The 88,056-nt window shown below is 72.2% G+C and carries 78 protein-coding genes, 4 tRNA genes and 2 riboswitches; of the genes, 38 read left to right on the forward strand and 44 right to left on the reverse strand.

What is annotated here, in order from left to right; translation table 11 throughout:
• Positions 1-369 precede the first annotated feature (369 nt).
• Complete coding sequence (locus ACWD38_RS13290) at positions 370-1,932, forward strand: DEAD/DEAH box helicase (RefSeq protein ID WP_184481521.1); 1,563 nt, start codon at positions 370-372, stop codon at positions 1,930-1,932.
• 184 nt (positions 1,933-2,116) lie between these two features.
• The gene (locus ACWD38_RS13295; RefSeq protein ID WP_450124125.1) at positions 2,117-2,533 is read left to right on the forward strand and encodes a pyridoxamine 5'-phosphate oxidase family protein; all 417 of its coding nucleotides are present in this window, start codon (positions 2,117-2,119) and stop codon (positions 2,531-2,533) included.
• 60 nt (positions 2,534-2,593) lie between these two features.
• On the opposite strand, the gene ACWD38_RS13300 is transcribed toward ACWD38_RS13295, so the two are convergent.
• A complete protein-coding gene (locus ACWD38_RS13300; protein WP_450124126.1) occupies positions 2,594-3,334 on the reverse strand; it encodes a hypothetical protein in 741 nt (246 codons plus the stop codon).
• Positions 3,335-3,442: 108 nt separating this feature from the next.
• Complete coding sequence (locus ACWD38_RS13305; RefSeq protein WP_450124127.1) at positions 3,443-3,874, reverse strand: hypothetical protein; 432 nt, start codon at positions 3,872-3,874, stop codon at positions 3,443-3,445.
• A gap of 634 nt (positions 3,875-4,508) precedes the next feature.
• Between ACWD38_RS13305 and cbiE the strand changes: the two genes are divergently transcribed.
• The 3 genes from cbiE to ACWD38_RS13320 are packed head-to-tail and all read left to right on the forward strand — an operon-like array spanning position 4,509 to position 7,046.
• Positions 4,509-5,723 carry a precorrin-6y C5,15-methyltransferase (decarboxylating) subunit CbiE gene (gene cbiE / locus ACWD38_RS13310; protein ID WP_450124128.1) on the forward strand — a complete coding sequence of 405 codons (1,215 nt, stop codon included), beginning with the start codon at positions 4,509-4,511 and terminating at the stop codon, positions 5,721-5,723.
• Positions 5,720-6,463: a precorrin-4 C(11)-methyltransferase gene (cobM, locus tag ACWD38_RS13315; protein ID WP_184481531.1), complete on the forward strand. Its 744-nt coding sequence runs from the start codon at positions 5,720-5,722 to the stop codon at positions 6,461-6,463. Before cbiE ends, cobM begins: the two co-directional genes overlap by 4 nt.
• A gap of 25 nt (positions 6,464-6,488) precedes the next feature.
• On the forward strand, positions 6,489-7,046 hold the full coding sequence (locus ACWD38_RS13320; RefSeq protein WP_450124129.1) for a GNAT family N-acetyltransferase: 558 nt from the start codon (positions 6,489-6,491) through the stop codon (positions 7,044-7,046).
• Between the two features lie 37 nt (positions 7,047-7,083).
• On the opposite strand, the gene ACWD38_RS13325 is transcribed toward ACWD38_RS13320, so the two are convergent.
• Complete coding sequence (locus ACWD38_RS13325; protein WP_450124130.1) at positions 7,084-7,593, reverse strand: MarR family winged helix-turn-helix transcriptional regulator; 510 nt, start codon at positions 7,591-7,593, stop codon at positions 7,084-7,086.
• Between the two features lie 173 nt (positions 7,594-7,766).
• On the opposite strand from ACWD38_RS13325, the gene ACWD38_RS13330 reads away from it, so the two are divergent.
• From ACWD38_RS13330 to ACWD38_RS13355, 6 genes are all read left to right on the forward strand, one after another.
• Positions 7,767-8,831 carry an alkene reductase gene (locus tag ACWD38_RS13330; RefSeq protein WP_450124131.1) on the forward strand — a complete coding sequence of 355 codons (1,065 nt, stop codon included), beginning with the start codon at positions 7,767-7,769 and terminating at the stop codon, positions 8,829-8,831.
• A gap of 30 nt (positions 8,832-8,861) precedes the next feature.
• Positions 8,862-9,302, forward strand: a complete 441-nt coding sequence (locus tag ACWD38_RS13335; protein WP_184481539.1) for a nitroreductase family deazaflavin-dependent oxidoreductase — start codon at positions 8,862-8,864, stop codon at positions 9,300-9,302.
• Between the two features lie 76 nt (positions 9,303-9,378).
• A complete protein-coding gene (locus ACWD38_RS13340) occupies positions 9,379-9,975 on the forward strand; it encodes a TetR family transcriptional regulator (protein ID WP_184481541.1) in 597 nt (198 codons plus the stop codon).
• 75 nt (positions 9,976-10,050) lie between these two features.
• Complete coding sequence (locus ACWD38_RS13345) at positions 10,051-10,992, forward strand: SDR family NAD(P)-dependent oxidoreductase (protein ID WP_450124132.1); 942 nt, start codon at positions 10,051-10,053, stop codon at positions 10,990-10,992.
• A gap of 117 nt (positions 10,993-11,109) precedes the next feature.
• The gene (locus ACWD38_RS13350; protein WP_343071534.1) at positions 11,110-11,544 is read left to right on the forward strand and encodes a nitroreductase family deazaflavin-dependent oxidoreductase; all 435 of its coding nucleotides are present in this window, start codon (positions 11,110-11,112) and stop codon (positions 11,542-11,544) included.
• Positions 11,545-11,636: 92 nt separating this feature from the next.
• Positions 11,637-12,380 (forward strand): SDR family NAD(P)-dependent oxidoreductase, encoded by a 744-nt coding sequence (locus ACWD38_RS13355; RefSeq protein ID WP_184481545.1) that lies wholly within the window; start codon positions 11,637-11,639, stop codon positions 12,378-12,380.
• 279 nt (positions 12,381-12,659) lie between these two features.
• Here the strand turns inward: ACWD38_RS13355 and ACWD38_RS13360 are convergent, their stop codons facing one another.
• Positions 12,660-12,857 (reverse strand): DUF397 domain-containing protein, encoded by a 198-nt coding sequence (locus tag ACWD38_RS13360; RefSeq protein ID WP_184481547.1) that lies wholly within the window; start codon positions 12,855-12,857, stop codon positions 12,660-12,662.
• Positions 12,854-13,720: a helix-turn-helix domain-containing protein gene (locus ACWD38_RS13365; RefSeq protein ID WP_184481549.1), complete on the reverse strand. Its 867-nt coding sequence runs from the start codon at positions 13,718-13,720 to the stop codon at positions 12,854-12,856. Before ACWD38_RS13365 ends, ACWD38_RS13360 begins: the two co-directional genes overlap by 4 nt.
• A gap of 240 nt (positions 13,721-13,960) precedes the next feature.
• Between ACWD38_RS13365 and ACWD38_RS13370 the strand changes: the two genes are divergently transcribed.
• On the forward strand, positions 13,961-14,245 hold the full coding sequence (locus tag ACWD38_RS13370; protein WP_184481551.1) for a hypothetical protein: 285 nt from the start codon (positions 13,961-13,963) through the stop codon (positions 14,243-14,245).
• 2 nt (positions 14,246-14,247) lie between these two features.
• On the opposite strand, the gene ACWD38_RS13375 is transcribed toward ACWD38_RS13370, so the two are convergent.
• Positions 14,248-14,976 carry an alpha/beta hydrolase gene (locus ACWD38_RS13375; protein ID WP_450124133.1) on the reverse strand — a complete coding sequence of 243 codons (729 nt, stop codon included), beginning with the start codon at positions 14,974-14,976 and terminating at the stop codon, positions 14,248-14,250.
• 215 nt (positions 14,977-15,191) lie between these two features.
• Between ACWD38_RS13375 and ACWD38_RS13380 the strand changes: the two genes are divergently transcribed.
• Together ACWD38_RS13380 and ACWD38_RS13385 are read left to right on the forward strand one after the other, a co-directional pair.
• Entirely contained in the window at positions 15,192-16,925 is a 1,734-nt protein-coding gene (locus ACWD38_RS13380; RefSeq protein ID WP_450124134.1) for a CocE/NonD family hydrolase, read from the forward strand.
• Between the two features lie 168 nt (positions 16,926-17,093).
• On the forward strand, positions 17,094-17,567 hold the full coding sequence (locus ACWD38_RS13385; protein ID WP_184481558.1) for an excisionase family DNA-binding protein: 474 nt from the start codon (positions 17,094-17,096) through the stop codon (positions 17,565-17,567).
• A gap of 184 nt (positions 17,568-17,751) precedes the next feature.
• Here ACWD38_RS13385 and ACWD38_RS13390 read toward each other — a convergent pair whose 3' ends face one another.
• Entirely contained in the window at positions 17,752-18,849 is a 1,098-nt protein-coding gene (locus ACWD38_RS13390; RefSeq protein ID WP_450124135.1) for a cobalt-precorrin-5B (C(1))-methyltransferase, read from the reverse strand.
• A gap of 34 nt (positions 18,850-18,883) precedes the next feature.
• Between ACWD38_RS13390 and ACWD38_RS13395 the strand changes: the two genes are divergently transcribed.
• Entirely contained in the window at positions 18,884-19,633 is a 750-nt protein-coding gene (locus ACWD38_RS13395; RefSeq protein WP_184481562.1) for a cobalt-precorrin-6A reductase, read from the forward strand.
• Here ACWD38_RS13395 and ACWD38_RS13400 read toward each other — a convergent pair.
• From ACWD38_RS13400 to cobG, 3 genes are read right to left on the reverse strand one after another with little or no spacing between them, the layout of a single operon-like run.
• Positions 19,621-21,183 (reverse strand): precorrin-2 C(20)-methyltransferase, encoded by a 1,563-nt coding sequence (locus ACWD38_RS13400; RefSeq protein ID WP_450124136.1) that lies wholly within the window; start codon positions 21,181-21,183, stop codon positions 19,621-19,623. The two genes, ACWD38_RS13395 and ACWD38_RS13400, sit on opposite strands and share 13 nt — an antisense overlap.
• Positions 21,180-21,845, reverse strand: a complete 666-nt coding sequence (locus ACWD38_RS13405) for a precorrin-8X methylmutase (RefSeq protein ID WP_184481564.1) — start codon at positions 21,843-21,845, stop codon at positions 21,180-21,182. Before ACWD38_RS13405 ends, ACWD38_RS13400 begins: the two co-directional genes overlap by 4 nt.
• Positions 21,842-23,272, reverse strand: a complete 1,431-nt coding sequence (cobG, locus tag ACWD38_RS13410; protein WP_450124137.1) for a precorrin-3B synthase — start codon at positions 23,270-23,272, stop codon at positions 21,842-21,844. The genes ACWD38_RS13405 and cobG overlap by 4 nt, the downstream gene beginning before the upstream one ends.
• A 597-nt stretch (positions 23,273-23,869) precedes the next feature.
• A riboswitch (cobalamin riboswitch) is annotated at positions 23,870-24,003 on the forward strand.
• Positions 24,004-24,125: 122 nt separating this feature from the next.
• On the opposite strand from cobG, the gene cobN reads away from it, so the two are divergent.
• Positions 24,126-27,740: a cobaltochelatase subunit CobN gene (gene cobN / locus ACWD38_RS13415; protein WP_450124138.1), complete on the forward strand. Its 3,615-nt coding sequence runs from the start codon at positions 24,126-24,128 to the stop codon at positions 27,738-27,740.
• Between the two features lie 221 nt (positions 27,741-27,961).
• Here the strand turns inward: cobN and ACWD38_RS13420 are convergent, their stop codons facing one another.
• The 3 genes from ACWD38_RS13420 to ACWD38_RS13430 form a co-directional block, all read right to left on the reverse strand.
• Entirely contained in the window at positions 27,962-28,393 is a 432-nt protein-coding gene (locus ACWD38_RS13420; RefSeq protein WP_450124139.1) for an Imm1 family immunity protein, read from the reverse strand.
• Complete coding sequence (locus tag ACWD38_RS13425) at positions 28,390-29,151, reverse strand: DddA-like double-stranded DNA deaminase toxin (protein ID WP_450124140.1); 762 nt, start codon at positions 29,149-29,151, stop codon at positions 28,390-28,392. Before ACWD38_RS13425 ends, ACWD38_RS13420 begins: the two co-directional genes overlap by 4 nt.
• A gap of 115 nt (positions 29,152-29,266) precedes the next feature.
• The gene (locus ACWD38_RS13430) at positions 29,267-29,485 is read right to left on the reverse strand and encodes a hypothetical protein (protein ID WP_450124141.1); all 219 of its coding nucleotides are present in this window, start codon (positions 29,483-29,485) and stop codon (positions 29,267-29,269) included.
• 119 nt (positions 29,486-29,604) lie between these two features.
• Between ACWD38_RS13430 and ACWD38_RS13435 the strand changes: the two genes are divergently transcribed.
• Both ACWD38_RS13435 and ACWD38_RS13440 read left to right on the forward strand, forming a co-directional pair.
• A complete protein-coding gene (locus ACWD38_RS13435; protein ID WP_450124142.1) occupies positions 29,605-30,432 on the forward strand; it encodes a helix-turn-helix domain-containing protein in 828 nt (275 codons plus the stop codon).
• Between the two features lie 17 nt (positions 30,433-30,449).
• On the forward strand, positions 30,450-30,647 hold the full coding sequence (locus ACWD38_RS13440) for a DUF397 domain-containing protein (RefSeq protein WP_450124143.1): 198 nt from the start codon (positions 30,450-30,452) through the stop codon (positions 30,645-30,647).
• A gap of 83 nt (positions 30,648-30,730) precedes the next feature.
• Here ACWD38_RS13440 and helR read toward each other — a convergent pair whose 3' ends face one another.
• The gene (gene helR, locus ACWD38_RS13445) at positions 30,731-32,920 is read right to left on the reverse strand and encodes an RNA polymerase recycling motor ATPase HelR (RefSeq protein WP_450124144.1); all 2,190 of its coding nucleotides are present in this window, start codon (positions 32,918-32,920) and stop codon (positions 30,731-30,733) included.
• A 491-nt stretch (positions 32,921-33,411) separates the two neighbouring features.
• Here helR and ACWD38_RS13450 point away from each other — a divergent pair, with 491 nt between their 5' ends.
• A complete protein-coding gene (locus ACWD38_RS13450) occupies positions 33,412-34,623 on the forward strand; it encodes a YbfB/YjiJ family MFS transporter (protein ID WP_184481576.1) in 1,212 nt (403 codons plus the stop codon).
• A gap of 8 nt (positions 34,624-34,631) precedes the next feature.
• Here ACWD38_RS13450 and ACWD38_RS13455 read toward each other — a convergent pair whose 3' ends face one another.
• A complete protein-coding gene (locus ACWD38_RS13455) occupies positions 34,632-34,856 on the reverse strand; it encodes a hypothetical protein (protein WP_184481578.1) in 225 nt (74 codons plus the stop codon).
• Between the two features lie 109 nt (positions 34,857-34,965).
• On the opposite strand from ACWD38_RS13455, the gene ACWD38_RS13460 reads away from it, so the two are divergent.
• The 5 genes from ACWD38_RS13460 (at position 34,966) to metG (ending at position 39,531) form a co-directional block, all read left to right on the forward strand.
• Positions 34,966-35,823, forward strand: coding sequence for a Scr1 family TA system antitoxin-like transcriptional regulator (locus ACWD38_RS13460; protein ID WP_184481580.1), 858 nt, complete (start codon positions 34,966-34,968; stop codon positions 35,821-35,823).
• On the forward strand, positions 35,820-36,008 hold the full coding sequence (locus ACWD38_RS13465; protein WP_184481582.1) for a DUF397 domain-containing protein: 189 nt from the start codon (positions 35,820-35,822) through the stop codon (positions 36,006-36,008). The genes ACWD38_RS13460 and ACWD38_RS13465 overlap by 4 nt, the downstream gene beginning before the upstream one ends.
• Before the next feature lie 91 nt (positions 36,009-36,099).
• Positions 36,100-36,294, forward strand: a complete 195-nt coding sequence (locus ACWD38_RS13470) for a ferredoxin (protein WP_184481584.1) — start codon at positions 36,100-36,102, stop codon at positions 36,292-36,294.
• Positions 36,291-37,526, forward strand: a complete 1,236-nt coding sequence (locus ACWD38_RS13475) for an NAD(P)/FAD-dependent oxidoreductase (protein WP_450124145.1) — start codon at positions 36,291-36,293, stop codon at positions 37,524-37,526. The genes ACWD38_RS13470 and ACWD38_RS13475 overlap by 4 nt, the downstream gene beginning before the upstream one ends.
• Positions 37,527-37,812: 286 nt before the next feature.
• Positions 37,813-39,531, forward strand: coding sequence for a methionine--tRNA ligase (gene metG, locus ACWD38_RS13480; protein WP_450124146.1), 1,719 nt, complete (start codon positions 37,813-37,815; stop codon positions 39,529-39,531).
• 77 nt (positions 39,532-39,608) lie between these two features.
• Here metG and cobA read toward each other — a convergent pair whose 3' ends face one another.
• Complete coding sequence (cobA, locus tag ACWD38_RS13485; protein ID WP_184481590.1) at positions 39,609-40,853, reverse strand: uroporphyrinogen-III C-methyltransferase; 1,245 nt, start codon at positions 40,851-40,853, stop codon at positions 39,609-39,611.
• A 422-nt stretch (positions 40,854-41,275) separates the two neighbouring features.
• Between cobA and ACWD38_RS13490 the strand changes: the two genes are divergently transcribed.
• Positions 41,276-41,545 carry a DUF1876 domain-containing protein gene (locus tag ACWD38_RS13490; RefSeq protein WP_184481592.1) on the forward strand — a complete coding sequence of 90 codons (270 nt, stop codon included), beginning with the start codon at positions 41,276-41,278 and terminating at the stop codon, positions 41,543-41,545.
• 242 nt (positions 41,546-41,787) lie between these two features.
• Here the strand turns inward: ACWD38_RS13490 and ACWD38_RS13495 are convergent, their stop codons facing one another.
• The 10 genes from ACWD38_RS13495 to ACWD38_RS13540 form a co-directional block, all read right to left on the reverse strand.
• Positions 41,788-42,438 carry a response regulator transcription factor gene (locus tag ACWD38_RS13495; RefSeq protein ID WP_450124147.1) on the reverse strand — a complete coding sequence of 217 codons (651 nt, stop codon included), beginning with the start codon at positions 42,436-42,438 and terminating at the stop codon, positions 41,788-41,790.
• Complete coding sequence (locus ACWD38_RS13500; RefSeq protein ID WP_450124148.1) at positions 42,390-44,234, reverse strand: sensor histidine kinase; 1,845 nt, start codon at positions 44,232-44,234, stop codon at positions 42,390-42,392. Before ACWD38_RS13500 ends, ACWD38_RS13495 begins: the two co-directional genes overlap by 49 nt.
• A 94-nt stretch (positions 44,235-44,328) precedes the next feature.
• Positions 44,329-45,693, reverse strand: a complete 1,365-nt coding sequence (locus ACWD38_RS13505; RefSeq protein ID WP_450124149.1) for a cobalamin biosynthesis protein — start codon at positions 45,691-45,693, stop codon at positions 44,329-44,331.
• Positions 45,690-46,895: a bifunctional cobalt-precorrin-7 (C(5))-methyltransferase/cobalt-precorrin-6B (C(15))-methyltransferase gene (locus tag ACWD38_RS13510; RefSeq protein ID WP_450124150.1), complete on the reverse strand. Its 1,206-nt coding sequence runs from the start codon at positions 46,893-46,895 to the stop codon at positions 45,690-45,692. Before ACWD38_RS13510 ends, ACWD38_RS13505 begins: the two co-directional genes overlap by 4 nt.
• A gap of 123 nt (positions 46,896-47,018) precedes the next feature.
• A complete protein-coding gene (locus tag ACWD38_RS13515; protein ID WP_450124151.1) occupies positions 47,019-48,629 on the reverse strand; it encodes an SAM-dependent methyltransferase in 1,611 nt (536 codons plus the stop codon).
• 191 nt (positions 48,630-48,820) lie between these two features.
• On the reverse strand, positions 48,821-50,212 hold the full coding sequence (locus ACWD38_RS13520) for a cobyrinate a,c-diamide synthase (RefSeq protein ID WP_184481604.1): 1,392 nt from the start codon (positions 50,210-50,212) through the stop codon (positions 48,821-48,823).
• Positions 50,209-50,823 carry a cob(I)yrinic acid a,c-diamide adenosyltransferase gene (gene cobO / locus ACWD38_RS13525; RefSeq protein ID WP_450124152.1) on the reverse strand — a complete coding sequence of 205 codons (615 nt, stop codon included), beginning with the start codon at positions 50,821-50,823 and terminating at the stop codon, positions 50,209-50,211. The genes ACWD38_RS13520 and cobO overlap by 4 nt, the downstream gene beginning before the upstream one ends.
• 351 nt (positions 50,824-51,174) lie before the next feature.
• Positions 51,175-53,301 carry a putative cobaltochelatase gene (locus ACWD38_RS13530; RefSeq protein ID WP_184481608.1) on the reverse strand — a complete coding sequence of 709 codons (2,127 nt, stop codon included), beginning with the start codon at positions 53,299-53,301 and terminating at the stop codon, positions 51,175-51,177.
• Positions 53,302-53,359: 58 nt separating this feature from the next.
• A riboswitch (cobalamin riboswitch) is annotated at positions 53,360-53,500 on the reverse strand.
• A gap of 69 nt (positions 53,501-53,569) precedes the next feature.
• Positions 53,570-54,040 (reverse strand): GNAT family N-acetyltransferase, encoded by a 471-nt coding sequence (locus ACWD38_RS13535; protein ID WP_184481610.1) that lies wholly within the window; start codon positions 54,038-54,040, stop codon positions 53,570-53,572.
• A gap of 221 nt (positions 54,041-54,261) precedes the next feature.
• Entirely contained in the window at positions 54,262-55,050 is a 789-nt protein-coding gene (locus tag ACWD38_RS13540; RefSeq protein WP_450124153.1) for a S1 family peptidase, read from the reverse strand.
• A 339-nt stretch (positions 55,051-55,389) separates the two neighbouring features.
• Here ACWD38_RS13540 and ACWD38_RS13545 point away from each other — a divergent pair, with 339 nt between their 5' ends.
• On the forward strand, positions 55,390-56,016 hold the full coding sequence (locus tag ACWD38_RS13545; RefSeq protein WP_184481614.1) for a LysE family translocator: 627 nt from the start codon (positions 55,390-55,392) through the stop codon (positions 56,014-56,016).
• Between the two features lie 287 nt (positions 56,017-56,303).
• Here the strand turns inward: ACWD38_RS13545 and ACWD38_RS13550 are convergent, their stop codons facing one another.
• A complete protein-coding gene (locus tag ACWD38_RS13550; protein ID WP_184478066.1) occupies positions 56,304-57,221 on the reverse strand; it encodes an SPFH domain-containing protein in 918 nt (305 codons plus the stop codon).
• Positions 57,222-57,395: 174 nt separating this feature from the next.
• Here ACWD38_RS13550 and ACWD38_RS13555 point away from each other — a divergent pair, with 174 nt between their 5' ends.
• A complete protein-coding gene (locus ACWD38_RS13555) occupies positions 57,396-58,061 on the forward strand; it encodes a TetR family transcriptional regulator (RefSeq protein WP_184478065.1) in 666 nt (221 codons plus the stop codon).
• A gap of 91 nt (positions 58,062-58,152) precedes the next feature.
• Here the strand turns inward: ACWD38_RS13555 and ACWD38_RS13560 are convergent, their stop codons facing one another.
• Complete coding sequence (locus tag ACWD38_RS13560) at positions 58,153-58,800, reverse strand: TetR/AcrR family transcriptional regulator (protein ID WP_184478064.1); 648 nt, start codon at positions 58,798-58,800, stop codon at positions 58,153-58,155.
• A gap of 93 nt (positions 58,801-58,893) precedes the next feature.
• Between ACWD38_RS13560 and ACWD38_RS13565 the strand changes: the two genes are divergently transcribed.
• Positions 58,894-59,739 (forward strand): SDR family oxidoreductase, encoded by an 846-nt coding sequence (locus ACWD38_RS13565; RefSeq protein WP_343071285.1) that lies wholly within the window; start codon positions 58,894-58,896, stop codon positions 59,737-59,739.
• Positions 59,736-60,836, forward strand: coding sequence for a hypothetical protein (locus ACWD38_RS13570; RefSeq protein ID WP_450124154.1), 1,101 nt, complete (start codon positions 59,736-59,738; stop codon positions 60,834-60,836). The genes ACWD38_RS13565 and ACWD38_RS13570 overlap by 4 nt, the downstream gene beginning before the upstream one ends.
• A gap of 247 nt (positions 60,837-61,083) precedes the next feature.
• On the opposite strand, the gene mftD is transcribed toward ACWD38_RS13570, so the two are convergent.
• From mftD to ACWD38_RS13585, 3 genes are all read right to left on the reverse strand, one after another.
• Positions 61,084-62,256 (reverse strand): pre-mycofactocin synthase MftD, encoded by a 1,173-nt coding sequence (mftD, locus tag ACWD38_RS13575; protein WP_450124155.1) that lies wholly within the window; start codon positions 62,254-62,256, stop codon positions 61,084-61,086.
• 293 nt (positions 62,257-62,549) lie between these two features.
• A complete protein-coding gene (locus ACWD38_RS13580; RefSeq protein ID WP_184478060.1) occupies positions 62,550-63,026 on the reverse strand; it encodes a (2Fe-2S)-binding protein in 477 nt (158 codons plus the stop codon).
• 17 nt (positions 63,027-63,043) lie between these two features.
• Positions 63,044-65,332, reverse strand: coding sequence for a molybdopterin cofactor-binding domain-containing protein (locus ACWD38_RS13585; RefSeq protein WP_246456703.1), 2,289 nt, complete (start codon positions 65,330-65,332; stop codon positions 63,044-63,046).
• Between the two features lie 443 nt (positions 65,333-65,775).
• Here ACWD38_RS13585 and ACWD38_RS13590 point away from each other — a divergent pair, with 443 nt between their 5' ends.
• Positions 65,776-67,365, forward strand: a complete 1,590-nt coding sequence (locus ACWD38_RS13590; protein WP_450124156.1) for a sigma-54-dependent Fis family transcriptional regulator — start codon at positions 65,776-65,778, stop codon at positions 67,363-67,365.
• A gap of 54 nt (positions 67,366-67,419) precedes the next feature.
• Here the strand turns inward: ACWD38_RS13590 and ACWD38_RS13595 are convergent, their stop codons facing one another.
• The 7 genes from ACWD38_RS13595 to ACWD38_RS13625 form a co-directional block, all read right to left on the reverse strand.
• Positions 67,420-68,163 carry a glycosyltransferase gene (locus ACWD38_RS13595; protein WP_184478057.1) on the reverse strand — a complete coding sequence of 248 codons (744 nt, stop codon included), beginning with the start codon at positions 68,161-68,163 and terminating at the stop codon, positions 67,420-67,422.
• Complete coding sequence (locus ACWD38_RS13600) at positions 68,160-69,410, reverse strand: PIG-L family deacetylase (protein ID WP_450124157.1); 1,251 nt, start codon at positions 69,408-69,410, stop codon at positions 68,160-68,162. Before ACWD38_RS13600 ends, ACWD38_RS13595 begins: the two co-directional genes overlap by 4 nt.
• Positions 69,407-70,417 carry an acyl-CoA dehydrogenase family protein gene (locus ACWD38_RS13605; RefSeq protein ID WP_450124158.1) on the reverse strand — a complete coding sequence of 337 codons (1,011 nt, stop codon included), beginning with the start codon at positions 70,415-70,417 and terminating at the stop codon, positions 69,407-69,409. The genes ACWD38_RS13600 and ACWD38_RS13605 overlap by 4 nt, the downstream gene beginning before the upstream one ends.
• A gap of 508 nt (positions 70,418-70,925) precedes the next feature.
• Positions 70,926-71,000: transfer RNA gene (locus tag ACWD38_RS13610), tRNA-Val, on the reverse strand.
• A 1-nt stretch (position 71,001) separates the two neighbouring features.
• A tRNA-Cys gene (locus tag ACWD38_RS13615) sits at positions 71,002-71,073 on the reverse strand.
• A gap of 83 nt (positions 71,074-71,156) precedes the next feature.
• Positions 71,157-71,229 (reverse strand) — tRNA-Gly (locus tag ACWD38_RS13620).
• 152 nt (positions 71,230-71,381) lie between these two features.
• Complete coding sequence (locus ACWD38_RS13625; RefSeq protein WP_184478055.1) at positions 71,382-71,807, reverse strand: SsgA family sporulation/cell division regulator; 426 nt, start codon at positions 71,805-71,807, stop codon at positions 71,382-71,384.
• Between the two features lie 743 nt (positions 71,808-72,550).
• Between ACWD38_RS13625 and ACWD38_RS13630 the strand changes: the two genes are divergently transcribed.
• The 3 genes from ACWD38_RS13630 to ACWD38_RS13640 all read left to right on the forward strand — a co-directional run bounded on the left by ACWD38_RS13630 (position 72,551) and on the right by ACWD38_RS13640 (position 74,121).
• The gene (locus ACWD38_RS13630; RefSeq protein ID WP_184478054.1) at positions 72,551-73,000 is read left to right on the forward strand and encodes a TIGR02611 family protein; all 450 of its coding nucleotides are present in this window, start codon (positions 72,551-72,553) and stop codon (positions 72,998-73,000) included.
• A 45-nt stretch (positions 73,001-73,045) separates the two neighbouring features.
• Positions 73,046-73,117, forward strand: a tRNA-Val gene (locus ACWD38_RS13635).
• Between the two features lie 467 nt (positions 73,118-73,584).
• Entirely contained in the window at positions 73,585-74,121 is a 537-nt protein-coding gene (locus ACWD38_RS13640; protein ID WP_450124159.1) for an N-acetyltransferase family protein, read from the forward strand.
• Between the two features lie 16 nt (positions 74,122-74,137).
• Here the strand turns inward: ACWD38_RS13640 and pepE are convergent, their stop codons facing one another.
• Entirely contained in the window at positions 74,138-74,866 is a 729-nt protein-coding gene (gene pepE, locus ACWD38_RS13645) for a dipeptidase PepE (protein WP_450124160.1), read from the reverse strand.
• An 86-nt stretch (positions 74,867-74,952) separates the two neighbouring features.
• Between pepE and lhgO the strand changes: the two genes are divergently transcribed.
• Complete coding sequence (gene lhgO, locus ACWD38_RS13650; protein ID WP_450124161.1) at positions 74,953-76,152, forward strand: L-2-hydroxyglutarate oxidase; 1,200 nt, start codon at positions 74,953-74,955, stop codon at positions 76,150-76,152.
• A 27-nt stretch (positions 76,153-76,179) separates the two neighbouring features.
• Here the strand turns inward: lhgO and ACWD38_RS13655 are convergent, their stop codons facing one another.
• The gene (locus ACWD38_RS13655; RefSeq protein ID WP_184478051.1) at positions 76,180-76,608 is read right to left on the reverse strand and encodes a phage holin family protein; all 429 of its coding nucleotides are present in this window, start codon (positions 76,606-76,608) and stop codon (positions 76,180-76,182) included.
• 102 nt (positions 76,609-76,710) lie between these two features.
• Positions 76,711-77,691, reverse strand: coding sequence for a Ppx/GppA phosphatase family protein (locus ACWD38_RS13660; RefSeq protein ID WP_450124162.1), 981 nt, complete (start codon positions 77,689-77,691; stop codon positions 76,711-76,713).
• Between the two features lie 307 nt (positions 77,692-77,998).
• Between ACWD38_RS13660 and ACWD38_RS13665 the strand changes: the two genes are divergently transcribed.
• On the forward strand, positions 77,999-79,045 hold the full coding sequence (locus tag ACWD38_RS13665; RefSeq protein ID WP_184478049.1) for an LLM class F420-dependent oxidoreductase: 1,047 nt from the start codon (positions 77,999-78,001) through the stop codon (positions 79,043-79,045).
• Positions 79,046-79,091: 46 nt separating this feature from the next.
• Here ACWD38_RS13665 and ACWD38_RS13670 read toward each other — a convergent pair whose 3' ends face one another.
• A complete protein-coding gene (locus ACWD38_RS13670) occupies positions 79,092-80,054 on the reverse strand; it encodes a D-2-hydroxyacid dehydrogenase family protein (RefSeq protein ID WP_184478048.1) in 963 nt (320 codons plus the stop codon).
• Between the two features lie 143 nt (positions 80,055-80,197).
• Between ACWD38_RS13670 and ACWD38_RS13675 the strand changes: the two genes are divergently transcribed.
• The 3 genes from ACWD38_RS13675 to ACWD38_RS13685 all read left to right on the forward strand — a co-directional run bounded on the left by ACWD38_RS13675 (position 80,198) and on the right by ACWD38_RS13685 (position 84,395).
• Entirely contained in the window at positions 80,198-80,980 is a 783-nt protein-coding gene (locus tag ACWD38_RS13675; protein ID WP_450124163.1) for a cupin domain-containing protein, read from the forward strand.
• Positions 80,981-81,730: 750 nt separating this feature from the next.
• The gene (locus ACWD38_RS13680) at positions 81,731-82,039 is read left to right on the forward strand and encodes a hypothetical protein (protein WP_184478046.1); all 309 of its coding nucleotides are present in this window, start codon (positions 81,731-81,733) and stop codon (positions 82,037-82,039) included.
• Between the two features lie 100 nt (positions 82,040-82,139).
• Positions 82,140-84,395 (forward strand): glycoside hydrolase family 2 TIM barrel-domain containing protein, encoded by a 2,256-nt coding sequence (locus ACWD38_RS13685; protein ID WP_450124164.1) that lies wholly within the window; start codon positions 82,140-82,142, stop codon positions 84,393-84,395.
• Here ACWD38_RS13685 and ACWD38_RS13690 read toward each other — a convergent pair.
• Positions 84,376-85,464 carry an acetate/propionate family kinase gene (locus ACWD38_RS13690; protein ID WP_184478044.1) on the reverse strand — a complete coding sequence of 363 codons (1,089 nt, stop codon included), beginning with the start codon at positions 85,462-85,464 and terminating at the stop codon, positions 84,376-84,378. The two genes, ACWD38_RS13685 and ACWD38_RS13690, sit on opposite strands and share 20 nt — an antisense overlap.
• A 3-nt stretch (positions 85,465-85,467) precedes the next feature.
• Positions 85,468-87,852: a phosphoketolase family protein gene (locus ACWD38_RS13695; RefSeq protein ID WP_450124165.1), complete on the reverse strand. Its 2,385-nt coding sequence runs from the start codon at positions 87,850-87,852 to the stop codon at positions 85,468-85,470.
• Between the last annotated feature and the right edge of the window lie 204 nt (positions 87,853-88,056).

Genomic DNA, 88,056 nt, shown 5'->3' on the forward strand with positions numbered 1-88,056 from the left:
ACGTCAAAAAGCCGACCACCCGCGGGTTCTCAGTGAGCCTCTCGCGAGGACAGCTTTTTCCCTCGTGGCGGAGGCCACTCGGGAAAAAGATCCCGCAGCGAGAGACCGACTGAGGTTCCGCCACTCGACCCCCCACCCAAACCATGATCAAGATCTAGCGGTCAGCTAGACTCGGGGCGCACTGGACAAGGCGACCGCCTGGGAACAAGCCCGACGAGTCAAGCCGGACACGTTCACCCCGATCCCCCTCTCCGGCTCCGGTGCTCCCCGCCATCCACCAGCGGCGCCGTAGTCGCGCCGGGCTCGTCCTTGTGATCAGCGCGCGACCGCGCGGCCTCCCCGAGACGTGCCAGTTCCCGGAGGTTCGCTGTGCGTCCCAGTTCGTCCCCCGCCGCCCGTTCCCGGCGCCCCCGCCGCCGCGGCCCGGCCAAGCCCGCGGCGCCCGCCGCGCCGAGCCTGTTCGACCAGGTCGGCGTGACCGCGGTCGACCCGGCCCCGTTCGATTCGCTGGGTCTGCCGCAGAAGCTCGTGGCGAGCCTCGCCGAGGCGGGCCTCACGGAGGCGTTCCCGATCCAGGCGGCGACCATCCCGGACGCGCTGAGCGGGCGCGACGTGCTGGGCCGCGGCCAGACCGGTTCCGGCAAGACCCTCGCGTTCGGACTGCCGTTGCTGGCGATGCAGCGCGGCAACGCCCGCGCGATCCACCCCCGCGGCCTCGTCCTGGTGCCGACGCGGGAGCTCGCCACTCAGGTCACGAACGCGCTCAAGCCGCTGGCGAAGTCGCTCGGGCTGTACGTGCGCGAGGTCGTCGGGGGCATGCCGTTCAACCGGCAGGCCGACACGCTGCGCCGGGGCGTGGACGTGCTCGTCGCCACCCCGGGCCGGCTGTCCGACCACGTGCGCCAGGGCACCTGCGTGCTGTCCGAAGTGGAGCGCACCGCGCTCGACGAGGCCGACCAGATGGCCGACATGGGCTTCCTGCCGCAGGTCCGCGACATCCTCGACCTGATCCCCGCCGACGGCCAGCGCCTGCTGTTCTCCGCGACCCTCGACGGCGACGTCGACAAGCTGGTGCGCGAGTACATGACCGACCCGGTGGTGCACTCGCTGGCACCGCCCGCGGCCAGCGTGGACAGCATGGACCACCACCAGTTCCTGGTGTCGGCGGACGAGAAGCTCAACGTGCTGTCCCGCATCGCCGCCCGCGACGGCCGCACGATCATGTTCGTGCGCACGAAGCACCACGCGGACCGGCTGACGAAGAAGCTGCGCGCCTCCGGGGTCCGCGCGGGCGCGCTGCACGGCGGCAAGGCGCAGAACGCCCGGACCCGGATCCTCGACGAGTTCCGCGCGGGCACCACTGAAACGCTGGTCGCGACGAACGTGGCGGCCCGCGGCATCCACGTCGACGACGTGAGCCTGGTGGTGCACGTGGAGCCGCCGGCGGACCCGAAGGACTACCTGCACCGCGCCGGGCGGACCGCGCGCGCCGGTGCGACGGGCACGGTCGTGACGATCGTGACCGACGACCAGAAGCGCGCGTTCCAGCAGATGGCCACCAAGGCCGGTGTCACCGCGACGACGACGAAGATCGCCCCGCAGGACGCGGAGCTGGTGCGGCTGACCGGTGCTCGGGAGCCCAGCGGCGTCGCCGTGGCCGAACCGCGCAAGGACACCCCTCGCGGTGGCGGCGCGCGCGGCGGTTCCGGGCAGGGCCGTCGTCAGGGCGGCTCGCGCGGTGGCGGTCAGGGCCAGGGCCAGTCCCGTTCGCGGGACGACCGGCCCGCGCGGGTTGACCAGCGCGGCCGCGGGGTCTGGGAGGACCAGCGGGGCGGCGCCCCGCGCGGTGGCGACCGGAACAGGCGCAACGGCTCCGCGAACGCCCGTGGCGGCCAGCGCCCGCAGCGCTCCCGGCAGTCCTGGGCGGGCTGAACGACTTCGCGCGGCGGCGGAGCCTCAGCGGCTCCGCCGCCCGACGCACTGCGGAGTCCTTCAGAATGATCTTTTGATCGGTGCCTCGTCAGCGGCGGGGCCGCTGAGGTTCCGCTGAGCGACCACCTGCGAAGGTCATGCTGAAACGACTCCTACGCGGATCGCTCTGAGAGGGGTGCTGGAAGTGGCGAAGTCGCGCACCGTGTCGTTGTCCGAGGCCAGCGCCGAGTTCCTGGCGTTCTGGGCGGAACCGCACGTCTGCACGTTGACGACGGTGCGCGCGGACGGCACTCCGCACGTCGTCCCGGTGAACTCCACGCTGGACGTGGCGACGGGGATCGCGCGGGTGCTGAGCTCCCGCGATTCGCACAAGGCACGGCAGGTCCGCGCGTCCGGCGAGCCGGGCGCGCGGGTCGCGCTGTGCCAGGTGGACGGGCGCCGCTGGTCCACGCTGGAGGGAGTCGCGGTGGTCCGCGACGATCCGGCGGTGGTCGCCGACGCCGAAGCCCGCGCCACCGCCCGCTACGGCCGCCCGCCCCGCCCGAACCCGAACCGCGTCATCCTGGAGATCACCGTGACCCGGGCCTTGAGCAACCTCTGATCGGGCACGACGTTCTCGCAAGGCACGTGAGGCCCGGACGGCGGGCACGACGCTCCATCGCTACTCACCGATCACGGGCGGCGCGGATCGGCGCACCTCGCCCGACCACACGTCGTCCTCCTCCACCAGCCAGTTCGGGTGCACGTCCTGGTCAACGTCCGGAACGGCGCGCGCACCACGATTCCCGCCCCCGCCGCCCATCGGAACCGACGCTCCGCCCCACGGGTGCCCCGGGCGCGGCTCGAGTGCACGTCGGAGCCCTTCCGCATCGACGCCCCGTACCGCGTCGGCGAACGGCGCCAGCTTCTGCCACCACTCGCGCAGCAGACCCGAATCGGTGTCCCGTTCCGCATCGGCGAACATGTCGAGCCAGGCGAGCGCCGCGGGAGCACCCGCCGCGCACAGCTCCTCACCCCACGCCAGCACGGCCGGTAGTGCCGAACGCGGTCCACCGCACAGCCGGTGGTAGCACTCGTCGACCAGCAAGGACCGCCACTCGTCGTCGACCGCCGCTGGCGCGGTGCCCCCGCCGAGGCCCTCCCGCCGTGCGAGGTAGTGCCGCGCCAACGACCTGTTTCCGGCCGCGAAGCGCTCCGGCGACCGCCCCCGCGAATAGCGCACCATCGCTTCGCGCACCACGTCGTCGTAGGTCAGGCGCCCCCGGCTTTCCCGGACGAACGGATGCCGCCGCAGCCGCCGGAAGACCTCACCCGCCCGGTCCGGCCCGACCAGAACGCCCAGCGCATCCTCGTCGAGCTCGCGCGGGAACGCGGCGAGCAGCGCGTCCTCGCGCTCGGCCACGTCCTCGACCCGGGTCGGCGAGCGACGCCGAATCCCGCACCTCGTCGGCGAGCTTCGACACCAGTAGCGGAAGCCCACCGGAGAGCCTGCTGACGGAGCCGAGGACGGTCACGTCCGTGATCCCCCGCCCCCCAGCAACGCCCTGATCTCGTCCTGGGTGAACGGTTCGAGGTGCCAGTTCTGGGTGATGGGCGCGTACTCGCCCCAGTTGTTGACGTCCAGCGGATGTTGTCCCGCGACGACCAGGACAAGGTTCATCGGAAGCTCCCCGAACCGGCCTTCCAACAGGCGCAGCAGCCAGGGTTCGAGCAACGCCGCGGTGTGCTCGTAGTTGTCGACGAACAGCGCCAGCGGGCGATGCTCGGCCAGCTTGCGCATGTCCTCGACCAGCAGCGGCGAGAGCTCGGCGACCGGGGACAGCAGCAGACGGGCCTGGTCGTGGGTGCGGAACTTCCCCGCGAGGAACGCGCGGGTCTGCTCGAGGCGGGCGGCGATCTCGTCCGAGGCGTACTCGTCGGTCACCGCGGTCAGTCCCGGCACGGCGGTCTTCGCGATTCCCCGGCCGATGGAGCACGCCGTGCGTGACGAACAGCTCCCTGGCCGCCGGCGGCGCCTGCGGATCGGAGAGCACGTCGTCCCTGCTCTTCACGTATTCGTCCAGACGGAGCTGGAAGGCTCGTGCCTGACCTCCCTGCCCCGCCCACTGTCGCGAGATCGCGGCGAGCGTGGAGACCACGTCCGGATCGACCTCGTCGATCACCGAGGTCAGCGCCTCCCCGTCCAGGGCGATCGCACGGAGCCTCCGCAGCAGCGCGGTCTTCCCGATCCCTGCCTGACCGCTCACGGAGAACACGAACCGCCGCCCCGGGGCGAGCGGATCCGAGTTCAGGTGCGCGCGAAACCCGTCGCACTGTCGGCTGCGGCCGATGAACGCGTCGCTCTGGCGCTGCCGGATGAGTTCTTGCAGGCTGCGGGCGCGCCGACCGTCCATCGGATCATCGTGCCAGCCCGAGCACCCCTTCCGGGGCGAAATCTCGCGCTGCGCTGCGCCACTCCCACCGCTGCACGGGAACGGCCACCTGACGGCGATGGCGGCGGGTCGTCGAAGATCGCCGGACGTGACCTCCCCCGCTCCCGGACCACACGAACCGTCGTCCCGTGATGAGGTGGTGGTGTGAGTGCGCAGCGGAAACCCGTCGACGTCGTGGGCATCGGTGCTGACGGCTGGGAAGGCCTGTCCGCGTCGGCGCGGCGGCGCGTCGAGGCGGCCGACGTCGTGTTCGGCAGCCGCCGCCAGCTCGACCTGGTCCCGCGAGGCGGGGCCGAGCACGTCGCCTGGCCGTCGCCGATGCTGCCCGCGCTGCCGGGGTTGTTCGCCGAGCACGACGGCCGGGCGATCTGCGTGCTGGCCAGCGGCGATCCCATGTTCCACGGTATCGGCGCCACCTTGGCCCGGGTGCTCGGCGCGGAGCGCCTGCGGGTGCTGCCGCACGTGTCGTCGGTGGCGCTGGCGTGCGCGCGGCTGGGCTGGGCGGAGCAGGACGCGACGGTGGTGAGCCTCGTCGGCGCGCACGCCGAGCTGCTGCACCCGGAGATCCAGCCGGGGCGGCGGCTGATCGTGCTCAGCTCCGACGCGCACACGCCCGCGCGGGTGGCGGCGCTGCTGGTGGCCCGCGGCTTCGGCGGCAGCACCTTGGCGGTGCTGGGCGATCTCGGCGCGCCCGAGGAGTCCCGGGTGGACGCGACGGCGGCCCGGTGGCCGCACCCGGAGGTGCCGGCGCTGAACGTGATCGGCGTGCACTGCGCGGCCGACGCCGACGCCGAACGCAGGCCGCGCACGCCGGGCCTGCCGGACTCGGCGTTCCAGCACGACGGGCAGCTCACCAAGCGCGACGTCCGCGCGCTCACGGTGGCCCGGCTGGCGCCGGCGCCCGGTGAGCTGTTGTGGGACGTCGGTGCGGGCGCCGGTAGCATCGCGATCGAGTGGATGCGCTGCGACCCGGCGAACCGCGCGGTCGCGATCGAGCACCGCGAGGACCGGGCGGCCCGCATCACGACGAACGCGATGACCCTCGGCGTCCCCGGCCTGAGCGTGGTCGTCGGCGCGGCGCCGGAGGCGCTGGACGGCTTGGACGCGCCCGACGCGGTGTTCGTGGGCGGTGGCGCGACCGCCCCGGGAGTGCTCCAACGCTGCTGGGACGCGCTGCGGCCGGGAGGCCGCCTGGTGGTGAACGCGGTGACGATCGAATCGGAGGTTCTGGTGGCGGACTGGTACGCCCGCTGCGGCGGTGAGCTGGTGCGGATCGCGGCGGAGCACGCTTCGCCGGTGGGCGGTTTCACCGGCTGGCGGCCCGCGATGCGGATCACCCAGTGGACGGTGACCCGATGACGGTGCACTTCATCGGAGCCGGTCCCGGCGCCGCCGACCTGATCACGGTGCGCGGGCGGGACGTGCTCGCCGCCTCCCCCGTCTGCCTGTACGCGGGCAGCCTGGTCCCGGTGGAGCTGCTGGAGCACTGCCCGGACGGCGCGCGGCTGGTCGACACGGCGAACCTGAACCTGGACGAGATCCTCGCCGAGCTGGTCGCCGCGCACGAGGCGGGCCGGGACGTGGCTCGGCTGCACTCCGGTGATCCGTCGGTGTTCAGCGCGGTCGCCGAGCAGATGCGCCGCCTCGACGCGGCCGGGGTGCCCTACGACGTGGTGCCCGGCGTGCCCGCGTTCGCCGCCGCCGCGGCGACGTTGAAGCGCGAGTTCACCGTGCCCGGCGTCGGCCAGACCGTGGTGCTCACCCGCACCTCGAAGCAGGCCACGCCGATGCCGGAGGGCGAGGACCTGGCGACGCTCGGCCGCAGCGGCGCGACGATGGTGCTGCACCTCGCGGTGAACCGGATCGAGGCGCTCGTCGAGGAGCTGGTGCCGAACTACGGGGCGGACTGCCCGGTGGCGGTCGTCGCCGGGGCGAGCCGCGCCGACGAGGTCGTGCTGCGCGGCACCCTCGCCGACATCGCCGACTCGGTGCGCGCCGCCGGGATCACCCGCACCGCGGTCGTCGTGGTCGGCGAGGTCCTCACCGCCGCCACCTTCCCGGACAGCCACCTGTACTCCACCACCCGCTGCCGCAGCTGACCGACCACGACGGGTGAGGAATCGCTTGATCGACGTCGTCGCACCCATCCAGACCGATCGCCTGACGCTGCGCCCGTTCGCCGAGGGCGACGTGGCGGACGTGTTCGCCTTCGAGTCGCTGCCGGAGGTGGCCCGCTACCTGTACAACGAGCCCCGCACCTCGGAGGACTGCGCGGCCCTGGTGGCGGAGCGCGCCGAGCGGACGTCGCTGCGCGCGGAAGGCGACAGCGTGGTGCTCGCCGTCGACCTGCACGGCACGGTGATCGGCCACGTCTCGCTGGCCTGGCTCAGCGAGCAGCACCGCCAGGGCGCGTTCGGTTTCGTCCTGCACCCCGGTCACCAGGGCCGCGGCTACGCGACGGAGGCCGCCGCGGAGATGCTGCGGATCGGTTTCGACCGGCTCGGCCTGCACCGGATCATCGGTCGCTGCGACACGCGGAACACGGGTTCGGCCGGGGTGATGGAGCGGCTCGGCATGCGCTTGGAGGCGCGCTTCGTGGAGTCCGAGATCTTCAAGGGCGAGTGGGGCGGCGAACTCCACTACGCGATGCTCGCGGCCGAGTGGCGCGCCTCCGCACGGTGAATCCGGGCCGAGCGGCGAATCCGGGCGGCCCGATCGCTCAGGTGAGCCGGTCGAGGGCGGGGCACTCGGAGTCGAGGATGTTGCGTTCCAGGCGTTCGAGGGTGCCCAGCACGGCGGTCTGCTCGTCGGCGGAGAGGCCGCTGGTGGTGGCCCGTTCGAGCTCTTCCCACATCCGCTCGACCCGGTCGCGCAGCGCGAGCCCGGCCGCGGTCGCTTCGACGAGCACGACCCGCCCGTCCTGGTCGCTGCGGGTGCGGCGGACGAACCCGGCGCGTTCCAGCCGCTGCACGGTGCGGGTCATGGTGGCGGAGTCGGAGCCGAGCACGTTGATCAGGTCGGTCTGCCGTTGCGTGCCGGTGTTCCACAGGTGCATCAGCAGCAGTTCCTGACCGGGGTGCAGGCCGCAGCCGCGCAGGAGCTGACCGGCGAACATCCGGTGCAGCCTGGCGAGCCGGAACAGCGCGTGGCTGACCGGCCCGGCGGTGGCGAAGCACGGCGGCACGATCTCCTCCGACGCGGGCACCGCGCAGCTCGGCGACTCGGCCATCGCGCCCCTTCCCCGTGAAGCTGACTGGTCAGTGAATGAACTCTCCACGATAACCGACCGGGCACCACCCCTCCGAAAGCTGTGATGAGCACTGCAGAAATCCCGCCGCGGGAAGATCTCGGGCGATTTAGCTGTTCGGACAGTTAACCGCGCCCCCTCCGGGAAGGATCACCATGCCCACCGCGTTCGATCCGCTCGACCTGGCCGGAACCCGACTGCGCAACCGCATCGCGATGGCCCCGATGACTCGCAGCCGCGCCGCCGGGAACCTGCCCGACGAGTCCACGACCACCTACTACCGGCAGCGCGCCACCGCCGGGCTGATCATCACCGAAGGCGTGCAGCCGTCGGTGCGCGGCCAGGGGTACCCGTCGACACCCGGCCTGCACAGCGACTCCCAGGTGGCCGCGTGGCGGAAGGTCACCGACGCGGTGCACGCGGAAGGGGGCGTGATCTTCGCGCAGCTGATGCATGCGGGGCGCATCAGCCACCCGAGTTCGCTGCCGGACGGGCGACCGCCGCTCGGCCCCTCCGCGGTCGCCGCGGAAGGCCGGATCTTCACCGCCGACGGCATGCGGGACCTGATCACTCCGGAGGAGCTCACCGAGGACGGCATCGCCGAGGTCATCGCCGAATTCGCCGCCGCCGCCCGCAACGCCGTCGACGCCGGGTTCGACGGCGTCGAGCTGCACGGCGCGAACGGCTACCTGCTGCACCAGTTCCTGTCCGACAACGCGAACCTCCGCACCGACGGCTGGGGAGGGTCGGTCGGAGGACGCATCCGCCTCACCGTCGAGGTCGCCCGCGCGGTGGCGGCGGCGATCGGTTCGCGCCGGGTGGGCCTGCGGATCTCCCCCGGCTCCGGCTCCAACGACATCGTGGAGCACGCGGTGGCCGAGTCGTACTCGGCGCTGATCGACGCGATCAACCCGCTGCACCTGGCCTACCTGCACGTGCTGGAGAGCCCGGACCGGGACCTGACGCTGCGGTTGCGCGACCGGTTCGACGGCGCGTTCCTGCTGAACCCGCACACCCCCGGCCGCCAGACCGGCACGGCGGACCTGCCGCTGGTCGAGCAGGGCGTCGCGGACGCGCTCACCTTCGGCTCGCTGTTCCTGGCGAACCCGGACCTGCCGGCGCGGCTGGCCGCGGGCGGCCCGTTCAACACCCCCGATGCCGCCACCCTCTACGGCGGCGGCGACCACGGCTACACCGACTACCCGCCCCTGGCGGCCTGACCCCGGCCGACCAGCGAACAGGAGACCACAATGGACGGAAACGCGATCACCGCGGAGTTCGCCGATCGGTTCAACTCGCCGATCATCGAGGAGTTCCGCGCGAACGGCGGGCAGGTGGGCGGCGAGCTCGCCGGAACGCCGATCCTGCTGCTGCACAACGTGGGCGCGCGCAGCGGCGCCACCCGCGTCAACCCGATGGCGTACGTGGAGCACGAGGGCCGCTACCTGGTGCTCGCCTCCAAGGCCGGGGCTGACGCGCATCCCGCCTGGTACCACAACTTGAAGGCGAATCCGGACGCCGTCGTCGAGGTCGGCACCGAGACGCTGCGGGTCCGCGCCGAGGAGCTCACCGGCGCCGAACGGGACGCCCGCTACGCCGAAGCGGCGGCGGCGTTCCCGGTCATGGCCGAGCACCAGAGCAAGACCGACCGGGTCATCCCGATCATCGCCCTGACGCCCACCGGCGGCTGAACGACCGGGCGGGCGCCCCCGCGCGGGCGCCCGCCGCGCGGACGGATAGCGCGGAGCGGGGCCGTACACTGCGCGCATGGCTGAGCGGCTTTCCACGAGGGAGATCTCCCGGCGAGCGGTCCGCCAGAAGATCGAGTCCGTGGCGATGGAGTTGTTCCTGGAGAAGGGCTTCGACGCCACGACCGTCGACCAGATCGCCGCCGAGGCGGGGATCTCCGCGCGCAGCTTCTTCCGCTACTTCCCCACCAAGGAGGACGTCGTCATCGGCGACCCGGTGGAGTACGGCACCGTGCTGCGGGATGCGCTGGAAGCCCGCCCGGCCGAGGAGGACGCCGTGCACGCGGTGCGCGGCGCGCTGGTGGAGTTCATCGGCGCGGTGGCCGAGAACCCGGCGGCGGTGGGCATCTCGACGATCGTGCTGACCACGCCGTCGCTGTGGGCCAAGCACCAGGAGAAGCAGCGGGTGTGGGCGGAGCTGTTGCAGCCCGAGACCCTGCGCCGCCTGGGCGGCGCCCCGCACCCGGAGCTGCTGGCCACGGCGATCCTGGAGTCGGCGTTGGCGACGTTCCACGCGAGCCTGATGCACTGGGCTTCCCGCGATGGCAACGACGACCTGCACGAACTGTTCCGGTTGGCGACGGCGGCGACGGCGGGGACACCACCCTCGACGTGACAGTTACCGTCGAACTTGACAGCTACTGACGTGTTTAACATACACTGCCAGAACATCGTCTGGCAGGAGTTGCTCATGTCCCTCATCACCACCCCCTTCGGTTCGAGCACCACTGCGGACGAGGTCGCGGCCGGCCACGACCTCACCGGCAAGCGCGCGGTCGTCACCGGAGCCGCCTCCGGGATCGGCGTCGAGACGGCCCGCGCGCTCGCCCGCGCCGGAGCGGAGGTCACCATCGGCGTCCGCGACCTGGCCGCGGGTCGCGCCGCCGCCGACGACATCGGCGCGACCACCGGTGCCGAGGCCCGGGTCGCCGAACTCGACCTCCTCGACCTCAACGGCGTGCGCCGATTCGCCGCCGAGTGGCGCGGACCGCTGCACCTGCTGATCAACAACGCCGGCGTGATGGCCGTGCCGGAGCTCCGGCGCACCCCCGAGGGCTGGGAGCAGCAGTTCGCCACCAACCACCTGGGCCACTTCGAGCTGGCCACCGGCCTGCACGCGGCGCTCGCCGAAGCCGGGGGCGCGCGGATCGTCGCGGTGTCCTCCAGCGGTCACCACGCCTCGCCCGTCGTGTTCGACGACCTGCACTACGAACGCCGCCCCTACGACCCGTGGAGCGCCTACGGGCAGTCCAAGTCCGCGAACGCGCTGTTCGCGGTGGAGGCGACCCGGCGCTGGAGCGGCGACGGGATCCACGCCAACTCGCTGATGCCCGGCGGGATCATGACCGCCCTCCAGCGCCACATCCCCGCCGAGACCCGCGCCGAGTGGTCCAGGGCACCGATGCTGAAGACCCCGCAGCAGGGCGCCGCCACCTCGCTCGTCGCGGCGCTCGCCCCCGAATTCGCGGAGATCGGCGGGAAGTACCTGGAGGATTGCGCGGAGTCACCGGTCATCGCCGACGACGCCGAGACGACCCCCGTGAGCGGCGGTGTCCGGCGGTGGGCGCTGGACCCGGAGGCCGCCGAACGGCTCTGGGAGGTCTCGCGGCGGCTGCTCGACGACGCGGCCTGAGATCTCCGGCGCGCCCGGTGATCTCGGACGCTGGGACCTGTTCCCCAGGGGCACCTCCGTTCCCTAGTCTCGACGCGTTTGATCTTCATCAGCACGACCGCAGGAGGAGCACGTCCAGTGGAGGGGAACGAGATCACCGCGACCGCGGCGGCGCGCTTCAACGCCCCCGTGATCGCGAAGTTCCGGGCGAACGGCGGCCTGGTGGGCGGAACCTTCGCCGGGATTCCGCTGCTGCTGCTGCACAGCACCGGCGCCCGGACCGGCCGCGACCACCTCACGCCGTTGGCGTACCTGGAGCACGAAGGCCGCTACCTGGTGTTCGCCTCGAAGGCGGGCGCCGACATCCACCCCGACTGGTACTTCAACCTGAAGGCCAATCCGGCCGCCCGCATCGAGATCACCACCGACGTCGTCGACGTCCGCGCCCACGAGCTCATCGGGGTGGAGCGCGACATCAGGTTCGCCCAGATGACGGGCCTGTTCCCGTACTTCGCCGCGCACCAGGCGAAAACGGAGCGCGTCTTCCCCGTGCTCGCCCTCGCCACCGGCTGATCCCGGCGAGAGTCGCGCAGCGGTACCGCGGGAGCCGCGCGGTTGCTCTACTCGATGGGCCGGGGGATCGCGCGAGGAAAGGAGAGCTCCGCATGGCTCAGCCGCTCGCAGGGAAGTCGGCGCTGGTGACCGGCGGGTCGCGCGGGATCGGCGCGGCCATCGCCCGCCGCCTCGCCGAGCACGGCGCCGCCGTCGTGATCACGCACTCGAACTCGGCGGAGGCGGCGCGGCGAGTGGCCGCCGGGATCAGCGCCGACGGTGGACGCGCGGTGGCCGTGCGCGCGGACGCCGGGGTGCCCGAGCAGGTCCGGGCCGCGGTCACCCGCGCCGTCGAGGTGTTCGGCGGCTTGGACGTCCTGGTCAACAACGCCGCGACGGTCGCCACCGGTGTGCTCGACGAGTTGTCGCTGGAGGAGTTCGACCGGGCGCTGTCGATCAACGTCCGCGGGCCCTTCGTCGCCATCCAGGAGGCGTCGAAGCACCTGCCGGACGGCGGGCGGATCATCAACATCGGCACCTCGATGGTCGAGCACAACCCGTTCACCGGGAAGCTCGCGTACGTCACGAGCAAGTCCGCCCTCGCCGGGCTCACCCGCAGCGCCGCCCGCGACCTGGCATCGCGCCGGATCACCGTGAACAACGTCCAGCCCGGCGCGATCGACACCGCGCTGAACCCGGCCGACGGCCCCCGCTCGCACGTGCTGCAGGCCATGATCCCGCTGGGCCACTTCGGCACCGGCGAGCAGATCGCGAGCCTGGTGGCCCACCTCGCGAGCCCCGAAGCCGACTACATCACCGGAGCCACGATCAACGCCGACGGCGGCTACGCCACTTGAGCTCCGCCCGTCCTCCGTCCTGCTCTGGGGGGTGGCGGAACCTCGCGGGCTGTCCTTTCCAGGTGAGCCGCGTTCGTGGTCGTTGTCCTGTCAGCGGCGAAGCCGCTGAGCAGTGACCAGCTTGAGCAAAACGACCACCGGCGGGTTCTCAGCGGCCTTCTCGCGAGGACAGCGATTTCGCCGTGTATCGGACATACATCAGAAATCGATCCCGCAGCGAGAAGGCCGCTGAGGTTCCGCTACCTGACCCGCTACTCAAGCCAAGATAAAAAACCGCAATCACCGGTCAAAAGTGCCCATTCTGGTGCTTGTGGTGAAGTCTGCCCAGGTGGCGGCGGTGAACGTCAGGATCGGGCTGGTGGGGCCGAGTTTGGAGTCGCGGACGCCGACGTGGCCCGCCGCCGCGCCGACTTCGACGCAGCCGTTGGCGGCGTGGCTGCGACTGGACTTCCGCCAGCGGGTGATGCGGCCGGTCATGCGTGTTCCTCCAGAACTCGTTTGATCAGGTCGTTGGAGTCGGACGTCTTCAGCGCCGTCGACCGCAGCCGGTCGAACGCCGCCCGGAACGGGGCCACCGCGGCGGGTTCCTCGTAGTAGAGGACTTCGATCCGGTTCTCCACGTAGGCGGTGCCGAGCTCGTGGTCGAACTCCGGCGGGTAGGTCAGGAGCATGAACGCGCCGTCGACGCCGGTGAGCAGACCCGCCGAGAACGGCTGGATCCGGATCTCGACGTTCGGCTGCTCGTTCCACTCCAGCAGCGCCTCCAGCTGCGCGACGTGCACGCCGAGTCCGCCGTTGACGTGGTGCAGCGCGGCCTCGCTGAGGATGGCGTGCACCGAAGGGGACCGGCCGCCGCCGAGGACTTCGCGCTGCCGGGCCATCCGCAGTTCGACGCGGCGTTCGCGGTCCTTCTTGCGCAGCTTCGGGGCGCCGCCCCGCACGATCGCGTCCGCGTACGCCCAGGTCTGGAACAGGCCCGGCACCAAGTGGGTGTCCCAGCTCTCGACCCGGTCGGCCATCGTTTCGACGCCGAGGAACAGCTTCAGGTAGTCCGGCAGCGCTTCCTCGGAGTCGAACCTGATCCACCAGTCCGTGCTCTTGCGGCTGCGGTCCCGCAGCGACAGGAAGAAGTCGACGCGGTCCCCGGCGCCGTAGAAGCGCAGCAGCGTTTCGAGCTCCAGGGGTTTCGGCATCCGGCGGCCGACTTCGAAGTGGCCGATGTTCTGGACGCTGCCGCGCACGGCTTTCGCCGCTTCGGCTCGGGTGATCCCGGCCCGTTCGCGCAGCCGCGTCAGTTCCCAGGCGATCCAGCGCTTCAGCGCCGTCGGACTCGTGCTCACCCGCCGCCCTCTCCGTGTCGTGGCGTTAGGAGTGTGCCCGTCCGCGGCGACCAACATCATCACCCGATCAGGGATCTAGTCCGGAGCAAGTGCCGAATGTAGCGTGCTCCACATCGGTGATCACCGTTTCGCCAGGTGGGGGCGGCACTTCGCTCGGCTCCGGCACCGCCGATGCGGTCCGATCGATCCGCTCCGACGCGGTTCGGACCCGATCTCCTCCCGTCGAACGGAGTTCGCGCCATGGATGCGATCGGCAACCTGCGACACCTCGTCGAGCGGGGGTTCCAAGGCGCTCCGGTGCACAACGACGTCGGCGACCTGGACGCCCTGATGTACGTGCGGCACTGGCCGGCGGGCGTGGTCGATGTGGTCATCGTCTACTCGCACGAAGAGGCTTTCGCCTACCGCGCGAGCGGAATCGACCCGGACGCCTCGCTGCTCAACTTCCCGGCGCGGGTCCACTGGCGGCAGGCGGGGCACCCCGATTCGGTCACCACCGCCGTGCTCGGCCTCGACGAACCCTGAGCTCAGGCGCGCAACTCCCGCAGCACCCAGGACATCGCCCGGGTCACGGCCGCGCGAGAGGCGGGCGCGTGGTCGAGGACGTCGAACGAGTGCCGGCCTTCCGGCACGTCGATCACGTCGAGGTGCGCGCCGCGCTGGTGCGCCTGCGCGGTGAAGGCCCCGACCCCGTCCGCGATCTCGGCGTCCTCCAGCCCGGCCCTGGTCAGCAGGATCGGCAGCGAACCCGCCGAGGCGAGCGCCTCCGCCGGGCGGAACCGGGCATCGACTTCCCAGCCCGGCAGCGGCGCCAGCACCGGGTAGCTCGCGGCGACGCAGCGGAGCCACTCCGGCGCCCCGCCGATCCAGTCGGCCGTGAGCAGTCCGCCGCCGGAGAAGAACCACAGCGCCACCCGATCCCGGTCCGCTCCGGGGAGTTCTCGGGCTCGCGCGACCGCGTCGGCGAGCGCGTCCGCCGCCACCGGGTAGTCCGCGGGCGAGTGCAGCGGGTGATCGACGGTGATCCCGATGGCACCGCTACCGGCGGCCAGCGAGCCGTAGCCCCGGAACACCGGCCATTCCCGAGGAGTCGGCCGCAGCTGCGGCGGGAGCGGGCCGCCGTGCACGAACACCACCAACGGCAGCGGCTCCCCCGCCTCCTCGCCCGGCCGGTACACGTCGATCGCGCCGTCCCGCTCCGGTTCGATCTCGGCCACGGGGAGCACGAACGGCTGCAGGTACGTCGGTTCCGCCATGGCTCGATCACACCAACGCGCCCGGTTGCGGCGCAACGGATTTGCGGGCTCTCCCGGCACGATCCCCGCTCGACGCCGTGCGGCCGTCCTGCCCGTGGCCCTGATCACATCGGAGTTGAGCATGCCGCTGCGGCCGGGTGTCTGCTGCGTCCCGCAGTGATCGTGCCGCTCCTGGAGCGGTCGCACCTCGCCCACCGCCGTCCTGGGAGGAACAAGTGAAAAGATCCCGCGCCGTCGCCTGCGCCGCCTCCGCGCTCGTCGCCTGCACGCTGACCGGCACCGCCGCCGTCACCGCCGCCACCGCGGCACCCGGCTCCGGGGCCGTCGCCACCGCCGACGACCCGGTCACCCACGAGGACAACGACCGCGTCCCGGAGGGCGCCGCCTGGACGCAGCACTACTTCCCGTCCGCGGACGGTTCCGGCACCGAGCTGCACGCCGACGTGCTGCTGCCGGAAGGGCTCGCCGAGGGCGAGCAGGTGCCGGTCATCATGTCGGCGGGCTCGTACTTCGGGCACTCCGGGCAGATGAGCGACGAGGGCTGGGAGCACACCGGCCCTTCGGACCGCTTCTACGACTTCATCGAAGGCACCGACCTGTTCCAGCGCGGCTACGCGTTCGTCATGGTCGACACGCGCGGCTTCGGCGGCTCCACCGGCTGCCTCGACTTCGGCGGACCCGGCGAACAGGCCGACGTCGAAGCGGCGATCGACTGGTCCGCGGCCCAGCCGTGGTCGACCGGCGCGGTGGGCATGTACGGCAAGTCCTACGACGCGATCACCGGGCTGATCGGCAACAACCTGGACCAGGACGCGCTCAAGGCCGTCGTCGCTCAGGAGCCCATCTGGGACCTGTACCGCAACATCCACTCCAACGGCGTGCCCCGCACGACCATCGCGCACACCGCCACCACCTACAACGAGATCGCGGCGCAACCGCAGCTGCCGGACGACGATCCCCGCTACCGCGCCAACGCCGCCTACGAGCAGGCCCACCCGGAGTGCCTGCTGGACAACCTCGCCGGGTACCAGACCGGTGACCGGGAATCCGAGTACTGGCGGGCTCGCGACCTCGCCGAACAGGCGAAGGGCACCGACACGCCGCTGTTCGTCACCCAGGGCTTCCTGGAGTGGAACACCGAGGCCGAGGCGATCCAGGAGTACCTCGACAACCACCAGGGCCCCGAGCGCGGCTGGCTCGGCCAGTGGGACCACAAGCGCGGCAACGAACGCACCGCCGACGGCCGCCTGGAGATGGGTCGCGAAGGCTGGTTCGAGGAGACGATCTCCTTCTACGACCAGCACCTCAAGGGCGTCGAACCGCCGGTCGCGCACCCGAACTACGCGATCCAGGACAGCGGCGGCGCGTGGCGCGCGCAGGAGACCTGGCCGACGCCCGACGGCACCGCGACCGTCCCGCTCGGCGGCGGGTCCTACGTGGACGACGGCGCGGAGGGCGGGCCCACGGCCGAGAACACCTTCACCGCGTTCTCCGAGCCGCTCGCGCGGGACACCCGGCTCACCGGCACGCCGCGGATCTCGCTGGAGGCCGAGGGGCGCGGCAACGCCATGGTCCAGCTCTACGACGTCGCCCCGGACGGCAAGGCCGTCATGTTCGACGAGCAGGTCTCCGTGCTGAACGCCGGCACCACGGCCTTCGACCTGAAGTCGACGGACTGGACGCTGCCCGCCGGGCACTCGCTGGCCGTGGGCATCGGCACCGTCCAGCCCAGCGGCGTCACCGCGCCCTTCCGGGACTGGATGGACTCGCCCTCCCGCGAGACGATCGACGTCACCGGCGCCCGGCTCGACCTCGCGCTGGAGGACCCGTCCGACGACGCCGCCACCGAGGGCGCCCGAGCACCGTGGCTGGACACCTACCTGCTGCTGAACACGAAGGACCTCCCCCTCGGCGACCCGACCTTCACGCTGCCCCCGGCTCGCCCCTGACCGCGCGACCACCCGGCCCCGCCGCTCCCGAACCGGAGCGGCGGGGCCGACCACTCGGCGGGCTTCAGCTCCACCAAGAAGGATCAAATCTTTCGTTTCGTTCGATTCGTTCGTACCTTTCGGTTAGGATGACGTCGGCAACACGCCCCTGCCGGACGGAGCACGATGATGACCGCGTCGCTCGAACAGCACACGGTGCTGCCTCCTGACGAATCCGCCCACGCGGTCCTCCAGAAGCTCGCGGGCGCTTTGAACACGGAGCGTGCCCAGCAAGCGAAGCTCGTGAGCGCGGACGGCGACGAGCTGGAGATGCCGGACGAGATCTACGAGGTGCTGCGCGAAGTGGTCGCCGCGATGTCCAGCGGCCTGGCCGTCACCATCGCCCCGCTGCACGCGATGCTGACCACCCAACAAGCCGCCGACCTGCTGAACATCTCCCGTCCGACCCTGGTCAAGCTGCTGGAATCAGGCCGGATCCCGTTCGAACAGCGCTCCAGCCACCGCCGCCTCCGGTTGGCGGACGTGCTGGAGTACGAGCGCGGCTCCCGGCAGGTGCAGCAGACCGCTCTGGACGAGATGACCCGAGCGGCCGTGGAGGACGGCAGTGCGGACGACGACATCGGGTTCATGCGCACTCGGTGATCGTGAGCTTCCCCGCCTTCCTCGATTCCTGCGTGCTCGTTCCGATCAACGTCACGGACGTGGTGCCGAGATTCGCCGAGGAGCGCAGCGGTTGCCATCGGTTCGGTGGTCGTAGCGAGGTCGGCGCCCCCACGATCGTTGCTCGCACTCGGTGCTGAATCCGGCCGGAGCTGGTCGAGCACGTTCAGCGCTGTTCGAACGGGGCGTGGCCGACTAGGTCTCCTGCTCGGTTGATGACCAGGATCTCCACGTCGATCGGGGCTCCCTGCAACGTGGTGAGGGAGAAGTCGCGGGCTCGGGTGGCGATGAGGTCGCCGAGCGGAATGCCCGCCTCCTGGCACAGGGTCAGCGCTTCCAACGCGGTGTTGGCGTTGCGGACGCGGTGGGCGAACTCCGCGGAGCCGCCCGCGTCGCCGACGATGTTCGCCAGCAGGGCGAAGTTCACCTGGGAGCGCTTCGAGTGCAGGTCCAGGTGCCCGTCGGCGAGCTTGGCGAGCTTGCCGATGCCGCCCGCGATCGTCAGCCGCGGCACGGGATTGCGGCGCAGGTACTTCAGCACCGCGCCGGCGAAATCACCCATGTCCAGCAGCGCTTCCGGCGCGAGCTCGTAGGTGCGCTCCACCAGCTTCTCCGAGGTGCTGCCGGTGCATCCGGCGACGTGGGTCAAGCCCTCGGCGCGCGCGACGTCCACGCCGCGCCGGATGCTGTCGATCCACGCCGAGCACGAGTACGGCACCACCACCCCGGTCGTGCCCAGGATCGACAGGCCGCCGAGGATGCCCAGCCGCGGGTTCCAGGTGTGGCGGGCGAGTTCCTCGCCGTTCTCGACGGAGATCTCCACGACCACGTCACCGGTGCCGCCGTGCTCGGCGGCGACCCGCTGCACGACCTCGCGGATCAGCTTGCGGGGCACCGGGTTGATGGCGGGTTCGCCCACGGGCAGCGGCAGGCCCGGTTTCGTCACGGTGCCGACACCGGTTCCGGCGCGGAACACGACGCCCGCTCCGGGCTCGGCGCGGCGCACCGTCGCCGACACCAGGGCGCCGTGGGTCACGTCCGGGTCGTCCCCGGCGTCCTTCACGATCGCCGCCATCGCCGAACCGGCGTCGAGGCGTTCGCGGGCGAGGGCGAACGCGGGCCGGTGCCCCTTGGGCAGCACGATCTCCACCGGGTCCGGGAAGGTCCCGGTCAGCAGCGCCGTGTACGCGGCGGCGGTGGACGCCGTCGCGCACGCGCCCGTGGTCCACCCGTAGCGCAGCGCGGGGCCTTCCTGACCAGTCATGATGCCGCCTCCTTCACCGTGAAAGGGTGCACGCATGCACAGCAGCGACGCGACCGGGGTGCGGCGCATCCTGGTGCTCGGCGGGACCGGCGAGGCCCGCGACCTCGCCGCGCGGCTCGGCGACGACGCGGGCGTGCACGTGATCTCCTCGCTGGCGGGCCGGGTGCGCGATCCGAAGCTGCCCGCCGGGGAGGTCCGCGTCGGCGGGTTCGGCGGCGCCGACGGGCTCGCCGCGTGGCTGCGCGAGCACCGCATCGACGCGGTGGTCGACGCGACGCACCCGTTCGCGCGGGTCATCACCGCCAACGCCGCACGCGCCTGCGCGCTGGCGGGCACGCCGCTGCTGGTGCTGCGCCGTCCCGCGTGGGAAGCGGAACCGGGCTGGCACCTGGTGGGCTCGCTGGACGAGGCCGCCGCCGCGCTGCCGGGGCTCGGCGAGCGGATCTTCCTCAGCACCGGCCGCCAGGGCGTGGGCCGGTTCGCGCACCTGGACCTGCGGTTCCTGCTGCGCGCCGTCGACCCGCCGGACCCGCCGCTGCCGCCGCACCTCACGACGCTGCTGGCGCGCGGACCGTTCACCTTCGACGACGAGGTGGCGCTGCTGCGCGAGCACCGCATCGACGTGCTGGTCACGAAGAACAGCGGCGGCCCGATGACCCGCGCGAAGCTCGACGCGGCGCGGGAGCTCGGCGTCGCGGTGGTCGTGGTGCAGCGGCCACCCGAACCGCGGGTGCCCGCCACCACCGTCGAGGAAGCGCTGGAACGCCTGCGTCACGCCGGGTAGCGGCGCGGGGTGAACACCGCGCCACCGACCGCCCTGGTCGTCGACGAGCCGATCACCAGCAGGCAACGCATGTCCACATCGGACGGATCGAGGTCGCCGAGTTCCACCGTCCGCACGGATTCCTGCGGCCCGCCCACGTCCCGCCCGATGATCACCGGGGTCTCCGGCGCGCGGTGCTTGAGCAGCGCGTCGCGGGCGGCGCCGACCTGCCAGGTCCGGCTCCGCGACGCCGGGTTGTAGATCGCCATCGCCAGGTCCGCCTTCGCCGCCGCCTCCAAGCGCTCGACGATGATCTCCCACGGCTTGAGCCGGTCCGACAACGACAGCACGCAGTAGTCGTGGCCCAGCGGAGCGCCGACGCGGCTCGCCACGGCCTGCGCGGCGGTCAGGCCGGGCAGCACCCGCACCGGGACGTCGGTGAACCGCTCCTCGGTCGCGACCTCCAGCACGGCGCTGGCCATCGCGAACACGCCCGGATCGCCGGAGGACACCACCACGACCCGCGAACCGCGCCGGGCCAGGTCCAGCGCGAACTCGGCGCGCTCGGCCTCGACCCGGTTGTCCGAGGCGTGCTTGCGCTGGCGCGGATTGGTCGCGAGCCGGTCCAGGTAGGGGCCGTAGCCGACGAGGTCGTCGGCGGCGGCGACGGCGGTGTGGGCCTCCGGGGTCGTCCACTGCGGACCCGCGGGGCCGAGGCCGACGACCACGACCTCGCCGATGCCGGGCTCGCGCGCCGCGGCGGGCGCGGATTGCTCAGTCGTGGCAGGGGAAACCGGGACGCCGGTCGCGTCCGTCAGGTTCAGCGGGCTGCCCGAGTTCACCGGGCTCGGCAGCAGCGCCAGCGAGAAGTACGGCACCGACGCCGGATCCACCTCGGCCAGCGGCAGCAACCGCTGGCGCTCCGTGGTGGCGCGCTCCACGAAGTACGCCTCGTCGAGCCGTCCCGCCTTCTCGAACGCCTCCTTCACACCGTCGAAGGTGCGGCCCAGCTTCATCACCGCGGCCGCGTCCGTCGAGGCCAGGTGCTCGGCGAGCTTGTCCGGCTCCAGCGTCCCCGGCAGCACCGTCAGCACCTCGTCGCGCTCCGCCAGCGGGCGCCCCAGCATCGCGGCGGCGCCGCTGACGGAGGTCACGCCGGGGATCGCGGCCACGTCGAACCGGCCCACCAGGCGCTTGTGCATGTGCATGTAGGAGCCGTAAAAGAACGGGTCGCCCTCGCACAGCAGCGCCACGGTGCGCCCGGCGGCGAGGTGCGCGGCGAGGCGTTCGGCGGCCTCGGCGTAGAACTCGTCGATCGCGCCCTGGTAGCCGCCGGGGTGGTTCGTGGTCTCCGTCGTCACCGGGTAGACCAGCGGTTCCTCGACCTGACCGGCCCGCAGGTACGGCTCGGCGACGGACCGCGCGATGCTGCGGCCGTGCCGGGCGCTGTGGTAGGCGATCACGTCGGCCTCACCGATCAGCCGCGCCGCCTTCACCGTCACCAGCTCCGGATCTCCCGGTCCGAGCCCGACGCCGAACAACCTGCCTGCCTGCTCCACGGTGCTGCTCACTCCTGTTCGCTCGCGATCGCGTTGATGGCGGCCACCGCCATCGCGCTGCCACCTCGGCGGCCGTGCACCACGAGGTGCTCCAGCTCCGGGTGGTCGGCCAGTGCCTGCTTGGACTCGGCTGCGCCGATGAAACCGACGGGCAGGCCGAGCACGGCGGCGGGCTTGCCCGCTCCGGCGTCGACCATCTCCAGCAGCCGGAACAGCGAGGTGGGCGCGTTGCCGACGGCCACCACCGCGCCGTCGAGCCGGTCCCGCCACAGCTCCATCGCCGCCGCGCTGCGCGTCGTGCCGAGCTCCTGCGCCAGCTGCGGCACCTGCGGGTCGCCGAGGGTGCAGAGGATGTCGTTGTCCGCCGGGAGGCGACGCCGGGTGACGCCCGCGGCGACCATCGCGGCGTCGCAGAACACCGGCGCCCCGGCGCGCAGCGCTTCGCGGGCGGCCAGGACCGCGTTCGGCGACCAGGCGATGTCGCGCACCAGGTCGACCATGCCGCAGGCGTGGATCATGCGGACGGCGACTCCGGCGACTTCCGGTGGCATGCCGTCGAGTTCCGCTTCGGCGCGGATCGTCGCGAAGGAGCGGCGGTAGATCTCCGCGCCCTCCCGGATGTACTCGTAGCCACCGGTGCCCTCGGCCCCGGCTGGATTGCGTCCGGTACTCACACTGCCCTCCGTGCCGCTTCGAGCGCGGCGGATAACTCGCCGGCGGGTTCGCCGCCGACCTCGTAGCCGGCCTCGGTGGCCAGCACTTCCACTCCTCGTCCCGCCGGTCGGCCGCAGCGGCGCGAGCAGCCCGCCCAGTGCACCGGCAACGCGCCGGGCCGGGCGGCGCGCGCCGCGTCGGAGCGCACGTCGGCGAGGGATTTGGCGCAGCCGGGGCTCCCGGTGCACGCGGTGACCCCGGCCAGCGGCGCGGCGGTGTCCACCACGAAACCGGCTCCGTCCATTTCGGACAGCAGGGTCGTCGCGTCGTGCTCGGGGATTCCGGGCAGCAGCAGGGTGCGCCACGGCGTGAGCCGCAGCGGGCGGTCCAGGGCGGCCAGCGCCGCGACCTGCTCGGCGTTCAGCCTGCCCAGCGGGGCGCCCAGCGCGAGGCTCACCCGGCCGTCGCGGCGGTGCAGGACGCCGAGATCGGCGTGGGTGGCGACGGGCTCGACGGGACGACCCGGACCGGAGTGGCACGTCGTTGCGGGAGAAGACCCGACGCCGCCGGCCGGTTCCCCCACGCCGGGGGCGGAACCGGCGCGTTCAGCGGCACCGCTCGCGCTGATGGGCCGCTCGGTGCGTTCAGCCGATCCGCCGGCTGCGGCAGGAACGGTCCCGGCACGCTCAGCGGAACCGTCCGTGCCGGGAGCAGATCCGGTGCTGTCAGCGGACTCCGCGCCGGTGTCGGCGATCGGCGCACCGTCCTCCGCCGGGCCCGGTTCGGCGATGACGCGCGCGGCGATCAGCCGGGGACCGTCGGTGAGTTCGGCGAGCCGCCAGCTCGCCGACTCCTGCCGCCGCCGTTCCGCGAGGAACGCCTCCGCCGCGAGCACCGCGGCGCGCGCCGCGTCCGCGGTCGCGACCCGGATTCCTTCGTCCGCACCGGACAGCAGCACCGCGACCGAACCGTCCGCCGGGGCGAGCCCGATGTCGGCGGCGAGCCCGGCGACGTCGCCCCGCCCGTCGTCCACGGTGAACAGGAACCGCCCCGGCAGCTCCGCGAGCGCGGGCGCCGCGCACAACCGCCGGTCGAGCTCGGTCGACACCGCGTGCACGTCCAGCGACCCCGCGTCGTCGCAACCGGTGTAGGGCGAGGCGATGATGTTGCGCACCCGCTCGTGCGTCGGCGAGGGCAGCAGGCCCGCGTCGGCCAGCGTCGCCGCGAACTCCGCCACGGCGTGCGGCGCGAGCCCGCGGACCTGGAGGTTCGCCCGCGAGGTCAGCTCCCAGCCGCCGTCGCCGAGCTCCGCCGCGGCGGCCAGCGCCCGCACCTGCCGCGCGTCGAGCCGCCCGCCCGGCACCCGGACCCGGGCCAGGCCGCCGTCGGCGGCCTCGTGCACCCGCAGCGCGCCGGGGCACGCGTCCGGTTCGGCTCGTGGCGGCACGGTTCTCCCCGCTCTCATCGCTCGTGGTCGGTCGGAACTCCCAGCGCACGGCGCGGGTCTCCGGTGGTGCGCGGCCCTGGGCGCGCACCGGCGGTCGTCGATACTACGGCCAGGCCTCGTTGCGGACGCAAAACGCGATGTGCCTCACCACAGCCACCCCCGACCCGGCGGCCTCCCCCGCACGACCGCCCCGCGAACCCCGGCCGGACCTTGTTCAAGCCCTCGCAATTTCGCGAGAAATCGAACGCCCCCGGCGTGCCGGACACCCCATGTGGACAACTCGTTTCCCCTGATCAGAAGTGGTTCCACGGCCGGGATCAGGAACGTTCACCTCGATCGGGTCGTTCGATTTCTCCCGAAATTGCGGGAATCGTCCACAACGTGACGAGTGGGGGCGGCGTGCGGGGGTGCGCCGGTGTCGACCGAGTTCGCGGTGAGGGGATTCCTCGGCGAGCGCTCGTGTCCGGTGGGTGACCGTCGCGCGAGCGTTCCGCCGAACGGCGCGGTGCCACGTGCGTGATCTCTCGCGCACCAGCGCAGCAGGCCACTTGACGAACGATCGCCCCGTTGCGGAGAGTGGTCGACGGCGACGAGTGGAGGAAGCCGGTGCGAGTCCGGCGCGGTCCCGCCACTGTCACCGGGGAGCGGACTCCGCACAACGAAGGTCACTGCCCGCGCACGTGCGCGGACGGGAAGGCCGGAGCGAGCGCCGATCCGGGAGCCAGGACACTCCGCGCCGCCACCGCCCGGTCCGACACCGGGTGCCGACGACTCCGGGGCGAGGACCCCGAGGAAGGTTGACCATGCGTCCTGTCCGCATGCCCGCGTCCCTGCTCAGCCGGGAGCGTGCCGCATGATCCTGCTGCTGTCCACATCGGACACCGATCTGCTCAGCGCACGCGCCAGCGGTGCGGACTTCCGCCTCGGCAACCCGGCCCGGCTCGGCGTGGACGACCTGCCGCCGCTGCTGGAGGGCGCCGACCTGGTGATCGTGCGGCTGCTCGGCGGCCGCCGCGCCTGGGAGGAGGGCCTCGACGCGCTGCTCGCGGGCCCGCGCCCGGTGGTGGTGCTCGGCGGTGAGCAGGCCCCGGACGCGGAGCTGATGGAGTGCTCCACCGTTCCCGGCGGCGTGTGCGCGCAGGCCCACGCCTACCTCGCGCAGGGCGGCCCGGAGAACCTGACGCAGCTGTTCAACTTCCTGTCCGACACGGTCCTGCTCACCGGCCACGGCTTCGAGCCGCCGGTGGAGACGCCGAAGTGGGGCTTGTTGGAGCGCGAGCCGCGCAACGCCGAGGGCCCGAAGGTGGCGGTGCTCTACTACCGGGCGCACCACATGGCGGGCAACACCGCGTTCGCGCACGCCCTCTCCGACGCCATCGAGGACGCGGGCGGCCGGGCGATGCCGGTGTTCTGCGCGTCGCTGCGCGCCCCGGAACCGGGCCTGCTGGACACGTTGCGCCAGGCCGACGCGCTGATCGTGACGGTGCTCGCGGCGGGCGGTACGAAGCCCGCGACGGCCTCGGCCGGTGGGGACGACGAAGCGTGGGACGTGGGCGCGCTCGCCGACCTGGACGTGCCGATCCTGCAGGGCTTGACGCTGACCTCCAGCCGCGAAGCGTGGCAGGACAACGACGAGGGCCTGTCCCCGCTGGACATGGCCACGCAGGTCGCGGTGCCCGAGTTCGACGGTCGGCTGATCACGGTGCCGTTCTCGTTCAAGGAGAACGACTCGGAGGGCCTGCCGGTGTACGTGGCGGACCCGGAGCGCGCGGCGCGCGTCGCGGGCATCGCCGTGAAGCACGCCCGGCTGCGGTACGTGGAGCCGAAGGACAAGCGCCTGGTGCTGATGCTCTCGGCGTACCCGACGAAGCACTCCCGCATCGGCAACGCGGTCGGCCTGGACACCCCGGCGAGCGCGGTGGGCCTGCTGCAGCGGCTGCGCGAAGCCGGTTACGACATCGGCCCGGAGGACGGTCCGGACGCGCTGCCCGGCGTGGCCGCGCAGGACGGCGACGCGCTGGTGCACGCGCTGATCGCCGCCGGTGGCCAGGACCCGGATTGGCTCACCGAGGAGCAGCTGTCCGGCAACCCGGTGCGCATCCCCGCGAAGCGCTACGCCGACTGGTTCGCGACGCTGCCCGACGACCTGCGCGAGAGCATCGAGGGTCACTGGGGCCCGCCGCCCGGCGAGCAGTTCGTGGACCGCTCGCACGACCCGGACGGCGAGATCGTGCTGGCCGCGCTGCGCGCCGGCAACGTGGTGATCATGGTGCAGCCGCCGCGCGGCTTCGGGGAGAACCCGATCGCGATCTACCACGACCCGGACCTGCCGCCGAGTCACCACTACCTGGCCGCCTACCGCTGGCTGACCGACGAGTTCGGCGCGCACGCCATGGTGCACCTGGGCAAGCACGGCAACCTGGAGTGGCTGCCCGGCAAGACGGCGGGCATGTCGGCGTCCTGCGCGCCGGACGCGGCGCTGGCGGACCTGCCGCTGATCTACCCGTTCCTGGTCAACGACCCCGGCGAGGGCACCCAGGCGAAGCGCCGGGTGCACGCGACGCTGGTGGACCACCTGGTGCCGCCGATGGCGCGGGCGGAGAGCTACGGCGACATCGCGAAGCTGGAGCAGCTGCTCGACGAGCACGCGCAGATCTCGGCGATGGACCCGGCGAAGCTGCCCGCGATCCGCAGCCAGATCTGGACGTTGATGCAGGCCGCGAAGTTGGACCACGACCTCGGGCTGGACGAGCGCCCGCACGAGGCCGAGTTCGACGACATGCTGCTGCACGTCGACGGCTGGCTCTGCGAGATCAAGGACGCGCAGATCCGCGACGGCCTGCACGTGCTGGGCGCCGCCCCGAAGGGCGAGGCGCGGGTGAACCTGGTGCTGGCGATGCTGCGCGCCCGGCAGGTGTGGGGCGGCCAGAGCGGCGCGCTGCCCGGCCTGCGCGAGGCGCTGGGCATGTTGGAGGACGGCAGCGTCGCGCGCGGCACCGTGGACGACGTGGAGACCTCCGCGCACGCCCTCGTCTCCGGCATGGAGGAGCACGGCTGGGAGCTCGGCGCCGTCGTCGAGGTGTGCCGTTCGGTGCTGGGCGACGCCCCGGACGACGTGGTGCGGGTGCTGGAGTTCGCGGTCGCGGAGGTGGTGCCGCGCCTGGACGCCACGACCGACGAGATGGGTGCGACGCTGCACGCCCTCGAAGGCGGCTACGTCCCCGCCGGGCCGAGCGGTTCCCCGCTGCGCGGCCTGATCAACGTGCTGCCGACGGGCCGCAACTTCTACTCGGTGGACCCGAAGGCGGTGCCGAGCAGGCTCGCCTGGGAGACGGGGCACGCCATCGCGGATTCGCTGATCGAGCGCTACCTCGCCGACACCGGCGAGTACCCGCGTTCGGTGGGCCTGTCGGTGTGGGGCACCTCGGCGATGCGCACCTCCGGTGACGACATCGCGGAAGTCCTGGCGCTGATGGGCGTGCGGCCCACGTGGGACGAGGCGTCGCGGCGCGTCAACGGCCTCGAAGTGATCCCGCTCGACGAGCTGGGGCGTCCGCGCGTGGACGTGACGGTGCGCATCAGCGGTTTCTTCCGCGACGCGTTCCCGCACGTGGTGACGCTGCTCGACGACGCGGTCCGCAAGGTCGCCGCGCTCGACGAGCCGGACGAGCAGAACTTCGTGCGCGCCCACGCCCAGGCGGATCTGGCCGAGCACGGCGACGAGCGCCGCGCCACGACGCGCATCTTCGGTTCGAAGCCCGGTGCCTACGGTGCCGGTCTGCTGCCGCTGATGGACAGCAAGAACTGGCGCGACGACACCGACCTGGCCGAGGTGTACGCGGTGTGGGGCGGTTTCGCCTACGGCCGCGGCCTGGAGGGCACGGAGGCGCGCGGCGACATGGAGTCCGCCTACAAGCGCATCTCGGTGGCGGCGAAGAACGTCGACACCCGCGAGCACGACATCGCCGATTCCGACGACTACTTCCAGTACCACGGCGGCATGATCGCCACGGTCCGCGCGCTGACCGGCAAGGCGCCGGCGGCCTACATCGGCGACAGCAGCCGCCCGGACGCCATCCGGACGCGGTCGCTGACCGAGGAGACCTCGCGAGTGTTCCGCGCCCGCGTGGTCAACCCGCGCTGGCTGGAGGCGATGCGCCGCCACGGCTACAAGGGCGCGTTCGAGCTGGCGGCCACGGTGGACTACCTGTTCGGCTACGACGCCACGACGGGCGTGGTGGGCGACTGGATGTACGAGAAGCTCGCCGAGACCTACGTGCTCGACGAGGAGAACCAGAAGTTCCTCACCGAGTCCAACCCGTGGGCGCTGCACGGCATCACCGAGCGGCTCCTGGAGGCGGCGAACCGGAACATGTGGGAGTCCCCGAACCCGGACACCCTCGCCGCCCTGCACGAGGTCTACCTCCAGGCCGAAGGCGACCTGGAGGACGGCCCGGCGAAGGGCTGAGCGGTTTCAAGTGAACGGCCCGGTCGTCCGATCCGCTTGGACGACCGGGCCGTTCACCGCTTACCCCGAACCGTCCCGCTCGGCGAGGCCTGCCAACGCCGGAGGCAACGAGCCCGTGTGCAGGACGCCGAGGCGTTGGGTGGCTCGGGTGAGGGCGACGTAGAGCTCCGCCGCGCCGCGCGGGCCGTCGGCGAGGATGCGCTCCGGTTCGACGACACCGGTTATCTCTCGGCGTCACCGTCGTTGAGCAACGCGTGCAGCGCCTCCGGCGAGATCGTTTCCTCGACGGGGAATGCGCTCGCGCCGTAGGGCTGCCACTCGACCACCGTCGGCCGGGCACCCGTCCTGGCGAACTCGTCTGCCGCGTCGATCACGCTCGCCGCGTCGATCTCCGCACCCGCTGGAACCGGAATCTCCGTCGCCCCGTAGACGACCGGTTCGCCGTTCGTCCCGCCGCTGGTCACCTCGGCGTCGCCGTACAGGTCCCACAAGCACACGCCCCGCCCGGCGCGGAACCCGACGACGAGTTCCGCGCCGTCGGGGTGGACGAGGTAGACGACGACATGGTCCGTGGTGCGCTGCTCGTTCAACGTCGCCCGTACGTCGGTGGCGTCGAGCGGCGTTCCGTCGTCGAGCTCCATCGTGAACGTCATTGCGTCGCCTTCCCATGGTATGTGCGCCGGTAGGGGCGTCCGTTGCGGTCCGTCCCGGACACGGTCATCCGAAAGCCTTCCGGGAGGAAGGACTCGAGCACCTGATGACAGCCTGGCGGCCGATTCTGGTACCCACACGGAACGTGATTGATCAGCAACTCTGTCGACTTCAGTCCGCTCCGGATCATCATCGCAGCGGCGCGTAGCTCGACGTGAAAGGCCAGGTAGCGGGGCGCCCGGATACCGAGCGCCTTGATCCGCTGCTCCGCTTCTCCGACCCATACGTCCGTCTGACCGGAACGAAACTCACCGGGAATCGGTCGGTCTCCGATCTTCAGCTTGCCGACGGTCCGGTCCGGAAAGCCCCGCACTCGCGGCGGAAGCTCCGGCACCGCCCACGCTGCTTCCGGCGGGTACTCGGAGCCGTCGACGCCGACGGCGTTCGGCGACCGCTTCGGCACGGCCGTGGGCTCCGGCGTGCGAGCGGCGGCCGGACCCGAACTCGCACCGAGCCGCGACAGGTAGGCGGTGACCCGCTTCCGGACCGCCCGCACGGTGGCACGCACCTCGGCCAGCTGATCGACCGTCATCTCCTGCGACCTGACCGCGTCGAGCGCATCCGGCGCGGACGCACCAGCAAGCGCGTGCGTGAGCGCGTCGCGGCTCTCCGCCGACGCCATGCCCGCGGCCGTGATCTGCTCGGTCGCCTCGTCGAGCCTGCCGAGCACTGCCGTGAGCCTGCGGTCGACTTCTTCCACGGACATCCGCGCCCCCGGTCCCGTCGCCGTCCAGGCCGATCATGTAGGCGAGCACCGACACAAAGTGAGTGAACGGACCGTTCGTCCAATCCCGTTGGACGAACGGTCCGTTCGCTCATTTCGGAGTGGTGGTGCCGAGGAGTTCGGCGTTGGCGCGGCCGACCGCGCTGGTGAGCTCGGCGAAGGCCTTTTCGGTGAAGTTCAGGGTCAATCCGTCGCCGCTGCCCCGGAAATCGAGTTGGACGGACCGATCCGATTCGGCCTCGTGCGTGATCCTGACGCGCTCTGACAGGCACACGTAGGTGTCGTTCTCGACCGCACGCTGCTCGCGCATAATGGCCTCCTCTTGATCGATGTTGATCCAGTACTCGTACTCTCCCAGAGCCCAGTGGGTACGGGTACTAAACGATCGGGTGATCCATTCGGACGGAAACCGCCCCTAGGGTTGATCTCGTGACTTTGCGACGGTTGATGTTGGGCAAGAGCCTCGAACAGTGGCGAGAAGGTGCGGGCGTGACGCGGGCGGATGTCGCCGCCGAGCTCGGCTGCACCGCCGACCGGGTACGCCACCTGGAGAGCGGCCGGAACCTGCCGTCCCGCCCGGACCTGATCGTGATGTGCTCGCTGTACGGGGTGGCCGAGCAGGATCGCGAGGCACTGCTGGAAACCCGGGCGGGAGCGCGGAAAGCGGGCTGGTGGCAGACCTACCGGCTGCCGAAGTGGCTCGCCGGGTACGTCACCCTGGAGGCGGACGCGACGCGGGCGCGCAACTGGGAAGGTGAGTTGATCCCAGGCCTGCTGCAAACCGAGGCGTACGCCCGGCGGGTCGTCTCCGTCGGCGATCCGAGCGCGTCCGAAACCGAACTGGAGAGGCGGGTCGGGGCACGCAGGCGCAGGCAGGATCGGCTGACGACGGAGGAAGATCCGCTGGAGTTGGTGGCGCTCATGTCCGAGGCCGCGATCCTGCGGTGCGCGGCAGAGCGAGATCTCGCCGGGGAACAGCTCGGGCACCTGCTCGACATCGGGAAGCGACCGAACGTGTCGATCCGTGTCGTGCCGATGGACGCGGGCATTCACCAAGGCATGGCAGGTGGATTCGTGCTCCTGGACTTTCCGCCGGATACGTGGCCGGAAACCGGCTACAAGGAGTACAACGTCGGCGGCCATCTCGTGGATGATCACGAAGCAGTGCGATCGCTCGCTACGATTTTCGAGGAGCTCAGCGCGCGAGCGCTGTCGGAGCGGGACAGCGCACGCTTGATCTCGCAGCGCAGACCGTGATCTGAAAGGGAGCGGAGATGGATCTCAGGCAGGCTCTGTGGCGCAAGTCCAGCCACAGCTCGGCACATGGCCAGTGCGTTAAGGTCGCGACGAACTTGCCGGAGTTCTCCGCCATCCGGGACAGCAAAGACCCGCAGGGCGATGTGCTCGTGCTGGGTGCGGCGAGGTTCGCCGACTTCATCCGGTCGATCAGGAGCGGCGGCTTCGACACCTGAGGCTCAGGTCGCCGGGTGAGGTGAACGGATCGTTCGTCCAACGGGATTGGACGAACGGTCCGTTCACTCCCAGTGTCACGGCCCTACGCCGAGCCGTCCCGTTCCGCGAGGCCCGACAGCGCCGGGGGCAGCGAGCCCGTGTGCAGGACGCCGAGGCGTTGGGTGGCTCGGGTGAGGGCGACGTAGAGCTCCGCTGCGCCGCGCGGGCCGTCGGCGAGGATGCGCTCCGGGTCCACGACGAGGACCGCGTCGTACTCCAGGCCCTTCGTGTCCGCCGCCGGGACCGCGCCCGGCACCTCCGGCGGCCCGATCACGACGCTGGTGCCGTCGCGACCCGCCTCGTCCCGCACGAATTCCTCGACGACGGCGGGAAGTTCGTCCGCGGTGACCTTCCTGGACCACGGCTCGACGCCGCACGAGCGGACCGACTCCGGCGGCTTGCCGTCGGGGGCGAACTCGGCGAGCAGCGCCGCGGCGACGTTCATGATCTCCGCCGGGGTGCGGTAGTTCACCGTGAGCGACCGGTAGGCCCAGCGGCCGGGCACGTACGGCTCCAGCATCGCGCCCCACGACGTCGCCCCGGCCTCCGAGCGGCGTTGCGCCAGGTCGCCGACGACCGTGAAGGACCGGCTCGGGCAGCGCCGCATCAGCACCCGCCAGTCCATTTCGGACAGTTCCTGCGCTTCGTCGACGACGACGTGCCGGTACGTCCACTCCCGGTCCGCTGCGGCGCGTTCGGCGAGGTCGCGGGTGTCGTGCTCGACGAAGCGGTTCGCGAGGTCCGCGGCGCCCAGCAGGTCGGTGGCGTAGAGGTGGTCCTCGTCGTCCATCGAGTCCTGGCGGCCGGTGAGCTGGTCCATCACGTCCGACGCGTACTCGGCTTCGGCGGCGCGTTCCCGCTCGGCGGCGCGCGCGGCGCGCTCCTCGGCGGCCTTGTCCCTGCCGAGCAGGTCGACGAGCTCGTCGAGCAGCGGCACGTCCGACACCGTCCACGCGGCGCCGTCGGCGCGCAGCAGCGACGGGTCGGCGCCCGCCGCGCGCAGGCGCTCCGGGCTGGAGTACAGCCCGGCGAGGACGTCCTCCGGCGTCAGCACCGGCCACAGCTCGTCGAGCGCGGCGGTGAACGCCTCGTCACCGGCCAGTTCCGCCAGCAGCTCCGCCTTCAACCGCTCCCGCGTCACCCGGTCGTCGCCACCCGGCCAGCCGCGCGCGATCCGGGACAGCGCCCGCTCGGTGAGCACGTAGGTGATGATCTCGGCGAAGACCGCGCGGGCCTCGTTGTGCGGGAGCCCGGACGACCGGGCCTCCTCCCGCGCCCACTCGGCGACGTCGGCGGTGATCCGCTGCGCGGTCCCGCCCAGCTGCACCGGCAGCGGCTCCTCCGGCACCCGCTGGCGCGCGGCGACCGCCGCGGCGAGCACGTCCAGCATCGCCAGCGATCCCTTGCGCCGCACCACTTCCGGCACGTCCTCGGCCGTCACGCGCAGGCCGGGCAGGAGGTCGCCCGCCGTCATGAACACCACGTCGGACTCGCCCAGCGACGGCAGCACGCGGCCGATGTAGGTCAGGAACTCCGGGTTGGGGCCCACCACGAGCACGCCGTGGCGTTCCATCCGCTCCCGCTGCGTGTAGAGCAGGTAGGCGACGCGGTGCAACGCCACCACCGTTTTCCCGGTGCCCGGACCGCCCTCGATCACCAGCACGCCGGAGTGGTCGAGGCGGATGATCTCGTCCTGCTCGCCCTGGATCGTCGCGACGATGTCGCGCATCCCCGCTCCGCGCGGCGCGTTGACCGCCGCGAGCAGCGCCGCGTCGCCGCGCTCCTCGCCGGACGGGCGGCCGAGCACCTCGTCGGTGAACTCGACGATCCGCCGCCCGCGCGCGTGGAACTGGCGCCGCCTGCGCATGTTCTCCGGCGTGGCCCCGGTCGCGACGTAGAACGGGCGCGACGCGGGCGCCCGCCAGTCCAGCAGCAGCGGCTCGTACTCGTCGTCCTCGTCGAAGATGCCGATCCGGCCGATGTAGGAACGCTCACCGGACAACGAGTCCAACCGGCCGAAGCACAACCCGTTGTCGGCCACGTCCAGCCGCTTCATCTCCTTGGCCCGCGTGCGCACCTCGACGTCGCGCTCCACGGCCGTCCCGCCGTTGCCCAGCAACGCCGCGTCGAACTCGCCCTTCACCCGCGCCCGTTCCGCGTCGAGCCGCGCGTAGAGATCGGCCACGTAGCCACGCTCGGACCGCAGTTCTTCTTCGTACCCCTGAGTTGACACGTTCTCCTCATCGCGACTGGCCGGTTCCGGTGGGCCGTCCATTTCGGTCCGCCGGGCGCGGCGCCCCGGTTCGACGATCTTCCTCGGCCTTCCGGCGACGTTCCCCCGAGTCCCCGGCAGCACCGCGGGACGTCGCACGCTCGTCCCATTTCCCCAGCGCTCGGCTTCGATGAGCGATTCTGCGGCAGCACGGGGGGCTTGCCGCAAGTACCCCGGTGCGCTATACGTTGAAGCCGGGAAGGAGAAGAGTCTCCCCCATTCCCGCGCCGCGGAGAACACCCGCCCGGCCCTTCGCCCGAGGCCCGCTTCCCCGGCATGGCACGGAGTTCCTCGTCACAGCCCACCGCGAACGCGGCCCGGTGCCCGGAGCCGCGCAGCCGCACCCGACTCCTCCCGCCATGTCCGATCCGGAACGTGGCGGTCCGCACGTCGCCTGGCCCGGCGGCCCCCTGCCTGGTCAGCTGGGTGCGACAAGCGGAACGGAGTCGTCCATGTCGCAGGAGCGCGAACTTTCCCCGCCCACGATCACCGCCGCCCCGAGGCCGTTCGCGATCGACGTGCTGGTGGCGTTCGGGCTGGCGCTCGGATCGTCGTCCGCGCAGGGGCTCGGGCGGTTCGCCTACGGGCTGCTGCTGCCGTCGATGAGCGGTGCGCTGCACTGGTCGTTCGCGACGGCCGGGCTGATGAACACCGCGAACGCGCTCGGCTACCTGCTGGGCGCGCTCGTCGCGGCCCCGGCCGCGCGCCGCTGGAACCCGCGCCGGCTGTTCGTCTCCGGCCTGATCGCCACCGCGCTGCTGCTGTTCGCCGCCGCGCTCACCGGCGACGTCGTGGTGCTGTTCGTGCTGCGGCTGGCGACCGGTGTCGCGGGCGCGGTGGCCTTCGTGCTCGGCGGCGTGCTCGCCACCGGTTTCAGCCAGGGCAGGCCCGGCGGGCGGTCCGCGGTGCTGCTCGGCATCTACTTCAGCGGCGGCGGGCTCGGCGTGCTGCTGTCCGGCCTGGCGCTGCCACCGGTGCTGCGGGCGGGTCCGCCGGACGACGCGTGGCGCTGGGGCTGGGTGGTGCTCGGCGCGCTGGCGGCCCTGTCGGTGCTGCTGGTGATCCCGGCGGCCAGGCGGACCGCGGCGCCGCCGCCGTCGCCGGACGGGGCGCGGTTCTCGCCGAAGCCGATCATCGCCACCTTGATCGCCTACGGCCTGTTCGGCGTCGGGTACATCGCGTACATGACCTTCATCGGCGCCTACCTGGAAGCGGGCGGGGCGGGCACCGCGGAGGTCTCGGTGTTCTGGTCGGTGCTGGGCGCTTCCGCGATCGCGGGCGGTTTCGCGTGGGGGCCGATGCTGGGGCGGTTGCACGGCGGCCGGGCGCTGGCGGTGCTGCTGGTGGTCCTGGCGGTGGGCGCGGCGCTGCCGCTGATCTCCACCGGCGTCGTGGCCGAGTTCGCCTCCGCGCTGCTGTTCGGCTGCTCGTTCCTGTCCGTGGTCACCGCCGTGACCACCACCGCGCGCCACGCGCTGCCGCCGCACCGGTGGGCCGCCGCGATCGGCGCGCTCACCACCGTGTTCGCCGCCGGCCAGTGCGCGGGTCCGGTGCTGGCGGGGGTGCTCTCCGACGGCGGCGGCATCGGCACCGGCCTGCTCATGTCCGTCGGCATCCTGGCGTGCGCGGCGCTGGTCGCCCTCGCCCAGCCCGCGGCCCGGTGATCGGTCGGTCAGCGCGGGAAGCGGACGAGCTCCGTGGCGGCCTCGGGCTGGCGTCCCTGCCCCGAGGAGCACGCGCCGCACACCACGCGCGGCTTCTCCGGCCTGCCGAGGCGGCGGTGGACCCGGCCGCGGATCACGTGCCCGCACCGGGCCACCGGCTGCGGACCACCGGTGCGCAGCTCCACCGCGTGCCACAACGACTCCCGTTCCGAAGCCATGAACACCCGTGCCATGCGTACCTCCCTGTTGCCTGCCTCCCAGGTGATCGACGTCTAATAGACGCCGATTAATAGCTCGTTCGGGTCACGAAGCGCGCGCAGCGGACTGGCTACGATCTGCTCCGTGCCCGCAGACACCATCCGAGTCACGCCCCGAGCGCGCGCGCTCGCCGCCGCCATTCGATCCACCAGGGAGAACTCCGGAATCAGCGGCCGGGAATTGAGCAAAAGGCTCGGCCTGAGCCACGGAACCGTGTCGCACTGGGAAACCGGCCGCCGCATTCCGACACCGGAGGACGTCGCCTCGTTCCTCGCGGTGGCAGGCGTGACCGGAAAGGAACGGCAACGACTGCTCGACCTCGCCCGGCACGCGAGCGAACCGAATTGGCTCACCGTGGGAATGCCCGGAATTCCGCAGCAGCTCGCGGGCGCCGTGGAATGCGAACGGTCCGCTTCGGCGATCGTCGAGTGGGCGCCGATGGCCGTGCCCGGCCTGCTGCAGACCGCGGGCTACTCCCGCGCGGTGTCGGCAGCGGGCGGGCTCACCTCAGATGAGACCGAACGGCGAGCCACCGTCCGAGCCGGGCGGCGCGAGATCATTCTGCGCGATGATCCGGTTCGATTCACCGCGTTGATCGGTGAGCACAGCCTTTCCGATCGGATCGGAACTCCGCCGGTGATGCTGGACCAGCTGCACTTCCTGCTGGAACTCGCGGAACGCGACAACGTCACGATCCAGGTCGTGCCGCCCCGCGTCGGCTGGCATCCGGGACTGGCGGGCCCGTTCGTGCTCTACGACTTCCCCGATTCGCCCGCGGTCGTGCACTTCGAGCACTACAGTTCCGGTGCTTTCGTCCCGGACGACGACGACGTCCAGGCATATCGGCAGGCCGTGAGCAGAATTCGCGAACTCGCGCTGAGCCCGGCCGACACGATCGATCTGATCACGGAATCAGCGAGCGAACTGGAGAGATCAGCATGACCCCGACGAACTGGCGCACGTCGACCTACACCCACCCCAACGGCAACTGCGTGGAGGTGGGCAGGCTGGGAGATCGCGCCACCGTCCGCGACACGAAGAACCGCACCGCCGGGTACCTGACCATCGGTGAAGCGCAGTGGGCGACGTTCGTGCGGGAGATCGCCTCCGGCCGCTACGACCGGTGACCACGCCCGTGACCTCGGACGTCCCGGCGCCGGCGGAGCGAGCCGAGTCCCACCTCGTGACTCGGGCGCGTCCGGCGGGTAGAGATGAGCCATGAAGATCACGATCGACGAGGACAGGTGCTGCGGCGCGGGGCAGTGCGTGCTGGAGGCACCGGACGTGTTCGACCAGCGCGCTGAGGACGGCGTGGTGGTGCTGCTCGACGCCGCTCCTCCCGCCGAACTGCACGAGGCGAGCCGGTCGGCGGAGCAGCTGTGCCCGACCGCGGCCATCGAGATCAGCGAATGACCACCGGCCGCATCGCGATCGTCGGCGCCTCCGCCGCGGGGCTCACCGCGGCCGAGGCGTTGCGCCGCGAGGGCTGGGACGGCCGGATCAGCCTCATCGGCGACGAGCCGCACGAGCCCTACGACCGGCCACCGCTGTCCAAGCAGGTGCTCGCGGGCAAGTGGGAACCGGAGCGGACCGGGCTGCGGGCGGCGGACGCCCTCACCGGGCTCGACCTGGATCTGCGGCTGGGCACCACCGCGACCGGGCTCGACGTCCCGAACCGCCGCGTGCTGCTCGGCGAGGAGGTGCTGGACTGCGACGGCGTGATCATCGCGACCGGGGTCGCGGCGCGCGCGCTGCCCGGTGCAGCGCACGGCGCGCACGTGCTGCGCGGCCTCGACGACGCGCTGGCGCTGCGCGCCCGGCTCGCGAACCCGGGACGGCGGCTGGTGATCGTCGGAGCGGGCGTGCTGGGCGTGGAGGTCGCCGCCGTGGCCCGCGAACTCGGTCACGAAGTCGTGGTGGTCGCTCCCGAGGCGGCCCCGATGGAACGGGCGGTGGGCATCGAGGCCGGTGACCTGCTGGCCGAGGCGCACCGCGCCCACGGCGTCCGGCTGCGGCTCGGCGAGCTCGTGGACGGGCTGCTCGACGACGGCGGACGGGCCCGCGGCGTGCGGCTCGCGGACGGCTCGGAGCTCACCGGCGACGCGGTGCTGATCGCGATCGGCTGCACCCCGGCCGTGCAGTGGCTGCGGGACGGGCCGCTCGACCTCGCCGACGGGATCGGCTGCGACTCGTACTGCGCCGCGGCACCGGGGATCTACGCCGCCGGCGACGTGGCCCGCTGGCACCACCCGGTGCTCGGGCGCCCGGTGCGGATCGAGCACCGGATGAACGCCACCGAGCAGGGCATGGCGGCGGCGCGGAACCTGCTCGCCGAACTGGACCCGGAGCGCTTCGGCACCCGCCGGGAGTTCGCACCGGTGCCGTACTTCTGGTCCGACCAGTACGGGTTCAAGGTCCAGGCCTACGGCGACCTCGCCGACGCGGACCAGGTCCAGCTGCGAGTGCTGGACAAGACCGATCCGGGCGCCCCGAAGGCCGCCGCGCTCTACCGGCGCGGGGACTCGGCGTTCGGCGCCCTCTCGATCGGCGTACCGCCGAAGCAGGCCCGCGCGCTGCGCGGCGCGGTGGCGACACCGCAACCGTGGGAGCAGGCGCTCGGCGTCCTCGACGAACTGGCGAGCTGAACGCCCCGGGCGTCGTCCGCTCCGGGCGGCGCCCGCGGGCCGCACCCGCGCTGGCGCTGGGGAGGGAAGACGTGACCGGCAGGCCCTCCCCCCACCCGCGACCAGCCGCACCCGCCACCCCGCGACCGCGGCAGGGCCGGACCCGGCGGGCAATCGCGCGCCGGTAACATATGCCTGGTCAACGATGTCGGCCGCCACGTCGCGCCGAGCATCCGCAGCACCGCGCGGCGCCCTGCGACACCAGCCGCGAAGGTCCGCTCAGGAACCGGTATTGGAGCATCCAAGAATGGCCCGCCACCTCGTCACCAGTGCGCTTCCGTACATCAACGGCATCAAGCACCTGGGCAACATGGTCGGCTCCATGCTCCCCGCCGACGTCTACTCGCGGTACCTGCGCCAGCGCGGGCACGAGGTGCTCTACATCTGCGCCACCGACGAGCACGGCACCCCGGCGGAGCTGGCCGCCGCCGACGCGGGCCTGCCGGTGGCGGAGTTCTGCGAGCAGCAGCACCGGGTGCAGGCCGAGATCTACCGCGGCTTCCAGCTCTCCTTCGACCACTTCGGGCGCAGCTCGTCGGAGCAGAACAAGGAGATCACCCAGCACTTCGCGCGCAAGCTGCACGAGCACGGCTTCATCGAGCAGAAGTCGATCCGCCAGGTGTACTCGGCCGCCGACGGCCGGTTCCTGCCGGACCGCTACATCATCGGCACCTGCCCGCACTGCGGGTACGAGAAGGCGCGCGGCGACCAGTGCGAGAACTGCACGCGCGTGCTGGACCCGACGGACCTGATCGAGCCGCGCTCGGCCATCAGCGGCAGCACCGAGCTGGAGGTCCGCGAGACCAAGCACCTGTTCCTCACCCAGTCGAAGCTCACCGACGAGGTGGAGCGCTGGCTGGACTCGGCGAGCGCGGAGTGGCCGAACCTGTCGTCGTCCATCGCCCGCAAGTGGCTCACCGAAGGCCTGCGGGACCGGTCGATCACCCGCGACCTGGACTGGGGCATCCCGGTGCCCGCCGACACGTGGCCCGAGCTGGCCGCCGAGGGCAAGGTCTTCTACGTCTGGTTCGACGCGCCCATCGAGTACATCGGCGCCACCAAGGAGTGGGCCGACCAGGCGCCGCAGGACCGGGACTGGAAGTCCTGGTGGTACGAGGCCGACGACGTGACCTACACGGAGTTCATGGCCAAGGACAACGTCCCGTTCCACACGGTGATGTTCCCGGCCACCGAGCTCGGCACCCGCGAGCCGTGGAAGATGGTCGACTTCGTCCAGTCGTTCAACTGGCTCACCTACTACGGCGGGAAGTTCTCCACCAGCGACCAGCGCGGGATCTTCACGAACCAGGCACTGGAGCTGCTGCCCGCCGACTACTGGCGCTACTTCCTCATCGCGAACGCGCCCGAGTCCGACGACGCCTCGTTCTCGTGGGAGCTGTTCGCCTCGGTGGTGAACAAGGACCTCGCGGACACCTTGGGCAACTTCGTGAATCGCGTGCTGTCGTTCAGCCGCAAGCGCTTCGGCGACCAGGTCCCCGCCGGGAGCGCCGCCGGTGAACCGGAGCAGCGGCTCGCCGCCGAGATCGGCGGGCTCATCGAGGACTACCAGACGCACCTGGAGGCCAAGCAGTTCCGCAAGGCCGCCCAGGCGCTGCGGTCGCTGTGGAGCGCGGGCAACTCCTACCTGGAGGAGAAGGCGCCCTGGATCGAGATCCGCACCGACCAGGACGCCGCGGCGCTGACGCTGCGCACCGCGATGAACCTGATCTACCTGTACGCGGTGCTGTCGGAGCCGCTGATCCCGTCCGCGGCGCAGGCCATGCGGGCGGCGTTCGCCTCCGACGACCCGGCGCGCCGCTGGGTGTCGCCGGACGAGGCGAAGTCCTTCGCGCTGGTCGAGGCGGGCACGGACTTCACCATCCCGCCGGTGCTGTTCGCCAAGGTCACCGAGGACGACCTGGAGAACTACCGCACCCGCTTCGGCGGCTCACCCGACGCCGCCTGAGCCGGTCGCCGCGCTCAGAGGTTCCGCGCGCCCCATCCGTCCCGGACGGATGGGGCGCAGCCCTTTTCCGGAGCCGGTCAGCGGCGGGACTCGGGGGTGAGGTCCGCGACCGGGCCGACGATGATCACGGCGGGGGGCTTGATGTCGTTGTCGCGGACCGAGTCGGCGGCTTCGGCGAGGGTGCTGCGCACGGCGTGCTGGGTGCGCATGGTGCCTTCCTGCACGATCGCGACCGGCGACTTCGGGTCGCGGCCGTGCTCGATCAGCACCGCCGCGAACTCGCCGATGCGCTTGACGGCCATCATCAGCACCAGCGTGCCCTTGAGCCGCGCCAGCGCCGGCCAGTCCACCAGCGAGGTCTCGTCGTGCGGCCCGACGTGGCCGGACACCACCACCACCTCGTGCGCCACGCCGCGATGCGTCACCGGCACGTCCGCGGCCGACGGGACGGAGAACGCGCTGGTGATGCCGGGAACGGTCGTCACGGGGACCCCGGCGTCCACGCAGGCCAGCAGCTCCTCGTAGCCGCGGCCGAAGACGTACGGGTCGCCGCCCTTGAGGCGCACCACGAACTTCCCGGCCCGCGCGTGCTCGACCAGCAGCTCGTTGATCACGTCCTGGTTGGCGGCGCGGCCGTACGGGATCTTCGAGGCGTCCACCACCTCCACGTGCGGTCCGAGCTCCTCCAGCAGCTCGCGCGGCGCCAGCCGGTCGGTGATCACCACGTCGGCCTGGCCCAGCAGCTGCCTGCCGCGCACCGTGATCAGGTCCGGGGCGCCCGGTCCACCGCCGACCAGCGCGACACCGGGCGCGGGCCGCTCGGCGCTCTCGTCCACGACGCCGGTGCGCAGTGCCGCCACCAGCGCGTCCCGCACGGCGGCGGAACGGCGGTGCGCGCCACCGGCCAGCACGCCCAGCAGCAGCCCGCCGTGCTCGGCGACGGCCGGGGTGACGGCGGTGCCCTGCGCGGCGTCGTCGGCGCGCACGCAGAACACCCGGGAACGTTCCGCCTCCGCCGCGACGGCCTCGTTCACCTCGCTGCCCGTCGCGCACGCCACCGCGTACCAGGCGCCGTCCAGGTCGCCCTCGGCGTACGGGCGGCGGTGCCAGGTGAGCTCACCGGCCTCCGCCATCGCCTCGACCGCCGGGGTCGCCTCCGGCGACACGACCTCGACCCGCGCTCCCGCGTTGATCAACCGGGGCACCCGCCGCTGCGCGACGCTGCCCGCACCGACGACCACCACCCGCTTCCCCGTGAGGTCGAGTCCCGCGAAGTAGTGGTGTTCGCCGGGCGAGTTCTGCGCAGAAGAGTGCGTGGTCATGCCGTCCGTCGTTCGTATCGTGGTGTCGCCGCGGCGCCATCGCCGAGGCCTGGGTGCGCGACCGCGCCACCACGCGCTCGTGGTGGTCACCGCGCCCGCCGCGACGGCACCGGGCGGTGGTCGCGCGAGCTCGCGATCCGCCGGTGCGGACGGGCGTCGCCGACCGGGCGCAACGCCGACCCATCTTGCCACGGACGTCGCCGGGATCAGCCTTGCGAACGGCTCGGGCGAGCACCTCTCCCGCGGTGGCCCACCGGACGGGCGCCTCGGTCGACCGCAGTATCGTGACCCGCCCGCGAACGAAGGTCAAACCTCCGGTGACCTCTCTCACCAGCGAACTCGCCGCCGCCACCGGCCCGGACCGCTTTGCCGAGCGATTCCGCGCGGCGCATCCTGGGGGCAGGCGAACCAGGGAGGCGGCCATGCACGCGAACCGGACGCTCACATTGGACATGCAGGTCATCGAAGCGGGGGCGAAGACCACCGCGGACGTCGGGATGATCACCGGCGACGGCCGGGCGCTGCACGGGCACGGCACCGCGCGACGGCACCCGGACGACCCGGACGTCCCGCAGATCGGGGATGAGATCGCGCTCGCCAGAGCGCTGTTCGAACTGGGCCACAAGCTGCTCGACACGGCGGCGGGCGACATCGGCGAACGCCAGCACCGCCGAGTGCACCTCATGGCGTGACTCCCGCGATTTCTCGCGAAATCGCCCACCCCGGGTGACGTGTGACCCCTGGTGCGGTGAGCTCGGATGCGGGCGGTCGCCGCGGCCGCGGGACGGTCCGGTATCGGGGCTGGTGGAGCGGATTCCGCGCGGAATCCCGGCGCTCGGCGGGATCACTCGCGCGGGGCGGTGCGCACAGGTCGTGGTCATCTTCTCGCGTGGTGTCATCGGCGCGTGATCGCAACCGCGCTCCGGACGACACCTCACCGCTCGGCGTCCAGGTAGGCCAGCACGGCCCGCACTCGCCGGTGGTCGTCGGGGGACTGCGCCAAGTCGAGCTTCGCGAAGATGCTCGCGGTGTGCTTGCCGACGGCGCTCTCGCTGACGTGCAGGCGCTGCGCGATGGCCGTGTTGGACCGGCCCTGCGCCATCAGCTCCAGCACGGCGCGTTCACGTTCGGTGAGCCGCCGCAGCGGCGCGTCCCGGGCCCGGTGGTCCAGCAGCTTCGCGATCACCTCGGGATCCATCGCGGTGCCGCCCGCCGCGACCCGGCGCACCGCGTCGACGAACTGCTCCGCGTCGAACACGCGGTCCTTGAGCAGGTAGCCCACCGCGCCCGCCCCGTCGGTGAGCAGCTCGCGCGCGTAGAGCCGCTCCACGTGCTGGGACAGCACCAGCACCGGCAGGCCGGGGATCTCCGCCCGCGCCCGCAACGCAGCCTGCAGCCCCTCGTCGGTGTGGGTCGGGGGCAGCCGCACGTCGACGACCGCCACGTCCGGGCGGTGCTCGGTGAGCGCGCGCGCCAGTTCGGGCCCGGTCTCCACCCCGGCGACGACCTCGAACCCGTGCGCGGTCAGCAGGGTCGTCAGGCCGTCGCGGAGGAGGAAGAGGTCTTCGGCGAGGACGACGCGCATGGGATCTCCATCGTGGCGCGGGTCGGGCCACCCGCTGGGCTGCTGAGGTCGAGCGTGCCGTCGAAGGTGCCGAGCCTGCGGCGGATCCCCCGCAGGCCGGTGCCGCAGCCGGTGTCGGCGCCGCCGCGGCCGTCGTCGGTCACCGCGATGCGCAGCACCCCGTCCGCGTGCCCGAGTTCGACGCGGGCGGTGTCCGCCTCTGCGTGCTTGAGCACGTTGCCGAGCAGTTCGCTGACCGCGAAGTAGGCGGCCGATTCGACGGCCATCGGGCACCTGCCCGGCAGGCTCCCGGCGATCTCCACCGGCACCGCCACGTCGAGCGCCAGCGCCCGGATCGCGTCGGCCAGCCCGCGCTCCACCAGCACCGGTGGCCTGATCCCGCGCACCAGGTCGCGCAGTTCGTCGAGCACGCGGCGGGAATCCGCTCCGGTCTCGTCGAGCATGTCCCGCGCGCGCTGCGGCTCCCGGTCGAGCAGGACGCGGATCGCGCCGAGCTTCAGGCCGAGCGCCACCAGCCGAGCCTGCGGCCCGTCGTGCAGGTCGCGTTCGATCCGGTCCAGTTCGCGGGCTTCGGCGTCGACGGCGTCGGCTCGGGTCTCGGTGAGCCGCCGCACCCGCCGCGCCAGCTCGGCCCGCCGCGTCGGCGCCAGCAGCGACCGCGCCCACCAGCCGTGCAGCCGCATCGCGAGCGGTGCCAGCACGAGCACCGCGGCGATGGCCGCCACGCCGAGCCCGGCGGTGACGATCCGGTGCGCGGCGAACCAGTCCTGCCACGGCGAGTCCGGGAACTCCAGGTCGGTGAGCGCTTCGATGATCCACACCCAGAACGGCGCCCACACGCTCTGCGTGGCCCAGAGGGCCAGCGCCGCCGGCGGCACCACCAGCGCCGCCGTCACGACCGGGTCGCCGCTCAGCCAGGCCAGATCTCGCCAGGTCGCGGGATCGCGCAGCGCGTTCACGTAGCGGGCGTGCCGGATCGCCGGGCCGGGCGACTCCGTCAGCCGATCACCGCTGCGGTACAGGCCGTCCGCGGTCGGCTCCGGCGGGGGCGGGTCCGGGCGGTGCGGCGCGGGTATCTCCACACCGCTCCACCGCGCCGCCACGGTCCGGTTGAGCCCGGTCAGCGCCGTGGTGCTCGCGACGATCCGCGCCCAGAACCGGTGCGCTCCGAGCACGTGCAGCAGCAGGAACGTCCCCACCAGCCACGCCGCGCCCAGCAGGTTCAGCACCGACAGCAGGCCGAGCACGACCAGCCGCCAGCAGTCGAGCAGGGAACGCTGGACCGTGCGCCACCAGGCGCGCGGCGGTCGGGGCGGACCGAGCAGGCTCGCCGTCCACCGGGCGTGCCAGCGCAGCGCGGGCTCACCGATCAGCACCGCGAGCAGTCCGAGCGGGGCGCCGACGAGCGGGCTCAGCAGCATCCAGTTCATGTCCCGCGCGGTCGCCGGGTCGCTGGACACCCGGTGGGTGCGCTGGACGTAGTGCGGCAGGTGCGGCGACCGGTACAGGTAGTTGTCCCACCGGTACCGGCCTTCCGCGTCCGGCTGCGGAACCGGGGGCACCGGCAGGTAGTCGACGTCCGCCTCGATCCCCTGCCGCCGCGCGCGGCGGCGTGCCGAGTCCGCCACCGCACGGCACCGGTCCAGCAACCGTTCGCCCGGATCGCACGCCCCGACGGTGATCAGCACGATCGACAGGACGTAACCGACGAACGCCACCGGCCCCGCCAGCCCCAGCCCGAACAGCACCAGCCCTCGTCCTGCGCTCGCCCCGCGCCGCCGCGCCCAGTCCCTCATGAGCACCATTCTTCTGAGACGGGCGCGTCCGCACAGTCGACTTGGCCACCGAACCGGGGTGGAGTTGTCCCCACCCCGCTCTGGGCCACGCGGGTCAGGGCGTCGTGGGAGCGGGGATTCCGGGGATCGCCGCGATGGTCAGGTCGGCCGAGCCCGGTTCGGCGCGCACCGCGGCGTGCTCGGCCGCGGCGTCGCCCGCGCCGACGAACGCCGTGGCGTGGCCGTCGCGGGCGTGCGCGACGGCGGCGCGCGCACCGGCTCCAGCGGAGTCGACGACCTCCGTCCGCGCACCCGGATGCAGCAGGTCGCAAACCTGGTCGAGGTCCCGCGCGCCGCCGATGACGGCGGCGGCGCGGCGGAGTTCGGCCTCGGCGCGCGGTGTCCGCAGGTCGGCGGGTCCGGGGCCGAGACCGACGACGGTGACCTGCCCGCGCGGGCGGATGCGGGCGGCGGCGACGGTGACCCCGTCCGCGACGAGCTTCGGCACCACCAGCTCGACCGCGATGTCGTTGCGCCCCAACGGGTTCCGATCCCCATGGGAGTCCGGCGCGGCGAGTTCCCCGGCCGCTCGCAGCGCGGCGGCTTCGGCGACGCTGGCGGTGCCCGTCTCCCGCAGCACCTCCGCGCTCGGGTTCGGCACCTCGACCTCGGCGAGCTCCGCCGCCGGGTACAGCCGCAGCGGCAGCTCCTCGGCGTCGGCGGAATGCCAGAAGCCCAGGTCCTGCACGGCGTCGAGAATGCCGCGCTCGTCGGCCTTCGACTCCGCCGTGGCGAACGCGCGGATCGCCCGCGGATCGAGCCCGTGCTCCCGGTCCAGCCGGGACATCAGCCCGGTCACGGCGGTGCGAGACACGCCGCGCACCGCACCGACGCCCACCACGAGCGTCGGCGGGATCAGCCGGACCGTTCGCTCCCCGAGCTCCCCGGTGGGCCGCCGGTCGTCGACCACGACCGTCCACTCCGGCTCGTCGCAGTGCGCCGAGACGTTCTCCGGCAGCGCGGGCAGCGGGAATCCGTGCGGGTTGACCAGTCGCACGTGCTCCTCGTCGGCGACCGACCGGGCACACCCGGCGAGATCACCGTCCACAGTGGCCGAGAGGTGGTCGACGAGCTCGTCCAGCGGGCTCACCGCCTCGCCCGCGGTCAGCACCGGGGTCCGGCCCAGCACCTCCGCGATCTGCGGCGCCACGGCCTGCGCGCCACCGGAGACGGTGACGGCGAACCGCTCGTCGACGCACACGACCTCCGGGTCGGTGCGCTCGTCGCGCAGCAGCGGCGCGATCAGCCGCACCGCCGCCCCGACCGGCAGGAACAGCACCACCACGTCCAGCGAGGACCACATCCGGCGCAGCGCCGGGCCCGGCCCGCCGTCGACGAGCATCGCGTCCGGCCCCCACCGCGCGGCGAGTTCGGTCGCCGTGCGCTGCTCCTGCCGGGAGCGCGGGAACAACCCGATCACGAGTCGGCCTTGCGGCGCCCGGACACCAGCACGACCGGCGCCGTGGGCTCCAGCTTCGAACCGCCGTCGGCGAGCTCCACGAGCCTGCTCGCGGCCAGCTGCACGCCGCGCACCTCGTAGCCCGCGGCCCGCAGCGCCTCCCGGGTGGGGCCGACCCGCTCCAGCTCCGTCAGCTCCACCACGATCCGGGCCGCGCCCGCGTGCGCGCACGCGGCGACGACGTCGCCGCCGCCCCCGCCGACGAACACCGCGTCCGGTTTCGGCAGCGCCCGCAGCGACTGCGGCGCGGCCTCCTCCTCGACCCGCACGTCCACGCCGTGCGCGGCGGCGTTGGTGATCAGCCGCACGACCTGGGCCTGGTCCGATTCGACCGCGATCGTCGCGGCGCCCAGCCGCGCGCACTCCACCGCGACCGAACCGGAGCCCGCGCCGACGTCCCAGACGAGCGTTCCGGGCCGCGCGGCGAGCTCCGCCAGCGCGACCGCGCGCACCTCCGAGGGAGTGACGTCGCCGTCGCGGTGCGAGAACTCGTCCTCGGACAGCGCCCAGCCCGACGCGGGCGGCAGCACCGCACCACCGGCGAGCCAGCCGCGAGCGCCGATCTCCTTCGGTTCCTCCGCGCACAGCACCACCGCGTCCGGGCGCCAGGTGCGCCGCGCGGCTTCCTCCGGGGTGACGGTGCTGATCTTCTCGGCGTCGCCGCCGAGGTCTTCGCCGACGACCAGGGTGCGCCGCCAGCCCGCGAGGCCGGAGGCGAGCTGCGCCGGGCCGGCGCCCGTCCCGCTGAGCACCAGCACCGCCGGGCGCGCCCGGCACAGGTTCAGCACCCGCGGCAGGTCCGCTTCGTCGGCCGCCGCGACCGGCACCTCGTCCCACGGCCTGCCCAGCCGGGCCATCAGCCGCGCCACGTTCGGAGCGGCGGGCGTGACCGCGCACCGCACCCCGCGCTCGCGCAATTCCCGCAGCACGCCGAAGAATCCGGGGTCGCCGTCGACGAGAACGACGCCGGTCTCCTCCCCGGCCAGCGAGGTCAGCGCGCCGACCGCCCGGCCCCACTGCTCCAGTTCCAGCGACCGGGCTTCCTGCGGGGCGTGCGCGTCCAGATGTCTGCGCGAGCCCACCACGAGCCGCGCCGACCGCAACACTTCGGCGGTGCCCGCGGGCAACTCCGCCCCGTCGACCCCGATCACCGTGACCGTCACGTCTTCCACCTCGTCCTGCCAGGCCGCTTCACCGGCCGGTCTCGCGGATCGCGAGCCCATCTCAGCTTGCCATGCCGGGTGAGCGCGCCGCGGCGAGCGTCCGGCGTCGCGGCGCCCTGTCGATCAGCTCGACGCGTCGCCCTTGTTCTTCGCCGATTTCGCCCCCGCCGCACGGGATTTGGCGCCCGCCGCCTTGGTCTGCGCCTTGGTCTGGGCCTTCGACTGGGACTTCGCCCGGGAGCGGGTCTTGGCCGTGGTGCGGGAGGTTCCGGTGGTGTTCGCCGCGGACGTGCGCGCGGTCTCCTGGGCGGCATCCTCCGTGGCCTCGGTCGCCGCTTCCGCGTCGGGCGCGGCTTCCGGTTCGGGCACGGCCTCCTGCTCGGCGGGCTCGTCGCGCACCACCGACAACGCGGCCCGCGCCGGGCGCGCGCTCTCCTCGTCGTCGACGGAAGCGGTGCCGACGTCGTCGAGCTGCGGGGCGAGCGCCGGTTCCGGTTGCGGCACGGGGATTCCCCCGGCCGGAGCCTCGGTCTCCTCCCCGCGCGAGTCGGCCACGGACTCCGCCGCGTCCGGCGTCCGCGCGGACTTGTCCGCGGCGCCGAACAGCTCCGGCTGCGCAGGATCCTCGGTGCGGCGCTGCCGGGACTGCGCCCGAGCGGCACCGCGGGCGGCCTCCTGCCACTCCCGCACCGCCCACCACGCGATGTTCGGCACGGCTGCACCGGTGCCGGTCTCGGCCGAGCCGGTCACGGCGTCGGCACCTGATGGCGCCGCCTCGGCCGCCCGCGCGACCGGTTCCGCCGCGCGCCGCGACGCCGGAGCCCGCTCGCCCGTCTCCGGCCGGTCGACGTCCGCGCCACCGGTTCCGACGTGGAACACCGCCGCGCCGCCCGGAACGTCCTCCTGGTCGGAACCGGACGGGGTCGCGCCGGTGTGCCGCCGCGCCGAGCGGTAGCCGCGGCGCCGCGCCGGGGAATCCGTCCGGCGATAACCGGATTCACCGTGCTGGCCCCGAGTCCTGCCCGTCCCGGCGCCGAGCGCCTTGCCGACGAGGAACAGCGCGGAGCGCCACAGCTTGCGCTGCTTGACCGCCTGCTCCAGCTCGCCGACGGTGGTGCTCAGCAGCACCTCGTCCGGCCAGCTCACCTTGTAGGCGACCAGCACCGGGACGTCGTCGGCGCAGCCGCCCGCGCGCAGTTCCTCGACCAGTTGCGCGGCGCGGGAGGCGGGCAGCGTCACCGCCATCGTCGTGCCGTGCCGGGCCAGTTCCCGCACCTGCTCGGCGTCGGCCGTCGCCGTCGAACCGCCGCCCAGCCGCGTCAGCAGCACCGACGGCGCCACCTCCGGCACCGTCAGCTCGCGGCCCACGGCGGCAGCGGCGGCGGAGAAGCCGTTGACGCCGGGCACGATCTCCACGTCCAGTTCCATCTTGGCGCAGGCGTCGTGCTGCTCCTGCACCGATCCCCACAGCGCCGGGTCACCGGCGTGCAGCCGCACGACGCGCAGCTTGTCGCGTTCCGCGCGGCGGTACACCTCCACGGCCTGCTCGTGGGTCAGCTGGGAGGAGTCGAGCAGTTCCGCGTCGGCGCTCGCGTGCTCCCGCACGCACTCGGGCGCGAGCACGCTGGCCGACCACACCACGACGTCGGCTTCGGCGATGCGTCGCGCGGCGCGGACCGTGATGAGGTCCGCGGCGCCTGGTCCGGCGCCGATGAACGAGATCCGCCCACTCACTGTTCGCTCTCCTCTTCCGCATCACCGCTACGGCCGTGCGCGCCGAACCGTCCACATCGGACATCGCCGAAGGGAGGGGCATCGGCCCGATGGCCAAGGAGGCGATGGCGTGGCCGGACCGGTGGCACCGGGCAGCACGTCGCCCACCGTGGCCGCGCAGGTGACGACCGTACCCGGTGATCGTGGCGCGCTCACACGGCCGTACCCGCACCGCCGGTCACGGTGCGCGAGCAGCTGGTCACGAACCGCGACACCGCCTCCGGCGTCCCCGCCGGATGGGTGTGCAGGTAGGAGGCGTGCAGCCCGCCGCGGACGAATCCCTCCGCCACCGCCGAGTCCGCGCGCCAGAACCACGCCGGGTCCGCGCCGTGGCCCGGATCGAGCCGGGTGCGGTGGAACTCGTGCCCGGTGAACCGCGCGCCGCGCACGCCCAGCACCGAATCCGCGGCGGCGACCGCGTCGCGGTAGCCCAGCGTCAGCCGCGGCGACATCTCGGCCCGCGCCGGGATCACCCCGCACAGCGGATGCCCGTCGAGCTCTTCCGCGAGGTAGAGCAGCCCGCCGCACTCGGCGTGGATCGGCGCACCGGTCGCGGCGAACCGGGTGATCTCCGCGCGCAGCGCCGCGTTCGCCGACAGCGCGGCGGCGTGCTGCTCCGGGAATCCGCCGGGCAGCACGAGCCCGCGAGCGCCCGCGGGCAGCGCCTCGTCGCGCAGCGGGTCGAGCACCGCCACCTCGGCACCGGCGGCGGTGAGCAGCTCGACGTGCTCGGTGTAGGCGAAGGTGAACGCGGGACCACCGGCCACGGCGATCACCGGGCGGTCCGCGACCGGTTCCACCTCGGCCGCCGCGTCCCAGGCCGGGCCGTCGAGCGCCGGGGCGCTGCGCGCCAGCGCGACCACCGCGTCCAGGTCCACCCCGGCCTCGACGGCGTCCGACATCGCCTCGACCGCCTCGGTGGCGGCACCGCCGTGCTCGGCCGCGGTGACCAGGCCCAGGTGCCGCGACGGCACGCTGAGCCCGCCGGTGCGCCCCAGCGACCCCAGCACCGGCAGCCCCACCGAGTCCGACGCGTCCCGCAGCACCTGCTCGTGGCGCGGCGAGCCGACCCGGTTGAGGATCACCCCGGCCAGCCGCACCCCCGGCTGGAAGCTGCGGAAGCCGTGCAGCAGCGCCGCGATGCTCTGCGACTGCCCCTGCGCGTCGACGACCAGCACCACCGGGGCGCGCAGCAGGCCCGCGACGTGCGCGGTGGAGCCGAACGCGGGCTCGTCACCGGGTCCGGGGCCGTCGATCTTGCCGTCGAACAGGCCCATCACGCCTTCGGCCACGGACAGGTCGGCGCCCGCGCTGCCGTGCCGGAACAGCGGCGCGATCCGCTCCTCCCCCACCAGCACCGGGTCCAGGTTCCGCCCCGGGAGCCCGGAGGCGACGTGGTGGTAGCCGGGGTCGATGTAGTCCGGCCCGACCTTGAACGGCGCCACCCGCAGCGACCGGCGGCGCAGCGCGCCGAGCAGCCCGGTCGCCACCGTCGTCTTGCCCTGCCCGGAGCCGGGCGCGGCGATGACGACGCGCGGGCTCACCACTCGATGCCCTTCTGGCCCTTCTGGCCGGCGTCCATCGGGTGCTTGACCTTCGTGGTCTCCAGCACCAGGTCGGCCGCGTCGAGCAGCGCCTGCGGCGCGTTGCGCCCGGTGATCACCACGTGCTGGTGGCCGGGCCGGTCGCGCAGGGTCTCGACGACCTCGGCGACGTCGATCCAGCCCCAGTGCAGCGGGTAGGTGAACTCGTCGAGCACGTACATGCCGTGGCGTTCGTCGGCGATCCGGCGGGCGATCTCCTGCCAGCCCTCCAGCGCCGCCGCCGCGTGGTCCTCTTCGGAGCCCTGCTTGCGCGCCCAGGACCAGCCCTCGCCCATCTTGTGCCACTCGACGGGGCCGCCTTCACCGGTCTCCGCGTGCAGCCTGCCGAGCGCGCGGAACGCGGACTCCTCGCCGACCTTCCACTTCGCCGACTTCACGAACTGGAACACGCCGATCGACCAGCCCTGGTTCCAGCCGCGCAGCGCGAGTCCGAACGCGCTGGTCGACTTCCCCTTCATCTCCCCGGTGTGCACGATCAGCAGCGGACGGTTGCGCCGCTGCCGCGTGGTCAACCCGTCTTGCGGAACAGAACTCGGCTTTCCCTGAGGCATGGGCTCAGACCCTAGGCCACCTCGGTGGGGCGCCGGACCGGCTGTCGCGGACCTCACCGTCTCCGGTCGGCTCGAAAACGCCTCGCAGCAACCGTTTTCCGGCCCACCGGCGGCGAATCGCGTGTCGGCCGGATTGGAGCCGACCGACATCGGTGGACTGTTGAGACGCGCTCACCGACGGGTCGTCCCGGTGCGAAAAAAAGCGCCCCCGCGCTCGACCGACCTGGGGGTCATCGGGAGCGCGAGGGCACTTCGTGGTCCACCCCTGGGGGTCAGGTGGACGAGGAAGAGCTTACCAACTACGCCGGGATATTCCTACTCCGCCCGGACCGGGTCGTAACCGAATCGGAATCAAGCGGCCCGAGCGGCGGTGTCGCGGGCCGCGCGCACGACCCCGGCGACGGCGTCGGCGGAGAGCTCCTCCAGCCGCAGGCAGGCCCCGCCGAGTGCGGTGGCGACCTGGCCGGCGAGGCCGAGGCGCACCATGCCCTGCTCGCAGTCGACCACCACCGACGCCACGCCGAGCCCGGCGAGCAGGCCCGCCGCGCGCATCGAGTCCCGCACCGCCTGCTGCGCCCTGGCGCGCCCGGTTCCGCCGCCACCGGCGGGAACCGTGGACTTGCCGTCGGTGAGCAGCACCAGCAGCGGACGCCTGCGCGGGTCGCGGGTGCGCTCGGTGGTCACGACCTGGCGGACCTTGAGCAGCCCGGTGGCCAGCGGCGTGCGGCCACCGGTGCGCAGGTCCCGCATCCGGGTGGCGGCGATCTCCACCGACGACGTGGGCGGCAGCGCGAGCTCGGCGTCCTCGCCGCGGAAGGTCACCACGCCGACCTTGTCCCGGCGCTGGTAGGCGTCGCGCAGCAAGGAGAGCACGGCGCCGCTGACGGCGGACATGCGTTCGCGGGCGGCCATCGAGCCGGAGGCGTCGACGGCGAACAGCACGAGGTTGCCTTCGCGGCCTTCGCGCACCGACTTCCGGACGTCCCCGCGGTGCAGGACCAGTCCGGGTCCGCTGCGCCCGCGCGCCCGCTGGTGCGGGGCCGCCGCGATCAGCGTGGACGGCAGATGCACCCCATGTCCGTCCACTGTGGAGGATCGGACGGTCTGGCCGCTGCGGGACCGGGCGCGGGAACGCCTGCCGGGAGCGCCTTCGCCGACCCCGGGGACTTCGAGCAACCGAGCCCGGAACGCCGGTGCGGGCGCGGCCGGGGGCTTGCTCGCGGGAGCCCGACCGTTGCCGTCGTCCTGCCGCGAGCCGCCGTCGCCGTTCGGCGCGGGCGCCTCCGGCGGGGTCTGCGCCTCGCCGCCGCCCGGCCCGTCCGGGCCGTCGTCCGGGCCGCCGTCGGGGGCACCGCCGCCGGGCCCGCCCGGCCCGTCGTCGGGGCCGTCCGGCGGTTCCTCCCCGCCGTCGTCCTGCGCGGAACCCCGGTCGTCGCCCGGCTGGTCCTGCGCGTGCTGGGCGGCGTCGTTGAGCGCCTGCTGCAGCTGATCCTCTTCGACGCCGGGCTCGTCGAACGGGTCGCGGCGCCGCCGGTGCGGCAGCGCCAGCCGGGCCGCGGCCTCCACGTCCGATTCGGCCACGGCGTCCGCGCCGCGCCACGCGGCGTGCGCCACGGCGGTCCGGGCCAGCACCAGGTCCGCGCGCATGCCGTCCACGTCGAACGACGCGCACAGCGCGGAAATGCGCCGCAGCTCCGCGTCGGGCAGCCGCACCGACTCCACCCGGGACCGCGCCTCGGTGATCCGCCGCGCCAGGTCGGCGTCCGCGTCGGCCCACCGCGCCGCGAAACCCGCCGGGTCCGCCTCGAACGCGAGCCGCCTGCGCACCACCTCGGTGCGCGTCGCCACGTCGCGCGACGCCGCGACCTGCACGGTGAGCCCGAACCGGTCGAGCAGCTGCGGACGCAGCTCGCCCTCCTCCGGGTTCATGGTGCCCACCAGCAGGAACGAGGCCGCGTGCGTGACCGACACGCCTTCGCGCTCCACGTGCGCGCGGCCCATCGCCGCCGCGTCCAGCAGCAGGTCCACGAGGTGGTCGTGCAGCAGGTTGACCTCGTCGACGTAGAGCACGCCGCGGTGCGCCGCCGCCAGCAGACCGGGCTGGTAGGCGCTGACGCCCTCGGTCAGCGCGCGTTCCAGGTCGAGCGAGCCGACGAGCCGGTCCTCGGTGGCGCCGACCGGCAGCTCGACCAGTTCCGCGGGCCGCCGCACCCCGGTGATCTCGGCGTGCGGGCCGTCCGGGCACTGCGGGTCGGGCCGGTCCGGGGCGCAGCCGAAGCGGCAGCCGGGCACGACGTCCAGCGCGGGCAGCAGCGACGCCAGGGCGCGCACCACCGTCGACTTCGCGGTGCCCTTCTCGCCGCGCACCAGCACACCGCCGATGCGCGGGTGCACCGCGTTCAGCAGCAGCGCCAGCCGCAGGTCGTCGTGCCCGACCACCGCGGTGAACGGGAAGCGCGGGCTCGCGGGAGCAGTCATGCCAGGTGTTCCTTCCTCGGGTCTCGGACGCCCCGATGTCGGCTGCGCCAAGGCGAGGCAGTGTCCTGACTCCCGGATCAACGCGGGACCCCGGCCTTCCCAGGCAGCAGCGTTCGCCGACGCGCCCGGTGGCTCGCGAGGGAGGCCCGCTCCCCGGTCACAGTGGCGCCGACCGTGCCGGACTCGCACCGGCTTCCTGACCTGCCTTGGCTGGGACCAGCGTGCATCGTCGCAGATCACGGACGGCCGAGGAACAGCCGCGACGGGCTCAGCGCAGCGAGCCGGGGTATCGGTGCATGTCGACGTGCGGGATGCCGTCTTCGAGATACTCCTCACCCGAGGGTTCGAACCCGAAGCCGCGGTAGAACTCCAGCGCGTAGGTCTGCGCCGACAGCGTCGCCGGGGCGCGCTGGATCTCGGCGAGCGCGGCGCGCATCAGCTTGCGCCCGAGGCCGAGACCGCGGGCCTCCTTCGCGGTGGCGACGCGGCCGATGCGGAAGGTGCCGTCGGGGTCTTCGAGCAGCCGCAGGTAGCCGAGCACGTACCCGTCGGCGGAGTCGATCCAGAAGTGCCGAGTGCTGTTCTCCAGGTCCCGGCCGTCGAGCTCCGGGTACGGGCAGCTCTGCTCGACCACGAACACGTCCACGCGCAGGCGGAGCATGCGGTAGAAGTCCTCAGCGTCGAGGTCGGCCGTGTAGGCGCGGTGGACTGCGGTGGCGAGCGGTTGCAGGGTCACCATCACGGGATATCACATTCCGGCTACGACACCTGCGGTCACCTGCGGCGGAAGTAGCGCAGACCACGTCCTGCGCCCGGCCCGCGCGCGGCCGCGGAAATCGGGAAGTGCAGCGCACGAACGCGCCTCGGCCACCCGAAGCGGACATTCCCGATGAACAGGTCGGCTCCGCCCGAGAACGACGGCGCGCCGGACGTCCCATCCACCGGGACGACCACCTCCGTTCAGAGCCGGGCCGCGACGTCCGAGGAGACCGCCGCGATCCGGGTGTACACGCCGGGCGTGCCGGGCCGCCCGCATCCGGTGCCGTAGGACACGACGCCGATCAGCCTGCCGTCGGTGACGAGCGGCCCGCCGGAGTCCCCGGCGCACGCGTCCCGGCCGCCTTCCGGCGCTCCCGCGCACACCCGCGTTCCCGGTTCGTAGTCGGAGTACGCGGCCCGGCAGTCCGCGTCGGAGCTGATCGGCACCTCGGCGGAGCGCAGCACCTCCGAGGACGAGCCGGTCTCGGCGGTGCGCCCCCAGCCGTAGACCCGGGCCTGCTTGCCCGGCCGGTACGGCTCGGCGTCCCCGGGTTCGGCCATCGGCAGCGGCTGCTGCGCGGCGGGAGCGGTCAAGGTCAGCACCGCCACGTCGTATCCCTCGGTGACGTCCCGGAATTCCGGGTGCACCCACACGCCCCCGACCGCGCCGTCGGTTCCCCCGGTGTCGCGCAGGTCCGCCCGGCCGGTGATCGCGCGCAGCGCCGCGGGGTCGCGGCCGTCGACGCAGTGCGCGGCGGTGACGACCTTGATCGGCGTGACGAGGGTGCCGCCGCAGAACTGGTGCCCCGCGTCGTCGGTCAGCGCCACCGCCCACGGCGCCGCGCTCTCTTCAGCGCCGCCGAGGACCCGCTCCTGAGCGGGGTGGGCCCCGGCCGGAGCGCCCAGCGCGGTCAGCGCCGCGGCCAACGCGGAGGCGCCGGCGGCGAAGCGGGCCGGCGAACGCCGCGGCGGGCGGGAGTGGTCGGACACGACGGCCTCCAAGACTCGCACCGCTGATCGGAGGTGATCAACGCGTTCGGCGGCACACGGTAGCGGCCCGGTCACCGAGAGATCAGGAGGGCGAGCTCACATGGGCTCGCAAGAATTTTTCGTTAATATAGTTGTTGACGGGAAAAACTACGGAGCACTTGCGCGGCCGATCGCCGTTCGTCCCGTAGCCCCGTCCACGATCCTCGGGAGTCCGCGACGACGCGGACCCGAGATCACCCCCGATCCGGTGAAACCTTCGACCGGTGGGCCCATCCGCCCACCGGCCACCTTCGTGCGCGCACGACCTGCGCGACGACTCGATCAAGGAGCGAACACGTCATGCTGCTGGACTTCACGACCCTGCCGGCGTTCCTGCTCGCCAGTGCAGTGGTGGTGCTGACACCTGGGGTGGACGCGTTCCTGCTGCTGCGGACCTCACTGCGGCAAGGCATCGGCGCCGGCCTGCGCGCCCTGCTCGGCATCCACACCGCGAGCATCCTGCAGGTGGCACTGGTGATCTGCGGCCTCGGCACGCTGATCACGAACAACCCCGCGGTGCTGGCCACCCTCAAGTGGGCCGGAGCCGCATACCTGGTCTACCTCGCGGTCATGATCGTGCGAGGCCTGTGGCTGACCCGCAAGGAGACCGGCGACGGCCTCGAAACGGGCAGCACCACCGACCGCCCGTACCTGCAAGGCCTGCTGAGCAACATCACGAACCCGAAGATGCTCCTGTTCAGCCTGGCCTTCCTGCCCCAGTTCGTGGGCGCCGCGACGGCCCCCACCCTGCAACTGGTCCTGCTGGGCGCGGTCTTCCTCGTGCTCGCCGCGATCTGGGAAGTCACCATCGTCCTCGCCGCGGCGCGCATCGCCGACCGCCTCCGCCGCCCCAAGATCGCCCGCTCCCTCGACATGATCAGCGCAGCAGCCTTCTTGACCATCTCGGTCGGCCTCGTCACGACCTGACTCCCTCGGTCGCCGCGTGGTCTCGCTCGGCTTCACCCCCAACGACCGTGCTTTGCGGCGTAGCCGTGCCGTGGGGCGAGCGAAGCGAAGTCTGCCTTGCGGCGTAGCCGTGCCTGTATTCGCGCAGCGAATAGCCCACGTCACAAAGCCGACCACCGGCGGGTTCTCAGTCGGTCTCTCGCGAGGACAGCTTTTTCCCTCGTGGCGGAGCCACTCGGGAAAAAGATCCCGCAGCGAGAAGGAAGCTGAGGTTCCGCCACCCGACCACCAAACCAGCAAAACCACCGTCAGTGATACAACGACCCGGTGTTCACAACCGGCTGAGTGTCGCCGCAGAGCACGACGAGCAGGTTGCTGACCATCGCCGCCTTGCGCTCCTCGTCGAGTTCGACGACCTCCCGTTCGGAGAGCCGCTGCAGGGCCAGGTCGACCATGCCGACGGCGCCTTCGACGATCCGCTCCCGCGCCGCCACGACCGCTCCGGCCTGCTGGCGCTGGAGCATGGCCTGGGCGATCTCCGGGGCGTAGGCGAGGTGGGTCAGCCTGGATTCGACCACGTCGACGCCGGCGGCCTCGACGCGCGCGGCGATCTCGGCGGAGAGCTTGCCGGTGATCTCCTCGGCGTTCTCCCGCAGCGAGAACGGGTGCTCGCCCTCGCCGTCGTAGGGGTAGCTGGTGGCGATGTGGCGCACCGCCGTCTCGGTCTGGGTCTCCACGAACTCCACGAAGCTGTCCACCGCGAACGAGGCCTGCGCGGTGTCGGCGACCTGCCAGACGACGACGGCGGCGATCTCGATCGGGTTGCCGTCGGAGTCGTTGACCTTCATCACGGCGGTCTCGTGGTTGCGGATCCGGGTGGAGACCTTCGTCTTGCTGCTGAACGGGTTCACCCAGTGCAGTCCGGCCGGGCGCACCGTTCCCGTGTAGTTGCCGAGGAACTGCAGCACGCGCGCTTCACCGGGAGCCACGGCGACGAGCCCGCCGAGCAGCACCAGTCCGATGAGCCCGACCACGCTCCCGACGGCGAGCGGCAGCACGGTCTCGACGATGAGGCCGTAGGTGAGCACCGCTCCCCCGCCGAGGACGAGCAGCAGCGAGAGCCCGGCCATCGGCACGCCGGACGCCCGGAATCCCGGCCGTTCCACCACCGGCGATTCCGGCATCTGGATCTTTCCGCGTTCCCGCGCTTCCACCTGAGCGGTCATGGTGTCCCCTGCACGTAGTGATCGTTCAACTTGCACAACAGTAGCATAGTGATATCACTTTTCCCTCGGCTCGTTCGAGGAGCCCAGGTCAGCAGCGGGACGGCACGGAATAGGATCGGCCCGACGAGAGCCGCCACCGGGGCGGCGCGGAAGTACCGGCGCGAGGTGGTGGCGGTGAGCGAGAGAACGGCGCGAACCGAACGGGCCGAGGCGACCAGGGAGCGGATCCTCTGCACAGCCGAGCGCCTGTTCGCCGAGCACGGCCTGTTCGCCGTCTCCAACCGGCAGGTGAGCGAAGCGGCGGGCCAGGGCAACAACGCGGCCGTCGGCTACCACTTCGGCACCAAGACGGATCTGGTGCGGGCGATCGTGCGCAAGCACGCCGAGGACGTCGAGCGGCTGCGGGTGCGGCTGGTCGAGCAGGCCGGCGACTCCACCGACGTGCGGGACTGGGTCGCGTGCTTCGTCCACCCGTTCACCCGGCACCTCGACGAACTCGGCGCCCCGACCTGGTTCGCCCGGTTCGCCGCCCAGGTCATGACCGACCCCGGTTTCCGCCCGATCATGGTGGAGGAGGCGCTGACCTCGCCCACGCTGCACGAGGTGCTGGCCGGGATGGACCGCTGCCTGCCGGAGCTGCCCGCCGAGGTGCGCGCCGAGCGCTACGACATGGTCCGCCAGCTCATCATGCACATGTGCGCCGAACGCGAGCGCGCCCTCGCCGAAGCGACCCCGACGCCCCGCTCGGGCTGGCACGAGGCGTCCTGCGGCCTGGTCGACGCGATCACCGGCATGTGGCTCGCCCCCGCCACCCCGCCCGCCGACGACGCCGGGGACTGAGCCCGCACCGGCCTTCCGGCCGGCAGCCGCAGATCCGCCGGAGCAGCCACCTCGGCTGTCGTCCTAAGAGGACGGCCGAAACTCGACCTCGCTAAGCGGGCCGGGCTGGAGAAGATCCCGAGGCCAGCTGCTCCTTCGCTCCGAGGAACAGCACCTTGCACGCCGCGAGGAGTTCGGCGGGACGCTGCGGGGTGCCGGTGTTGAGCCAGTCGACGAGCAGGTAGTTCACGCCGCCGACGAGACCCATCGCCGTCGTCCGGTGCAGCGCGGTGACCTCCTCCGAGGCGAGCCACATCTCGGCGACCAGGCCCGCGAACTCGGTCAGCACCGCGTGGCGCCGCACCTCCAGTTCCGGTGAGACGCCGACGACCTCGATGAGCACGATCTTGGCGCGCCGCTCGTCGGCGGTGAGGAAGTCGATGAAGGCGGCCAGGCCGCGGTCGGCGAACTCGGAGCGCGCCACGCCGGCGATCGAGTTCAGCGTCGCCGAGCGCAGGCCGTCGACGAGGTGGTCGTACACGGCGACCAGCGCGGCTTCCCGGCCGCGGAAGGACTCGTAGAAGTACCGCTCGGTCAGCCCGGCCCGGGTGCACACCTGCTTGACCGAGGTCGCCCGGTACCCCTGGGTGCCGAAGAGGTCTTCGGCGGCGTCGAGCAGGGCCGTCCGGCGCTGCCGCGCCCGTTCCGCCGGGGCCAGCCCCGCGTACCGGCGCCCGCCACCGGCGTTCTCCCGCACCATCTCGCCCCTTCCACCGCCGATCGGACTCGGCTAGTCTACCGGCCATCTGACATGACGCCGTGTCAGAATGTGCTCCGACGACCAGGAGGAACCGTGCAGCCGACACCGGCCGGACTGGTCATCGCCGTGACCGGCGCCGCCAGGGGGATCGGGCGCGAGATCGCCCGCGAACTGGCCGCGGCGGGCGCCCGCGTCGCGCTCGGCGACCGCGACCTCGACGCCGCCCGCGACACCGCGCGCGCACTGCCCGGCGACGTCGCCGCGTTCCCCGTGGACGTCACCGACACCCCCTCGTTCACCGCGTTCCTGGACGCGGTCGAGCAGCGCTGGGGCCCGGTCGACGTGCTGGTCAACAACGCGGGCGTGATGTGGGTCGGCCCGTTCGACGAGGAGCCCGAGGACGCCGCGCGGCGCCAGGTGGACGTCAACCTGCTCGGAGTGATCCGCGGGGTCCGGCTCGCCGCGCCCGCGATGCGGGCGCGCGGGCGCGGCCAGATCGTCACCATCGCCTCCGGGGCCGCGAAGCTCGCCCCCGCGGGCGAAGCCACCTACGCGGCCACCAAGCACGCCGTCTACGGGTACCTCAACGCCGTGCGCACCGAGCTGCACGGCAGCGGCGTCCGGCTCTCCGTGGTGCTGCCGGGAGTCGTGGAGACCGAACTCGCCGCCGGGACCGCCACCGGGCCGGTGCGCAGGCTGACCCCCGCGGAGGTCGCGCGCGCCGTGCTCGGCGTCATCCGGCGTCCGCGCTTCGAAGTGGCCCTGCCGCGGCGCATGGGCCTCGCCGCGCGACTCGCGGCGGTGCTGCCGGACCCGGCCCGCTTCCGCCTGCTGCGCACCGCGGTGCCGAACCAGGTCCTGGCCGTCACCGACAAGACGGCCCGGCACAGCTACGAGAACCGTGCCGTCACCGACCCCGATGGGAGCTCCGAACGATGACCGCGAACGTCACCCCGCAGACGGTCCGCCCGATCCCCGAGTTCGACGGCGTGCACGACATCTGGCCGCGCGGCAAGCGCCTGGAAGCGGTGCGCTCGGCGGCCGAGGCCTACCGCGAGCGGTTCGTCCGGCAGGGCACCGTCGCGGGCATCCGCAGCGTCGACATCGCCGCCGCGCCCTACCCCTCCCGGTACGCCTTCCAGGGATACAACCTGTCGATCAACCCGATGATCTCGATCATCAACCGGATGTTCGTGATCCAGTTCGAGGGCTTCGACGGCGAGCTCAAGACGCTCGTGTGGGAACCGACGGTCGCCGCGGGCTCCGCCGAAGCACCGTTCTACGGCAAGCTCCAGAAGATGGCGGGCGACTTCCTCTCCGACAAGGTCTTCGCCAAGTACTACAACGACCCGGACGCCGTGCTGCCCCGCCTGGGCCTGCACAACGACGACGTCGACTACGTGAGCTTCGACCACCTGCACGTCCAGGACGTCCGGATGATCATGGGCAGCGATCAGGTCATCCCCGGCGAGCGGGAACCGCGCGCGCCGCTGTTCCCGAACGGCAAGCTCCTGGTGCACCGCAAGGAACTCGGCACCTTCGAGGCGCCGCACCCGATGCAGTGGGCCTGGTACGTCGACGGCGGCATGGACGGCGTGCCCGCCGAACGGCTCGAAGTCATCGACGGCGACGTCGAGCTCGGCGTCGGCGTCAGCCTGCTGTGGACACCCGGCCACACCGACGGCAACCACTCGCTGGTGGTGAACACGCCCGACGGCGTGTGGGTCTCCTCGGAGAACGGCATGGCCGCCGACAGCTGGCAGCCCGAGCTGTCCAAGATCCCCGGCGTGAAGCAGCAGGCGCGGTTCTTCAACCGGGAAGTGGTGCTCAACGCCAACACCCTGGAGGACTCGCTTCACCAGTACGACTCGATGGTCAAGGAGAAGGCGATGGCGTCGCGCTCGCCGAAGGACTCCCGCTGGCTGCAGATCATCCCGTCCTCGGAGTGCGCCCCCTGGAAGCGCCAGTGGCCGGTCGTCCCGACCTTCACCCACGGCGGCCTCAACTACGGCGACATCACCAAGCCGAGCCGCTGACACCCCCGCGTTCCTGGTGAGCCGCGTTCGTGGTCGTCGTCCTGTCAGCGGCGAAGCCGCTGAGCAGCGACCAGCTTGAGCAAGCCGACCACCCGCAGGTTCTCAGCGGTTTCCTCGCGAGGACAGCTTTTCCCTCGTGGCGGAGCCACTCGGGAAAAAGCTGTGACACCCGACCAGGGGCGCAGCGAGGAAACCGCTGAGGTTCCGCCACCCGACCCCCTACTCAGGCCAGGGCGAAAACCGCCCGTCAGGTTCCGAGGGCCCTCTCGAAGCCGGGCGGGATGACGACGTCGGTGCGGTCCAGTTCGTGGATCGAGGAGCGGCCCAGGCCGAGCAGCGCGGAGTCGATGCCGCCGCGCAGGATGTCCAGGACGTTCTCCACTCCCGCCTGACCGTTGGCGGCCAAGCCCCACAGGTAGGCGCGGCCGATCATGACCGCTTTCGCACCGAGCGCGAGCGCTTTGACGACGTCGCCGCCCCGGCGCACGCCGCCGTCGAGCAGCACTTCCACCTGCCCGCCCACGGCGTCGGCGATGGCGGGTAGCACCCGGATGCTCGCCGGGGTGCCGTCCAGGTTGTTGCCGCCGTGGTTGGACACCGAGATCGCGGTGACTCCGGCGTCCACGGCGCGCTTGGCGTCGTCCACCCGGCACACGCCCTTGAGCAGGAACGGACCGTCCCACTGCTCGCGCATCCAGGCGATGTCGTCCCAGCTCGGCGGCGGCGTCTGCATCCACTGCCCGTAGGCGCCGAAGAACGTCGGGCCCTGCTCGCCGCGCCCGCCCACGTTGGGCACCCGCAGGTCCGGGATCGCGCGGTGCTTGACGAACTCGGCCAACCAGCGCGGATGCCGCAGCGCCTCGGGCGCGTAGCGCAGCATGGTGGCCAGGTTCATGTTCTCCGGGATCGCCGGGCTGCCCCAGTCCCTGCCGTGCGAGAACGACCAGTCCGTGGTCGCGATCATCCCGACCGCACCGGCCTCCTTCGCCCGCTGCGCCCGTCGCGCGATCTCGTCCCGGCCGCCCACCCAGTAGGTCTGGAAGAACGTCTGCGGGTTCGCCGCCACCACGTCTTCGACGGGTTTGCTCGCGAAGCCGCTGAGCCCCATCGCCGTCCCGCGCGCCGCGGCGGCGCGGGCCACCGCGACCTCGCCGTCCGGGTGCACCGCCTGGACGCCCGTCGGCGAGATGACCACCGGCATCGAGATCGGCTGCCCCAGCACGGTCGTGGCCAGGTCCCGCTCGGCGGACAGGCCGGCGACGTGCGGGGCGAATCCCAGCTCGCCGAACGCCGCTCGGTTGTCGGCCAGCGTCGTGCCCTTCTCCGATCCCGCGATCAACGCCCCGTAGACCGACCACGGCAGGCGTTTGCGCGCCCGCCGCTGGGCTTCGGCGACGCTCTCGAACCAACCGTTGCTCATCGCGGATCGCCCCTCGGGTCGGGTGTGACGGCAGCCACGACGTTAATGACATCCGGTGCCAAAATAAACCCTCGCCGCAGCATCGCCCGCACACCAACCGATCAGAGCAACCGACGACCGCGCCTCGTCCCGCACGGCCCCGCCAGCAGCCGGGAGTCGCGTTCGGACCCGCCGCGACGCGGCCCCGCCGGTGGCAGCACCGACGGGGCTCGTGCTGCCGCGGGAGCGCGAGAACACGGCGGTGGTGAACCGCGCGGCGCCCCGCCGTCCACCACCGCCGTGCCGTGGCCAGGTCACATGTTCTCGGCGCCCGATCTGATCGCCTGGCGGATGCGGAAGTAGGTGCCGCACCGGCAGACGTTGCGGATCTCGTCGAGCAGCGCGTCGTCGATCTCGCGGCCTTCGGCGCGCGCCTGGTTCACCTTCGCGACGGCGGCCATGATCTGGCCGGGCTGGCAGTAGCCGCACTGCGCGACGTCGTGTTCCAGCCATGCCTCCTGCATCGGGTGCAGGTCCTTGCCCACGGTGTCGGGCAGGCCTTCGATCGTGGTCACCTCATCGGTCGGTTCGAGGTCGCCGACGGGCACCGCACACGGGTTGAACGCCTTGCCGTTGATGTGCGACGTGCACGCCTTGCAGACGTTGATCCCGCAGCCGTACTTCGGTCCGCGGATGCCGAGCACGTCGCGCAGCACCCAGAGCATGCGCTCCTTGTCGTCGACGTCGACGGTCACCGACTCGCCGTTGACGATGAAGGTGTGTGTGGACATCAGTGCGCTCCCTCGAATCAGAAGGTGTGGGTGAGGCCGTCGGTCGGGGACTCCGGGACCGGCGGGACGAAGGACTTCGGTTCGAAGTGGAGCGGTTCCTTGTGGTTGATCGGGAAGTAGGTCGGCATCTCGCCGACCGCGCGGCCGTAGGCGCACGCCGTCGCCGCGAAGGTCGCCGCGACACCGGCTTCGCCCGCGCCGCCCGGCGGATGCTCGGACGGCATGACGAACACCTGGATGTCGCGCGGGGTGTTCCACTGCCTCGTGTAAGCCGAGTTGTCCCAGCTGGCTTCCAGGAAGTGGCCGTCGGCGAGATGGCTGGAGTTGGTCAGGGCCAACGCGATCCCGTCGGAGATGCCGCCCTGCATCTGCGCTTCGACGCCGGTGGGGTTGATGGCCAGGCCGGGGTCGACGGCGAACGTCACCTTGGTGACCAGCGGGCCCGTCCGCGCGTCGCGAATCCGCCGGTTCACGGTCTCCGGCCGGCAGTCGATCTCCACCAAGCAGGCCGTCGCGCCCTTGTACTCCTCGTGGATCGCGATGCCCTGGGCGCAGTGCTCCGGCATCCGCTTGCCCCATTCGCCTTCCTCGGCGACCTTCTCCAGCACGCGCCGCACGCGCTCCTCGCGCAGGAAACCCATCCGGAACTCGTAGGGGTCCTTGCCCATGCGCTCGGCGAGCCGGTCGACCACCAGCTCGTTGGCGGCACGCACATCCGGGGAGTAGACGTTGCGCACGGCGCTGGTCGGGAACCGGTCGTGGGCACCGGTCTCCAGGAGCAATTGATCGACGACGCCGAAGTCGTACGGCAGGTACTGGGTCGTCGTGAAGATCGTCTCGGCGAACGTGAGGTTGCCCGCGACCGGCAGCTTCGCGGCTCCGGCGGTGATCGCCTCACCGAGACCGTGCGTCAGGTCGACGGCCACGCCGGTGTGCCGGTGTTCGTAGGTCAGCACCTGATCGGCGAGCCGGGTGACCCGGATGCGCGAGGTGGTGATCGGGTGCGAGCGGCCCTGGCGGGGTTCGTCGGCGCGGTGCCACATCAGCCGCACCGGCGCCTGGCACGCCTTCGACACGTGCGCGGCTTCCAGCGCCCCGTCGAAGAACAGCTTCCGGCCGAAAGAACCGCCGCCCTCGACCACGTTGAACACGAGCTTGTCGACGGGCAATCCCACCGCGGCGGCGATCTCCTCCCGCGCCGCGATCGGTGACTTCGCGGAGGCCCAGACGGTTCCACCGTCCGCGCGGATGTCGGCGACCGCGCAGTTCGGTTCGAGCGGTGAGCCGCTGCGCGTGTAGAACTCGAAGCCGTAGTCCAACGTCTCGGTCAGCACCGGGACCTGCGGCACCACCATCGGCAGTTCCGCCCCGTGGACTTCGGCCAGGATCGACTCGTCGGACTCGCCCTCGGCCGTGCCGGGGTTCCAATCGACCTGCAGCGCCCGGATGGCGTCGATGCACTGGCCGAAGGTCTGCGCCCGGACGGCGACACCGGTCGGGACCTGTTCGACGTGCGTGACGCCGTTCATGGCCTTGACCTCAGCGGCGTTGCGCACCGCCTTGGGGGTGCCGTGGACCGTCGGCGCACGGCAGATCATCGCGGGCAGCGCGCCGTCGACCGCGAGGTCCATCGCGAACTGCTTCTGGCCGGTGATCGCCGCGCGGGCGTCCTTGCGCGGCTGCGGAGTGCCGACCACGTTGTACTCGGCGACCGGCTTGAGCACGACTTCCCGCGGCGTCGTCCGCGGCACCGCGGCCTTCGACACCAGTTCGCCGTAGGTGACGCTCTTGCCGCCGACGCCGATGATCTCGCCCGCCTTCGCCTGCAGCGCGTCGACGGTGTCGCCGAGCAGGTTCGACGCGGCTTCCAGCAGTGCCCCCTTGGCGATGGCCGCCGCGACCCGGACGGGGGTGTACATCGCGAAGATGGTGTTCGACCCACCGGTGAGCTGGTTGAACAGCAACTCCGGGCGGGCCGGGGCCAGCGATACGTCGACCTTGTCCAGCGGCAGTTCGAGCTCCTCGGCGACGATCATCGCGATCGAGGTGGTGATGCCCTGGCCGACCTCGGCCCGCGGCAGCTCGAACGACGCGGTGCCGTCCTCGTGCACCTCGACGGTGATCAGTTGCGAGGTGGGCAGCGCGGCTGCGCTGAGCACGTCGTTGAGGTCCGCGAGCTCGGCGGGAACGGGCGCGGTGGGTACCGCTGCCGCCGCCTCCGGCGGCGAACCGAGCAGTCCTACGTTGGCCGCGGCGACCAGACCGGAGCCCCCGACCAGGTATCCGAGGAACTTCCGCCTTGCCATGCCCGTTTCCTGCGCGCGGTGCCGTTCTGTTGCACGCTCTGACATTCCGCCTCCCCTAGTGCGCCACGTCACACCGTTGGCGTGGCACCCGCGAGTATCGGCGGCGGATCACTCGCGCGGGTGTTCAAGTTCTGTACAGCGATCAGCGCGTTTCCCGGACCATGGAACGACTTCCGAAAATGCGGGCCACAGTGGATCAAGGCACCGCAAATGCGGATCACGGGAGAATCGGTCCAGCGTCGCGCTCCCCGCCCGCCCCACCGGGCTCCCCCGCCTGCGATGCGAAGAGAACTCCGTTCAAAGTCTGGACAGGTCGAGTTCGCGGCGGTTATTACCTTGTGTGTCGACGAGCACACCGATGCCGCTGTGTGGAGGGACCCGACCAGATGGACCCACGTTGGTGCGTTGGACCTGCGGGCACACGAGTTCGCCAGGACATCGCGATGTCCTGGCGGCGAGTGGAGATGGCCGGGCTCGACCCGTCGGCGGAGTTCAAGACGGTCGCCCACGAGATCGATCCGCGCAGCTCGCTGCTGGTCGGCGCGGCCCCGGTGCTGGAAGATCTGGAGCAGAGCCTGCGGGGGAGCAACTACTCGACCCTGCTGGTGGATCGAGATTGCCGCGTCGTGCGCCGGTGGTTCGACGATCCACGTGTCGAGAGCGGCCTGGACTCGCTCGCCCTCGTTCCGGGAGCCAGTCTCCTCGAGGAGACGATCGGCACCAACGCGCTGGGCACCGCGATGGCCATCCGGCAGGCCATCAGCATCAACGGACGCGAGCACTTCGCGAAGTCCCTGCAAGGTTTCAGCTGCTACGGCCATCCGATCAGGCATCCGCTGACCAAGCGCATCGAAGGAGTCCTCGACATCACGGCGATCACCGAGCAGGCCAGCCCCCTGCTGCCGCCGTTGATCTCCCGCGCGGCCCACGACATCGAGCAGCGCCTGCTGGACGGAAGCCGGACCTCGGAGAAGGACCTGCTGCAGGCGTTCCAGGGCGCGGCGGGCCTGCGGCGACGGGCGATCGTCGCCATCGGTGAGGACATCGTGCTGTCGAACCAGGCGGCCAACGATCTGCTCAGCCCCAGCGATGTCGCGCTGCTGCGCGCCCTCCTGGAAGAGGTGCAGCGCGAAGAGCAGACCTTCGAGCTCACGCTCGAATCAGGCGCCCCCGTCAGCATCGAGATCTCCCGGGTGGGCAACGCCCGCCGCGGCGCGCTGGTGCGGGTGGACCGGGTCAGCGGTGATCGGGCACGGGCCGTGCGGAGTCGCTCCCGGACGCGGCTGGAGGAGGTCGGCGCTCCCCGCCTCATCACCGGAGTCCCGGGAACCGGCCGGTCGACCCGAGCGCGCGAGCTGGCCGCCGAGCAGCCCCCGTTGAGGGTCATGCGGCCGGGCGCGGCCTTGCTGGAAGGGCACGCCGAATGGGCCGCCGAGTTCGAGAGGGCGATGCGCCGTCCGAACGGGACGGTGTGCGTGGACGGCATCGACCTGCTCCCCGACGAATTGCTCGACCTCGTCGTCAACTGGGTCGATCACGACGGCCGACCGGATCTGATGTTCATAGCGGGACCGATCTCAGGGCTCACCGGCCGCGCGGCGGCATTGGCGGGTACGGCGATGATCCGCGAAGAACTCGTGCCGCTTTCGGCCCGGCGCACGGACATTCCCAACCTGGCCGCGACGATGATGAGCGAGATCGCCCCCGATCGGGCTTTGCACATGACCCCGAGCCTCATCGGAGCACTCGCCGCCCAGTCGTGGCCGGGGAACCTCCGCGAGCTCAAGGCCGTGATCCACCACCTGACGCGGCAACGGTCCGTCGGCGCGCTCACGGTGGCCGATCTTCCCGAGCAGTACCGGGCGACCTCGCCGGAGCACCCGTTGACGGCGTTGGACCAGGCGAAGCGGGACGTGATCGTCACGGCGCTCAAGGCCGCGGACGGCAACAAGGTTCGGGCGGCCGAGCAACTGGGCATGTCGCGCACGACCCTCTACGCGCGCATGAAATCGCTGCGCATCACGACGCACTGACCGAGCGCTCGGTCGCGAACCACCCCGCGCTCCCGAGGACGCGGCCCGTCGCGGTCAACGCGGCGAGCTGATCGTTCCTTCGCAAGTCAACGTCCGCAGCAGCGCCGCCAAGCCACCCGGCGCCCGCCCTCGGGTGCGCCCGCTGGTGCGCACGCGCACGTCGTTCGGTTGGCGCACCGCCGCCCCCGCTTCGGCGAGCTTCAGCCACAGGCCGTGGTCTTCGCCGGTGAACACCTCGGGGAAGCCGCCGACGGCGCGGAAGACGTCCGCGCGCACGCCGAGGTTGGCCCCGTAGACGTGGGAATGCGTGAACCGGTCCTCACCGCGTCGGACGTGTTCCTGGTAGCGGTGCTGCGCGCGGACGGTGATCGCGCTGTAGTCCTGCACGTCGGCCCGCCCGGCCACGGCGTCGGCTCCGTCGAACGCGTGCCGCAGGTGGTCGTCGATCCACGTCACCGGCACCGTGCCGTCGGCGTCGGTGTGCAGCAGCCAGAGCCGCTCGGCGCGCACTCGCGGCAGCAGCGCCCTCGCGCACCGGACGCCGAGGTTGCGCACGTCGCCGAGCGGTCGGGGCCGGGCCCTGGGCACGGTCGCGAACCGGTCGAACCCGTCCCCCGCGTCCCGCGCGAGGCGTTCGGTGCCGTCGGTGCAGCGGTCGGCGACCACGCACACCGACACCGGCAGGCGCAGGCGGGAGCGGCGCGCGGCGGCGATGACGCTGCGCACGCAGGCTTCGACGGTCGCCGCCTCGTCGTGCGCCGGAACGACCACCGCGACGGCGTCCACCTCGCCGCTCATCGGCGCCGCAACGCGGAGACGAGGAAGTCGGCGTCGGCGTAGGACGCCACGGGCACCAGCTCCGGATGCGCGTCGAGCCTGCGGTGCACCTCGGGGCCGTCGTGCGGCGCGTCGTGGGCCTGGTGCCGCCAGTGCACCGCCAGCACGTCGCCGCCGGGGCGCAGCGCCCGCAGGCCTTCGCCGATGGTCTCGGTCAGCGCGTCGTCCCCGAGGTAGTAGAGGATCTCGCTCCACACCAGCAGATCCACCTCCGCGCGCCCGAAGCGCCCCGGCAGCGCCCGCTGCTCCACGTGGACCGCCGGGTGGTCGCGGAGCTTGGCGCGGGCCCGCTCCACCGCGGCGCCGTCGGCGTCCGAGGCCAGCACGCGGTCGCAGCGGGAAGCGAGCAACCGCGTGAGCTCACCGGTGCCGCACGCGGGTTCGAGCGCGGTCGCGTACCGGGGTTCGGGCAGGCACGCCACGGCGAGCCGCTGCTTGCGCCGCTCGTACCAGGAGTGCACGTCCCAGGGTTCGGCGTGGGAGTCGTAGAGCTCGGCGAATCGCTCCGGCGGGGTCCCCTGGCGGGGCTGCGCGAACAGCACTTCGCGCTCCCCCGCGAAGTGCGCCAGCACGTCGGCGGGCAGGACGGGGTCTTCCCCGTTCGGCCCGGTCGCGGTCTGCGAGGTGAACGCGGCCAGCCCGGCGGCCTTCCGCTGCCGGTGCACCGGATTCAGCGGCTGCTCCGCCGCATCGCCCCACGGGAAGGAGGGCCCGTCCTTCCAGTGCCACGCCCAGATCGGGTAGCCCCACACCCGCGCCGAGGGCCGCGCCGCGCGGAGGACGGCGCGGCCGATCGCCTGGTGATCGGGGTGCGGATCCCCCGGCCAGGGGACGAGGCAGACGTCGGCATCGACCAGCAGCCCGCGCAGCTGCTCGACCAGGTCGTCCTCGTGCTGCGCGAGCTCCGAGTCGGGAAACCCCAGCCAGCACACCGGCGACTCGTCGATGCCGTGCACCTCCAGCGCGGCGTGCAGCTCCCGGCGCCGGGTGCCGGCGAGTTCCCGGCGCCCCCGTTCGTCGAGCCCGGGGTAGGCCGCCTCCCCATCGGTAGCCACCACGAGGTCCAACCGGGTTCCCTGCTCGCGCAGGACCTGCAGCAGACCGCCCACGCCGAGGCTCTCGTCATCCGGGTGCGCCGAGACCACCGCGACGCGGCCCCACCCGCCGGTGTCGAGCAGGGGCAGGGCGCGCCCCGGGCCCGCGGTCACGCGTCCGCTCCCGGATCACCGTCGAGCGCCTGCCCGCCCCAGTCGGCGAGCTCGCGTTCCGTGCTGTGCTGGCGCACGTAGACCTGCAGGTCGGCGAGATGCCGGGAGAACCGGGCGTCCCGCGCGAACGCGGCGGGACCGGTGATGCGAGGCGCCAGGTCCAGCGCCCGGCGAGCGGCGTCCTCGGCCGCGCAGCGGCATCGCAGCGCCACCGACCGCGCTGCGGGCTCGGCACCCGCGTCGACCTCGTCGGCGGCGCGCGCCAACACCGCGTCGGCCTGCTCCACCACCAACCGCAGCGCCCCCAGGTGCGCCGTCTTGTGCGGATCCGGGCTCGAAGCCCGGAGGTTCGCGACGACCGAGTCCCACAGCCCGAGCACGCCGCCGAACCACACGGCCGCCACTCCGGCGCCGCCGAGCCGGAACCCGGGGCGCTCGGTGTAGAAACCCGGTTCGGCGACCACCGAGTCGTCGGACCACGGCAGGTCGCGCAGCACGACGTCGAGCGTGTCGGACTCGGCCATGCCCGCCGCTCGCCAACTACCGACGACCGGACGCGCGGTGCCGGCTTCGACCGGGAGGTCGAACAGCACGTCGCAGCCCGAATCCTCCGCTGCACCGGGACGAGCCACCAGCAGCGCCCGGTCGACCGCGTTGGCTCCCGAGCACATCGGCACCGTTCCCGTGAGCACGCGGCGCGCGTCGTCGCACCACGCGCCCCGCCCTCCCGCGCGGGAGGCCCACACCCCGTAGACGGCGCCCGGCACCGCTTTCCGCCCGGCCTCGTGCAAGATCGCCACTGCATCGGTGTGCCCTTCCACCAGCCTGGCCAGCGACAGGTCGCGGCGGCCGTGCGCAGCCAGCAACGACCACCGGCGCCGGGTGCCGCCCTCGCCCGGCATCGGGAAGTCGAGATCGCCTTCCGCGACCAGCCGGCGCAGCTCGGTCCCCGGCGGACGATCGAAGGCAGGGACCTCCGCACCGGCCTCCGCCCCGAGCTGCACCATGTCCTCAGCCTCCTCCGCCTCGCCAGCAGTGATTCCCGATCCACGGCGAAATCAAACGCCACTCCGCGAACGCCGAAGGCCGGGCGCTTTTCGCCACCACCGGGCGAATCGGGGAAAAGGAATCCACCGCGAAATCCGTCACCGCCCGCCTTTTCGGCTCCGACGATCCGGAATAGGAACTCCGCGAACTCCTGCGCGCGGATGCTGCGAACGTGCGAGCCGATGGCACCCCCGAACCCGGCCGTCCACCTCGGACGTGCTCGCGGCCACCCCGCTGCGCGCGAGCGGATCGACGACGAACTCCTCCGGCTCCGTGCAGGAAACGGGTCCGCGGGAGCGATCGAGCGCCACCGACTCGGCCGACGCTCGACGTCCCGACGACTCCCCAGGGTGATCATCACCGTCGAGCCCTGACCAGCCGAAAAGCGCTGCGAGACCCATCAACGAACGCACGAAAAACCCCCGCCGGCGAAATCACCGACAGGGGTTCTGGTCTTGCAAGACAATCTGGTGCGCGATACTGGGATTGAACCAGTGACCTCTACCGTGTCAAGGTAGCGCTCTCCCACTGAGCTAATCGCGCGAGGCGGAGGCGGGAATCGAACCCGCGTACAGGGCTTTGCAGGCCCTTGCCTAAGCCACTCGGCCACTCCGCCGCGTTGGGCGCGTCCGGGCCGAACGTCCGGGTGACCGGGTGCCGATACCCGGAAACCCGAGATCGACCCGATCGGTTTCCCAGAGCGGATGACGGGACTCGAACCCGCGACCCTCACCTTGGCAAGGTGATGCGCTACCAGCTGCGCTACATCCGCCTGCACTGCGGTGAATGCTCCGGCTCGGCTCCGGAGTCACCGCTGCGTTGCACAGAGAACTTTAAACCACGCCGCATCCGACGATCAAAGGGGGGTCGATCGCCGGCCCCGCGACCCATGCCGAGCCTGGCCGCAGCGGCGAGGACGGCACGTCAGGACAGGTCGTGCGGCAGCAACCGGGTCAGCGCGTCGTCGACGTTGACCCACAGGTTCTCGTTGCCCGGCACCACGACGTCGTAGGTGCGGTCCAGGAAGTCCGCCAGCTCCTGCGCCGAGGCCTCGAAGACCGCGTGCCCGGACGGCGAGCTGAGCTCGATCGCGACGACCTCGGGGTCGTCGACCGCGGGCCGGATGCTCACATCCCCTTCGCCCGCGTGCGCGATCAGGCCGTCCGCGAGCAGGTCGCGGGCGAACACCCACTCGACCCAACCGGCCCGGCCGGTGCGGAACGCGGCCACCACCGCGTAGGGGTCGCGGGTGTCGTAGCGCAGTTCGACCTGGACGGGCACCGCAGGTGTCTGCGGGGCCAGCAGATCGAACACCGCCGTCGAACGGAGTGTCACGTGATCGTTTCGCATCGTCCTCGCCTTCCTAACTCCCTCCCGGTCCGCTTATCGACCGAGCAACACAGTTGTGACGCCTATGCGGGGTCATACGCTCGCCACCAGGCCCTACATCACCCGGTCGGGGCATACTGAACTTCGTAACGCGATCGGAAAACTGCGCAGCGTGGTCGCATCGCATCCCCCGACCAACATCAGCCCGACTCCCCCGGTACCGGCGTTCGGCTCCGACCGGAGCGAGACCGAGCCATCCCCACAACGCGCCCGACAGCGTCGCTGAACTTTTCCCTTGGCACTGCCGGACACCCATCGAGGATAAGCGATGGACCTGCGTCCATACGGGTTTCAACGGGCGGGGCTGAGACACTCGCCACGAGCATTCGCCGAGACGGACTAACCCCGACATCCGGACGCGCAACCGCACACGCCTGGCCGCCACCCGGTCGAGGAGAGCGGTGCCACAGTGTGACCAGGGTCGAAGGCCCGCACCCGATCTCGGCGCCACAACTGGGAAAAACCAACCCATGACGCACGTCACATTTCGTCCGGCGTCGCAACCCCCTTCCGGGAGTGCTCCACCAGGCCCGCCCCGAGTCGGCCCGTATTCTCTGAACCGTGGCACGGCGCTGCGACGGACCAGCGGGCACGACCCGGCGAACACGCTGATCACAGCGCCGCAGACCCCGGCAGCACCCAGAACGACACGTGGCAGGTGGACCCTGAGCAGGACAGCCGAACCGGGACCGGAGAAGATCGACATGGCCCCGGACGACGACACCCCGCAGCCCCGCCGCAGGTGGCACAGGCTCCGCCGGGGCCTGCGAGCTCGACGCGAACGCATCCGCGCCAACCCCACGCTGAACACGACCTACCGGGTCGCACTCGGCGGGTTCGGCACGATCGTGCTCATCGTCGGCATCATCGCGATCCCGTACCCCGGCCCCGGCTGGCTCATCGTGTTCGCCGGGCTCGGCATCCTCGCCACCGAGTTCCACTGGGCGCACCGCGTCAACATGTTCACCAAGCGCCACTACCGCCGCTGGGTCAACTGGCTCGGCAGGCAGCACTGGACGGTCAAGCTCGGCATCGCCGCCCTGACCGGCGTCATCGTGGTCCTGACGCTCTGGTTGCTCGGCATGTACGCCACGATCGGACACTGGTTCGGAGTGCGCTGGCCGTGGTTGACCTCCCCCCTGTTCGGGCACTGAAAACGGTGTTGTAGAGTTCTCCATGTCGCCGGGAACGGCGGCACCGGGCGATTAGCTCAGGGGGAGAGCGCTTCGTTCACACCGAAGAGGTCACTGGTTCGATCCCAGTATCGCCCACAAGAAAACGGCCAGGTCAGAGCCCCGAAAGGGAATCTCGGACCTGGCCGTTTCGCTTTTTCGGGGTCCGGTCCGCAGTACCGGAATCGCGGCTGCACACGCTCACCTCCCACGGCGACCGCGTCGCGGAACGCGAATCCTGCTGGAGCACAACGGATTCGACCTCGACGGCGTGCGAACGCATGGACACCGGTCGGCGGAACGCGGTCCCAGCACCGGAGATCGGCTGATCCTCAGCCCCTCCCGGTCCTCGCCCGACTCGGAAGCGTTGCGCGGCAAGCGGTCCAAGAAAGTTGACCACCGCACGACCCGGCGTGGTCGACGACCTCCGGCCGAAGTCGCCGCCCCGGCCCGCGCGATCGGCGTAGGCTCGCTGATCGAGTCCGAGGGACGCTGCAGCGGCCGGAGCCCGCCACGCTCGGACTTTCGTTCTCCCCAAGGGCGTCTTCGACGCGGAGGAGACGGCAGTGCCGCAGAACTCGGACCACGCGATCACCTACGCCCCGCCTGGGGCGAGCGATCACGAGGCGCTGCGCGCCATGGCGAGAGCGTCGTTCGCCGCGACGTTCGGGCACCTCTACGACGCCGCGCCGTTCGCCGCCTTCCTCGACCGCGCTTACGGGCCCGGCGGCGACATGCAGCGGGATCTGGCCGACCCGGCGGTCCGCTGGCTGGTGGGGTTCCACCGGTCCGAGCCGATCGGGTACGCCAAGCTCACTCCGCTGCGGGCTCCGGCCCCGGCGCCCTCGCCCGGTGCCGTCGAGTTGCAGCAGATCTACGTGCTGCAGGACTGGCACGGCCGCGGTGTGGCCGCTCGGCTCATGGAGTGGGCGTTGCGCACCGCTGCCGCGGAGCAGGCGCCGGAAATCCACCTCACGGTCTTCGACCACAACGAGCGCGCGAAGCGCTTCTACCGCCGGTACGGCTTCGCCGAGGTCGGACGCTGCACCTTCACCCTCGGCGACCGAGTCGACGACGACCGGATCTGGCGTCGCGCCCTCTGACTCGGACTCCCGGGGTTCAGCAGAGGTCGTAGCGGGGGGTGGTGCGCAGGAGGTGGGACAGGTCGGTGCCGGGGGCGAGGTCGTGCGCCGGGACGCGGCGGGTGAACAGGCGGGCCGGTTCGGTGCCGCCCAGGTCGGCGCGCTGGTCCCGGACGCGCAGCCACGCGCCCTCGCGGAGGCCGAGCACCGGGACGTCGTTGTGCTCCAGGAACTCGATGAGGCGTTCGTCGCGCGTCTCGCCGCGGTGCGTGCTCGCCGGGTCCGGCGGCAGGTAGTGCGGGTTGATCTGGAACGGCACCAGGCCGAGCGCGGCGAACGAGGCGGGCTGCACGATCGGCATGTCGTTGCTGGTCCGCAGGCTCGGGCAGGCCGCGTTGGTGCCCGCGCTGGAGCCCAGGTACGGCACGCCGGCGAGCACCGCGCGGCGCAGCGCCCGCACGAGTCCTTGGCGTTGCAGGGTCGCGAGCAGGCGGAACGTGTTGCCGCCGCCCAGGAACACCGCCTCGGCCGATGCGATGGCGCGCACCGGGTCGGCCGCGCGGTGCAGGCCGTCGACCTTGATGCCGATGGAGCTCAGCACCGAGTGCGCGGTGCGCGCGTAGTCGTCGAAGTCGCGGCGGGCGTAGGGCACGAACAACATGCGTTCCCGGCCTGCCATCAGCTCCGTGATCGCGGGCAGCGCGTGCCCGAGGAAACCGGGCGAGGCGTGCACTCGCGAACTCGACAGCAGGAGCAGCTGCACCACGGCTCTCCCTCCCCGCGTCCGTGGACCGCAGCGAACCCTACCGCCGGTGCTGGAACGGGTGGGCCGGGACGGGCAGGATGACCGGCATGGCCGAAGACGACGTGACGATCATCGGCGGCGGCATCGTGGGCTTGGCGACGGCGCACGCGCTGCTGCGGGCTGATCCCGGCAAGCGGATCACGGTGCTGGAGAAGGAATCCGCGGTGGGCTCGCACCAGACCGGCCGCAACTCCGGTGTGCTCCACAGTGGACTCTACTATCCGCCGGGCAGTGCGAAGGCGCGGTTCGCCCGGGCTGGCGCGGAGGAGATGTACCGGTTCTGCGCGGAGCACGGCGTGCCGGTCCGGCGCCTCGGGAAGCTGGTCGTGGCGACCCGCGCCGAGCAGCTCCCCCGGCTGGCCGAGCTCGCCCGGCGCGGCGCGGCCAACGGCGTCCGCCTGTCCGAACTGGACGGTTCGGGGATCGCCGAGCGGGAACCCCGGGTCCGGGGCTTGCGCGCGCTGCTGGTCCCGGACGCGGGCATCACGGACTTCGGCGCGGTGTCCCGGGTGCTCGCCGACCTGCTGGCCGAGCGCGGGGTGGCGGTGCGGCGCGGCACCGAGCTGGTCGCCGCGCGGCGCGACGGGGACGGGCTGGTGCTCACCACCACGACCGGCGAGGTCCGCACCCGGCTGGCTGTGAACTGCGCGGGCCTGCACAGCGACACCGTCGCCGAACTCGCCGGGACCAGGCCCGCCGCGCGGATCCTGCCGTTCCGCGGCGAGTACTACGAGACGAGCGCGGCAGCCCACGAACTGGTGCGCGCGCTGGTGTACCCGGTGCCGGACCCGGCGTTCCCGTTCCTCGGCGTGCACTTCACGCGCATGATCGACGGCGGGCTGCACGTGGGCCCGAACGCCGTGCCGGCGCTGGCCCGCGAGGGCTACGACTGGCGGACCTGGTCCGGCCCGCACCTGCGGCGGCTGCTGGGCGACCCCGGCCTGCGCTCGCTGGCGAAGCGGTATTGGCGCACCGGCGCGGCGGAGATCGCGCGCTCGGCCGCCAAGCCGCTGTTCGTCCGAGCCGCCCGCGAGCTGCTGCCCGCGCTGCGCGGTGCCGACCTGGTGCCCGCGGCGGCGGGCGTGCGGGCGCAGGCGGTGCGCCCGGACGGGACCCTCGTCGACGACTTCCTGGTGCACGAGGACGAGCGGTGGATCCACGTCCTCAACGCCCCGTCGCCCGCCGCGACCGCGTCGCTGCGCATCGGCGCCGACATCGCCGAGAGGGTCACCGCCCATCTCGGCTGATGCCGGACGCCGATGCCGCGCGGCCGATCAGTAGTAGCCGCGTTCGCGGTAGTCGCGTTCGCGGTTCTGCGCGGCGTTGATCGCGATGCGGCGCACCACTCCGTGCAGGGCGCTGCTGACGATGGTGACGATCAGCGCGCCCCAGAACGCCGCCCAGAACCCGTCCACGTGGAACGGCAGGTCCAGCTCGCCCGCGACGTAACCGGACAGCCAGAACAGCAGCGCGTTCACCACGAGCCCGAACAGCCCGAGGGTGAGCACGTACAGCAGGCAGCCGAAGGTCTTCGCGATCGGCTTCAGGACGGCGTTGACGACACCGACCACGATCGCGACCACCAGCAGCGTCACGATCTTCGTCCCGGCGTCGGTGCTCGCGTCGCCCAGCTGGATGCCGGGCAGCAGCGTGGTCGCCCACACCGCGACCGCGGTGATCAGGATGTGCAGCAATACCGCCACGAGGTGCCCCTCTCCCAGGTTCGCCGTCGATCTAGTCGGCGAACGGTACCGCTCCGGCGCGAGCCGGGTACGACCCGTCGCACGACCACGAGGAACGCCTGATCAGGCGAACATCTCGTCCGTCAGCTCGCGGATCGCGTCGGCGCGGGCGCGCCGCCCGGCCTGCTCGTAGACCTCCACGAAGCGGAACACCAGGCCTTCGCGCAGCCCCCACGGGCACAGGTCCAGCTCGTCCACGCCGATGGCGCGCAGCAGCGCGTCGGCCGCGACCGCGCCCGCCAGGATGCGCCGGGCACGGCTGCGGGACACGCCAGGCAGCTTGGCCCGCTCGGCCTGGCCGAGCGCGGCGAGTCGCGGGATCCACCGCTTCAGGTTCTCCCGCGCGAGGTGGTCGGGGTGGCGCACCAGGCGCTCGTCCGAGCTCGCGGCGAGCACGGCCAGCTGCCGCAGCACCTTCGACTGGGCGACGGGCTGGCCGAGGTCCAGCTTCCGGAACGGGGTCAGCGCCGGCAGAGCGATGCGCTCGACGGCCGCGTGCAGCGCCTCGACCTGCTCCGCCGGGGGCGGATCGGTGGGCAGGTATTCGCGGGTGAGCCGGGCCGCGCCCATCGGCAGCGACACCACCTGCTCCGGGATCTGCCCGGATCCGGTGGCGACCTCGGCGGTGCCGCCACCGATGTCGACGGTGGTCAGCGGCGTGCCGCACTGGCCGTGCCAGCGGCGGGCGGCGTGGTAGCAGAGCGCGGCCTCGGCATGCGGCGTCATCGACCCGATGCGGGTGCCCGCGGCGGCGGAGAGGCGGTCGCGCAGCTCGGCGCCGTTGGCGGCGTCGCGCACGGCGGCCGTGCCGAACGCCACAAGCGGGCCGGACAGCTCGGACCCGACGGCGCTCATGCAGTCCTCGACGGCGCGCACCGCGCGCGCCATGCCCTGCTCGGTCACGGAGCCGTCGGCGCGGGTGTGCTCGGCGAGGCGGGTGCGCGCCTTGTGGCTCCAGGACGCGCGGGGCAGCCGGCCTCGGTCGAGGTCGACCAGTTCGAGGCGTGCCGCGGTGGAGCCGATATCAAGAAGTCCGAGCCTCATACCACCCTCACGTGTAGTTCCGACAGGCCGTCGAGCCGAACGGCGAACACCCGTGCGCAGCAATGCGGAACCATCGACATGGCCGAATCATGCCGTACGCACACGATTTGTTCATCGCCCGTTCGGATTTTCTTGATCCGTAATTAATGTCACTCCTCATCTTTGCACTACCGATGTCACACGAGCAGTGTTAAAAACAGGGGGTCCCGGAGCAGTGCTACCCGGCGGTAACATCCGGGGTGACCCGGCGACGCGGCTGGTACGCGATGGTGCGGCCGCTCGCTCGCCAGCGACCGAGAGGACCACCATGCGCATCGGGATGCCGCTGAATTACAGCGGGGGCTTCAAAGAGACCGTGGACGAGCTGGCCACCTACGAGAAGGCCGGGCTGGACATCGTCTACGTCGCCGAAGCCTACTCGTTCGACGCGGTCAGCCAGATGGGCTTCATCGCCGCCCGCACCGAGCGGCTCCAGATCGCGTCCGGGATCTTGCAGATCTACACCCGCACGCCCACCCTCACCGCGATGACCGCCGCCGGTATGGACTTCGTCTCCGACGGCCGGTTCACCCTCGGCATCGGCGCCTCCGGACCGCAGGTCATCGAAGGCTTCCACGGCGTGCCCTACAACGCGCCGCTGGGCCGGACCCGCGAACTGGTCGACATCTGCCGCCAGGTGTGGCGCCGCGAACGCGTCCAGCACGAGGGCAAGCACTACCAGATCCCGCTGCCCGAAGGGCAGGGCACGGGCCTGGGCAAGCCGCTGAAGCTGATCAACCACCCGGTGCGCCCGAACATCCCGATCATGATCGCGGCCATCGGCCCGAAGAACGTCGCCATGGTCGCCGAGATCGGCGACGCGTGGGAACCGATCTTCTACGTGCCGGAGAAGGCCCACGAGGTCTGGGGCGAGTCGCTGGCCGCGGGCAAGGCCAAGCGCAACCCCGAGCTGGGCGAACTCGACGTCGTCGGCCAGGCGCCGCTGGCGATCGGCGACGACGTCGGAGCGCTCGTCGACTCGATGCGCCCGATGCTGGCCCTCTACATCGGCGGCATGGGCGCGAAGGGCAAGAACTTCTACAACGACCTCGCCTGCCGCTACGGCTACGAGGCCGAGGCCGCGGAGATCCAGGACCTCTACCTGGACGGCAAGAAGGACGAGGCCGCGGCGAAGGTCCCCGACGACCTCGTCGCCAAGAGCACCCTCATCGGCTCCGAAGGCCACGTGCGCGAGCGGCTCGCGGCGTTCAAGGAGTCCGGCGTGACCACGATGAACGTCACACCGCTCGCGGGCAGCTTCGAGGAGCGCACCAAGCTGATCGAGCAGGTCCGCGGCATCGCCGACGACCTCTGATCCGCCACCGCGGCCGGGCGCGCCACCGCGCCCGGCCGCGTCCAGGTCAGCCGACGATCACCCGGATCGGCGCGCCGTCCAGGTAGGCGCGGATGTCTTCGACGGTCTCCGGGTAGAACGCCTCGTAGGTGCCCTTCGTGACGTACCCGATGTGCGGGGTGAGCACGGTGCGCGGCGTGCTGCGCCACGGGTCGTCGACCGGCAGCGGTTCCTGCCCGTAGACGTCGATGCCCGCACCGGCGATCCGGCCCGCGTGCAGCGCCTCGCGCAGCGCGGCCTCGTCGACGATCGGCCCGCGCGAGGTGTTGACCAGGTACGCGGTGGGCCGCATCAGCGCCAGTTCCGCCGCGCCGACCAGACCCCGGGTGCGCTTGCTGAGCACCGTGTGGATGGTGAGCACGTCGGCTTCGCGGAACAGGTCCTCCTTGGACACCCGTCGCGCTCCGACGGCGGCAGCGGCCTCGTCGGTGAGGTTCTCGCTCCAGGCGACGACCTCCATGCCGAACGCGGCGCCGACCTTCGCGACCTGGCTGCCGAGCCTGCCCAGACCGAGCACGCCCAGCGTGCGCCCGGCCAGTTCGAGGCCGACGCCGCGCTGCCAGCCGCCCTCGCGGATCGCCCGGTCCTGCAGCGGGATGTCCCTGGTGACGGCGAAGATCAATCCCCAGGTCAGCTCGGCGGTCGGCCCCCACGCCAGGTGCGGGGCGGAGCCGTTGCCGGTCCCGCACACCACGACACCGAGCTCGGCGGCGGCGTCCAGATCGATCGACGCGTTGCGCATACCGGTCGTGACCAGCAGCTTCAGCTTCGGCAGCGCGGCCAGCAGGTCCCGCGGGAACGGGGTGCGCTCCCGCATCGCGGCGATCACGTCGAACGGTTCGAGCCGCCGCACCAGCTCGTCGTGGTCGGTGAGGGTGTCGTGGAACACCTCGACGTCGGCCGCCAGCGAGTCCCAGTCCGCGTGATCCCGCGCGACACCCTGGTAATCATCGAGCACCGCGATGCGCATGCACTCCTCCTTCGACGCTTGTCGCCCGCACGATCGTAGTGCGATCACCTCGCGCACCCGGCCGGTGGAACCTCGCAAAAGCCCCACGCTGCCCCGCCCCGGCGACCTGACAACCCGTGCTCCGCCCAGGCAGACTGCGCGACGTGACTCGATCCCGACTCCTGCACCTGCTGCCGCTGAGCTCGTTCCACGCCGCCTCGGACCGCATCGGCGCTCCGTCCCTGGGGACCAGCGGATTCGTGCACTGCTCGCCGGACGTGGACACCACGCTCGCGGTGGCCAACTCGCTGTACGGGGACGCGACCGAGCAGCTGGTCGCGCTGGAGCTCGATCCGCGGCGGCTGTCCGCCCCGGTGCGCTGGGAGGCCGCCGATCCGGCTCCCCCGGCGGGCGTCGCCGCCGACGTGCTGTTCCCGCACGTCTACGGGGAGCTGGAGCGGTCCGCGGTGATCGGCGTGCACTACGCCCGCCGCGACGCGCACGGGCGGTTCACCGCGCTGGAGACCCGCAGTCGCACGGCGGAGGAGCTGAACCTGCTGCCGCACCCGGAGGGCGGCTGGTACCGGCGGACCTGGACCAGCGACGTCGAGGTGTCCCCGGACGATCGGGGCGTGCGGCCCACCGCGACGGCGATCTACTACCTGCTGGCCGCCGGGCACACCTCGGCGTGGCACGCGGTCGGCTCGGCGGAGCTGTGGTTGTGGCACCGCGGCGGGCCGCTGACGCTGTCGCTCGGCGGCGACGGGGACGCGCCTTCGGAACAGCCGCGCCACCACGTGCTCGGCGCGGGCGCCGGGCAGGACCCTCAGGTGCTGGTGCCCGCCGGGACGTGGCAGCGGGCGGTCGCTTCGGCGACGGTCGAGTCGCTGGTGACCTGCGTGGTCTCGCCCGGATTCGACTTCGCGGACTTCAGCACGCCGGACTGATCCGCGTCGGCCGCCAGCACGGGGACGCGAGGGCCGGCGCTCGGCGTCGGCACGGCGATCCGCTGCGGGCGCGACTCACCGGCCCGCGGCGCGACGACCTCCGGCTCGGCGGTCCGCGATTCGATGACCTGCGGCTCGGCGGCCGACGGCTCAGCGATCTGCGGCTCGGTGACCTGCGGCTCCGCCGGTTCCGGTTCGGTGCAGTGGTGCCGGGCCGGGCTCGGGAGGGGTTCCTCACCGAGCATGCGTCGCTCGAACCAGCACATCGCGATCAGCGATCCGATGATCGTTCCGATGCCCAGCGAAGCCATCAGCACGAAGACCGCCAACGTGTTCAGCACCGACCTCACCCCCGAGAGAAACCGTGCGCGGCGCCGATTCCCGCCGGCCCGGCCGCGGTCGGCCGGGACGGCGAGCGGCTCGCCGGAATTCACCGTAGGGCGGGTCCCACACCAGTGCCGGACATCGACCGGGGGCGCACTCCGATCGGAGGAATTCGGCGCGATCGCGGTTTGAGCGCGACCCTCCGCCGGGTGATCTCGACGACGTGGCGAACGTCCTTGATCAGGCAATTCGACCTTAAGCGGCGCTACTATCGGGTGATGGTGCCCGCAGCGCGGCCCCGTGGCGATCCGTAGTCGGCACGGCCCCCGTTGTCGTGACGGTCCGCGGACCGGGGCAACGGATGCCCGCCGCGGTGCGTGCACCCAGTGATCGCAAGGACGAGCAGGTCGAGCCGGGAGGTACACGGTGAAGGGCTACGCGGTGCATCTGCTCTTCCACGCGCTCACCTTGCTCTGCGGCACCGCTCTGGGGATCGCGGCGACGCTGTGGTGGTCCACCGGCGCGGTCCCCGCCGGGTGGGCGGCGCTCGCCGCGCTGCTGCTCGGCATCGCCGTGCTGGTGCTGCAGTGGCGGCACATCAGCGCGAGCGCGCCGCGGCGCGACGTCCACCGCGGCGCCCCGGCGCGGCGCTCGGACACGCGGCCGGAGCTGGGCGCCACCGCCGTGCACCGGGACGACCCGACGACCGTGTCGCCGCCGACCAGGTGGGGCTGACCACCTACCGGGAACCCCCTGACGGGCGCTAGCCGGGACGTTCCCGGCCGTGCTCGCATGGTGAGCGGCGATCCGCGCTGCCCACGGAGGTCGGACCCCGATGACGGCTCGACGAGTGAACGCCTTGGACGGTGCCTGGTCGTTCGGGCCGCTGGAGCCGGGCGCCGACCCGGGCGCGGTGCCCGACGAGCTGCTCGGCACCGCGATCGTGCCGCACGTCGTCGCGGAGTTGTCGTGGCGGGACTGGGACCCGGCGAGCTGGGAGCGCGACTGGCTGTACCGGAAGCGCTTCGCCGGGGCGGGCGAGCCCGGCCGGAGGTACTTCCTGCGGTTCGCGGGCGTGCTCACCACGACGCGGCCGATCCTCAACGGGCGTCCGCTGGAGCCGCACGGCGGCGGCTACCTGCCGTTCGATCGGGAGGTCACCGGGCTGCTGGCGGCCCGCAACGTGCTGGACGTGGTGGTGGACGGCCGGTTCGACGCGGACGTGCCGCCGAACTCGGACCGCCCGAGCGACGTCGTGGACTTCTGGCAACCCGCGGGCCTGCACCGCGAGGTGGCGCTGGTGGCGCGGCCCGCCGATCACGTGCGGGACGTGTTCGCGAAACCCGTGCGGGTGCTCGACGACGCCCGCCGCGGTCTGGTGGTGCGCTGCGAGCTCGACCTCGTCGACGGCGGTCCCGCGCAGCTGCGGGCGCAGCTGCGCGACGCGGACCGGCCGGTCGCCGAGGCCGAACGCGAAGTGGATCTCGGGCCGGGGCGGGGTACCGCGGAGCTGGTGCTGGACGGGCTCAGCGGCGTGCGGCTGTGGGACCCGGATTCGCCGCACCTCTACGACGTGGTGGTGACGTTGCGGCGTGCCGGGCGCGTCGTGGACGAGCACCAGGTGCGCACCGGGTTCCGCGAGGTCCGGTTCGACCGCGACGGGTTCCGGCTCAACGGCGAACGGCTGCGGTTGTTCGGGGTGAACCGGCACCAGCTGTTCCCGTTCGCCGGTGCGGCGATGCCCGCGCGGGTGCAGCGCCGCGACGCGGAGATCCTGCGCCGCGAGTTGAACTGCACGATGGTGCGCTGCTCGCACTACCCGCCGCACGAGGCGTTCCTGGACGCCTGCGACGAGCTGGGGCTGCTGGTGTGGGACGAGCCGCCGGGCTGGCAGCACCTCGGCTCGGGCCGCTGGCTGGAACGCGCGCACCGCGACGTGCACGACATGATCGTGCGAGACCGCAACCACCCGTCGGTGGTGCTGTGGGCGGCGCGGCTCAACGAGACTCCCGGCGACGCGGAGTTCTACGGCCGCACGGAGCGGCTGGCGAAGTCGCTGGACGACTCGCGGCCGACGACCGGCGCGATCCTCGGCGCCGACCACGCCACCACGGATTTCCAGCACGACGTGTTCGGCTACAACGACTACTCGGCGAGCACCGGCCCGGACGGCCTGCCGCAGCCGGAGCCGGAACCACCGCGCCGGGACCTGCCGTACCTGATCAGCGAGGCGGTCGGCACGCTGTCCGGCCCGGCGAGGTTCTACCGGCGCACCGATCCGCAGGCCGTGCAGCAGGGGCAGGCGCTGGCGCACGCGCGGGTGCACGACCTGGCGGGCGCCGATCCGGCTTACGCGGGAGTGCTGGCGTGGGCGGGTTTCGACTACCCGTCGGGGCACGGCAACATCGACCGGGGCGTGAAGTGGCCCGGGGTGGTCGACCTGTTCCGGGTGCCGAAGCCGGGCGCGGCGATGTACCGGGCGCAGGTGGATCCGCGCCGCCGCCCGGTGATCGAGCCGTCGTTCCACTGGGACCTCACCGGCCCGAGTCCGGTGCGGGAACTCGGCGAGGCCGCAATCTGGTCCAATGTGGACAGACTGGAGCTGTTCGTCGGCGGTGAGCCGTTCGGCGCGCTCACCGCCGCCCGCGAGCGGTACCCGAACCTGCCCTACCCGCCGTTCCTCGCCGACTTCGGCGCGGTGCGCGGCATCCCGGAGCTGCGCGTGGACGGGTACCTCGACGACCGGATGGTGCTGACCCGCCGGTTCTCGGCGGACAGGTCGGCGGACCGCCTGGTGCTGCGGCCCGACGACCGGGAGCTCGTCGCCGGGGGCGCCGACGCGACCCGCGTCGAGATCCGGGTGGTGGACCGCTACGGCGCGGACCGCCCGCACACCGCCGGTGACGTCGAACTGGACCTCACCGGACCGGCCGAACTCGTCGGCCCCGCGCGGTTCCCGCTGGCGGAGACCGGCGGGGTGGGCGCGGTGTGGCTGCGCAGCGCCCGCAGCGGCACCGGACGCGTCCGGCTGCGGGCGCTGCACCCCTCGGCGGGCGAAGCCCGGACCGAGCTCACGGTGACGGCCTCGTGAGCACCTCGCGGGTCTGCCGGGCGATCTCCACGTCCTCCCTGGACTCGACGACGACGGTGCGCACCGCGGCGGAATTCGTGCTGATGTCGGCGTCGGTCCCCGTCGCCGCGTTGCGCTCCGAATCGACCTCCACGCCCAGGAATCCCAGGTTCTCGGCGAGTTCGGCGCGCAACGGCGGCTGGTGCTCGCCGACGCCGCCGGTGAACACCAGCAGGTCCAGCCCGCCCATCGCCGCCACCATCGCCCCGGCGTGGCGCAGCAGGCTGTGCGCGTACACGTCGTAGGCCAGTTCCGCGTCCAGGTCGCAGTCGGTTCGGGCGGCGAGCACGTCGCGGAGGTCGCCCGAGCCACCCGACAACCCGGCCAGGCCGGAGCGCTTCTGCAACGTGGTGCACAGCTCGTCCACGCCGACCTTCCCGCTGGTCAGCAGCCAGCCCAGCAGCCCCGGATCGATCGACCCGCTGCGAGTCGCCATCACCAGGCCCTCGTCCGGGGTGAAACCCATCGTGGTGTCCACGCACCGGCCGCCGCGCACCGCCGCCAACGACGCGCCCGCCCCCAAGTGGCAGCTCAGCACCCTCCCGGCGGCGATCCCGGCGATCTCAGCGCCGCGCCGCGACGCGTAGGCGTGGGACAGGCCGTGGAAGCCGTAGCGGCGCAACGTCCAGCGCTCGTTCCACTCCTTCGGCAGCGCGTAGGTGCGGGCCGCCTCCGGCAACGTCGTGTGGAACGCGGTGTCCACGCACGCGACGGCCGGGGTGGCGGGCGCGCACTCCCCCGCCGCCCGGATCCCGTCCAGCGCGCGGGCCTGGTGCAACGGCGCCAGATCCGTCAGGCCCGCCAAGTGGTCCACGAGCCGGTCGTCGAGCAACGCCGGGCCCAGCACCTTCGGCCCGCCGTGCACCACGCGGTGCCCGATGGCCTGCGCGCCGTGCTCGTGGAAGAAGTCCCGGATCGGCTCCGCTTCCCCGCGCCAGCGCTGCACGTCGTGCCCGGCGACCTGCTCGTCGTCGTGCAGCAACCGGAGCTTGAGGCTGCTCGATCCCGCGTTCACCGTCAGCACGCGCATGGTTCAGGACCACTTCCAATCGCGGATCTCCGGCATGTCCTCGCCGTGCGTGGAGACGTAGTGCCGGTGCTCGATGAGCTTGCGGCTGAGCTCCTCCCGCGCGTACACGGCGCTCTCGCCCAGACCGGGCGCCCGGTCGATCGCTTCGATGGCGAGGTGGAAGCGGTCGATCTCGTTGAGCACGCACATGTCGAACGGGGTCGTGGTGGTGCCCTCCTCCTTGTAGCCGCGCACGTGGATGTTGTCGTGGCCGTGACGCCGGTAGGTCAGCCGGTGGATCAGCCACGGGTAGCCGTGGTAGCAGAAGATCACCGGCTTGTCCGAGGTGAACAGCGCGTCGAACTCCACGTCGGGCAGTCCGTGCGGGTGCTCGCGCGGATCCTGCAACCGCATCAGGTCCACCACGTTCACCACGCGGACGCGCAGTTCCGGGAAGCGCCGCCGCAGCAGGTCCACGGCGGCCAGCGTCTCCATCGTCGGCACGTCCCCCGCGCAGCCCAGCACCACGTCCGGTTCACCGTCCTGGTCGTTGCTCGCCCAGTCCCAGATCCCGATGCCCTTGGTGCAGTGCACCACCGCGTCGTCCACGTCCAGGTACTGGGCGGCGGGCTGCTTGCCCGCGACGATCACGTTGATGTAGTCCCTGCTGCGCAGGCAGTGATCGGCCACCGACAGCAGCGTGTTCGCGTCCGGCGGCAGGTAGACCCGCACGATCTCGGCCTTCTTGTTCATCACGTGGTCGATGAACCCGGGGTCCTGATGGGAGAAGCCGTTGTGGTCCTGGCGCCACACGTGCGAGGTCAGCAGGTAGTTCAGCGAAGCGATCGGCTGCCGCCACGCCAGCCCGGTGCTCACCTTCAACCACTTCGCGTGCTGGTTGAGCATCGAGTCCACCAGGTGCGCGAACGCCTCGTAGCAGGAGAAGAAGCCGTGCCTGCCGGTGAGCAGGTAGCCCTCCAGCCAGCCCTGGCAGAGGTGCTCGGAAAGCACCTCCATGACCCGCCCGTCGGGCGCCAGCGAAGCGTCGCCCGGTTCGGACTCCGCCATCCACGCCCGCGACGTCGCCTCCAGCACCGCGCCGAGCCGGTTCGAATTGTTCTCGTCCGGCGCGAACACCCGGAAGTTCGCGGCGGAAGCGTTGAGCTGCATCGCGTCGCGCAGGAACGCGCCGAGCACCTGGGTGGCCTCCCCCGTCGTCGACCCCGGTTCCGCCACCGGCAGTCCGTACTCGCGGAAGTCCGGCAACCGCAGCCCGCGCAGCAGCAAACCGCCGTTGGCGTGCGGATTGGCGCTCATCCGCCGGGCACCGCGCGGATTGAGCTCCCGGACCTCGCGCGCCGGCGCCCCATCGGCGTCGAACAGCTCGTCCGGCGCGTAGCTGCGCAACCAGTCCTCCAGCTGCCGCAGGTGGTCCGGATCGTTGCGCGGATCGCCCAGCGGGATCTGGTGCGCGCGCCAAGTGCCCTCGACCTGCTGCCCGTCCACGACGTCCGGCCCGGTCCAGCCCTTCGGCGTGCGCAGCACGATCATCGGCCAGCGAGGCCGTTGACCGTCGCCGTCCTCGCGGGCGCGGCGGCGGATCCGCTCGATCTCGTCGAGGCAGGTGTCGAGGTTCGTCGCGAACAGCTGGTGCATCGTCGCCGGGTCCGAACCCGACACCAGGTGCGGCTCGTAGCCGTAGCCGCGCAGCAGGCTCACCAGCTCGTCCTCCGGGATGCGGGCGAGCACCGTCGGGCTGGCGATCTTGTAGCCGTTGAGGTGCAGGATCGGCAGCACCGCGCCGTCCCGCGCCGGGTCGAGGAACTTGTTCGCGTGCCAGCTCGCCGCCAGCGGCCCCGTCTCCGCCTCACCGTCGCCGATCACGCACGCCACGGTCAGGTCCGGGTTGTCGAAAGCCGCGCCGAACGCGTGCGCCAATGAATAGCCCAGCTCACCGCCCTCGTTGATGGAGCCCGGTGTCTCCGGTGCGGCGTGGCTCGGAATGCCACCCGGGAACGAGAACTGCGTGACCAGGCGCCGCAGCCCCTCCTCGTCCTGCGCGACGTCCGGGTAGATCTCGCTGTAGGTGCCCTCCAGCCAAGCGGCGGCCACCACGCCCGGACCACCGTGCCCCGGCCCCGTCACGTAGATCATGTCCAGGTCGCGGGCGCGGATCGCCCGGTTGAGGTGCGCGTACAGGAACGTCAACCCCGGTGTGGTGCCCCAATGCCCGAGCAGCCGGGGTTTGACGTGCTCCGGCCGCAGCGGTTCCCGCAGCAGCGGGTTGCCCATCAGGTAGATCTGCCCGGCGGAGAGGTAGTTCGCCGCCCGCCACCACGTGTCCACGCGCTGGAGCTCGCGGGCGTCGAGGTGGTCGGGAGCGTCGGCTGACAGGGTCGGAATGCCCATCCGGGACCTCCGGGGAACGGCCGTTCGGTGTCCTTCACCCCGCAGCGTTCCCCGGATTGTGTTGGGGCAATCGGAGCCGGTCGTTTTGCTTTGGTGTCCGGGTGGCGGAACCTCAGTCGGTCTCTCGCTGCGGGATCTTTTTCCCAAGTGGCTCCGCCACGAGGGAAAAAGCCGTCCTCACGAGAGACCGACTGAGAACCCGCG

The sequence above is a fragment of the Saccharopolyspora sp. NPDC002578 genome (assembly GCF_053592695.1).

Coding starts and splice junctions, on each gene's coding strand:
- ACWD38_RS13595 (WP_184478057.1), bottom strand. CDS start 68,163: ATGAGCGGCGAGGTGGACGCCGTCGCGGTGGTCGTTCCGGCGCACGAC.
- ACWD38_RS13475 (WP_450124145.1), top strand. CDS start 36,291: ATGACCACCGGCCGCATCGCGATCGTCGGCGCCTCCGCCGCGGGGCTC.
- ACWD38_RS13560 (WP_184478064.1), bottom strand. CDS start 58,800: ATGGTGCGGGAGAACGCCGGTGGCGGGCGCCGGTACGCGGGGCTGGCC.
- ACWD38_RS13690 (WP_184478044.1), bottom strand. CDS start 85,464: ATGCGCGTGCTGACGGTGAACGCGGGATCGAGCAGCCTCAAGCTCCGG.
- metG (WP_450124146.1), top strand. CDS start 37,813: ATGGCCCGCCACCTCGTCACCAGTGCGCTTCCGTACATCAACGGCATC.
- ACWD38_RS13470 (WP_184481584.1), top strand. CDS start 36,100: ATGAAGATCACGATCGACGAGGACAGGTGCTGCGGCGCGGGGCAGTGC.
- ACWD38_RS13605 (WP_450124158.1), bottom strand. CDS start 70,417: ATGGTGCAGCTCGGGGCGGAGGCCGGTGCGGAGGTCCCTGCCTTCGAT.
- ACWD38_RS13490 (WP_184481592.1), top strand. CDS start 41,276: ATGCACGCGAACCGGACGCTCACATTGGACATGCAGGTCATCGAAGCG.
- ACWD38_RS13360 (WP_184481547.1), bottom strand. CDS start 12,857: ATGACCGGCCGCATCACCCGCTGGCGGAAGTCCAGTCGCAGCCACGCC.
- ACWD38_RS13550 (WP_184478066.1), bottom strand. CDS start 57,221: ATGACCGCTCAGGTGGAAGCGCGGGAACGCGGAAAGATCCAGATGCCG.
- ACWD38_RS13695 (WP_450124165.1), bottom strand. CDS start 87,852: ATGGGCATTCCGACCCTGTCAGCCGACGCTCCCGACCACCTCGACGCC.
- mftD (WP_450124155.1), bottom strand. CDS start 62,256: ATGAGCAACGGTTGGTTCGAGAGCGTCGCCGAAGCCCAGCGGCGGGCG.
- ACWD38_RS13430 (WP_450124141.1), bottom strand. CDS start 29,485: ATGCGCGAGCAGCGTGCGGTCGAGAACGACACCTACGTGTGCCTGTCA.
- ACWD38_RS13545 (WP_184481614.1), top strand. CDS start 55,390: ATGCTGCTGGACTTCACGACCCTGCCGGCGTTCCTGCTCGCCAGTGCA.
- ACWD38_RS13375 (WP_450124133.1), bottom strand. CDS start 14,976: ATGGCGGAACCGACGTACCTGCAGCCGTTCGTGCTCCCCGTGGCCGAG.
- ACWD38_RS13630 (WP_184478054.1), top strand. CDS start 72,551: ATGGCCCCGGACGACGACACCCCGCAGCCCCGCCGCAGGTGGCACAGG.
- ACWD38_RS13330 (WP_450124131.1), top strand. CDS start 7,767: ATGCCCACCGCGTTCGATCCGCTCGACCTGGCCGGAACCCGACTGCGC.
- ACWD38_RS13590 (WP_450124156.1), top strand. CDS start 65,776: ATGTCCTGGCGGCGAGTGGAGATGGCCGGGCTCGACCCGTCGGCGGAG.
- cobO (WP_450124152.1), bottom strand. CDS start 50,823: ATGCCTCAGGGAAAGCCGAGTTCTGTTCCGCAAGACGGGTTGACCACG.
- ACWD38_RS13495 (WP_450124147.1), bottom strand. CDS start 42,438: ATGCGCGTCGTCCTCGCCGAAGACCTCTTCCTCCTCCGCGACGGCCTG.
- cobA (WP_184481590.1), bottom strand. CDS start 40,853: ATGACCACGCACTCTTCTGCGCAGAACTCGCCCGGCGAACACCACTAC.
- cobN (WP_450124138.1), top strand. CDS start 24,126: ATGATCCTGCTGCTGTCCACATCGGACACCGATCTGCTCAGCGCACGC.
- ACWD38_RS13340 (WP_184481541.1), top strand. CDS start 9,379: ATGGCTGAGCGGCTTTCCACGAGGGAGATCTCCCGGCGAGCGGTCCGC.
- ACWD38_RS13685 (WP_450124164.1), top strand. CDS start 82,140: ATGACGGCTCGACGAGTGAACGCCTTGGACGGTGCCTGGTCGTTCGGG.
- ACWD38_RS13580 (WP_184478060.1), bottom strand. CDS start 63,026: ATGTCCACACACACCTTCATCGTCAACGGCGAGTCGGTGACCGTCGAC.
- ACWD38_RS13325 (WP_450124130.1), bottom strand. CDS start 7,593: ATGGCCGAGTCGCCGAGCTGCGCGGTGCCCGCGTCGGAGGAGATCGTG.
- ACWD38_RS13335 (WP_184481539.1), top strand. CDS start 8,862: ATGGACGGAAACGCGATCACCGCGGAGTTCGCCGATCGGTTCAACTCG.
- ACWD38_RS13385 (WP_184481558.1), top strand. CDS start 17,094: ATGACCGCGTCGCTCGAACAGCACACGGTGCTGCCTCCTGACGAATCC.
- ACWD38_RS13670 (WP_184478048.1), bottom strand. CDS start 80,054: ATGCGCATCGCGGTGCTCGATGATTACCAGGGTGTCGCGCGGGATCAC.
- cobM (WP_184481531.1), top strand. CDS start 5,720: ATGACGGTGCACTTCATCGGAGCCGGTCCCGGCGCCGCCGACCTGATC.
- ACWD38_RS13440 (WP_450124143.1), top strand. CDS start 30,450: ATGGATCTCAGGCAGGCTCTGTGGCGCAAGTCCAGCCACAGCTCGGCA.
- ACWD38_RS13455 (WP_184481578.1), bottom strand. CDS start 34,856: ATGGCACGGGTGTTCATGGCTTCGGAACGGGAGTCGTTGTGGCACGCG.
- ACWD38_RS13395 (WP_184481562.1), top strand. CDS start 18,884: ATGCACAGCAGCGACGCGACCGGGGTGCGGCGCATCCTGGTGCTCGGC.
- ACWD38_RS13665 (WP_184478049.1), top strand. CDS start 77,999: ATGCGCATCGGGATGCCGCTGAATTACAGCGGGGGCTTCAAAGAGACC.
- ACWD38_RS13660 (WP_450124162.1), bottom strand. CDS start 77,691: ATGAGGCTCGGACTTCTTGATATCGGCTCCACCGCGGCACGCCTCGAA.
- ACWD38_RS13625 (WP_184478055.1), bottom strand. CDS start 71,807: ATGCGAAACGATCACGTGACACTCCGTTCGACGGCGGTGTTCGATCTG.
- ACWD38_RS13390 (WP_450124135.1), bottom strand. CDS start 18,849: ATGACTGGTCAGGAAGGCCCCGCGCTGCGCTACGGGTGGACCACGGGC.
- ACWD38_RS13420 (WP_450124139.1), bottom strand. CDS start 28,393: ATGACGTTCACGATGGAGCTCGACGACGGAACGCCGCTCGACGCCACC.
- ACWD38_RS13370 (WP_184481551.1), top strand. CDS start 13,961: ATGGATGCGATCGGCAACCTGCGACACCTCGTCGAGCGGGGGTTCCAA.
- ACWD38_RS13500 (WP_450124148.1), bottom strand. CDS start 44,234: ATGAGGGACTGGGCGCGGCGGCGCGGGGCGAGCGCAGGACGAGGGCTG.
- ACWD38_RS13450 (WP_184481576.1), top strand. CDS start 33,412: ATGTCGCAGGAGCGCGAACTTTCCCCGCCCACGATCACCGCCGCCCCG.
- ACWD38_RS13530 (WP_184481608.1), bottom strand. CDS start 53,301: ATGACTGCTCCCGCGAGCCCGCGCTTCCCGTTCACCGCGGTGGTCGGG.
- ACWD38_RS13465 (WP_184481582.1), top strand. CDS start 35,820: ATGACCCCGACGAACTGGCGCACGTCGACCTACACCCACCCCAACGGC.
- lhgO (WP_450124161.1), top strand. CDS start 74,953: ATGGCCGAAGACGACGTGACGATCATCGGCGGCGGCATCGTGGGCTTG.
- ACWD38_RS13585 (WP_246456703.1), bottom strand. CDS start 65,332: ATGGCAAGGCGGAAGTTCCTCGGATACCTGGTCGGGGGCTCCGGTCTG.
- ACWD38_RS13355 (WP_184481545.1), top strand. CDS start 11,637: ATGGCTCAGCCGCTCGCAGGGAAGTCGGCGCTGGTGACCGGCGGGTCG.
- ACWD38_RS13535 (WP_184481610.1), bottom strand. CDS start 54,040: ATGGTGACCCTGCAACCGCTCGCCACCGCAGTCCACCGCGCCTACACG.
- ACWD38_RS13570 (WP_450124154.1), top strand. CDS start 59,736: ATGACCGCGAACGTCACCCCGCAGACGGTCCGCCCGATCCCCGAGTTC.
- ACWD38_RS13345 (WP_450124132.1), top strand. CDS start 10,051: ATGTCCCTCATCACCACCCCCTTCGGTTCGAGCACCACTGCGGACGAG.